The organism is Microbacterium sp. Y-01 (assembly GCF_003856715.1).
GTDB lineage: Bacteria > Actinomycetota > Actinomycetes > Actinomycetales > Microbacteriaceae > Microbacterium > Microbacterium algeriense.
Genome location: NZ_CP024170.1, coordinates 3,556,189 through 3,669,191, shown reverse-complemented (window position 1 = coordinate 3,669,191; position 113,003 = coordinate 3,556,189). Strand labels below are relative to the sequence as shown.

The 113,003-nt window shown below is 69.4% G+C and carries 107 protein-coding genes and 1 tRNA gene (2 of these 108 only partly in view); 72 read left to right on the top strand and 36 right to left on the bottom strand.

The annotated features are described in order from the left end of the window. The 13 genes from CSX12_RS17640 to rpsN form a co-directional block, all read left to right on the top strand. Positions 1-770, top strand: partial view of a carbohydrate ABC transporter permease gene (locus CSX12_RS17640; RefSeq protein ID WP_017203571.1) — the 3' portion only. The gene continues 109 nt to the left of window position 1, outside the view; only the last 770 of its 879 coding nucleotides appear in the window; the start codon falls outside the window, past its left edge; the stop codon is at positions 768-770. Between the two features lie 37 nt (positions 771-807). Then, positions 808-2,502 carry a glycoside hydrolase family 13 protein gene (locus CSX12_RS17635; RefSeq protein WP_124896657.1) on the top strand — a complete coding sequence of 565 codons (1,695 nt, stop codon included), beginning with the start codon at positions 808-810 and terminating at the stop codon, positions 2,500-2,502. A 32-nt stretch (positions 2,503-2,534) separates the two neighbouring features. Next, entirely contained in the window at positions 2,535-3,551 is a 1,017-nt protein-coding gene (locus CSX12_RS17630; RefSeq protein ID WP_017203569.1) for a zinc ABC transporter substrate-binding protein, read from the top strand. Next, positions 3,548-4,393 carry a metal ABC transporter ATP-binding protein gene (locus CSX12_RS17625; protein ID WP_017203568.1) on the top strand — a complete coding sequence of 282 codons (846 nt, stop codon included), beginning with the start codon at positions 3,548-3,550 and terminating at the stop codon, positions 4,391-4,393. The genes CSX12_RS17630 and CSX12_RS17625 overlap by 4 nt, the downstream gene beginning before the upstream one ends. Next, positions 4,390-5,265, top strand: a complete 876-nt coding sequence (locus CSX12_RS17620; RefSeq protein WP_206427108.1) for a metal ABC transporter permease — start codon at positions 4,390-4,392, stop codon at positions 5,263-5,265. Before CSX12_RS17625 ends, CSX12_RS17620 begins: the two co-directional genes overlap by 4 nt. Positions 5,266-5,422: 157 nt before the next feature. Beyond that, positions 5,423-5,839 (top strand): transcriptional repressor, encoded by a 417-nt coding sequence (locus tag CSX12_RS17615; RefSeq protein WP_017203566.1) that lies wholly within the window; start codon positions 5,423-5,425, stop codon positions 5,837-5,839. Continuing rightward, entirely contained in the window at positions 5,836-6,876 is a 1,041-nt protein-coding gene (locus CSX12_RS17610; RefSeq protein ID WP_124896656.1) for a permease, read from the top strand. The genes CSX12_RS17615 and CSX12_RS17610 overlap by 4 nt, the downstream gene beginning before the upstream one ends. Then, positions 6,869-7,702, top strand: a complete 834-nt coding sequence (locus CSX12_RS17605) for a TIGR03943 family protein (RefSeq protein WP_124896655.1) — start codon at positions 6,869-6,871, stop codon at positions 7,700-7,702. Before CSX12_RS17610 ends, CSX12_RS17605 begins: the two co-directional genes overlap by 8 nt. Then, entirely contained in the window at positions 7,692-9,476 is a 1,785-nt protein-coding gene (locus CSX12_RS17600; protein ID WP_241160506.1) for a hypothetical protein, read from the top strand. The genes CSX12_RS17605 and CSX12_RS17600 overlap by 11 nt, the downstream gene beginning before the upstream one ends. Position 9,477: 1 nt before the next feature. Continuing rightward, positions 9,478-10,203: a DNA-3-methyladenine glycosylase gene (locus CSX12_RS17595; RefSeq protein ID WP_124896654.1), complete on the top strand. Its 726-nt coding sequence runs from the start codon at positions 9,478-9,480 to the stop codon at positions 10,201-10,203. Positions 10,204-10,357: 154 nt separating this feature from the next. Then, entirely contained in the window at positions 10,358-10,594 is a 237-nt protein-coding gene (gene rpmB / locus CSX12_RS17590; RefSeq protein WP_017203559.1) for a 50S ribosomal protein L28, read from the top strand. Then, positions 10,594-10,764: a 50S ribosomal protein L33 gene (rpmG, locus tag CSX12_RS17585; protein WP_124896653.1), complete on the top strand. Its 171-nt coding sequence runs from the start codon at positions 10,594-10,596 to the stop codon at positions 10,762-10,764. The genes rpmB and rpmG overlap by 1 nt, the downstream gene beginning before the upstream one ends. Before the next feature lie 3 nt (positions 10,765-10,767). Next, complete coding sequence (gene rpsN, locus CSX12_RS17580) at positions 10,768-11,073, top strand: 30S ribosomal protein S14 (RefSeq protein ID WP_017203557.1); 306 nt, start codon at positions 10,768-10,770, stop codon at positions 11,071-11,073. Positions 11,074-11,268: 195 nt separating this feature from the next. On the opposite strand, the gene CSX12_RS17575 is transcribed toward rpsN, so the two are convergent. Continuing rightward, a complete protein-coding gene (locus tag CSX12_RS17575; RefSeq protein ID WP_124896652.1) occupies positions 11,269-12,102 on the bottom strand; it encodes an alpha/beta hydrolase in 834 nt (277 codons plus the stop codon). A 149-nt stretch (positions 12,103-12,251) separates the two neighbouring features. Here CSX12_RS17575 and CSX12_RS17570 point away from each other — a divergent pair, with 149 nt between their 5' ends. The 3 genes from CSX12_RS17570 (at position 12,252) to CSX12_RS17560 (ending at position 15,519) form a co-directional block, all read left to right on the top strand. Then, the gene (locus tag CSX12_RS17570) at positions 12,252-12,836 is read left to right on the top strand and encodes a TetR/AcrR family transcriptional regulator (protein WP_124896651.1); all 585 of its coding nucleotides are present in this window, start codon (positions 12,252-12,254) and stop codon (positions 12,834-12,836) included. Between the two features lie 307 nt (positions 12,837-13,143). Further along, positions 13,144-13,431 carry an HU family DNA-binding protein gene (locus CSX12_RS17565; RefSeq protein WP_017203554.1) on the top strand — a complete coding sequence of 96 codons (288 nt, stop codon included), beginning with the start codon at positions 13,144-13,146 and terminating at the stop codon, positions 13,429-13,431. Positions 13,432-13,515: 84 nt separating this feature from the next. Next, entirely contained in the window at positions 13,516-15,519 is a 2,004-nt protein-coding gene (locus CSX12_RS17560) for a cytochrome c oxidase assembly protein (RefSeq protein ID WP_124896650.1), read from the top strand. 18 nt (positions 15,520-15,537) lie between these two features. Here the strand turns inward: CSX12_RS17560 and CSX12_RS17555 are convergent, their stop codons facing one another. Then, complete coding sequence (locus CSX12_RS17555) at positions 15,538-16,608, bottom strand: hypothetical protein (protein ID WP_017203553.1); 1,071 nt, start codon at positions 16,606-16,608, stop codon at positions 15,538-15,540. 115 nt (positions 16,609-16,723) lie between these two features. Here CSX12_RS17555 and CSX12_RS17550 point away from each other — a divergent pair, with 115 nt between their 5' ends. Then, positions 16,724-18,127, top strand: a complete 1,404-nt coding sequence (locus CSX12_RS17550) for an AAA family ATPase (protein WP_017203552.1) — start codon at positions 16,724-16,726, stop codon at positions 18,125-18,127. Positions 18,128-18,162: 35 nt separating this feature from the next. Here the strand turns inward: CSX12_RS17550 and CSX12_RS17545 are convergent, their stop codons facing one another. Both CSX12_RS17545 and CSX12_RS17540 read right to left on the bottom strand, forming a co-directional pair. Beyond that, a complete protein-coding gene (locus CSX12_RS17545) occupies positions 18,163-18,810 on the bottom strand; it encodes a biliverdin-producing heme oxygenase (RefSeq protein ID WP_124896649.1) in 648 nt (215 codons plus the stop codon). A 77-nt stretch (positions 18,811-18,887) separates the two neighbouring features. Next, entirely contained in the window at positions 18,888-19,202 is a 315-nt protein-coding gene (locus CSX12_RS17540) for a DUF2470 domain-containing protein (RefSeq protein ID WP_124896648.1), read from the bottom strand. Positions 19,203-19,300: 98 nt separating this feature from the next. On the opposite strand from CSX12_RS17540, the gene CSX12_RS17535 reads away from it, so the two are divergent. The 3 genes from CSX12_RS17535 (at position 19,301) to CSX12_RS17525 (ending at position 22,276) form a co-directional block, all read left to right on the top strand. Then, on the top strand, positions 19,301-20,584 hold the full coding sequence (locus CSX12_RS17535; protein WP_017203549.1) for a serine hydrolase domain-containing protein: 1,284 nt from the start codon (positions 19,301-19,303) through the stop codon (positions 20,582-20,584). A gap of 27 nt (positions 20,585-20,611) precedes the next feature. Continuing rightward, a complete protein-coding gene (gene corA, locus CSX12_RS17530) occupies positions 20,612-21,628 on the top strand; it encodes a magnesium/cobalt transporter CorA (protein WP_017203548.1) in 1,017 nt (338 codons plus the stop codon). 75 nt (positions 21,629-21,703) lie between these two features. Next, on the top strand, positions 21,704-22,276 hold the full coding sequence (locus CSX12_RS17525) for an isochorismatase family protein (RefSeq protein ID WP_124896647.1): 573 nt from the start codon (positions 21,704-21,706) through the stop codon (positions 22,274-22,276). A 9-nt stretch (positions 22,277-22,285) separates the two neighbouring features. Here CSX12_RS17525 and CSX12_RS17520 read toward each other — a convergent pair whose 3' ends face one another. Both CSX12_RS17520 and CSX12_RS17515 read right to left on the bottom strand, forming a co-directional pair. Continuing rightward, positions 22,286-22,501, bottom strand: a complete 216-nt coding sequence (locus CSX12_RS17520) for a hypothetical protein (protein ID WP_017203546.1) — start codon at positions 22,499-22,501, stop codon at positions 22,286-22,288. Next, complete coding sequence (locus CSX12_RS17515; RefSeq protein WP_124896646.1) at positions 22,488-23,873, bottom strand: APC family permease; 1,386 nt, start codon at positions 23,871-23,873, stop codon at positions 22,488-22,490. The genes CSX12_RS17520 and CSX12_RS17515 overlap by 14 nt, the downstream gene beginning before the upstream one ends. Positions 23,874-24,105: 232 nt before the next feature. On the opposite strand from CSX12_RS17515, the gene CSX12_RS17510 reads away from it, so the two are divergent. From CSX12_RS17510 to CSX12_RS17490, 5 genes are all read left to right on the top strand, one after another. Next, entirely contained in the window at positions 24,106-24,756 is a 651-nt protein-coding gene (locus tag CSX12_RS17510) for an aquaporin (protein WP_017203544.1), read from the top strand. Positions 24,757-24,832: 76 nt separating this feature from the next. Then, positions 24,833-25,657, top strand: a complete 825-nt coding sequence (locus CSX12_RS17505) for a hypothetical protein (protein WP_241160505.1) — start codon at positions 24,833-24,835, stop codon at positions 25,655-25,657. A 9-nt stretch (positions 25,658-25,666) separates the two neighbouring features. Beyond that, positions 25,667-26,296 carry a DUF1684 domain-containing protein gene (locus CSX12_RS17500; protein ID WP_124896645.1) on the top strand — a complete coding sequence of 210 codons (630 nt, stop codon included), beginning with the start codon at positions 25,667-25,669 and terminating at the stop codon, positions 26,294-26,296. A 45-nt stretch (positions 26,297-26,341) separates the two neighbouring features. Next, positions 26,342-26,932: a dihydrofolate reductase family protein gene (locus CSX12_RS17495; protein ID WP_124896644.1), complete on the top strand. Its 591-nt coding sequence runs from the start codon at positions 26,342-26,344 to the stop codon at positions 26,930-26,932. Continuing rightward, positions 26,925-27,254, top strand: coding sequence for a hypothetical protein (locus CSX12_RS17490; protein ID WP_124896643.1), 330 nt, complete (start codon positions 26,925-26,927; stop codon positions 27,252-27,254). Before CSX12_RS17495 ends, CSX12_RS17490 begins: the two co-directional genes overlap by 8 nt. Before the next feature lie 5 nt (positions 27,255-27,259). On the opposite strand, the gene CSX12_RS17485 is transcribed toward CSX12_RS17490, so the two are convergent. Continuing rightward, a tRNA-Gly gene (locus CSX12_RS17485) sits at positions 27,260-27,333 on the bottom strand. 85 nt (positions 27,334-27,418) lie between these two features. Continuing rightward, on the bottom strand, positions 27,419-27,808 hold the full coding sequence (locus CSX12_RS17480; protein WP_124896642.1) for a helix-turn-helix domain-containing protein: 390 nt from the start codon (positions 27,806-27,808) through the stop codon (positions 27,419-27,421). Positions 27,809-27,894: 86 nt separating this feature from the next. Here CSX12_RS17480 and CSX12_RS17475 point away from each other — a divergent pair, with 86 nt between their 5' ends. From CSX12_RS17475 to CSX12_RS17465, 3 genes are read left to right on the top strand one after another with little or no spacing between them, the layout of a single operon-like run. Further along, positions 27,895-29,250 (top strand): MFS transporter, encoded by a 1,356-nt coding sequence (locus CSX12_RS17475; RefSeq protein WP_164479598.1) that lies wholly within the window; start codon positions 27,895-27,897, stop codon positions 29,248-29,250. A 26-nt stretch (positions 29,251-29,276) separates the two neighbouring features. Beyond that, a complete protein-coding gene (gene dcd, locus CSX12_RS17470) occupies positions 29,277-29,882 on the top strand; it encodes a dCTP deaminase (protein WP_017203537.1) in 606 nt (201 codons plus the stop codon). 1 nt (position 29,883) lies between these two features. Next, entirely contained in the window at positions 29,884-30,351 is a 468-nt protein-coding gene (locus CSX12_RS17465) for a hypothetical protein (RefSeq protein ID WP_124896640.1), read from the top strand. Here the strand turns inward: CSX12_RS17465 and CSX12_RS17460 are convergent. Beyond that, on the bottom strand, positions 30,335-31,267 hold the full coding sequence (locus tag CSX12_RS17460; RefSeq protein WP_124896639.1) for an alpha/beta hydrolase: 933 nt from the start codon (positions 31,265-31,267) through the stop codon (positions 30,335-30,337). The genes CSX12_RS17465 and CSX12_RS17460 overlap by 17 nt on opposite strands. A gap of 72 nt (positions 31,268-31,339) precedes the next feature. Here CSX12_RS17460 and CSX12_RS17455 point away from each other — a divergent pair, with 72 nt between their 5' ends. Then, positions 31,340-31,984: a TetR/AcrR family transcriptional regulator gene (locus tag CSX12_RS17455; RefSeq protein WP_124896638.1), complete on the top strand. Its 645-nt coding sequence runs from the start codon at positions 31,340-31,342 to the stop codon at positions 31,982-31,984. A gap of 57 nt (positions 31,985-32,041) precedes the next feature. Here CSX12_RS17455 and CSX12_RS17450 read toward each other — a convergent pair whose 3' ends face one another. Next, on the bottom strand, positions 32,042-32,701 hold the full coding sequence (locus CSX12_RS17450) for a hypothetical protein (protein ID WP_124896637.1): 660 nt from the start codon (positions 32,699-32,701) through the stop codon (positions 32,042-32,044). 103 nt (positions 32,702-32,804) lie between these two features. On the opposite strand from CSX12_RS17450, the gene CSX12_RS18770 reads away from it, so the two are divergent. Next, the gene (locus tag CSX12_RS18770; protein WP_225855702.1) at positions 32,805-33,395 is read left to right on the top strand and encodes a MarR family winged helix-turn-helix transcriptional regulator; all 591 of its coding nucleotides are present in this window, start codon (positions 32,805-32,807) and stop codon (positions 33,393-33,395) included. Between the two features lies 1 nt (position 33,396). On the opposite strand, the gene CSX12_RS17440 is transcribed toward CSX12_RS18770, so the two are convergent. The 5 genes from CSX12_RS17440 to CSX12_RS17420 form a co-directional block, all read right to left on the bottom strand. Continuing rightward, positions 33,397-34,314, bottom strand: coding sequence for a cation diffusion facilitator family transporter (locus CSX12_RS17440; RefSeq protein ID WP_124896636.1), 918 nt, complete (start codon positions 34,312-34,314; stop codon positions 33,397-33,399). A 289-nt stretch (positions 34,315-34,603) separates the two neighbouring features. Further along, complete coding sequence (locus CSX12_RS17435) at positions 34,604-36,010, bottom strand: MFS transporter (RefSeq protein ID WP_124896635.1); 1,407 nt, start codon at positions 36,008-36,010, stop codon at positions 34,604-34,606. A gap of 58 nt (positions 36,011-36,068) precedes the next feature. Beyond that, on the bottom strand, positions 36,069-36,578 hold the full coding sequence (locus CSX12_RS17430) for a DUF3253 domain-containing protein (protein WP_124896634.1): 510 nt from the start codon (positions 36,576-36,578) through the stop codon (positions 36,069-36,071). Positions 36,579-36,649: 71 nt separating this feature from the next. Continuing rightward, positions 36,650-37,825 (bottom strand): DUF1343 domain-containing protein, encoded by a 1,176-nt coding sequence (locus CSX12_RS17425; protein WP_124896633.1) that lies wholly within the window; start codon positions 37,823-37,825, stop codon positions 36,650-36,652. Between the two features lie 4 nt (positions 37,826-37,829). After that, positions 37,830-38,696, bottom strand: coding sequence for a MurR/RpiR family transcriptional regulator (locus CSX12_RS17420; RefSeq protein WP_124896632.1), 867 nt, complete (start codon positions 38,694-38,696; stop codon positions 37,830-37,832). Between the two features lie 238 nt (positions 38,697-38,934). On the opposite strand from CSX12_RS17420, the gene CSX12_RS17415 reads away from it, so the two are divergent. The 4 genes from CSX12_RS17415 (at position 38,935) to CSX12_RS17400 (ending at position 43,149) form a co-directional block, all read left to right on the top strand. Then, positions 38,935-40,218 carry an extracellular solute-binding protein gene (locus tag CSX12_RS17415; protein WP_124896631.1) on the top strand — a complete coding sequence of 428 codons (1,284 nt, stop codon included), beginning with the start codon at positions 38,935-38,937 and terminating at the stop codon, positions 40,216-40,218. 63 nt (positions 40,219-40,281) lie between these two features. Next, positions 40,282-41,238, top strand: a complete 957-nt coding sequence (locus tag CSX12_RS17410; protein WP_124896630.1) for a sugar ABC transporter permease — start codon at positions 40,282-40,284, stop codon at positions 41,236-41,238. Continuing rightward, complete coding sequence (locus CSX12_RS17405; protein WP_124896629.1) at positions 41,238-42,155, top strand: carbohydrate ABC transporter permease; 918 nt, start codon at positions 41,238-41,240, stop codon at positions 42,153-42,155. The genes CSX12_RS17410 and CSX12_RS17405 overlap by 1 nt, the downstream gene beginning before the upstream one ends. A gap of 16 nt (positions 42,156-42,171) precedes the next feature. After that, the gene (locus CSX12_RS17400; RefSeq protein ID WP_241160504.1) at positions 42,172-43,149 is read left to right on the top strand and encodes a beta-lactamase family protein; all 978 of its coding nucleotides are present in this window, start codon (positions 42,172-42,174) and stop codon (positions 43,147-43,149) included. Between the two features lie 20 nt (positions 43,150-43,169). Here the strand turns inward: CSX12_RS17400 and CSX12_RS17395 are convergent, their stop codons facing one another. Continuing rightward, complete coding sequence (locus tag CSX12_RS17395; RefSeq protein WP_017203522.1) at positions 43,170-44,066, bottom strand: Lrp/AsnC family transcriptional regulator; 897 nt, start codon at positions 44,064-44,066, stop codon at positions 43,170-43,172. A gap of 221 nt (positions 44,067-44,287) precedes the next feature. Between CSX12_RS17395 and CSX12_RS17390 the strand changes: the two genes are divergently transcribed. Genes CSX12_RS17390 through speB form a run of 4 tightly spaced genes read left to right on the top strand, consistent with a single transcriptional unit; the run spans position 44,288 to position 49,953 of the window. Next, positions 44,288-45,625 carry an MFS transporter gene (locus CSX12_RS17390; protein WP_026049892.1) on the top strand — a complete coding sequence of 446 codons (1,338 nt, stop codon included), beginning with the start codon at positions 44,288-44,290 and terminating at the stop codon, positions 45,623-45,625. A gap of 46 nt (positions 45,626-45,671) precedes the next feature. Further along, the gene (locus CSX12_RS17385) at positions 45,672-47,339 is read left to right on the top strand and encodes an amidohydrolase (RefSeq protein WP_124896627.1); all 1,668 of its coding nucleotides are present in this window, start codon (positions 45,672-45,674) and stop codon (positions 47,337-47,339) included. A 10-nt stretch (positions 47,340-47,349) separates the two neighbouring features. Next, complete coding sequence (locus CSX12_RS17380) at positions 47,350-48,975, top strand: thiamine pyrophosphate-dependent enzyme (protein WP_124896626.1); 1,626 nt, start codon at positions 47,350-47,352, stop codon at positions 48,973-48,975. 30 nt (positions 48,976-49,005) lie between these two features. Continuing rightward, positions 49,006-49,953, top strand: a complete 948-nt coding sequence (gene speB / locus CSX12_RS17375; RefSeq protein ID WP_124896625.1) for an agmatinase — start codon at positions 49,006-49,008, stop codon at positions 49,951-49,953. 9 nt (positions 49,954-49,962) lie between these two features. Here speB and CSX12_RS17370 read toward each other — a convergent pair whose 3' ends face one another. After that, a complete protein-coding gene (locus CSX12_RS17370; protein WP_124896624.1) occupies positions 49,963-50,835 on the bottom strand; it encodes an RIO1 family regulatory kinase/ATPase in 873 nt (290 codons plus the stop codon). 287 nt (positions 50,836-51,122) lie between these two features. On the opposite strand from CSX12_RS17370, the gene CSX12_RS17365 reads away from it, so the two are divergent. Further along, a complete protein-coding gene (locus CSX12_RS17365) occupies positions 51,123-52,322 on the top strand; it encodes an MFS transporter (protein WP_124896623.1) in 1,200 nt (399 codons plus the stop codon). 265 nt (positions 52,323-52,587) lie between these two features. Here CSX12_RS17365 and CSX12_RS17360 read toward each other — a convergent pair whose 3' ends face one another. Next, a complete protein-coding gene (locus tag CSX12_RS17360; RefSeq protein ID WP_124896622.1) occupies positions 52,588-53,505 on the bottom strand; it encodes an AraC family transcriptional regulator in 918 nt (305 codons plus the stop codon). Between the two features lie 93 nt (positions 53,506-53,598). On the opposite strand from CSX12_RS17360, the gene CSX12_RS17355 reads away from it, so the two are divergent. Next, the gene (locus CSX12_RS17355) at positions 53,599-54,060 is read left to right on the top strand and encodes a DUF3817 domain-containing protein (RefSeq protein ID WP_124896621.1); all 462 of its coding nucleotides are present in this window, start codon (positions 53,599-53,601) and stop codon (positions 54,058-54,060) included. 15 nt (positions 54,061-54,075) lie between these two features. Here the strand turns inward: CSX12_RS17355 and CSX12_RS17350 are convergent, their stop codons facing one another. Further along, positions 54,076-54,879 carry a MerR family transcriptional regulator gene (locus CSX12_RS17350; RefSeq protein WP_124896620.1) on the bottom strand — a complete coding sequence of 268 codons (804 nt, stop codon included), beginning with the start codon at positions 54,877-54,879 and terminating at the stop codon, positions 54,076-54,078. Positions 54,880-54,961: 82 nt separating this feature from the next. Here CSX12_RS17350 and CSX12_RS17345 point away from each other — a divergent pair, with 82 nt between their 5' ends. The 14 genes from CSX12_RS17345 (at position 54,962) to CSX12_RS17280 (ending at position 69,788) form a co-directional block, all read left to right on the top strand. After that, a complete protein-coding gene (locus CSX12_RS17345) occupies positions 54,962-55,708 on the top strand; it encodes a phosphotransferase (RefSeq protein WP_124896619.1) in 747 nt (248 codons plus the stop codon). A gap of 79 nt (positions 55,709-55,787) precedes the next feature. Further along, positions 55,788-57,245: an HNH endonuclease signature motif containing protein gene (locus CSX12_RS17340; RefSeq protein ID WP_124896618.1), complete on the top strand. Its 1,458-nt coding sequence runs from the start codon at positions 55,788-55,790 to the stop codon at positions 57,243-57,245. 157 nt (positions 57,246-57,402) lie between these two features. Then, a complete protein-coding gene (gene dnaK / locus CSX12_RS17335) occupies positions 57,403-59,268 on the top strand; it encodes a molecular chaperone DnaK (protein ID WP_124896617.1) in 1,866 nt (621 codons plus the stop codon). A gap of 2 nt (positions 59,269-59,270) precedes the next feature. Next, complete coding sequence (locus CSX12_RS17330; RefSeq protein WP_017203507.1) at positions 59,271-59,927, top strand: nucleotide exchange factor GrpE; 657 nt, start codon at positions 59,271-59,273, stop codon at positions 59,925-59,927. 7 nt (positions 59,928-59,934) lie between these two features. After that, on the top strand, positions 59,935-60,918 hold the full coding sequence (locus CSX12_RS17325; RefSeq protein WP_017203506.1) for a DnaJ C-terminal domain-containing protein: 984 nt from the start codon (positions 59,935-59,937) through the stop codon (positions 60,916-60,918). 43 nt (positions 60,919-60,961) lie between these two features. Further along, positions 60,962-61,375: a MerR family transcriptional regulator gene (locus tag CSX12_RS17320; RefSeq protein WP_017203505.1), complete on the top strand. Its 414-nt coding sequence runs from the start codon at positions 60,962-60,964 to the stop codon at positions 61,373-61,375. A 51-nt stretch (positions 61,376-61,426) separates the two neighbouring features. Then, positions 61,427-62,083 (top strand): GntR family transcriptional regulator, encoded by a 657-nt coding sequence (locus CSX12_RS17315; protein WP_124896616.1) that lies wholly within the window; start codon positions 61,427-61,429, stop codon positions 62,081-62,083. Between the two features lie 238 nt (positions 62,084-62,321). Beyond that, entirely contained in the window at positions 62,322-63,242 is a 921-nt protein-coding gene (locus tag CSX12_RS17310; RefSeq protein WP_124896615.1) for a sugar ABC transporter permease, read from the top strand. Beyond that, a complete protein-coding gene (locus tag CSX12_RS17305; protein ID WP_124896614.1) occupies positions 63,242-64,195 on the top strand; it encodes a carbohydrate ABC transporter permease in 954 nt (317 codons plus the stop codon). The genes CSX12_RS17310 and CSX12_RS17305 overlap by 1 nt, the downstream gene beginning before the upstream one ends. A 29-nt stretch (positions 64,196-64,224) precedes the next feature. Next, positions 64,225-65,589, top strand: a complete 1,365-nt coding sequence (locus tag CSX12_RS17300; protein WP_124896613.1) for an extracellular solute-binding protein — start codon at positions 64,225-64,227, stop codon at positions 65,587-65,589. 100 nt (positions 65,590-65,689) lie between these two features. Continuing rightward, positions 65,690-66,658, top strand: a complete 969-nt coding sequence (locus CSX12_RS17295; protein WP_124896612.1) for a tripartite tricarboxylate transporter substrate binding protein — start codon at positions 65,690-65,692, stop codon at positions 66,656-66,658. 57 nt (positions 66,659-66,715) lie between these two features. Then, positions 66,716-67,255, top strand: a complete 540-nt coding sequence (locus CSX12_RS17290) for a tripartite tricarboxylate transporter TctB family protein (RefSeq protein WP_124896611.1) — start codon at positions 66,716-66,718, stop codon at positions 67,253-67,255. Continuing rightward, the gene (locus CSX12_RS17285) at positions 67,252-68,922 is read left to right on the top strand and encodes a tripartite tricarboxylate transporter permease (protein ID WP_124896610.1); all 1,671 of its coding nucleotides are present in this window, start codon (positions 67,252-67,254) and stop codon (positions 68,920-68,922) included. Before CSX12_RS17290 ends, CSX12_RS17285 begins: the two co-directional genes overlap by 4 nt. Beyond that, positions 68,919-69,788, top strand: coding sequence for a dihydrodipicolinate synthase family protein (locus CSX12_RS17280; protein WP_124896609.1), 870 nt, complete (start codon positions 68,919-68,921; stop codon positions 69,786-69,788). Before CSX12_RS17285 ends, CSX12_RS17280 begins: the two co-directional genes overlap by 4 nt. A gap of 34 nt (positions 69,789-69,822) precedes the next feature. On the opposite strand, the gene CSX12_RS17275 is transcribed toward CSX12_RS17280, so the two are convergent. Beyond that, entirely contained in the window at positions 69,823-70,770 is a 948-nt protein-coding gene (locus CSX12_RS17275) for a hypothetical protein (protein WP_241160503.1), read from the bottom strand. A gap of 69 nt (positions 70,771-70,839) precedes the next feature. On the opposite strand from CSX12_RS17275, the gene CSX12_RS17270 reads away from it, so the two are divergent. The 6 genes from CSX12_RS17270 to CSX12_RS17245 all read left to right on the top strand — a co-directional run bounded on the left by CSX12_RS17270 (position 70,840) and on the right by CSX12_RS17245 (position 77,096). After that, positions 70,840-71,994, top strand: a complete 1,155-nt coding sequence (locus CSX12_RS17270; protein WP_124896608.1) for a DUF4185 domain-containing protein — start codon at positions 70,840-70,842, stop codon at positions 71,992-71,994. A 150-nt stretch (positions 71,995-72,144) separates the two neighbouring features. Then, positions 72,145-73,512 (top strand): extracellular solute-binding protein, encoded by a 1,368-nt coding sequence (locus CSX12_RS17265; protein WP_017203493.1) that lies wholly within the window; start codon positions 72,145-72,147, stop codon positions 73,510-73,512. A gap of 74 nt (positions 73,513-73,586) precedes the next feature. Further along, positions 73,587-74,513: a sugar ABC transporter permease gene (locus CSX12_RS17260; protein WP_017203492.1), complete on the top strand. Its 927-nt coding sequence runs from the start codon at positions 73,587-73,589 to the stop codon at positions 74,511-74,513. Position 74,514: 1 nt separating this feature from the next. Then, entirely contained in the window at positions 74,515-75,408 is an 894-nt protein-coding gene (locus tag CSX12_RS17255) for a carbohydrate ABC transporter permease (RefSeq protein ID WP_124896607.1), read from the top strand. Between the two features lie 31 nt (positions 75,409-75,439). Next, the gene (locus CSX12_RS17250) at positions 75,440-76,540 is read left to right on the top strand and encodes a DUF4185 domain-containing protein (protein WP_124896606.1); all 1,101 of its coding nucleotides are present in this window, start codon (positions 75,440-75,442) and stop codon (positions 76,538-76,540) included. Between the two features lie 115 nt (positions 76,541-76,655). Then, on the top strand, positions 76,656-77,096 hold the full coding sequence (locus tag CSX12_RS17245; RefSeq protein ID WP_017203489.1) for a DoxX family protein: 441 nt from the start codon (positions 76,656-76,658) through the stop codon (positions 77,094-77,096). Between the two features lie 33 nt (positions 77,097-77,129). Here CSX12_RS17245 and CSX12_RS17240 read toward each other — a convergent pair whose 3' ends face one another. After that, complete coding sequence (locus tag CSX12_RS17240) at positions 77,130-78,263, bottom strand: glycoside hydrolase family 172 protein (protein WP_124896605.1); 1,134 nt, start codon at positions 78,261-78,263, stop codon at positions 77,130-77,132. Between the two features lie 102 nt (positions 78,264-78,365). Between CSX12_RS17240 and CSX12_RS17235 the strand changes: the two genes are divergently transcribed. Further along, on the top strand, positions 78,366-79,349 hold the full coding sequence (locus tag CSX12_RS17235) for a LacI family DNA-binding transcriptional regulator (RefSeq protein ID WP_124896604.1): 984 nt from the start codon (positions 78,366-78,368) through the stop codon (positions 79,347-79,349). A 6-nt stretch (positions 79,350-79,355) separates the two neighbouring features. On the opposite strand, the gene CSX12_RS17230 is transcribed toward CSX12_RS17235, so the two are convergent. Then, positions 79,356-79,730 (bottom strand): hypothetical protein, encoded by a 375-nt coding sequence (locus CSX12_RS17230; protein ID WP_124896603.1) that lies wholly within the window; start codon positions 79,728-79,730, stop codon positions 79,356-79,358. A 195-nt stretch (positions 79,731-79,925) separates the two neighbouring features. Between CSX12_RS17230 and CSX12_RS17225 the strand changes: the two genes are divergently transcribed. The 3 genes from CSX12_RS17225 to CSX12_RS17215 are packed head-to-tail and all read left to right on the top strand — an operon-like array spanning position 79,926 to position 85,614. Beyond that, the gene (locus tag CSX12_RS17225; protein WP_124896602.1) at positions 79,926-81,419 is read left to right on the top strand and encodes an FGGY family carbohydrate kinase; all 1,494 of its coding nucleotides are present in this window, start codon (positions 79,926-79,928) and stop codon (positions 81,417-81,419) included. After that, positions 81,416-83,983, top strand: coding sequence for a GH116 family glycosyl-hydrolase (locus tag CSX12_RS17220; RefSeq protein ID WP_124896601.1), 2,568 nt, complete (start codon positions 81,416-81,418; stop codon positions 83,981-83,983). Before CSX12_RS17225 ends, CSX12_RS17220 begins: the two co-directional genes overlap by 4 nt. Next, positions 83,980-85,614, top strand: a complete 1,635-nt coding sequence (locus tag CSX12_RS17215) for a fucose isomerase (RefSeq protein WP_124896600.1) — start codon at positions 83,980-83,982, stop codon at positions 85,612-85,614. The genes CSX12_RS17220 and CSX12_RS17215 overlap by 4 nt, the downstream gene beginning before the upstream one ends. 14 nt (positions 85,615-85,628) lie before the next feature. Here CSX12_RS17215 and CSX12_RS17210 read toward each other — a convergent pair whose 3' ends face one another. After that, on the bottom strand, positions 85,629-85,973 hold the full coding sequence (locus tag CSX12_RS17210; protein ID WP_124896599.1) for a hypothetical protein: 345 nt from the start codon (positions 85,971-85,973) through the stop codon (positions 85,629-85,631). Positions 85,974-86,095: 122 nt separating this feature from the next. Beyond that, the gene (locus CSX12_RS17205; RefSeq protein WP_124896598.1) at positions 86,096-87,955 is read right to left on the bottom strand and encodes a heavy metal translocating P-type ATPase; all 1,860 of its coding nucleotides are present in this window, start codon (positions 87,953-87,955) and stop codon (positions 86,096-86,098) included. Positions 87,956-88,098: 143 nt separating this feature from the next. Between CSX12_RS17205 and CSX12_RS17200 the strand changes: the two genes are divergently transcribed. Continuing rightward, positions 88,099-89,034: an endo-beta-N-acetylglucosaminidase H gene (locus CSX12_RS17200; protein ID WP_164479597.1), complete on the top strand. Its 936-nt coding sequence runs from the start codon at positions 88,099-88,101 to the stop codon at positions 89,032-89,034. A 1-nt stretch (position 89,035) separates the two neighbouring features. Here the strand turns inward: CSX12_RS17200 and CSX12_RS17195 are convergent, their stop codons facing one another. The 4 genes from CSX12_RS17195 to CSX12_RS17180 are packed head-to-tail and all read right to left on the bottom strand — an operon-like array spanning position 89,036 to position 95,417. Continuing rightward, the gene (locus CSX12_RS17195) at positions 89,036-92,254 is read right to left on the bottom strand and encodes a GH92 family glycosyl hydrolase (RefSeq protein WP_124896597.1); all 3,219 of its coding nucleotides are present in this window, start codon (positions 92,252-92,254) and stop codon (positions 89,036-89,038) included. Further along, positions 92,251-93,189: a carbohydrate ABC transporter permease gene (locus CSX12_RS17190; protein ID WP_017203478.1), complete on the bottom strand. Its 939-nt coding sequence runs from the start codon at positions 93,187-93,189 to the stop codon at positions 92,251-92,253. The genes CSX12_RS17195 and CSX12_RS17190 overlap by 4 nt, the downstream gene beginning before the upstream one ends. Continuing rightward, entirely contained in the window at positions 93,186-94,112 is a 927-nt protein-coding gene (locus CSX12_RS17185) for a sugar ABC transporter permease (protein WP_017203477.1), read from the bottom strand. The genes CSX12_RS17190 and CSX12_RS17185 overlap by 4 nt, the downstream gene beginning before the upstream one ends. A gap of 3 nt (positions 94,113-94,115) precedes the next feature. Then, positions 94,116-95,417 carry an extracellular solute-binding protein gene (locus CSX12_RS17180; RefSeq protein WP_017203476.1) on the bottom strand — a complete coding sequence of 434 codons (1,302 nt, stop codon included), beginning with the start codon at positions 95,415-95,417 and terminating at the stop codon, positions 94,116-94,118. Between the two features lie 215 nt (positions 95,418-95,632). Between CSX12_RS17180 and CSX12_RS17175 the strand changes: the two genes are divergently transcribed. Then, entirely contained in the window at positions 95,633-96,943 is a 1,311-nt protein-coding gene (locus tag CSX12_RS17175) for a glycosyl hydrolase (RefSeq protein ID WP_124896596.1), read from the top strand. A gap of 93 nt (positions 96,944-97,036) precedes the next feature. Here CSX12_RS17175 and CSX12_RS17170 read toward each other — a convergent pair whose 3' ends face one another. Then, on the bottom strand, positions 97,037-98,062 hold the full coding sequence (locus tag CSX12_RS17170; protein WP_017203474.1) for a LacI family DNA-binding transcriptional regulator: 1,026 nt from the start codon (positions 98,060-98,062) through the stop codon (positions 97,037-97,039). A 131-nt stretch (positions 98,063-98,193) separates the two neighbouring features. Between CSX12_RS17170 and CSX12_RS17165 the strand changes: the two genes are divergently transcribed. Then, a complete protein-coding gene (locus tag CSX12_RS17165) occupies positions 98,194-101,187 on the top strand; it encodes a glycoside hydrolase family 38 C-terminal domain-containing protein (RefSeq protein ID WP_124896595.1) in 2,994 nt (997 codons plus the stop codon). A gap of 88 nt (positions 101,188-101,275) precedes the next feature. Here the strand turns inward: CSX12_RS17165 and CSX12_RS17160 are convergent, their stop codons facing one another. Further along, the gene (locus CSX12_RS17160) at positions 101,276-101,863 is read right to left on the bottom strand and encodes a hypothetical protein (RefSeq protein ID WP_017203472.1); all 588 of its coding nucleotides are present in this window, start codon (positions 101,861-101,863) and stop codon (positions 101,276-101,278) included. Between the two features lie 126 nt (positions 101,864-101,989). Here CSX12_RS17160 and CSX12_RS17155 point away from each other — a divergent pair, with 126 nt between their 5' ends. Beyond that, positions 101,990-103,222 carry a glycosyltransferase gene (locus tag CSX12_RS17155; RefSeq protein ID WP_124896594.1) on the top strand — a complete coding sequence of 411 codons (1,233 nt, stop codon included), beginning with the start codon at positions 101,990-101,992 and terminating at the stop codon, positions 103,220-103,222. 13 nt (positions 103,223-103,235) lie between these two features. Continuing rightward, positions 103,236-104,453 carry a glycosyltransferase gene (locus tag CSX12_RS17150; protein WP_124896593.1) on the top strand — a complete coding sequence of 406 codons (1,218 nt, stop codon included), beginning with the start codon at positions 103,236-103,238 and terminating at the stop codon, positions 104,451-104,453. A 14-nt stretch (positions 104,454-104,467) separates the two neighbouring features. Here the strand turns inward: CSX12_RS17150 and CSX12_RS17145 are convergent, their stop codons facing one another. Together CSX12_RS17145 and CSX12_RS18555 are read right to left on the bottom strand one after the other, a co-directional pair. Then, entirely contained in the window at positions 104,468-104,944 is a 477-nt protein-coding gene (locus CSX12_RS17145; RefSeq protein ID WP_124896592.1) for a hypothetical protein, read from the bottom strand. 19 nt (positions 104,945-104,963) lie between these two features. Beyond that, positions 104,964-105,125, bottom strand: coding sequence for a hypothetical protein (locus tag CSX12_RS18555; RefSeq protein WP_017203467.1), 162 nt, complete (start codon positions 105,123-105,125; stop codon positions 104,964-104,966). An 85-nt stretch (positions 105,126-105,210) separates the two neighbouring features. On the opposite strand from CSX12_RS18555, the gene CSX12_RS17140 reads away from it, so the two are divergent. Continuing rightward, positions 105,211-106,185: a helix-turn-helix domain-containing protein gene (locus CSX12_RS17140; RefSeq protein WP_017203466.1), complete on the top strand. Its 975-nt coding sequence runs from the start codon at positions 105,211-105,213 to the stop codon at positions 106,183-106,185. An 11-nt stretch (positions 106,186-106,196) separates the two neighbouring features. Here the strand turns inward: CSX12_RS17140 and CSX12_RS17135 are convergent, their stop codons facing one another. Further along, the gene (locus CSX12_RS17135) at positions 106,197-107,204 is read right to left on the bottom strand and encodes a LacI family DNA-binding transcriptional regulator (protein WP_124896591.1); all 1,008 of its coding nucleotides are present in this window, start codon (positions 107,202-107,204) and stop codon (positions 106,197-106,199) included. A 57-nt stretch (positions 107,205-107,261) separates the two neighbouring features. Then, a complete protein-coding gene (locus CSX12_RS17130) occupies positions 107,262-107,972 on the bottom strand; it encodes an NRDE family protein (RefSeq protein WP_124896590.1) in 711 nt (236 codons plus the stop codon). Positions 107,973-108,040: 68 nt separating this feature from the next. Here CSX12_RS17130 and coaBC point away from each other — a divergent pair, with 68 nt between their 5' ends. Continuing rightward, a complete protein-coding gene (coaBC, locus tag CSX12_RS17125; protein ID WP_124896589.1) occupies positions 108,041-109,240 on the top strand; it encodes a bifunctional phosphopantothenoylcysteine decarboxylase/phosphopantothenate--cysteine ligase CoaBC in 1,200 nt (399 codons plus the stop codon). 135 nt (positions 109,241-109,375) lie between these two features. Continuing rightward, a complete protein-coding gene (locus CSX12_RS17120; RefSeq protein ID WP_124896588.1) occupies positions 109,376-111,595 on the top strand; it encodes an AAA family ATPase in 2,220 nt (739 codons plus the stop codon). A 67-nt stretch (positions 111,596-111,662) separates the two neighbouring features. Here the strand turns inward: CSX12_RS17120 and CSX12_RS17115 are convergent, their stop codons facing one another. Next, the gene (locus CSX12_RS17115) at positions 111,663-112,250 is read right to left on the bottom strand and encodes a nitroreductase family protein (RefSeq protein WP_124896587.1); all 588 of its coding nucleotides are present in this window, start codon (positions 112,248-112,250) and stop codon (positions 111,663-111,665) included. A 119-nt stretch (positions 112,251-112,369) separates the two neighbouring features. Next, on the bottom strand, positions 112,370-113,003 hold the 3' portion of the coding sequence (locus CSX12_RS17110; RefSeq protein WP_017203461.1) for a LysR substrate-binding domain-containing protein. 275 nt of this gene lie beyond the right edge of the window; the window shows 634 of its 909 coding nt (coding positions 276-909); its start codon lies beyond the right edge, outside the window; it ends in the stop codon at positions 112,370-112,372.

Genomic DNA, 113,003 nt, shown 5'->3' with positions numbered 1-113,003 from the left:
CCGTCCTGCTCCCGCTGTACGTCACGATCTCGATGTCGCTCAAGACCACCGGCCAGGCGGTCGACGGCAACGCGTTCTCGCTGCCGGCTCCGTTCAGCTTCGACGGCTTCGTCCAGGCGTGGAACCTCACGAAGTTCCCTGTCGGGGCGGGCATCTCGCTGCTGGTCACCGCGGGCACCGTGGCGGCGACCATCATCCTCGCGGCGTTCGCCTCCTATGCGATCGTGCGCAACTGGGATCGCCGGCTCTTCCGCTACTCGTTCTTCTACCTGCTCGCGGCGATGTTCATCCCGTTCCCGGTCGTGGCCCTGCCGCAGATCCAGTTGACCGGACGCGTCGGACTGGACAACCCCTTCGGCGTCATCATCCTCGCCACCATGTTCCAGCTGAGCTTCAGCGTGCTGCTGTTCACCGCCTTCCTGCGCTCGATCCCGATCGAGCTGGAGGAGAGCGCCCGCATCGACGGCGCGACGACCTGGCAGACGTTCTGGCGGCTCATCTTCCCGCTGCTCGCCCCGATGAGCGCGACGGTCGGCATCTTCGCGTTCCTCTACGCCTGGAACGACTTCATGATGCCGTCGCTGATCATCTCGGATCCGGCGCTGCAGACCCTCCCGGTGCGGCAGAACCTGTTCCAGAACCAGTTCAGCAACAACTACAACGTCGCCTTCGCCTCGTACCTGATGGCGATGGCGCCCGCGATCGTGGCGTACCTCTTCACCCAGCGGTGGGTCATGGAGGGCGTCACGCAGGGTGCCGTCAAGGGCTGACCCACACCACCGCAACAACGAAGGAGCAACACCCCTCATGACCGATTCGCTTCTCACCGAGACCCGCGAAGACGACAAGACCGCCGCGTGGTGGCGTCAGGCCGCCGTGTACCAGATCTATCCCCGCAGCTTCGCGGACGCGAACGGCGACGGACTCGGCGACATCCCCGGGATCGTGTCCCGCGTCGACTACCTCGCGGAGCTGGGCATCGACGCGGTCTGGCTGAGCCCGTTCTACCCGTCCGAACTCGCCGACGGCGGCTACGACGTGGCCGACTACCGCGACGTCGACCCCCGGCTGGGCACGCTCGCCGACTTCGACGAGATGGTCGATGCCCTGCATGCCCGCGGCATCCGCGTCGTCGTGGACATCGTGCCGAACCACTCATCGGACCAGCACGTCTGGTTCCAGGAGGCGCTCGCCGCGGGTCGCGGATCGGCGGCGCGGGAACGCTACATCTTCCGTGAGGGCGCGGCGCCCGACGGCTCCGAGCCGCCGACGGACTGGGTCTCGGTGTTCGGCGGCAGCGCCTGGGAGCGCGTCGAGGACGGCCAGTGGTACCTGCACAACTTCGCGAAGGAGCAGCCGGACTTCAACTGGGACCACCCCGAGGTGCGCGCGGACTTCCTGCAGACCCTGCGCTTCTGGTCCGACCGCGGGGTCGACGGTTTCCGCATCGACGTCGCTCACATGCTGACCAAGGACCTGACGGAGCCGCTGCCGTCGCGCGCGGAGCTCGACGCCATGGACCGCACCTCCGGCGACCACCCGCTGATCGACCGGGACGACGTGCACGAGATCTACGCCGAATGGCGGCAGGTCTTCAACTCGTACGACCCCCCGCGCACCGCGGTCGCCGAGGCCTGGGTCGACACCCCGGAGCGTCGCGCCCGCTACGCCTCGGCAGAAGGACTCGGGCAGGCGTTCAACTTCGACCTGCTGGTCGCCGACTTCGACGCGGCGCAGTTCCACGAGATCATCGTCGACAACCTCGAGCAGGCGCAGCGCACCGGATCCTCCACCACCTGGGTGCTCTCGAACCACGACGTCACCCGCCACGCCACGCGCTACGGTCTCGCTCCCCTGCACGGTCGCGCGGTCAAGCAGGGCACCGAGTGGGTCGCCGCCGGCGGTCCGGACGAGATGCTCGACCGCGAGCGCGGGCTGCGTCGGGCGAAGGCCGCATCCCTGCTGCTGCTCGGGCTGCCCGGCAGCGCCTACCTGTATCAGGGCGAGGAGCTCGGCCTGCACGAGGTCGCCGAGATCCCCGCCGAGCAGCGCCAGGATCCCGCGTTCTTCCGCGGCGCCGAGTTCGACGGACTCGGCAGGGACGGATGCCGGGTGCCGCTGCCGTGGAGCGCCGAGGGCGTCTCGTTCGGCTTCGGGGACGCCGCGGCCCACCTGCCGCAGCCGACCTGGTTCGCCGAGTACGCCGTGGATGTCGAGGCGTCCGACCCCGCCTCGACCCTCTCGCTCTACCGGGAGGCGCTGCGCCTGCGGCATCCGCTGCAGAGCGACGAGACGCTCGAGTGGATCGAGACCGGGCGCGCAGATGTGCTGCGCTTCACGCGCCCGAACGGCTGGCAGATCGTCACGAACTTCGGTACCGACCCCTTCGACCTGGGGACGGACGCCGACGAGGTGGTCCTCGCCAGCACCCCGCTCGAAGGCTCGGCGCTGCCTGCGGAGGCCACGGCCTGGATCGCGCCGTCGGGAACGACTGCGATTTGATAATGGTTCTCATTAGCGTTTAGAGTGAACGCATGAAGAAGCCCGTCGTCGCCCTCGCCCTCGCATCCGTCGCAGCCCTCGCGCTCGCCGGATGCTCCACCTCCGCATCGGGAGAGGGCGACGACGGCACCATCACCGTCGTCGCGAGCACCAACGTCTACGGTGACATCGCGGCGCAGATCGGGGGCGACCGCGTCGAGGTCGAATCGATCATCACCTCCGCCTCGCAGGACCCGCACTCCTACGAGGCGAGCGCGCGCGACCGCCTGACGGTGCAGAAGGCCGACCTCGTGATCGAGAACGGCGGCGGCTACGACGCCTTCATCGACAGCCTGCTGCAGGACGCGAAGGACCCGCACACCGTCACGGCCGTCGAGTACTCGCACGACTTCCCCGGCAACGAGGGGCACGACGAGGCCGAGCACGATCACGCCGAGGACTCGGCGACCGACGCGCCAGCGGAGGACCACGACCACGACCACGCCGAGGGTGAGGACGGCCACGAGGGGCACAACCACATCGAGGGCTTCAACGAGCACGTGTGGTTCGATCCGCACACGATGATCCACGTCGTCGAGGCCATCGCGGATGAGCTGTCCGAGCTCGACCCCGACGGCGCGGAGGAGTTCGCGACCAACGCCGATGCGCTCGTGGCTGATCTCGAGGGCTTCGAGACCGACCTGGAGACGATCAAGGCCGACTCCGCAGGGACAAACGTGTTCATCACCGAACCGCTCCCCGGGTACCTCGCCGCGGCGGCTGGACTGACCGACGTGACGCCGGAGGGCTTCGCGGAGTCGGTCGAGGAGGGTGCCGATGTCGCACCCGCCGTGCTGCTCGAGTCCCTCAAGGTGATCGAGAGCGGTCAGGTCGCGGCGCTCCTCACGAACGCCCAGACGGGAGGAGCCGAGACGCAGCGCGTCGAGGCCGCCGCGAAGGATGCCGGCGTCCCGGTCGTGGCCTTCACGGAGCTGCTGGAAGACGGATCGTCGTACTCTGAGTGGATGAGTGACGCGATCCAGAGCCTCGCCGCCGCCGTCCAGCAGTGAGCGGCGCCCTCCGGCCGGCTCAAGGAGCCACGACGGGTACGGGTTCGGTCCTCGAGATCGCCGACGCCTCGCTCCATCGCGGAGACCGCGAGCTGTGGTCTGGCCTGGACCTGACGGTCGATCCCGGCGAGTTCATCGCCGTGCTGGGCCCGTCCGGTTCGGGCAAGACCACCCTGTTGCGCAGCATCCTCGGTCTGCAGCCGCTGTCGTCGGGGACGATCCGGGTGGCGGGCGAGCCCGTGCACCGCGGCAACTCCCGCATCGGATACATCCCGCAGCAGCGCTCACTCGCTCCCGACACGAGCATGCGGGCCCGCGACCTGGTCGCGCTCGGCGTGCAGGGCAGTCGCTTCGGCTTCCCCATCCCGCACCGCGGGGACCGGGCCAAGGTCGATGGTCTGCTCGAGGCGGTCGGCGCTTCGCACTTCGCCGATCGCCGCGTGGGACTGCTGTCGGGCGGCGAGCAGCAGCGGCTCCGCGTCGGTCAGGCTCTCGCCGACGAGCCCGCTCTGCTGCTGTGCGATGAGCCGCTGTCGAACCTCGACCTCGCCAACCAGCTCGCCGTGACCGACATCATCGACCGGCAGCGGCGGGAGCGCGACGCGGCGGTGCTGTTCGTCACGCACGACGTCAACCCGATCCTCGGCCGGGTCGATCGCATCCTCTACATCGCCGGCGGCCGGTTCCTGCTCGGCACCCCGGACGAGGTGCTGCAGACCCGCGTGCTGACCGATCTCTACGGCACTCCGGTGTTCGTGCTCCGCGCGGGCGACCGCCTCGTCGTCGTGGGCGTGCCCGACGCCGAACCCCACCACGATCACGACCACGGAGGTGCCGCATGAGCGCCCTCGCCGTGGTGCCGATGGTGGGCTGGGACGACGTGTTCTCGTTCCAGGACTACGGCGAACTCGTCGTGCTGCTGTCGAACTCAATCATCGCGGGTGCCGTCCTCGGCATCGTCGGCGGTCTGATCGGCGTCTTCGTGATGCAGCGCGACCTGGCCTTCGCGGTGCACGGGGTGAGCGAGCTGTCGTTCGCCGGCGCGGCGGCCGCCCTGCTCTTCGGCGGAAGCGTGGTGGCCGGCTCGCTCGGCGGCGCTCTCGTCGCCGCGATCCTCATCGGGGTGCTCGGCGCCAAGGCGCGCGATCGCAACTCCGTCGTCGGGGTGCTGATGCCGTTCGGCCTGGGTCTCGGCATCCTCTTCCTGTCGCTGTACGACGGCCGCAGCGCCAACCGGTTCAGCCTTCTGACGGGCCAGATCGTGTCGGTGTCGAGCCCGGACCTCGGCTGGCTCATCGGCATCAGCGTGGTCGTGCTGCTGGGACTGCTCGTGATGTGGAACCCGCTGCGCTTCGACTCGCTCGACCCCGAGTCGGCCGCCGCCCGGGGTGTGCCCACGCGTGCGGTGAGCCTGCTGTTCATGGTGCTGCTGGGCCTGATCGTCGCGGTGAGCGTGCACATCATCGGAGCGCTGCTGGTGATGGCGCTGCTCGTGACGCCCGCTGCGGCCGCGATGCGCGTGACAGCCGGTCCGATCGCCGTGCCGCTGCTGGCCGCGCTGTTCGGCTTCATCTCGGCCGTCGGGGGGATCCTGCTGGCCCTCGCCGGGACCCTGCCGGTCAGCCCATACATCACGACGCTCTCGTTCACGATCTACGTCGTGTGCTGGATCGTGCAGCGCGTGCGGGCGCGGGTGAAGCGGGTCGGCGCCTGATCGGCTCGTCCGGTCCGCAGACGATCTGCGGGCGGAAGGACGATCCACCGACGTTCTCGCGGCGGGGCGTCGGCCGTTCGTCCTCGCCTCCGCGAATCGTGCGGCCGCCCTTCCACGCTCCCAGCCCCCGCTGAGCCCTGCGGCCTAGACTCGTCGTATGGCTCAGCGGAACACCTGGCAGCGCGAACGCGTGCGCGAAGCACTCGCCGACGCGCGCGGATTCGTGAGCGCGCAGACGCTGCACGCCTCGCTGCGTGACGACAACACGGGCATCGGGCTCGCCACGGTCTACCGCGCCCTCGCCGGCCTCGCCGCCTCGGGTGACGCCGATTCGCTGCAGAGCCCCGAGGGCGAGGCGCTGTACCGCGCCTGCACCACCCAGGGGCACCACCACCACCTCATCTGCCGCAACTGCGGCCTCACGGTCGAGATCGAGGCCAAGGACGTCGAACAGTGGGCGCACCGCACCGCTGCTCTGCACGGTTTCACGGAGGCCGCCCACGTCGTCGACATCTTCGGACTGTGCACGCCCTGCACGAACAAGCGCGAGGCGGAGAGGGCCGCGGCCGCGTGAGTCCCTCGGCAGCAACGGCGACCCGTCACGGCCACACCCATCGCCCGACGCCCTCGCCCCGATCCGCGTGGGTCGGCGCCGGCCTCGGTGCCGCCATCATCGCCGCGCTGTTCCTGATCGACGTCTTCCTGCCCACCCTGTTCCCCGCCTCGCTGCCGACCCGTGCGCAGGACGGGCTCACCCTCGCGCTCAGTGTGCTCATCGAGGCCCTGCCGTTCGTGATCCTCGGCGTGCTGCTGTCGATCGTCGTGCAGGTGTGGCTCCCCGCCGACGTCATCCACCGCTGGCTGCCGAAGCGCGCGTGGGCCCGTCGTGCGGTGCTGTCCCTGCTGGGGATGCTGATCCCGGTGTGCGAGTGCGGCAACGTGCCCTTCGCGCGCGGACTCATGATGCGCGGCCTCGCCCCGGCCGAGGCCATGACGTTCCTCATCGCAGCTCCGATCGTGAACCCGATCGTGATCCTCACCACGCACGCCGCGTTCGGCTGGGACGGCGGCATCCTCGTCGCCCGCCTGGTCGGCGGCTACCTGATCGCGAACCTGATCGGCTGGATCTACAGCCGGCACCCCGACCCGGACGGCATGCTCACGCAGCGCTTCGTCGACACGTGCGAGCGCGTCACCCACGAGCCCGGCACCCCTGTACGCCGCAGCCTCACCCAGTTCCTCATCGAGCTGCGCGCCGTGATGCCGGCGCTCGTGATCGGCTCCGCGCTCGCCGGAGCCGTGCAGGTGCTGATCCCTCGCGACATGCTCCTGGCGATCGGGTCGAACCCGGTGCTGTCGATCGTCGCGATGATGGCCCTCGCCATGACCGTGGCCATCTGCTCGAACGTCGACGCCTTCTTCGCGCTGTCGTTCGCCTCGACGTTCTCCTCCGGCGCCATCGTCGCCTTCCTGCTGGTCGGTCCTCTCGTGGACATCAAGATGCTCGCCCTCATGCGCACGACCTTCACGGGCCGCACCCTCGCCGGGATCGTCGGGATCGTGGTCGCCGCCGCCTTCGCGATCGGGATCGGGGTGAACGTCTTTGCCTGAGCACTCCGTCTCCCGGGCGCGCGCCCTCGGCACCCGCTGGCTGGGTGTGGGGCTCGCCGCCGTGATCGCGGTCGTCACGCTCGGTCTCGGCGTCACCGGTCGCCTCACCCTCTACATCAGCCCGGAATCGGTGTGGTTCGCGTGTGCGGCCGCGGTCGTCACGATCGCGGGGGCGATCTGGTCGTGCACCCTGCCACTCGGCGCGGAGGGCGATCACGGACATGACCACGGCACCGCCGGCGATGTCCGCAGTGCTGCGTCCAGCGACCCCGGCGACCCCGCATCCGAGGGGGTCGACGCGCCGCCGCGGGCCGCACGTCCGTCTCTCGCGGGGGTGGGTGCCGTCGCCGGCGGAGTGATCGCCACGGGCGTCGTCGCCGCGGCACTGGTGCTCCCGCCCGCATCGCTCTCCGTCGAGCTCGCGATGTCGCGGGCCGGGGAGCAGACGGCGCTCTTCGCCGGATCCGACACGGTGGCGCTCGGCGTGGCCGACACCTCGACGTTCGGTGTCGGCGACTGGGCGAGCGTGTTCGCCGCCGCGACCAACACGGCCGCCTACGACGGTGCCACGGTGAAGCTCACCGGTTTCGTGACGCCCGATGCGGCGGACGACGACGGAGTGAACCTCACACGACTCGTCATCACCCACTGCGTGATCGACGCGCAGACGGCTGCCCTGCCGGTCTCAGTGGACCCGAGCGAGTACCCGACCGGGCAGTGGGTCGAGGTCACCGGGACGGTGCGCGCCGACACGGACGGCAAGCTCCGCATCGAACCGTCCGACGTCGTCGCGATCGAGGAGCCCGGGGACCCCTATGAGTACTGACGACGAGCGCCCCGAGGTGCCCGCCGTTCCTCGCACGCGCGCCGAGATGCGCGCGGCCAGGGAGGCGGCGGAGGCGGCGGAGGCGGAGCGCATCGACCGCGCCGTCACGACGCCCGACCCGGAGGCGCACCCCGCGGAGGAACCCGATCCGGCCGCGGTCGAAGCCGCGATCCGCGAGGCCGGCGATCGGGAGGTCGCCGAGCAGGAGGCAGCCGCCCGCAAGATGGCCGCCTTCGAGGCCGCTGCCCGCGATGACGTCGAGGCGACCGCGCTGCCGTCCGTTCCGCTGCCCACCGAGCCCGTGTCCGTCGGCGCCGCGCCCGTCGCCGGCGCGGTGACCTTCGAGCCGTACACGCCGCCGACGCGCGGCAACCCGGCGGAGGACGATCCGGAGCGCGAGCCTGCGCGGCCGCGCCGGTTCGGGCTCACGCTCGCCGCCGTGCTCGGCGTCCTGGTTCTCGTCGGAGCCGGACTGGGCATCGTCGGCCTCCTGCAGGGACCGCGGATCAGCGAGGTGCAGGTCGATGCCGCCCAGGCGATCGAGTCGTCCGGGAGCAGGGTGATCCTCACCGCGAACCAGTCCCTCGCCGAGATCGATCCGGCTCAGGTGTCCGTCGAGCCCGCGGTGCCGTTCACGGTCGATGCCTCCGGCCGCGGCGTCGGCGTCCGCTTCACGGTGCCGCTCGACGACTCCACGACCTACACGGTCACGGTGGCCGACGTCGTCGGAGCGGGCGGCGGCCCCGCCGCGACCCTGACGACCAGCTTCGAGACGCCGGCGTCGAGCATCTTCCTGCTCCGACGCGACGTCGACGGCAAGGACACGATCTTCCGCACCGACCTCAGCGGGGAGAAGGCGGTCGCCGTCTTCGAGCACGACAAGATCAATGACTTCCGAGCCACCTCGACGCACCTCGTGGTCGCCGTGGAGGAGGACGGGAGCTCGCGCCTGATCGTGATGGATCGCGACGGCGGAGACCAGCGCGACCTGAAGCTGCCCGGCGACGGCTCTGTGGGCGCGATCCAGGTCTCCGAGCGCGGCGGACTCGTCGGCTACAGCTACTCCGACCGCAAGCTCAGCGACACCGAGGGGCGCGCGAGCGTGCTCGTGACGCAGTCGCTGAACGGCGGAGACGAACCCCAGATCATCGAGGTCGGCGGACAGGAGGCGAGCGTCTTCGTCTGGCAGTTCGTGCCGGACAGCGCGGCCGTCCTGTTCATCGACTTCGACGGCGCGCTGTCGCTCGTGGACCGCTCCGCCGACACGGGCGTGCAGTCCCTCGGACTCGCGGCCACGATCCAGGGCATCTCCCGCGGCACGTACACCGCGATCGTGGAACGCCTCGACGGCGCGGTGGTCGAGCTGAACCTGGCCGACGGGACAGAGCAGCCGCTCGCGGCCTCCGATCCCGACTACGGCACGGCCACGTCGATCACCCCGTTCCCCGGCGGAACCCTCCGCCATGTGGTGGCGCGCGACGACGCCGGGCTCCCGGTCGGGCAGGCGGTCATCCGGGTGGACGACGATGGCACGGCGACACCGCTGGTCGAGGTCGCCTCCACCGACTCGATCCTGCAGGCGTGCGCCTCCCCGAGCGGACAGTATGCGGCGGTGGTGATCGCCCCCGACCTGGCTAACAACCCCTACGACGGGATGCTGCTGCCTCTTCCGGAGAACGTCGAGACGCACCTGATCGACATGGACTCCGGCGAGGAGATGGTCGCCCTCACCGGCTTCGACGCGTCGTGGTGCCAGACGGCGCCGCGGTTCTGAGATGACGGCGTCGGAACGGCTTCGTCGGGCGACCCGCGACGACGTGCTGCGTTCAGCCGTCGAGGTGGCTCCGACCCTTCTCGGCGGGGAGCTGCGCACGGTGGTGGTGGAGGACGGCGAACCCGTGGAGGTGCGGGTGCGCATCACCGAGGTCGAGGCGTATCACGGTCAGGGCACGGGCGAGCTCGCCGATCCCGGTTCGCACGCGCGGATGGGGCGCACGGCGCGCAACGCCACGATGTGGGGAGAGCCGGGGCACCTCTACGTCTACCTGAGCCACGGCATCCACTCCTGCATCAACGTGGCGTGCGGACCGGAGGGGCAGGGGGACGGGGTGCTGCTGCGCGCGGGAGAGATCGTGTCCGGCCTCGACGCGGCCGCCCGCCGGCGACGTGCCGCCCTGCCGCTGACCCGCACGGGGCGCCGAGACCTCGCTCGAGGGCCGGGGCGGCTCGGCCAGGCGGTCGGGCTCCGGCATCCGGTCCATGACGGCATCGACGCGATCACGTCCCTGGAGTGGCACGGCGCCACGGCGGAGCTCTGGCTGGGGACGCCGCGGTCGGATGTGATCAGCGGTCCGCGCGTCGGAGTGGCGGGTGTGGCCGGGACCGATGCGTTCCCCTGGCGCTTCTGGATCGACGGCGACCCCACGGTGTCGGCGTTCCGCTGGGGGAGGGGCGCTGCGGAGGCGGCTGCCCTGCGCGGTGGCGACTCCGTGCTAGACTGACTCTTCGTCTGCGCACGCTCCTGTGCGCAGTTCGCATGCTTCCCCTCCTGATCGGTCCCTGAGTTCGTCTTGCGGGCGGCGAGGTGGAGTCGCGTGCAGACAAGGGATCTTGGGTGAGGCCGTCCGGTCTCACGGTATAGAAGGAGTCAACATCATGGCAGCAGTGTGCCAGGTGACCGGAGCTGTTCCCGGCTTCGGTCACAACGTCTCGCACTCGCACCGCCGGACGAAGCGCCGCTTCGACCCGAACGTGCAGAAGAAGACCTATTTCGTCCCGTCGCTCGGTCGTAAGATCACGCTGAACGTGTCCGCCAAGGGCATCAAGGTGATCGACGTGCGCGGCATCGAGAACGTCGTCAAGGACCTCCAGGCGAAGGGTGTGAAGCTCTAATGGCCAAGAAGGCTCAGGACGTCCGTCCGATCATCAAGCTGCGTTCGACGGCAGGTACGGGTTACACGTACGTGACGAAGAAGAACCGCCGCAACACCCCCGACCGCCTCGTGCTCAAGAAGTACGACCCGATCATCCGTCAGCACGTCGAATTCCGAGAGGAGCGTTGATCCATGGCTAAGAAGAGCAAGATCGCGCGCAACGAGCAGCGCAAGGTCATCGTCGAGCGCTACGCCGAGCGTCGTGCCGAGCTGAAGAAGACCCTGATCGACCCGAACGCCACCGACGAGGCCCGCGAGGCCGCGCGCGTCGGCCTGCAGAAGCTGCCGCGCAACGCGTCGCCGGCTCGCGTGCGTTCGCGCGACGTCATCGACGGCCGCCCCCGCGGTGTCCTCACGAAGTTCGGCATCTCGCGTGTCCGCTTCCGTGACATGGCGCACCGTGGCGAGCTGCCCGGCGTGACCAAGTCGAGCTGGTAAGCACTCCCGCTCCCTGAGCTCGTCTCGGGAACGGACAAGGGGCGAGGATCTTCGGATCCTCGCCCCTTTCGCGTCTCCGGCCCGCTCCGCCCCTCGGCCGCTTCGCTGGGTTCAGGCGATCACGCCGGATCAGGCAGATGGGTGGCGAAAGCGCCTGTTCTCGCGTGATCGCCTGAGCCCGCGCGGCCCCGCAGGTCACGCAGCGGACGGGGTGGAGACGGTGTGCGCGACGGCCCAGGCGAGCGCATCGTCCGCAATCTCCTCCCAGCCGTCCTGGCTGACCAGGCGGTGGGTGCGCCCTGGGTACTCCTTGTAGTCGATGACAGCCGGGCTTCCCGTCGAGCGGTACTTGCGTACGATCGCGCGACCGATCGCCGGCGGCACGACGTGGTCGATCTCGCCGGTGATGACGTACAGAGGGGCTCGATCCGCGCGCGCGTAGTCGACGTGCGTGACGCCACCCTTCTCGTTGAACGCTGCAGCGACGCCCTCGAAGAACACCCGGTTGTACGAGTTGACGGCGTACTCCTCCCACAGGCGGTCGGACTCCGCGCGGGTCAGGTCGTTGCCGAACGTGAAGTGGAAGTGCCGCTTCGACAGCGGCTTGGCGCCGTTGCGGGCGAACGGGTTGGACAGGATCGGCGTCCCGGTCCACAGGGTCGAGAGGGGGAGGGTGGTGATGCCGGCGGTCTGGCCGGGGGCGACGCCCACGTAGGCCGCGCCGACGCCGCGATCGGCGAGCATCTGCGTGATGACGCCGCCGAAGGAGTGACCCATGATGATCGGCTTCACGGGCAGCGCGCGAATGATGCGCTCGTAGTGATCCACGATCTGCTTCAGCCCGATGCCCTTCAGGGCGGACGGATCGCGGCGGATGTCCTCGACCGAGCGATCGTCGATGCCGGGCCACCCGGGGACGATGACCTCGTGGCCCTGGGCGCGGAAGCGCTCGGCCCAGGTGTCCCAGCTGGCGGGCGTCATCCACAGGCCGTGGATCAGGAGGATGGGGGTCTTGTCGGCGGTGTTCATGATCTTCTTCTCTCTGGTTCGACTCCCGCTGATCGGAAGTGCGTTACGCTGATAGTAGACCGAACGTTCTATCTACCGCAAGGTATTCCCAAAACAAGGAATCATGCCCGGAAGCGGCGGGACCGATGACACGATGAGGGAGGACAATCATGAGCACCACGACGAAGCGCCCCAGCCCCGCCCGCGAACGGTTGATCGATACCGCCACCCGTCTCTTCTACGAGGAGGGCATCCACGCGGTCGGCGTCGATCGCGTGATCGCGGAGGCCGGTGTCACCCGCGCCACCCTGTACAAGCAGTTCGGCGGCAAGGAGAACCTCGTGCTCGCCTACCTCACGAACGAGGACGAGATGCTGCGGGCGATGTTCGCTGCGGCGGGTGAGGCGGCGGGCACGGGTCCCGACGATCTGCTGGGGGCGGTGGTGGACGGCATCGCCGCCGACATCCGCGACAGGCACACACGCGGGTGTCCGTTCATCAATGCGGCTGCCGAGTACCCGGACGCCTCAGGAGCGGTGCGGCAACTGATCGACGAACACCGGGAATGGTTCCGCGGTACTCTGCAGGCCGTCGCAGAGGGCGCCGGGCTGACGGACCCCGCCGACGTCGCAGCGTCCCTCGTGCTGCTCCGGGACGCCGCCCTCGTCGGCGGATACCTGGATGGAGATGACCGGGTGCGACCGGCTTTCGAGCGCACCGCGCGGTCCGTGATCGAGGCGCACCGCGCCCGCTGAACGCACGGGCTCAGGCGATCACGCCGGATCAGGCAGATGGGTGGCGAAAGCGCCTGTTCTCGCGTGATCGCCTGAATTCGCGAGGTCTGCGGGGACGCCACCCAGGTGCCTGAGACAGGCTTCGGGCAGGCGCGAATCTGTGACGGAAGTGACGAATGTGACGCGACACGCCCAGTAATTGCCCAAAACCCGCGAAATGACGCGGAAATGCGGGTGGTGGTTGGTACATTCGAGGCGGTCGACAGACCAGGAGCACCCGCTCCGATACCCACAACGATGCGACGGTCCTTCGTCGCTGGAGGATGACATGGCTGACAAGTCCATCACCAAGACCGAGCTCGTCGCGAGCATCGCTTCCGCCACCGGCCAGAGCCAGGCCACCGTCTCCGGTGTCCTCGACTCCCTGTTCGCCACGGTCTCCGACGCTGTTGCCAAGGGCAGCAAGGTCTCCATCCCGGGCTGGATCTCCTTCGAGCAGGTCGACACCGCTGCTCGCACGGGCCGCAACCCGCAGACCGGCGCCGAGATCAAGATCCCGGCCGGCAAGCGTGTCAAGGTGACCGCCGGTTCCAAGCTCAAGGCTGCCGTCAAGTAAGACCGCACGTCTTCGCAGGCCGCTCCCGCTCGTCGGGGGCGGCCTTCGTGCTTTCTCCCTGCCGGGCGCGCCTAGGCTGGAGGGGTGAGTTCCCGCAGCGAGTCGACGAGTCGCGTTTCGGCGTATCGCGTCGCCGGAGTCGTCCTCCTCCTCGCCGCGGCGCTCGTCGCCGTGATCCTGGCGCTCCTCGTCGGAGGCGGCGCCGAGCCACCGCTCCTGCAGGACCCGGGGCCCTTCGTGCTCTGGGGCACGCCGATCGCGAAGCTCGTGATGAACATCGCGGCGGCGGTGATGCTCGGCTCCCTCGTGCTGGCTCTGTTCGGCCTGCGTGCGGGCGAGCGGGCGTTCGATGCGGCACTCAACATCGCCTCGGTGGGCGCCGCCGTCTTCACGATCTCCGCGGGTCTGGCGGGGTTCCTGGCCTTCATGGCGGCCTTCAACCCCCAGCTCAGCATCGAACGGGAGTTCGGCACGCAGCTCGGCCGTTTCCTGCTGGAGCTGCCGCTGGGGCAGTCCTGGCTCATCACCACGATCTTCGGCGCTGTCATCACGGTGCTCGCGTTCGCCTGGCGGTCGTGGACCCCCACCCTGATCACGGCGCTGCTCGCCGCCGCGTCCTTCCTCCCGCTCGCGACGCAGGGGCATGCCGGCGACCTCGACGGCCACAACATGGCGGTCAACTCGATCCTGCTGCACACGGTCGGTGCGGCGGTGTGGCTCGGCGGTCTGCTGCTGCTCGTCCTGCTGCGCGGACGCCAGGACGTCGACACGGCGAGCCTCGTGCGCCGCTACTCCTCCCTGGCGATCGCCGCGTTCGCCGTGGTCGCCGTGTCAGGCGTCACCCGCTCGATCGTCGCGCTCGGCGGCTGGGATGCCCTGTGGGGGACGCCGTACGGCTGGATCGTGCTCGCGAAGGTGGCGCTGCTGGGCGGCATGGGGCTGCTCGGCGCGTGGTACCGCGCACGGCTGATCCCGCGGCTCGACGGTCCGCGCGCGGCCGGCTGGTTCTGGCTGCTGGTGCTGTGCGAGGTCGCCCTGATGGGGCTGGCGTCCGGTGCCGCAGCCGCCCTCGCGCGCACCCCTCCGCCCACCGGAGAGACCGCCGCGTTCGCGCAGACGCCCGCCCAGGTGCTCACCGGGTCGCCGCTGCCGCCTGAACTCACCCTCGAGCGCTGGTTCACGCAGTGGGACATCGACGTTCTCTGGCTCGTCGCCGCCGGCTTCGGGCTGTTCCTGTACCTCGCCGGAGTGTGGCGTCTGCACCGCCGCGGCGACCGCTGGCCGATCCACCGCACCGTGTTCTGGGTGCTGGGCATGCTGATGCTCGTGTGGGTGACCGGCGGGCCGATCAACGCGTACCAGGAGTACCTGTTCAGCATCCACATGCTCGGGCACATGATGCTGTCGATGGCCATCCCGCTGCTGCTCGTCTCCGGCGCGCCGATCACGCTCGCGCTGCGAGCCGTCCACAAGCGGGACGACGGGACCCGCGGCGGTCGTGAGTGGATCATGTGGGCCGTGCACTCGCCGTTCGCCCGCGTCGTCACGCACCCGTTCGTCGCCGCGGCGATCTTCATCCTGTCGCTGTGGGCCTTCTACTTCACCGATCTGGTGCGGTGGTCGATGTTCGAGCACCTCGGCCACGAGTGGATGGTCATCCACTTCCTCATCTCCGGCTACCTGTTCGTGATGAGCCTGATCGGCGCCGACCCCGTCCCGTACCGCCTGCCGTACCCGGGACGCCTGATCACGCTGATCGCGGTCATGGCCATGCACGCGTTCTTCGGCATCGCGATCATGATGCAGGAGGGGCTGATGGTCGCGGACTGGTTCGGCGCGATGGGACGCGACTGGGGTGCCGACCCGATGCAGGATCAGTACGTCGGCGGTGGCATCGCCTGGTCGATCGGCGAGATCCCCACGCTGATCCTCGCGATCACGGTCGCGATCCAGTGGAGCCGCAACGACACCAAGCTGCAGAAGCGCCGCGACCGGCACGCGGATCGCACGGGGGATGCCGAGCTCGAGGAGTACAACGCCAAGCTCGCGGCTCTCGCCGACCGCGATCGTCGCAGCGAGGGCCGCTGAGGCCGCACGCGGCTCCCGTCAGTCGATCGTCGGCTCGTCGGGCGACCCGACCCTGATCGACGCCGAGCCGTCGGGGAGGATCACGATCGTGCCGTTGAGGCGGAACGGCACGTCCTCGGACACGGGGTCGATCGAGCCGTCGAACAGCGACCGGATCTCGACGTCGACGTGCGCGACGGCATCCGTGGGCGGGATCTGCCACTGGGCGCCGTCCGGGACGACCGTCACCGTCGGCTGCTGGGCGATCGACCACTTCGGCGGAGAGGCGATGCGGTTCGTGACGCGCAGCCCGAACGGGCACGCGGTGGGCTGCAGCACCTCCTGCGTTGTGCACTGCGTGAGGAACTCCTCCACGCGCTGCTGCACGACCTCGACGAACTCGTCGGTCGGCGTGGTCTGCACGTCGAGCGGCGTCTCGGCGAGCGGGGTGTCGGCGAGCACGCCGTGGCCGGATGCCGTCGCGATCGGCGTCTCCACCGAAACGGAGTACAGGCCGGGGGTGAACACGAGCAGGGGCAGCGGGTCGAGCGGGGCCGCGTCGACCCCCGCCGCGGAGACCTGACGGCGGTCGACCTCGAAGCCGTTCACCGCGAACCGGTCGCTGCCGCGCACCGTGAGATCGACGACGGCCAGCGGGCTCGTGCGGAAACGCCAGTTCGGCGTGACGCCCGCCCATCCGTCCTGCTCGATGAGGAAGGTGCTGGTGCCCTCGTGTCCGCTCGCCCGGTAGCTGACCGTGACGGCCGTGCCGCCCTCGGCGGGCTTCTCCGATTCCACCTCGACGTCCGTCAGCGGGGCGAGCGCCGAGCGCCGGAGCATCGCCTCGGAGGCGGTGGGTGCGATTCCGGCCTCCTCGAGGGTCTCCCGGTCGATCGCGACGCCCGGAACGCGGAGGGCATCGGCGGCGCGCCCGGACGAGAGCAGGTCGAGATAGCGCACCACGAACGCGGACGGGCCGTAGAACTGCTGATAGAGCGTGGCACCGCCGGCTCCGAGAGCGGCGACGAGCATCAGGCCCACCACCGCGAGCAACGCGAGGTCAGCGCCCAGGCGCGCGCGCCGGGACGCGCTCCTCCGGGCCCGCTCCATGGCGTCAGTCTAGGAGGGCGGCCTGAGGGGACGCCGAGCGTCGGCGTCCCGGACGGGAGGCCGGGACGTAGCATGGTGGGGCGCCCCGTGTCCGCCCTCCGCCTCTGTGAGAACCGTGTCCCTTCCCGCCCTCTCCGAGGAGCAGCAAGAGCTGTTCCGGCTCATCGAGGACACCAGCGAGCACGTGTTCATCACCGGTCGCGCCGGCACCGGAAAGTCCACGCTCCTCCAGCACTTCGCGTGGAACACCGAGAAGCAGATCGCGATCTGCGCGCCGACCGGTGTCGCGGCGCTGAACGTGGAGGGGCAGACCATCCACTCTCTGTTCCGGCTGCCGATCGGCCTGATCGGGGACGCGGACATCGACCAGAACGACGCGACCCGGCGGATCCTCAACGCGATCGAGACCCTCGTGATCGACGAGATCTCGATGGTCAATGCAGACCTGATGGATGCCATCGACCGTTCGCTGCGGCAGGCCCGCGGGCGCAGAGGCGAGCCCTTCGGGGGCGTGCAGGTCGTCATGTTCGGCGACCCGTACCAGCTCGCTCCCGTGCCGCCGCGCGGCGACGAGGCCCGCTACGTGCAGGACCACTACCGCTCCTTCTGGTTCTTCGACGCGAAGGTCTGGGCCGGCCCCACAGGCTCGGGGAGCGATTCGGCAGGCTCGGCGAACGAGGGGCTCTTCGAGGTCGACACCCGCGCCGAGCTGCACGTGCGCGAACTGGTGCAGATCCACCGGCAGTCCGACGACGGGTTCAAGTCGATGCTGAACGCGGTGCGCTACGGCCGGGTGACCGCCGAGATCGCCGACGTCCTGAACACGCAGGGCGCGCGCACCCCGCCAGAGCCCGAGCCGGGCGAGGTGCCGATGATCACGCTCGCGACGCGCAACGACATCGTGAACGCCATCAACAGCCGGCACCTGGCCGCGCTGCCGGGCAAGGAGCAGACCGCGCGCGCCGAGATCAACGGCGACTTCGGACGCGGCGAGGCGGCCCTCCCCGCGGAATCGGAGCTCAAGCTCAAGGTCGGCGCGCAGGTGATGTTCCTCCGCAACGACACCGCCATGTCGGGGGAGCCCCCGCGGTGGGTGAACGGCACGATCGGCACCGTCACGCGCATCCTCGGGGGAGCGGTGCGCGTCGACATCGACGGCGAGGAGGTGGATGTGGAACCCGCCGTCTGGGAGCGGTTCCGGTACGCCTACGACCCGAACACCAAGAAGCTGTCGCGCGACGTCGTCGCCGAGTTCACGCAGTTCCCGCTGCGGCTGGCCTGGGCCGTCACGATCCACAAGTCGCAGGGCAAGACCTATGAACGCGCGATCATCGACCTCGGCTCCGGTGCCTTCGCCCCCGGTCAGACCTATGTCGCGCTGAGTCGGCTGACCTCGCTGGACGGCCTGTACCTGTCGCGGCCGCTGCGCCCCCGGGACATCCGGGTGGATGAGGATGTGCGTCGCTTCATGCGCGACGCGTGGATCGCGCGGTCGACCCCGGAGCTGCCGAAGACCTGAGCCGGACGCGCGGGCGAACCGGGGAGCGGCGGGGGTCAGGCGGCGACGCGGGCGCGGTCGAGGTCCTCGAACAGCTCGGTGTTGAAGCGGTAGGCGAGGAGGACCTCGTCGATAACGCGCTCGCGCTCGGCATCGTCCCACGGGGCGGCGTCGAGCTGCTCGCGGTACACGTCCTTGAACGCGGCGGGGTCGGCGATGTCGTCGAAGAGGTAGAACCCGATGCCGTTGGTCTCGAAGCCGAAGCGCCGCGCCATGACCCGACCGATGAAGATGCCGCCGGACAGGTCGCCGAGGTAGCGCGTGTAGTGGTGGGCGACGAATCCGCCGGCCCACGTCGCGCCCACCTGGTTGATCCGCTCGACGTAGCGCCGCGTGGTCGGCAGAGGGGTGATCTGTGCACGCCACTCCGCCCCGAGGAGGAACTCGAGGTCGGCCTCCAGCGCGGGCAGACGGGTCAGCTTGTCGCTGATGAACACGGCGGCGACGGGATCTTTGCGCATGCGCTCGCCCGCGCTCTCGAGGGCTTCGTAGATGAAGTAGTGCTGGGCGACCAGGGAGATGTAGTCCTCGCGGGAGCCTTCGCCCTTCAGGAGGTCGGACATGAATCCGGCGGTCTCGCTGCGGGAGTGCGATCCGGACGAACGCTCGCGCAGGGCGGCGGAGAAAGAGAGGATCTCGGACATGACCTCAGTGTAAGGGGAGCCTTACCTCATATGGAAGTCCGACGTCGCAGAGGTCCGCGACGGAGCCGCGGAGCCGGTCAGGCGTGCGGGCGGGGCTCGACCCCGAGGCGCGCGCAGGCGGCGTCGTAGAGGGCGACGATCTCGCGACGCACGGCGGGCCGGTCGTCGATGGCGCCTCCGGGCCAGGGGACGCGCAGCTCGGACACGGCATCCCCTCGCGTCACCTCCCAGACGCCGGCCTCTCCGTCGAAACCGGTCATGATAGACGCCGTGATGGCGGCATCGGACGGCTCGGCGAACGCGCGGGCGATGAGGAGGTTGTCGTCGGTGTGGTCGCCGTTCATGTGGCGGAGGACGGCGCTGGTCACGTCGGGATCGAAGGTGTGGGGCACGCCGACCACCTTACGCGCGAGGCCGAGGGAGGGCCGCGGGGCGGGCTTTCAGCATCGGCGCTCTAGAATCGGGAGACACGTCTTCGGGGGTTCTTCACATGCAGCTTCTCTCGTCGCGCCGGTGGCGCGCCGCAACAGCGACGGCGGCCGTGCTCGCTCTGGCCCTGACCGGATGCTCGTCCGAGGAATCGTTCTCGTACACGCCGCCCGCTCAGGTCGACGGAGCGCTGCCCGACGACACCGTCGCGGCGATGCAGGCTGCCGTCGACAACGCGATCGCCGCCTCCGGGGCTTCGGGTGCGATCGTGGGCGTCTGGGTCCCGTGGAGCGGCAGCTGGGTCTCCGCGACCGGCACCCAGAGTCGCGAGGGCGGAGGGGAGCTGTCGACCGACATGTCCTTCCGCATCGCCGATGTGACCCGTCTGATGACGTGCGACGTGCTCTACGCGCTCGCCGACGAGGGAACCGTCGAGCTCGACGCCCCCGTGCCCGAGTACGTTTCCGGCGTCGCGGACATGTCCGACATCACGCTCCTCGACCTCTGCAACGGCACGAGCGGCATCGGGTCCTCGGAGGAGACCGTGAAGGCGGCATGGGTCAACACGCCCGAGCGCGTGTGGGCTCCCCTCGAGCTCGCCGGCTACGGCCTGGCCCGTGAGCGCGTGGCCCCGCACACCACCTACCGCGATTCCGACGCCGGATACCTGATGCTCGGCCTCGCTCTCGAGCGCGCGACCGGGATGACGGCCTCCGAGCTGATCGCCGAGTACGTCACGGAGCCCCTCGGCCTCGCGGACACCTCGCTCCCCGGTCCGCGAGCCTCCGCGCCCGAGCCGTCTCCCGCCCTCAAGGGCCACTACATGTCGCCCGTCGAGGGCGGATACAACTGCGCCGCTCCGGTCGACACCACGAAGCTGTCCTCCACCTCCGGGTTCACCGACTCCGGCGCGGTCTCCACGATCACCGACCTCGGCCGCTACGCGCAGGCCGAGGCCACGCAGGCGCTGCGGACCAAGGATGAGCCGAACCGCTTCGGGTCGCCGCTTCCCGCGGACGACAAGGCGCCGTCCTGGTTCCAGGCGACCGGGGGAGGGTTCCTCGTCGGCTCGATGATCGGTCAGCACGGATGGACCCCCGGATACGCCACGGCGGCGTACTCCGACCCCGAGACCGGCTTCACCGTGGCGGTCGTGCTGAACGACTCGACGGGCGGCCCCGCCTTCGTCCAGCACCTCTCCTGGGAACTCGCGGCGATCGCCTCCAAGGCGCCGGCCGCGTCCGGGGAGACCGCTCCGGAGTTCGGCCTGCCCTTCACAGCCGAGCAGTACCACCAGGCGATCACCGACAGCGCGCTCCCGTGCGTCGCTCCCCCCGCGGGCTGATCGCCGCCTGACCGGGCGAGGGCCACCATGGCGATCATCGACAATGCGATCTACGTGGACGGTGTCCGCACCGAGAACCCGCAGAGCCTGAGCGAGACGTTCGAGCGGATGCGGGAACGCCGGGGCATGAGCTGGATCGGCCTCTACCGCCCGAGCGAGGAGGAGATCCGCGAGGTCGCCGACGAGTTCGGTCTCCATGCCCTCGTCGTCGAAGACGCCCTCTCCGGGCACCAGCGCTCGAAGCTGGAGCGCTACGGCGACGTGCTGTTCATGGTCCTGCGGCCCGCCCGGTACCTCGACGACAGCGAGGAGGTCGAGTTCGGCGAGGTGCACGTCCTGGTCGGCCCGGACTTCGTCGTCACGATCCGCCACGCGGAGTCCCCCGATCTCGGGCGGGTGCGGCGTCGGCTGGAGAGCGACCCCGCGCTGCTCTCCCACGGTCCCGAGGCCGTGCTGTACGCGATCCTGGACGAGGTCGTCGACGAGTACGCTCCCGTCCTCGCCGGTCTCGAGAACGACATCGACGAGATCGAGAGTCAGCTGTTCGAGGAGGACACCGACGCGACGCAGCGGATCTACGACCTGGGCAGGGAGGTCATCGACTTCCAGCGGGCGACGCAGCCGCTGTCGGGCATGCTCGAGGCGTTGCTTCGCGGTTCGGACAAGTACCGGGTGAGCGAGGAGCTGCAGCGGTACCTGCGCGATGTGCTGGACCACACCCTGCGCGTCAGTGACCGGGCGACGACCTTCCGCACCGTGCTCGACAACGCCCTCACGGTGGAGTCGACGATCGTCGCGCGGCGTCAGAACGAGGAGATGCGGCGGATGACAGAGCTCAGCATCCGTCAGAACGACGAGGTCAAGAAGATCTCGGGATGGGCGGCGATCCTGTTCGCGCCCACGCTGGTCGGCACGATCTACGGGATGAACTTCGACCACATGCCCGAACTGCACTGGCTGCTGGGCTATCCCATGGCGGTCGGCATGATGGTCGCGCTCGGCTTCGGCCTGTATGCCGCGTTCAAGCACAAAGGCTGGCTCTGAGGCCTGTCCGGATCCCTGCGATCTTCGACCGGGAACCGTCTTGTCGCCGGCGACGGCGCCGGGAAGGATGAGCGCATGACCACTTCCTCCACGGCCCTGCTCGTGATCGACGCGCAGGAGTCGTTCCGCAGGCGCGACGACTGGTCGACCACCGCGAATCCGGCCGTGCTCGACAACATCGCCCTTCTCGTCGATCACGCGCGCGCGTCCGGAGACGCGGTGGTGTGGATCACGCATGCCGACCCGGGCAGCGGAGGAGTGTTCGACCCGCAGAACGGCCAGGTGCGGGTGATGGCCGAGCTCGGCCAGGACGACGCGGAGACCGCGCTCACGAAGACGACCATCAACGCGTTCGCGTCGACGGACCTCCACGAGCGGCTGGAGAGCCAGGGCATCCGTCGGCTCGTCGTCTGCGGCATCCGCACCGAGCAGTGCTGCGAGACGACGACCCGCGCGGCGGCGGATCTGGGCTACGAGGTCGAGTTCGTCACGGATGCGACGACGACCTCGGACATCGCGGCTTCCGGCGCGCTCGCCGCCGTCTCGGGCGCGGACATCATGCGTCGCACCGAGAGCGTCCTCTCCGCACGCGGGTTCGCCACGATCACGACCACGCGCGAGCGGGTCGGCGCGGCGACCGCCGTCTGAGCGCTCGGCTCAGTCGGATTCCTCGTCGATCTCGACGCCGGGGCCGGGGCCGGGGCGCACGGGGGCATCGGGGGCGATGTCGATCCGGGTGTTCCCGTCGTGCTCGCTGACCTCGATGCGCGGGGCCGCGTCAGCCTCCGTGGCATCCGGCGCGGACGTCAGCTGGTCGTGACGCTTCTCCTCGCTGGTCATCTCGTCTGCGGCGTCGCGGTCAGGCGTGCTCATGGTTCTCCTCGGTGTCGGTGTCGGTGTCGGTGTGGGTCTCGGTCGTCTTCGCGGTGGCGCGCTTGCGGTTCCAGCGTGCCAGCACGTACAGGATGCCACCCACAGCCAGCAGGATGGCGCCGAAGAGCCAGACCACGGGCCGCTGCTGGGTGAGCAGCAGGATGCAGGATGCGACCCCGAGCACCGGCACGAAGGTCCAGACCCGGAAGTGGTCGTGCTCGACGTGGTCGCGCCGCAGCACGAGGACGGAGATGTTCACGCTCAGGAACACGACGAGCAGCAGCAGGACCACCGTCTCGGCGAGCGTGGCGAGGTCTCCGACGAGCGTGAGACCCATCGCGACGAGAGTGGTCGTGAGGATCGCGACCCACGGCGTCTTCCGCTTCGGCAGCACCCGGCCGAGGGTCGCGGGGAGCAGACCCTGCTCCGCCATCCCGTAGGTCAGGCGGCTGACCATGATCATGGTCAGCAGGGCGCCGTTGGCGACGGCGATCAGGGCGATCAGGCTGAACAGCCAGGAGGGGATGTCGACCCCGGTCGCCTCGACGACCGCGAGCAGCGGGCCGCTGGATTCCTGCAGCTCTTCCGAGGGGAGGGCGATGGAGCTGGCCAGACCGACCAGGACGTACACGGCACCCGCGGTGAAGAGCGCGCCGAACAGGGCGCGCGGATAGGTGCGCCGGGGGTCCTTCACCTCTTCGATCATGTTCGCGGAGGTCTCGAAACCGACGAACGAGTAGTAGGCGATGACCGCGCCGGAGAGGACCGCGATGGCGACGCTCGTCCCCTCGGGGGCTTCGGCGACGCGCGAGAGGTCGCCGCCTCCGCCGCCGACGAACACCGCCACGACGGCGACGACGATCACCAGGCCACTGAGCTCGATCGCGGTCATCACGAGGTTGGCGCCCATCGACTCGCGGATGCCGCGCGCGTTCAGCAGGCCGACGACGGCGAGGAAGACGATCGCGACGGGGATCGTCGGCAGATCGAAGAAGGTGCTCAGGTAGTCGCCGGAGAACGCGATCGCGAGGCCGGCGGCACTGGTCACACCGGCGGCGAGCATGCTGAACCCGACGAGGAACGACACGAGCGGGCTGTGGAAGGCGCGCTCGGCGAAGACGGCCGCACCTCCGGCGCGAGGGTACTTCGTGACGAGCTCGGCGTAGGAACCCGCGGTGAGCAGGGCGAGCAGCAGCGCCAGCAGCAGGGGCGCCCAGAGCATCCCGCCGACCTTCTCGGAGAGCACGCCCATCAGCGCGTAGATGCCGGCTCCCAGGACGTCGCCCAGGATGAAGGCGAACAGGAGCGGGCCGGTGATCGCGCGCCGCAGTCGCGTGGGAGTCTCGGCGCGGGGCGCAGTCTCGGTCGTCATCCTTGCACGGTAGGAGCAACCGCGGGAGGGCCGCCACGGGGTTGACAGCGCGGCGACGGATCCGCATCGGCCGGTCCGTGCTCAGCGGATTCACAGCTTCACCGCGCGGCATCCGGAGCCGCCGAGGTCGTCCCGCTACTGTCGGTGCCGCAAGACGGGTGCGTCGGCCCGGAGATCGCGGGTGGAACGGGCAGCGCTTCCTTTCTCGATTCCCACAGAAAAGGGCATTCTCATGACCGGAACGGTACGTACGGCGCTCGCAGAGGCGATCGCCACCTTCCTCTTCGTCCTCGCGATCATCGCGGCGGTGAACAGCGACAGCCCGCTGACGCCGCTCGCGATCGGCTTCACCCTGATGGTGCTCGTCTATTCGACGGGCCACATCTCGGGGGCCCACCTCAACCCGGCCGTCTCGGTCGGCGTGTTCCTGCGCGGCGGCCTGAGCGTCGTCGACTTCATCGCCTATGTGGTCGCCCAGTTCGTGGGTGGAGCGGTGGCGGCGCTCGTCTCGCTCTCGGTCTGGCCGGTGGGCGAGAAGGCCATGGTCATCGAGGTGGGACCGGCGTTCCTCGTCGAGGCGCTGTTCACGCTCATCCTCGTCTGGGTCGTGCTGAACACGGCCACGTCGAAGGACACCGCGGGCAACTCGTTCTACGGTCTCGCGATCGGTGCGACCGTGTTCGTCGGCGCGGCGACCGTCGGCTCGATCTCGGGCGGCGGCTTCAACCCGGCGGTGGCGCTGGGGCTGTCGGTCAGCGGTCACTTCGCCTGGAGCTCGCTGTGGCTCTACATCGTGGCCCCGGTCGTCGGCGCCGTGATCGCGGCGCTCCTGTTCCGTCTGCTCAACACGGACGACGCCAAGAAGATCGCCGCGGCGGAGTAACGCCCCTCGACCTGCGCGAGCGCCGCATCCTCTCGGAGGGTGCGGCGCTCTCATCGTCTGTGGGACATTGGGAGCGATGGATCACATGCCGGCGCCTCGTCGCACCCTTCTCGTCGGATTCGGCAAGCTCGGCGCGCGCCTCGCCCCGCGGCTCCTCGCTGCGGGCGGCGAGGTCTTCGCCCTGCGGCGCGGGGACGGCGCGCTGCCCGCCGGTATCACCGGGGTCCGCGGAGACCTGTCCGCCCCCCTGCCGTCGCCGCTGCCCGAGGTCGATGCCGTGCTCGTCACGCTGCCGCCGGGAGAGGGGCCGACCGCCTACCGCACAGCGTTGACGCATCTCGGGGACGCCCTGCCCCGCGTCCCTGCCCGGACGGTCTTCGTCTCGTCGACCGGGGTGTTCGAGGGGACGACCGCCGAGCGCCCGATCACCGAGCGGGACGAGCCCGTGGCGGCGAGCGGACGCTCTGCGGCGATCCGCGACGGCGAGCGGGCCGCGGCCGACCTGTTCGATGCGGTGGTCGTCCGCCCGGCCGGGATCTACGGTCCCGGTCGCGAGTTCCTGCTGCGGAGGGTGCGCGCCGGGGAGGGCGTCGATCACGCTCGACGCACGAACCGGATCCATGAGTCCGATCTGGTGCGCGCACTCGACCTGATGCTGCGGATGGACGACCCGCCCGCGCTCCTGCACGCCGTCGACCGGAAGCCCGCCCCGCTCGGGGACGTCGTGCGGTTCCTCGCCGCGCAGCTCGGCGTCGACGTGCCGCCGGACAGCGGATCGGGGGTGCCGAGTGGTCTGGTGCACGACGGCTCGCTGCTGCTCTCGCTCCTGGGAACGCTCGAGCATCCGACGTACGAGTCGGGATATGCGGACATGATCGCGTCCTCCCGGATCGCCCCGTAGCCTGGGGCGATGACGACCACTCCTGCACGCACGGCGCTCGAGGTCGTGGACTGGCGACGCCGCGTGTTCGCGCTCTACGACGCTGTCCGCCGTGCCGAGTCGCCGGAGGACGCGCATGAGCTCTGGCGGATCGAGCGCGACGACCTGATGCGTCGCCATCCGGCGACGCCGCTGCTGCCGGAGGACCGCGTGCTGTTCGAGGGGCTGCCCATCGCCTCGTACGATCCGCAGTGGCGCTTCGAGCTGCCCATCCTTCCGGCCGATCCCGGTGGCTTCGAGTTCCCGACCGGGACCGACGGCGTCGTGCCGTTCGAGCGCATCGGACGGGTGGAGGTCCCGGACGTCGGGTCGCTCGACGTCTGGCGACTGATGTCGTACGGCGGCGGCCTCTTCATCCTCGTGCGGGACGCGCTGGCCGGGCGCCCCGGCGGCACGTACGGCGGCGGCCGCTACCTGATCGACACGATCAAGGGTGCGGACCTCGGGTCCGATCCGGCTCGCGGGACGATCGTGCTCGACTTCAACTTCGCGTACAACCCCTCGTGCGCGTACGACCCGGCGTGGGCGTGTCCGCTCGCGCAGCCGGGCAACGTCCTCCCCGTGGCCGTTCCCGTGGGAGAGCTGTACGACGTATCCTGAGCCGAACCGAGGGAACCGCGCGGCGCATCGAAGGAGAGCGACGAGATGAGACCACTTCGCTACGCGATCAACGTCACCCTCGACGGCTGCTGTCACCACGAAGCCGGCCTCCCGCCGGATGAGGAATCGATGCGCTTCTGGACGGCCGAGATGGAGCGCTCCGATGCGCTCCTCTACGGTCGGGTGACCTACGAGATGATGGAGTCCGCGTGGCGCCGGCCCGCCTCGGGCGCCTGGCCGGACTGGATGGACGAGTGGGAGATCCCGTTCGCCGAGGCCATCGACCGGACCAGGAAGCATGTCGTGTCGAGCACGCTGGAGCGGGTCGATTGGAACGCTGAGCTGGTCGAGGGAGACCTGGCAGCGGCCGTCGAACGGCTGAAGCAGCAACCCGGCGAAGGACTCTCCGTCGGAGGCGTCCGACTCCCGCTGGCGCTCGCCGAGCGTGGGCTCATCGACGAGTACGTGTTCGTCGTGCACCCGGTCGTCGCGGGACACGGGCCGCGGCTGCTCGACGGACTGCCCGAGCGCCTGGAACTCGACCTCGTGGACCGCCATGATTTCCGCTCGGGAGTATCCGTGCAGCGCTACCGTCCGATCGGCGCAGACAACGAAGAAAGGCGTTCGCATGAGTGACCTCGTCGTCGAGATCCACGTTCCGCTGACTCCCGCCGAAGGGCTCGCCGAAGGGGACTACCCCTTCCCCTGGATCGAGACCATCGAGGAGGGCTTCCTCTTCCAGCTGGAGGAGGGCTCCGGGTCGGGGGAGGTGTTCGACGATGGGGAGGAACTCGGCGACGAGTATCTCTTCTTCGTCTGGAACGCCCCCGAGGACGCCCTCATCGAGCTGGCCCGCCAGGTGGCGAATCTGCCAGGGGTGCCGCACGGGGTCTACGCCGTCGTGACCAGCAGCGACGCGGGAGAGATGGGCACGGGGCGGCGCGTCGAACTCGGTTGACCTTGTGGAGGGGCTGACGGGAATCGAACCCGCGCTGTCTGCTTGGGAAGCAGAAGTTCTACCATTGAACTACAGCCCCGAACCCGCTCGAGAGCAGGTGAGGGAAAGCCTACCCGTCGCGGGGGCGATGGCCAAAGCGCATCGCCGGATGCGCCGGACGACCGTCAGGCGACGGCTTCGTTTTCGGCCGTCTTCGCGGCGGACGCCTCGCGCTGCGTCCCGGCGTAGAGCGTGCCCCAGGCCGTCAGCTCGGCGAGCAGGGGAGCGGCACTCGCGCCGAGGTCGCTGAGCCGGTACTCGACCTTGGGCGGAACCTGCCGGTACACGGTGCGGATGATGAGCCCGTCGTCTTCGAGCTCCCGCAGCTGGCGGGTGAGCACCCGGGCGGTGGGGTCCTTCAGGAGTCGTCCGAGCTCGCCGAAGCGCAGCACCCCGTGCTCGCCGAGCAGGGTCAGGATGCTGGGTTTCCAGGCGCCGCCGAGGACGGCGATCGACACCTCGGCGTCGCAGGAGTCGGTCCATTCGTGGATGATCCGCTCGGTCTTCTCGCGCATCGGAGCCTCCTCGGTATCCAAACGGTAAGTACGTGTCAGAAATGACCGTACTTGTCGCTCCTGCCTGTACTTTACAGAATGAGATCGTGACCTCGACCCCCTCTCTCCTCGGACAGCGCTCGACCCTTCGGCTGTGGCTCGCCATGGTCCCCCTTCTGCTCGGAATCCTCGTCGGGGCGCTCGCGATCAGCAGCGTCTCCACCGCCCTCCCGGCGATCCGCGCCGACCTGCACCTGAGCGACATCGAGGGGCTCTGGCTCGTGGACGTGTACGCGCTGTCGCTCGCCGCGACGCTGATCGTGGCGGCGCGGATCGGGGATGCGTTCGGCCGGAAGACGATCGTGCTGATCGGGCTGGCGGGGTTCGCGGTGCTCAACGTCGTGGGCGGTCTGGCCACGAGCGGTCTGCTGCTGATCGTGGTCCGTGCGCTGCTCGGCGTCGCGGAGGCGTTCGTGGTCGCGGGAGTCGTCGCCACCATCGGAGCGAAGTTCCACGCCAGGGAGCGCGTGCTCGCCTACGGGTTGTGGACGGCGACGTTCGGCACCGGAAGCGCGCTCGGACCCGTGCTCGGCGGCATCCTGGCGGAGGGCCCCGGCTGGCGCTGGCTGCTCCTGGGCAGCGTGCCGCTCGCGGTGCTGGCCGGAGCGCTCGCCGTCTGGCTCGTGCCGGATTCGCGCAGCTCGCAGCGGCCGTCCTGGGACGTGCTCAGCATCCTCTCCTCGATCGTGGCGCTCGGCGCCCTCGTCTTCGCGCTGCACGAGATCCTCGCAGCGCCCGCGTCCGCGGCGGTGGCGGCCGTCATCGCCGTGGTGAGCCTGGTGTTCTTCGTGCGCAGGCAACGTCGTCTCCGCGACCCGCTGATCGACATGAGCGTGTTCCGGGTGCCGGGCTTCAGCCCCGCCGTGATCCGGATCATCGTCGCCAGCGGTGCCTCAGCGGCCTCGGTCCTGCTGGTCAGTCTGCACCTGCAGGACACGCGGGGCCAGAGTGCTGCGGAGGCGGGCATCGCACTGCTGCCGCAGGCCGTCGCGATCGCGCTCGGCGGCGTCCTCGCACCCGTCGCGCTCCGGTGGCTCTCGGCGAACCGGCTCACCGTGCTGGTCCTGCTGCTGCAGGCCGCCGGACTCGGATGGCTCGCGCTCGATCCCGCTCTCGTCGCCCTTCCCCTGGTGCTGGTCGGGCTCGGCTTCGGCGTCGGCGGGACCCTCGCCGCGACCGCTCTGTTCGAGGTGACGACGGAGGACCACGCCGGGCAGGTCGGCGCGATCCAGGAGGTGAGCTTCGCGCTCGGCGGCGGACTCGGGATCGCGGTCTTCGGCACGATCGCCGCCGTCCTGGCGACGGGCGGGTTCGTGGCTGCCGTGCTCACCGCGGCCGCAGTGGTGACGGCGGCGGCACTGCTGCCCCTCCTCCGCGGCCGAGCGGTGCGCACCGAGATCTGAGGCACCGGGGTGACTAGGCTGGTGCCGTGCTTCTCAGCGACCGCGACATCAAGGCAGAACTCGCATCCGGACGCATCGGCCTGGAGCCGCACGAGCGGGAGATGGTCCAGCCGTCGAGCGTCGACGTGCGCCTGGACCGGTACTTCCGCCTGTTCGACAACCACAAGTACCCGTTCATCGACCCGTCGGTCGACCAGCCGGAGCTGACGCGTCTGATCGAGGTCGCTCCCGATGAGCCGTTCATCCTGCATCCGGGAGAGTTCGCCCTCGGGGCCACCTTCGAGCAGGTCACGCTCCCCGACGACATCGCCGCGCGTCTCGAGGGAAAGTCGTCGCTCGGCCGGCTCGGTCTCATCACGCATTCCACGGCCGGCTTCATCGACCCCGGGTTCACCGGTCACGTGACGCTGGAGCTCGCCAACGTCGCCACCCTGCCGATCAAGCTGTGGCCGGGGATGAAGATCGGGCAGCTGTGCTTCTTCCGCCTGACCTCGCCCGCCGAGAACCCGTACGGCTCCGGCCCCTACGGCAACCGGTACCAGGGGCAGCGCGGACCCACGGCCTCCCGGTCGTTCCAGAACTTCCATCGGACGGACGTCGGCGTCACCGACGTCGGAGCAGTCGGAGGCTGACATGAGCGACGACGACGGCAGGATCCCGGACGACGCCGCGGTGCCGGAGGAGCCGGTGATCCCGCCCGCCGACGTCGTCATCCCACCGCCCCCGCCCGAGATCCCGATCCCGGAGGGACTGCTCTCCGAACCTCCGGACGACGCCTCCGCGGACGACGCGCTGATCCCGCCGCCACCCGCAGAGCGGCGCCGTCGATCCGCCGACCGGTCTCGACCGACTCCGGCCATCCTCGACGGAGAGCCCCCTGCTGCCGCCGCCGACGACTGGTCGCAGCCGTCCGTCGCGCCGGAGGTGCCCACGTCGGGCGGCTATCGAGGGCTCACGGTGGCGATCTTCGCGTTCCTGCTCCTGCTCGCGGTCGCCGCGATCGGAGTCATCGTCTTCCTGCTGAACACCTCGGGGCTGCCGTTCCTCTCCAGCGCGGACGGCGCCGAGCAGTTCCGGCTCCTCCTCAGCCCGGCACTCTGACGCCGCGCGGCCGCGTCGCCGTCGAGGTCTCATCGCCCGCGGTCGTCCCGAGTCCGTCGACCGCGTCGAACCCGCCCGTCGCGAAAGCCACGACGGCGTCCAGCGTCGGATCGGCGGACAGGATCCGCGCATGGCCGAGCCCGTCGGTGCGCAGCAGGCGGGACCGCGCGCCCTGGGCCGCATGCAGGAGGAGCGAGCTGTCGTCGGGCATGCGCCGGTCGTCCCGGTCGTGCACCACGAGGAGCCGCGTTCCCTCGGGCAGCGGATGAGCCACGGCGTCGTACCGAGCCGAGACGGTCGTCTCGTCGAGATCGAGTCGACGACGGAAGCGCTCGGCGAGGCGCGCGGCGGTCCGATCGTCGAGGTCGAGGTCCCGCGCGAACTGCGCGAGGAAGGCGTCGGGACTCGCCGCCCCCGCGATCGTGACGACCGCGGGAGTCGGAACGCCGGCGCGAGCGATCGTCAACGCGGCCAGGGCGCCGAAGGAGTGCCCGAGGATCAGGTCGAACGGCCCGTGCGTCGCGTGCAGCTGCTCGGCGGCGTCGACCCAGTCGCGGATGTCGGTGCGCCGCCCGCGCGAGGATCCGTGCGCCGGCGCGTCGAACGACACCACGCGGAACCGCTCGGCGACGAGTTCGCGCACGAGCGGAGCGAAAGGCGATGTGCGTCCGCGCCACCCGTGCAGGAGCAGGGCTGTGCGCGGGCCGGCGCCCCAGACGTAGGTGGTGATCTCTGCACCGCGCACGCGCAGGCTGCCACGGCGGGCATCCGCGTGGGTGGGCGCATCCGCCGTTCGGACCGGCATCCGCGGAGAGGTGGTGAAGAAGAGGCGGTAGGCGAGGTCGCCGGCGAGCGTCGGCGAGACTCGGGCGATCGAGGGGATGCTGCGGGCCAGCAGCAGGGGAGCGGATGGCATGGGACTCCTTGGCCAGAACAATACGAACGATCATACGTATAGTAGGCGAACGATCGTTCGTATACTAGGGGCATGGCAAGCGGAACGGTTCTGGACGGGCGGAGGGCCCGGGGCGACGCCTCGCGTCGCATCGTGCTGCAGAGCGCGACGGATCTCGCCTCGGTGGAGGGACTCGACGGGCTGACGATCGGCCGTCTCGCCGACGCCTCGGGCTCCAGCAAGAGCAGCATCGCGACGCTGTTCCAGAGCAAGGAGGGGCTGCAGCTGGCCACGGTCGCCGCCGCGCGGGAGATCTTCGTGGCCCGGATCGTGGAGCCGGCGCGCGCGCAGCCCCGAGGGGCGCGACGAGTGGCCGCGCTGCTGCACAACGCCCTGAGCTACTCGAAGGATCGGGTCTTCACGGGTGGCTGCTTCTTCGCGGCGACGGCGGCGGACGTCGACTCCAAAGCGGGGCCGGTGCGCGACGCCGTGCGCGAGGCTCTGACCGACTGGTACGGCTACGTCGAGGCCCAGTTGCGGCATGCGGTGGCTGCGGGCGAGATCGATGCGGATGCCGAGGTCCTCGCGTTCGAGCTCATCGCCCTGAACGAGGAGGCCAACTCCCGGTCACTGCTGCTGGTGGACGAGCGTCCCTATGCCGTGGCTGCTGCTGCGATGCGGGAGCGTCTGCGCTCCGCCGGCGCATCCGAGGCGGCGCTCGCTCTCCTCGCGCTCTGACGTCGGTCGCGGCGCGAACGGAGCGAGCCGAAGCCCGTCCCGCTCGCTCCAGGGAGTTCAGGCGTCGCGACCGCGGCTGAAGCCGGCGTCGAAGCCACGCTCGAATGCGTGCTGGGCCAGCCGCTCGGCGCGGTGGTGCCCGCCGTGGGGCCCGTGTCCCCGGCCGTGCTCGCAGCCGTGCCCGTGCCCGCGTCCGTGACCGAAGTCGCGTCCGTGTCCGAAGCCGCGTCCGTGATCGAAGCCGCCCGGGAAGCCGTGGCCGTGCTCGTGTCCGCTTCCGTGTCCGCCGAAACGGTGTCCGCGTCCGCGGGGGAGCGGCGTCTCTTCGTCCCACCCGAAGGCGCGAGCGATCTTCTCGAGCGACGCGAGCGTGGTGGCCATGTCCTCGTCGGAGACGGCGTCGGACACCTTCGCGCGGATGTCGTCGACCAGGGCGCCGAGGCGCTCCTTGGCTGAGCGGCCTTCGTCGGTCAGGGTCCACCCCTCGGCGCCCGCGACGATCCAGCCGCGTTCGATCAGGCGATGCAGCTTGTGCTCGGGAAGGGGGCGGTCGGCGGCCGTCGTGCCGTCGACGATGTTGAGGATGCGCCAGTCGCGGCGGCTGAGGTGCTCGCCCTCGAACGCGGCGGCGAACTCGGCTGCCATGAGCCGATCCGCGGCCTTGAGCCAGTAGCCGAAGGGGCGGGAAGAAGTGTTCTGTGATTCAGAGGTGTCCATGGGAAGTCCTTTGTTGTCGATGTGCATGTGGATGTCACAGTGCATGTACATGTATGGTGACATGGAGTCGGAGTGCATGTCAAGTCGCATGTAAAATCAGGGCATGACCACCGAACCCGCAGACCCCGCCCAGCCGGATCCCGCCGAAGCCATCGCGCAGGCGCTGTCCCGCCTCCGTGGTCGTCGACCGGGCGACCGTGCTCCCGGACGACGGGGTCCGTCGGAGCGGGGGCATGGCCATGGGGGTCCGCACGGGTGGCACGGCGGCCCGCTCGGCGACGACGCCCACGATCACCTCGAGCATCATCACGGCCACCCCGGCATGCCGCCATGGATGGCCGACCCCTCCGGACGGCTCGGAGGCCCGGCACGCATGCGGATGCTGGAAGCGCTCGCCGCGGCATCCGCCCCTCTGAGCGTCAGCGACCTCGGCGTCGCCATCGGCGTGGACCAGCCGCGCGCCTCCCGCCTCGTGCAGCAGGGGGTGGACCGCGGCTACGTGCGGCGCGAGGCGGATCCCGACGACGCGCGACGCACGCGCATCGCCCTCACCGACGAGGGTCGTCGGCTCGCCCGGGGCGTGCGGGGGGAGCGGCGACAGCTGCTGACCAACGCCCTCTCCTCGTTCACCGACGCGGAGCGCACGGAACTCGCCCGCCTGCTGAACAAGCTCGCCGACAACTGGCAGCGCTGAATCAGGCGGGCGCGAACTCCAGCGACGGCTCGTCGTCCACCGACAGCGACAGCACGACCGTCTCGACGGCCTCGTGCGCCTCGATCCGCTGCTCGACGTCGCGCAGCCGCCGCGCGACGTCGTGCTCCCTGGCGTCCCCGGCCAGGTCGACCTCCGCGACGATGAACAGCCGGTTCGGTCCGACGTACTCGATGTGCAGGTAGGTGACCCGTTCGATCTGGTCCAGCCCGAGCAGGGCCCTGCCCACCCGCGCCCGCAGCTTCGGCGCCGCCGTCGCTCCGACGAGGAAGGCGATGTTGCGGCCGATGAGGATCACGGCGACGACGCCGAGCAGGATGCCGACGAGGATCGAGCCGATCGCATCCCAGGCTGCGACGCCGGTCAGCTGGTGCAGGAGGATGGACCCGCCCGCGAGCGCGAGGCCGATGAGGGCCGCCGAGTCCTCGAAGAAGACGGCCCGCAGCGTGGTGTCGCTCGTGTCGAGCACGAAGTCCCACGTCGAGGTGCCGCCCTGCCGCGCCAGCCGTCGCGACTTCACCATCGCCTGCGTGAAGGACGCTCCCTCCAGCACGAACGCGATGCCGAGAACCACGTACGCCACGACGGGGCTCTCCACGGGCCCCGTGTCCGACAGCTCCTGGATGCCGTGCATGATCGACACGATCGAGCCGGCGGTGAAGATGCCGAACGCCGCGATGAGCGACCACACGAACGCATTGCGTCCGTAGCCGAGCGGATGCCGGGCATCCTTGGTCTTCGCCCCGCGGCGGTCGGCGATCAGCAGGAACACCTCGTTGCCGGCATCCGCCCATGAATGCGCCGCCTCGGCGACCATCGATGCGGATGAGGTGATCACGGCCGCGACCGTCTTCGCGATCGCGACGAGGATGTTGGCCAGGAAGGCGAGCAGCACGGTCACCGGGTCAGGCTACTCCCACCCCCCCGCCGTCCCCGCCCCGTCTCCGGCCCCGCCTCGTCCGCCCGCACAACTTCGGAGACTCGCCCCGTCCATCCGCACAACTTCGGAGATTCGCCGCGACACGCCGCGGATTCGGCCGCCGCGTCGGCGTGTCGCCTTAGATCTCCGAAGTTGTGCAGCAGGAGCGGCGGGGGCAGGAGCGGCGGCGGGGCAGGCGCCGGCGGGGCAGGAGCGGCGGCGGGGCAGGCGCGAGCGCGGCGGCAGAGCAGGAGCAGCGGCGGGGAGGGGGTCAGCGGGGGGACTTGACGGGGAGGAGCAGCAGGAATCCGAGGATCAGGACCAGGACGATGCCGAGGATGCCGAAGGCGGTCTGCGCGGTCAGCACGATCAGCACCGTCCACGCGCCGGAGGCCATCCAGCTCGCGGCGCGACCGGTCGTGGCGTAGAGGCCGAAGATCTCGCCCTCGCGCCCGGCGGGAGTGACCCGCGCCAGGAACGACCGCGCCGCTGCCTGAGCCGGGCCGACGAAGGCGCACAGGATGAGACCGCCGATCCAGAACACCAGCGAGCCGCCATCCCGGAGGAAGAACACGGCGAGGCCGGCGACGATCATCGAGCCGATCGACACGAGGATGATCCGCTTCGGGCCGAGGTAGTCGTCGAGGCGGCCGGCCGCGATCGTCGAGACGCCGGCGATGAGGTTCGCGGCGATCCCGAAGATGATGATGTCCTGCGTGCCGAAGTGGAACACCGCGGTGCCGATGATCGCTCCGAACGCGAACACGCCCCCCAGTCCGTCGCGGAAGACGGCGCTGGCCAGCAGGTACCAGAAGGTGGGACGGGTCTCGGTGTCGCGGTAGAGGCCGATGACGTCCTTCACCAGCAGCGGGTACGACGCGAAGAAGCCCACCTTGCGCTCGGGGCGGCCGAGGGACGGCTCCGGCACGTTGAGGAAGATCGGGATGCTGAAGACGATGGCCCACACCGCGCAGCCGACCGCGATGAGACGGTAGGCGAGCCCGCCGTCGGTGGGCATGCCGAACCAGTCGAACGTGTCGAGCACGACCACGATCACCAGGGCGATGATGCCGCCGAGGTAGCCGAATCCCCAGCCGAGGCCCGAGATCCGGCCGACGTTCTTGGGGGTGGCGATGCCGATCAGCATGGCGTTCGAGTTCACGGCCGCGATCTCCTGGAACACCGTGGCGGCGGAGATCAGAGCGACGCCCAACCAGAACAGGCTCGGAGCGGGTTCCACGAACCAGAGGCCGAGCATGCAGAGGATCAGGGCGCCGGTGCCGATCCCGAGCCACAGCTTCTGTCGTCCGGCCGCATCCGCCCGCTGGCCCAGCACGGGAGCGAGCAGCAGGATGCCGAAGGCCGCGATCGTCGACCCCAGCCCCAGGCCGGAGGCGAGATCGGCCTCCGCGGCGAGCCGCACGGGGTCGCTCTCTGCGAGGGCGGCGACATCGGCGGGGAGGAAGGATTCGCTCACGAGGTAGAGCGCCGTGAACACGAACGTCAGGATGACGGTGTTGAACGGCTGTGTCGCCCAGTCCCACAGGGCCCACGAGTAGACCTGCTTCTTCGGTGCCGGGGTCTCGCCGCGCAGGTCGAGGCCGACGACGGCCACAGCCCCGCTGTTCGCGGTGGCCACGGGCTCGGGCACGGCGCCGTGCCCCTCGGTTTCGCTCATGCTCGAAGTCTGGCGGCGTCGGGTGAACGGCCGGTGACGGCGCGCCGTGCCGTGCGGGTCAGAGCGCGGGGCCCCGGCGGATGCGCACCGGGCCCTTGGCGTCGTCGATCCGGACGGTCTCGCCCTTCTGCGTGACGACGACCTCGCCGCTGTCGGCCAGGCTCGCGGCGACCCGTCGCACGTCGGGCATCCGGGCGCGCCAGGACTCGCCGCCGACGGCGCGGGCGACGTCGCTCGGACAGATCGACGACTCCGACCGCTTGCGGGTGAGCGCGCGGATGGTCGCGGCGATGCGCTCGTCCGCCTCGTCGGCCGAAGACTCCTCCCACCACGGCGCTCCGCGTTCCCCGAGCGCGGTCTTGGCGTCGTGCACCCGTCGCCGGGCGTCGGACTCCGCGCTCTTCACCGCACGGCGCGCCGACATGAGCTCGTCGACCAGCTCCTGGCGCAGGGTCTCCGGGATGGAGGGATCCGTCGCTCGCCACCGCCGTCCGTCGACGATGATGTGCCGCCCGTCGGGGGTGCGCGGCGGTCCGTCCGCGGTCGCGCGGGATTCCGGGCTGCTCATGCGGGCGAGTCTGCCCGCCGCGGTCGCGGGCCTCGACCCCCTTGACGCGGTCGCGGGGCCTCCGTAGAGGCTCAGGCGTAGAGCAGGTCCGCCTCGACGGCTGCCGCCCACCGCGGCACCGCGAGAGAGGCGGGATCGTTCCACTGCCCGGCTACGATCTGCGCGAACGCGCCGTGCACGCCGAAGAGCTTCTCGAGAGGCGACCAGTCTGACTCCCCGGGCATCGGCACGAGCGAGCGCTCGACGAGCGAATCCGGGTACAGCTCCGCGAGCAGCGAGAGAAGGCGGACGCCGGTGTGCACGGGACGCAAGGCCTCGGCGTCGGTCACATGAAGGATCACGCCCTCGCAGGCCTGACCGGCGTGGTCGCGCACGAGCGGCGTGAACCCGTACGGCGAGGCGGCGAGGCCGGGCAGCTCCAGCGCGTTCACCGCCTGGGCGTAGTCCTCGGCGTCGATGAACGGCGCCCCGATCACGCGGAACGGCACGGCGGTGCTGCGCCCCTCCGACACGTTCACGCCCTCCGCGAGGCAGGTGCCGGGGTAGAGGAGCGTGGTCGCCGCGCTCGGCAGGTTCAGCGACGGCGGCATCCAGGTCAGCTCCTGGCGGCCGATCGCCGTCTGCGTGCGCTCCCAGCCGTCGACGGCGACCACGTCGAGCTCGACGTCGATGCCGCGCGTGCGCACCCAGTGCCTGGCGAGCTCCCCGATGGTGAGACCGTGGCGGATGGGCATGCTCCAGCGCCCGACGAGCGACTGCGCCGCCTCGTCGAGCATCGGACCCTCGGCATGGTCGAGCCGTCCGCCCAGCGGGTTGGGGCGGTCGAGCACGACGACGGACACCCCCGCATCCGCGCAGGCCTCGAGCATGTGGCTCATCGTCCAGATGTACGTGTAGAAGCGGGCGCCGACGTCGGGAAGGTCGACGAGCACGACATCCAGTCCGGACAGGTCCTCGGGAGCGGGGCGCACGTCGGCGCCGTACAGGCTGCGCACGGGGATGCCGGTGACACGGTCGACGCCGCCGCTGACGAGCTCACCCTCCCGCGCGCGTCCGTCCAGTCCGTGCTCCGGGCCGAAGAGGAGGTCGAGCGACCAGCCGGCGTCGGCCAGCGAGGCGCGTCCGCGTGTGAGCTGCGAGGTGAGCGCCAGGTCGTTCGTGAGCATCCCGATCCGGCTGCGCCGGAGCTTCGCGGCGAGCGGTTCCGGGAGGTCATGCTGGAGGAGTCGGTCGATTCCGAGTTTCATGGGTTCAGTCGATTCTGTGTGTGGTGACGGCGTCGAGCGTGCGCTGCAGATTGTCGGAGATGGTGGCGTAGTCGGCCTGCGCGATGCGCGTGTAGAGGAAGTCGAGGAGCGCGAGCTGGGCGATCCGGCTGGCCATGGCGCCGGATCGGAACGTCGACTCCGACACGGCCGTCACGAGCACGAGCTCGCACGCGCGCGCGAGCGGCGATCGCGGGTTGTTGGTGATCGCGATCGTCGTCGCCCCGGCGCTCGCCGCGACCTGCGCGGCCTGCACGATCTCGAGCGTGCGACCGGAGTGAGAGATGGCGATCGCGACGTCCCGGGCGTCCAGCAGCGCCGCCCCGGTGAGGGCGAGGTGATGGTCGGTGCGCGCCTGGGCGACGAGGCCGGCGCGGTGCAGCTTCTGCTCGAGGTCCTGCGCGGCGAGGCCGCTGGAGGCGGCGCCGTAGATGTCGATGCGGCGGGCGCCCCGGAGCTCGTCGACGCAGCGTTCGAGTTCGTCGATGTCGAGCTGTCGGGCGGTGCGCTCGATGGCGGCGGCCTCGGCGAACGCGATCTTGCGGACGGTCGTGGCGGCGTCGTCGTAACGGCTCACATCCCCGGCCGACACCTGGAAACGTTCGCGATCGGAGGCGGTCCGCGTCAGCTCGGTCGCGAGGGCGAGGCGGATGTCGGGGAATCCGGCGAACCCGACGCTGCGGGTGAAGCGCGCGACGCTCGCCACCGACACGGAGCAGTCGTCGGCCAGTCGGGTGATGGAGCCCTCCACCACGGCCTGCGGGTCGGCGAGGACGTGCTCGGCGATGCGGCGCTCCGTCGGGGTCAACTCCGAGATGCGCTGGTGGATGGCTGTCACGACACTGTTCGGCACGAGGCCATGATGGCAGGCTTCGGTCACACTTCGGAAGGAATTTTCAGATTTGCTTGCATTTCTGTAAGAGATTGCCCAAAGTGGGCTTGTCGGCATCTCCCCGGACCGTGGCGGTGCTGCACGACACCGACGTCGCCCGACGCGTCTTCAGCACAGAGGCCGCACCGAACGACGACTCTTCCCGCAATCTCGGCAGCCACGACGTGCCCGGTGGCTGTCACCGTCCGAGAGGAACACCATGCGAAACCGCCCCGTCCGCCTCGCGTCCACCGCAGGCCTTCTCGTCGCAGGGCTCGCCGTCGCGGGCTGCGCACCGGCCGCGTCCAGCGGTGATGGCACCGAAGACGTCACCCTCACCGTCTGGTCCTGGCAGGCATCGTCCTCTCCGAAGTGGGAGGCCGTCTTCGACAAGTACGAGGAGTCCCACCCCGGGGTGACCGTCGAGTTCGAGGGCTTCCAGCCCACCGAGTACAACCAGATCCTCGCGACGGGCCTCGAGGGCAGCGACGGACCGGACATCGCGATGCTGCGCGCCTACGGCGGCATCCAGTCCGCGATCCAGTCCGAGCAGATCGTCCCGATCGACGACCTCGTCGACGGCCTCGACCAGTTCGACCCGACGGTGCTGCGCGCGGCCCAGGGCAAGGACGACGGCAAGACCTACGGCGTCCCCTTCGCCTACCAGACCATGCAGATGTTCTACAACAAGACCATGTTCGACGAGATGGGCCTCGAGGAGCCCACGGACTGGGACGAGTTCATCGAGCTGCAGGAGACCCTGCTCGGCGAGGGCGTCACCCCGATGGCACTCGGCGCCCGCGAGGACTGGGTCCTGCCGATGTTCCACGACATCGTGGGATCGGCGAACTACGGCGGATCCGAGTTCGAGGAGAAGGTGCTCGCCGGCGACGTCGACTTCACCGACCCCGCCTACGTCTCCTCGCTGCAGATCGTCAAGGACATGCAGAAGTACCTCGACAAGAACGTGAACGCGATCGCCGTCGCCGACGCCGTGCTGCAGTTCACCTCGGGGCAGGCCGCGCAGTGGCCCGGCGGATCCTTCGACCTGCCGACGTTCCAGAACTCCGCCCCGGACACCGAGTGGGGCGTGTACGAGGTGCCGCCGGCTCCCGGCAGCGCGCTCGACCACGCGGTGACCCCCGGCTACGCCGACGGCAGCTTCGGCATCAACGCCGCGAGCGAGAAACAGGAGGCCGCGACCGAGCTGCTCAACTGGATGACCACGAAGGAGTTCGGCCAGCTCGTCGCCGACGAGGTCGACCAGTTCTCGGCCCTGCCCGGCGTGGAGTACTCCGACCCGCTGATGCAGGAGATGAACGAGCAGTACACCGCCAACCCGGCACCGTACCTGCTGCTCGTCGACTTCCGCTACGGAGACCCGACCGGCACGGCCGTCCTCGGCCCGGACATCCAGGCGATGTTCCTCGGCGACAAGACCCCCGAGCAGCTCGGCGCCGACCTGCAGTCCGGGATCTCCACCTGGTTCACCCCCGCATCCTGATCCGACCGCGGTGGTGAGCGCCCGACCCGGCGCTCACCACCGCGGAGCGAAGGACTCACACCCATGGCTCTGACCCTCCCCGTCCGGCGGCCGAAGGCCCGCCGCACCCGCACCGGCATCGCGCTCTCCACCCCGACCGCCGCACTCTTCGTCCTGCCGGCGGCGGTGCTCTTCGCCGTCCTGATCCTGTACCCCATGCTCGCCGCGCTCAGCTACTCGTTCTTCGACTGGCAGGGCACGAAGCAGGGCGGCTTCGCCGGCGTCGCGAACTACATCACGCTCCTCACCAAGGAGCCGTACGCCTCCGAGCTGTGGAACGCCTTCGGCCACAACCTGCTGCTGTTCGCCGGCGCCCTGGTGTTCCAGAACTCCCTGGGTCTGGGCATCGCCACGCTGCTGCACCGGCGCAAGCGCGCGAAGCGCTTCTTCCAGACGGTCTTCGCGCTGCCCTACCTCGTGAGCCCGATGGTGATCGGCTACCTCTGGTCGCTCATGCTGTCGCCGCTGTTCGGACCCGTGAACGCGATCCTCCGCGGGGTCGGCCTGGAGAGCCTGGCCCTTCCCTGGCTCGGCGACCCGCAGCTCGCGATCTGGGTGATCGTGCTGGTCAGCGCCTGGCAGTGGATCGGCTTCCCCATCCTGCTCTACGGTGCGGCCCTCGGCGGCATCCCCGAGGAGATCGAGGAGGCCGCCTCGCTCGACGGCGCGACCGCCGCCAAGCGCTTCCGCTACATCACGCTGCCCATGCTCACCCCGACGATCGGCATCATCACGGTGCTCACCTTCATCGGCAGCATGGAGGCGATGGCGATCCCGTTCGCGCTCGCCGGCTCGAACGGCGCACCCGCCGGTTCCACCGACGTGATGATGCTCCTCTTCTACCGCACCGCCTTCGAGTCCGGGAACCCGAACTCGATCGGCGTCTCCTCCGCGCTCGCGACGGTCCTGTTCCTCTTCATCATGGTGATCTCGGTCGTGATCACCTCCACGATGCGTCGCGCCGAACGAAAGCTGTTCTGATGAGCACCGCCATCGACACCCGTCAGGAGCCCACCACCGAGGCGATCGTCTCCCGGCGGCCGACCGCCCCGCGTCGCCGATCGCGCCGCACATCCGACACGCCCTTCATCGGGCGCCTGCTCGCGAACGTGTTCCTCTGGGGATACGCGCTCATCGCGATCGGTCCGCTGCTGCTCATGGTCAACAACTCGCTGCGCACCCAGCAGCAGATCGCGACGGAGCCGCTCGGTCTCCCCGTGCCGCCGACGTTCACGAGCTTCCAGAACGCCTGGATCACCGCGTCCTTCGACACGTACTTCATCAACTCGATCACGGTCACGGTCGGGTCGGTCATCGTCACGACAGTCGTCTCCGTGCTCGCGGCCTATGCCTTCGCCCGGGCCAGGGCGAAGTTCTTCCGCGGGATCGAGGCCGTCTTCCTCTCGGGCCTCATGCTGCCGGTGCACCTCGCGATCCTGCCGCTGTTCTACCTGCTCGATTCCCTCAAGATGACGAGCAACGTGTTCAGTCTGATCCTCGTGTACGGTGCCCTCGGCATCCCGTTCACGACGTTCGTGCTCACGGTGTTCTTCCGGGCGCTGCCGATCGAGCTCGAGGAGGCGGCGCGCATCGACGGCGCCGGTCCGCTGCGCACGTTCCTGCAGATCCTGCTGCCGCTGGTGCGACCGGCGCTCGCGACCGTGATCGTGTTCCGGTTCGTGCCGGTGTGGAACGACTTCTTCTACCCGCTGATCCTGCTCCGCGACCGCGACTCCTACACGCTGCCCGTCGGTCTGACGCGCTTCTTCGGCGAGTACTCGACCGACTGGCCGCAGCTGTTCGCCGGGCTCACGATCGCGACGATCCCGCTGGTGGTGCTGTTCCTGCTCGCGACCAAGCAGATCATCAACGGGCTGACCTCCGGCATGAGCAAGTGACGGGACCGTCGCGGTGGTGAACGGGGCGCCCGGTTCGGCCTGGGCCTCGCTGCGGGTCGTGCCCGGAGGGGAGGAGGAGCTGCAGCTGCTCGGAACCCCGGCGCACGACGACCCGTCGCCGCTGACCGCGCGACACCTGTTCGACCTCGCCTCCCTCACCAAGGTCTTCACGGCCGTGGCGGCCCTCCGGCTCGTCGACGACGGGCGCATCGACCTCGACGAACCCGTCGAGGCGGTCCTGCCGGTCGGCACGGGGGACGCCGCGCACCGCATCACCCTGCGGCACCTCCTCACCCACAGTTCGGGGCTCCCTGCGGAGGGGCGCGAGTGGCGGGAGGGGCTGCGCGGTGCGGAGCTGCGCAGACGGGTTCTGCAGCGTCCGCTCGGATTCGAGCCGGGTGGCGGACACCTCTATTCCGACGTGGGATACATCGCCGCGGGGGAGTACCTGGAGCGCGTCTCGGGTCGACCGCTCGCCGAACTGTGGGCGGAGGTGTCGGGCGCGATCGGCGCGGACTCCCTCACCGCGGTACCGGAGCCGTCCCTCGCGGTGGCGACCGAGACGCAGCCGCACCGTGGTCCCGTGCGCGGTGCGGTGCACGACGAGCTGGCGCACGCGCTGGACCGTCCCGCCGGGCACGCGGGTCTGTTCGGCTCGGTGCGCGACGTGGCCGCCCTCGCGCGGATGGTCCGTGACGGGGGAGACGGCCCGCACGGCCGGGTGCTCTCGGTCGCGTCCGTGCGGGACCTGACGACGGCGGCCGTGCGTGCGGACGACGGATACGGTCAGGCGATCGGGCTGCGGGTGCGTGACGAGTCCTGGATGGGGGACATCGACGCCGTGGGGCACACCGGGTTCACCGGGACCTGCTTCGCCGTGCATCCCGGCTCCGGCGCGTTCGGCGTCCTCCTCCTCAACCGCGTGCATCCCACCCGCGAGCACGCCGACGTCGCCGCCGTCCGCCGCGCCTTCCTCTCTCCCCTCGCCCCCTGATCGCCTGACTGCGCGGCGGGTCAGTCCGTGCGGAGGGGGCGGAGGGTGCGGGCGTAGTCCTCCTTGAGGACCGCGAGGTGCAGCCAGGCCTCGATGCGGGTCACGCCCGGGAGCGCCCGCAGCCGCTCGAGGCTCGCGTACAGCGCACCGGCGGAGGGCTCCACCAGCGTCGCGACCGCGTCGAACCGGCCCAGGGTCCGCGCGGCGAAGTCCACGCCCCGGCCGCGGCGCAGCTCCTCGATCACGGCTTCGTCGTCGTCGCCGAGGGTCATCCCCACGCCCATGGACAGCTGCCGGTGCGCGAGACCGCGGGCCTCGACCGCGCTGATCTTGATGACGCCGGCGTCGATGAGCCGCTGCACCCTGGTCGCGACGGCGGATGGGGAGAGCCGGACCTCCTCGCCGAGCGCGCGGAAGCTCTTGCGGCCGTCGGCCTGCAACTGCTCGATCAGGGCCTCGTCGATCGCGTCCAGGGTCACGCCGCCGTGGTACTCGGAGACGAAGAAGCCCTTGACGACGGTCGAGTAGATGATCGTGCTGATGTCGAGCACTCCGGCGCTTCCGCGGATCCGGGCGAGCAGCTCGTGCAGCTCCGACATCGAGCCGACACGCACCTCCGTGACGATGTCGTGCGCGCCGCCGACCGCCGACACGAGCACGGTCTCGCTCATGTCGCGAAGGTGCTCGGCCACGAGCTCGACGGCCCCGTCGGTGCGGATGGAGACGTGGGCGAGCACGTGCTGACCGAGGAACACCGGATCGACCGCGGCCACCACGCGCACCGTGCGGTCGGCGAGCATGCTTCGCAGGCGGGCGGCGACCGCGGCGCGGGACTGCCCGAGGCGCTGGGAGAGGGAGAGGATGCTGGCGCGCCCGTCCTCCTGCAGCGCTCGGATGAGTTCGGCGTCGAAGTCCATGGTCCCGGCTGCTTTCGTCAGATTCCCGCGTTCGCACGGTCGGCCGTGCATAGCAACAGTGTAAGAGCGTCTGCGACCGCGAGGAAGGCCCGGAATGAGTGATGAGTGCGACAGAAAACCAGTGAATGACCCTTCTCGCTGGAGTTCTGCGCTTGCCCCGTCTGTCGACTGTCCGTAGCATCCTTCGCTATCCGACATCTTCCGCAAAGGAGCGGGCTCCCATGACCTCTACCCCCACCAGTGCCGTGCACAGCCGCGCACGCCGCGCCGGCTTCGCCGCCTTCGTCGGCACCACCATCGAGTGGTACGACTTCTACGTCTACGCCACCGCTGCCGCCCTCGTCTTCGGTCCGCTGTTCTTCCCGAGCGGCGACCGTCTGGCCGAGACCGCCGCGGCCTTCGCGACGTTCGCCGTCGCCTTCCTCGTCCGTCCACTCGGCGGCATCGTGTTCGGCCACATCGGCGACAAGCTCGGCCGTCGCGTCTCTCTCGTCATCACGCTGCTGCTGATGGGCGCGGCGACCGTCCTCGTCGGCTGCCTCCCCACGTACGAGAACATCGGCATCTTCGCGCCGATCCTCCTCATCCTGCTCCGTGCCATCCAGGGGCTCGCGGTCGGCGGCGAATGGGGCGGCGCGGTGCTCATGAGCGTCGAGCACGCTCCCGAGAAGTCGAAGACGTTCTACGGCGGCTTCACCCAGCTCGGCAACCCGGCCGGTGCCCTGCTCGCCTCCGGCATCTTCGCGATCATGTCCCGCGGGGGCGAGAACTTCATCATGGACGGCGGATGGCGCATCCCGTTCCTGCTGTCGATCGTGCTGATCGGCGTGGGCCTGTGGGTGCGGTTCCGCGTGGAGGAGTCGCCGGTCTTCGAGGAGAAGATCGAGGGGCGCAAGCAGTCCATGCCGCTGGCCTTCGCCCTCCGCGTCAACTGGAAGCCGATCCTCCTCGGCATTGGCATCCTGCCCATCTCGACCGGCGGCTACTACCTGGCCACCACCTTCGCCACCGCCTATGCGACGGGCGAGCCCATCGCGATCAGCGAGCAGGTCATCCTCGACGCGATGACCCTGGCCTCGTTCGTGGAGTTCGTCGTGACCCTGCCGGTCGCGTGGCTCGGTGACAAGTGGGGCCGGAAGAACGTGATGTACATCGGCCTGATCACCTCGGTGCTGACCTTCGCCCCGTTCCTGCTGCTGATGCCGGGCCGCGTCGAGCCGCTGATCTTCCTGTTCGCCTCGCTGGTGCGCATCGCGATGAGCGCGACCTATGCTCCGATCGCCGCGATCCTCGCGCAGATGTTCCGCCCGCAGGCCCGCTACACGTCGATCGCCCTGTCGTACGGCGTCGGCGCCGCGATCTGGGCCGGGTTCTCGCCCTGGTTCGCGACCCAGCTCATCGCCTGGACCGGCAGCGTCTGGTCGGTCATCGCGATGTTCGTCGGCATGGCCGTCATCGCCGGGATCTGCACGCGTCTCGCGCCGCAGCACTCCGACGAGGCCCCGGTCACCGCGTCGTTCACCGCCAGGACCGACACCACGGCGAACCGTCTCCCCTGACCGGTTCCGCCACCACCCGCACGACCCCGATCGCGAACAGGCTCCCATGAGAAAGCTCACCCCCTTCGACCGCTCGGCCCAGGCCGTCCCCGCGCTGATCACCGCTCGGGCGATCCACACGGCCGACGCCTCCGACACGACCGTCACCGCGATGCTGACCGACCGGGGGCGCATCGTCGCCCTCGGCACGGCGGCGGAGTGCGAGGACGTGGCGGCGCGAGCCGGAGTCACCCCGGAGCGCGTCGATCTGGGCGAGGCGGTCATCGTCCCGGGCTTCGTGGACGCGCACGCGCATCCGCTGATGTTCGGGCAGATGATGACCTGGGTGGACTGCGGCCCCGAGAAGGCGGGGAGCATCCCGGAGATCGTGGCCCTGCTGAAGGCCGCGGCCGCCGACCTCCCCGCCGGACGCCCGGTGCGCGGCTACGGCTACGAGCAGCGGAACCTCGCCGAGAAGCGGCACCCCACGCGGTTCGAGCTCGACGAGGTCGCCGCCGACCGCGAGGTGTACCTCATGAACGCCTCCGGCCACGGCGGGGTGGTGAACTCGTACACGCTCGAGCTCAACGGCGTGGACCGGGACACCCCGAACCCGGACGGCGGCGAGTTCTTCCGCGACGCAGACGGTGACCTCACCGGCGAGCTGTCCGACGCGGCGTGCAACATCCTCACCGGCGTGCACGGGGTGAAGATCGGCCACCACGGTCCGAACTTCCACCTCGCGGACGAGCCGGAGGAGCACCTGCGGCAGCTCGACGCGGCGACGCAGCGGTTCCTCGCGGGCGGGGTCACCTCGATCGGCGACTGTCAGGTCACGCGGCGCGAGTTCGACATGTACCTGCGGCTGGCGGAGGCGGGACGGCTGGAACTGCGCGTGTCGATGTACCTGCTGTCGCACCTGCTCGACGAGGCGCTGGAGATCGGCCTGGTCGGCCAGTTCGGCAACGCGCACCTGAGCTTCGCCGGCATCAAGTTCTACGCCGATGGCACCCTCGGCGGCTGGACGGCGTACTTCCCGGACGGCTACGTCGGCGACCCCTGTCGCACCGGCCAGCTCTACCACGAGCCCGCCGACTACGCCGAGCTCATCCGCAAGGCGCATGCGGCCGGACTGCAGACCGCGACCCACGCCCAGTCGCCCACCGCGATCGAGATGGTCGTGTCGGCGATCGAGGCCGCCCTGGCGGAGCGTCCGGATGCGGACGCCCGGCACCGCATCGAGCACTGCGGCCTGCCGACCCCCGCGCAGATCGAGCGGATGGCGGCCGCCGGCATCCGTCCCGTGAACCAGACGCAGCACTACTTCAACTGGGGCGAGGGCGTGGAGGAGGCCATCGGCACGCCCGGTGAGCGCTTCAACCCGCTCGGGGAGTTCGAGCGCGCCGGGGTACCGATGACGATCTCCTCGGACGCCCCGGTCGCCGAGCCCATCCCGCTGGAGGCGATCCAGACCGCGGTCACCCGGGTCACCCGGCGCGGGCACAAGCTCGGGCCGGACGATCTGCGCATCTCCGCGACCGCGGCGCTCCGGGCGCACACGATCGAGGGAGCCGTGTCGATCGGCCGCGAGGACGACCTCGGCTCCCTGGAGCCGGGCAAGTACGCCGACTTCGCGGTGCTCTCGGACGACCCGCTCGCGGTGCCGGCCGAGGAGATCGCGGCGATCGAGGTCCGTGAGACCTGGGTCGACGGCGTCCGTCGCCACGCGATGTGAGGATGACACGATGAGCACCGAGAGCACCGACACGACCGGGGACGACCGGTACGCCGACACCGCGGGCCGTGCGGTCCTGGAGACCATCCGCGGCTACGGCGTCACCGCGATCTTCGGCATCCCCGGCACGCACAACCTGGAGTTCTACCGGCCCCTCGCCGACCTCGGCATCCGCGCCGTGACGAACCGGCACGAGCAGGGCTCCGGGTATGGCGCCGACGGCTGGTCCCAGCAGACCGGCCTTCCCGGTGTGGTGATAACCACCTCCGGTCCCGGTCTGCAGAACGCGATGAGCGCAATCGGCACCGCGTTCTGCGAGTCGCGACCGCTCATCGTCCTGTCCCCGGGGGTGCCGCTCGGAGCGGAGTTCGCCGACGTCGGCACGTTGCACGAGACCAAGGACGCCACGGCCATGGTCGGTGCGATCGCGGAGTGGTCGCGACGGGTGTCGACCGCGGCGGAGGCCGTGCAGGCCGTGCACGACGCGTTCCATCTGTTCCGCACCGGCCGTCCTCGGCCCGTGCACATAGAGATCCCGCTCGACGTGCTGGAGGCGCCCGCCGCCGTGCCCGCCGAGGACCGGAGGCCGTGGCCGATGCCCGACCGTGTCTCCGGGGATCCGATTGCGCTCGCCGAGGCCGCCCGGCTGCTGTCCGCCGCCCGCCGCCCGGTGATCGTGGCCGGTGGGGGTGCGGTGGACGCCGCGCACCAGGTCGCCGCGGTGGCCGAACGGCTCGGAGCTCCCGTGCTCACGACCCTGAACGGCAAGGCCGTGCTCGACGAGCACCACCCGCTGGCGCTCGGCTCGAACCTGCGTCTCGCCGCCGCCCGCGCCGTGGCCGAAGACGCGGATGTGCTCCTCGTCGTGGGCTCGAAGCTGGGCGAGGCGGAGCTCTGGGCGCCGTGGCTCGAGGCGCGCGGTGCCGTGATCCGCATCGACATCTCCCCGAAGCAGCGCGACAAGAACCTCGCGGCGACCGTCGGCCTCACCGGAGACGCGGCCGCGGTGACCGACGCCCTTCTCGCGCTGCTGCCCGACGCCGCCCACCCCGCCCGTGACTTCACGGCCGAGCGGGCCGCGATCGAGGCCGAGTCCCGAGAGACGGCGCCGGACACCGTCGCGCTCGCCGAGGTCATCGCCGCCGCCCTTCCGGCCGAGGCGATCGTCGCGGGCGACTCCTCTCAGATCGTGTACATGGCGCTCGGCAGCGTGCTGCGGCAGGAGCATCCGCACTCCCTTCTCTACACGCCGACCTACGCCACGCTCGGCTACGGCCTCCCCGCCGCGATCGGTGCGGCGGTCGCGCAGACGGAACGCCCGGTCGTCACCGTGATCGGCGACGGCGCCCTGATGTTCTGCGTGAACGAGCTCGTCACCGCCGTCGAGCAGCGCCTCGACGTCACCGTGGTGTGCGTGGACAACGGCGGGTACGCGGAGATCCGGCAGAACGAGCTCGACCGCGGCATGGCGCCCGTCGGCGTCGACCTCGTGCAGCCCGACTGGGCCGCCCTGGCCACGGCCTTCGGGGCGACCGGGCGACGGGTGGCATCGCGCGCCGACATCGCTCCGAGCATCCGCGCGGCCATCGCCGACGGCGGGGTGCAGCTCGTGCACATCCCGCAGCACGCCCTCTGAGACCCACCTCCCGACGAACAGGAACGAGAAATGACCGACAACATCGGCCCCGTCGACGCCTCCGTGAACCCGCGGTACTCCGGCATCGCCACCTTCGCCCGCCTGCCCCGCATCGAGGACGTGCCGCGCGCCGACATCGCCGTGGTCGGCATCCCGTTCGACTCCGGGGTGAGCTACCGCCCCGGCACCCGCTTCGGCCCGTCCCACGTGCGGGAGTCGTCCCGGCTGCTGCGCCCCTACAACCCCGCGCAGGACGTGTCGCCGTTCCAGCTCGCCCAGGTGGTGGATGCGGGGGACATCCCCGTGAACCCCTTCGACCTCACCGAGGCCGTGACCGAGGTCGAGCGCGCGGCGCTGGCGCTCGGCGAGCAGGTGCAGCGCCTCGTCGCGATCGGCGGCGACCACACCGTGGCCCTTCCCCTGCTGCGTGCGGTGGCCGCGAAGCACGGTCCCGTCGCGGTCCTCCACTTCGACGCGCACCTGGACACGTGGGACACCTACTTCGGGGCCCCCATCACGCACGGCACCCCCTTCCGTCGCGCGAGCGAGGAGGGGCTGATCGACCTCACCGCGAGCTGCCACGTCGGAACCCGCGGGCCCCTGTACTCCAAGCAGGATCTCGAGGACGACGAGCGCCTCGGCTTCTCCATCGTGTCCAGCGAGTACATCGAGGAGCACGGGGTGGAGGCGGCGATCGACCGCATCCTCACCCGCATCGGTGACAAGCCGCTGTACGTCTCGATCGACATCGACGTGCTCGATCCCGCGCACGCGCCCGGCACGGGGACCCCCGAGGCCGGTGGGCTCACGAGCCGCGAGCTGCTGCGCATCCTCCGTGCCCTGCGCGAGCGGGACATCGTCGGCGCGGACGTCGTGGAGGTGTCGCCGGCGTACGATCACGCCCAGATGACCGGGATCGCCGCGAGCCATGTCGTCTACGAGCTGGTGACCCTTCTCGCCGCCCGACTCGCCTCCTGACCCCGGGAGTCAGAACAGGGTCCCGAGGAGGTCGGCGAACAGGGCCTCGGGGTCGCAGTCGACCCGGCGGCGGGTGAACCAGTCGCAGATGTTGACGCAGTCCCGATGCAGGAGGTCGAGGCCCTGGGGGTTGGCGATCACATCCACGATCTGCGGGAGGTCGATCACCCGCACCCGCCCTTCGTGCACGAGCAGGTTGTATGCGGACAGGTCGCCGTGGGCGAATCCGGCGGCGGCGAAGATTCGCATCAGGTCGACCACCTGCGCGTAGTACTCCTGCAGCTCGGCGCGGTCGCCCCGCACCTGCGCGAGTCGTGGCGCGGCGATGCCGTCCGCATCGCCGAGGAACTCCATCAGCACCTCGGTCCCGTTCACCTGCACGGGGTAGGGGACGGGGGCGCCGAGCTCCCACATCCGGCACAGCGCCTCGAACTCGGCGAACGACCACTGCGCCGCGGCGACCTCGCGGCCGTGCTCCGACTTCCTGGCGAGCGCCCTGGTGTCACGGGTGTTCCGGGTGCCGCGTCCTTTCGTGTACATCGACGACCGGTGGAAGCTGCGGTGCTCGGCGCTGCGGTAGCGCTTGGCGGCGAGGAGGGTCCGCTGTGCGGGGTCGCCGGGCACGGCCCGTTCGAGCAGGAACACGTCCGCTTCCTTGCCGGTCTTGAGGATGCCGCGCTCCGTGTCGAGCGCGCCGGCCGAGGTCACGACCCACGCCGGCCAGGGCTCCGGCCCGCGTTCGGATGGGGTGATCGCGGGCCAGGTCGACCAGCGCTGGTCTTCGCCGGGTTCGACGTCGGCGAAGGAGAGTTCGGTTTCGAGGGATTCGAAGGGAGAGGCGTCGAAGGACGCGGCTTCCGAGGAAGCGAAGAGATCAGACACGATGTGGCTCCGGGAGGGGAGGCCACGGCGATCAGGAGCGGGTGGCCTCGAAGGGGAAGTGGTCGGCGGAGAGCGCGACGAAGACGGTGATCATGTCGTGGGCTCCTTCCGCTCGGGCTTCCCGGGCGATTCCCGGTGCGTCGTCGAGCCTAGGGGTGCGCGGCAGGGTTGTCCAGAGTTCCTCGCAGCGCCGCTGCTGACGAAGGCGCGCGCGTCGTCGGACGATCGGTCGGGTGCGGCGGACGACCGGTCGGGCGTGGGGTCCGCCGTGGTGGGAGCGTGGAACCATGACGACGACCGCCCCTGTCCCGACGACATCGACCTCCCGCGCCGCGCGCATCCGCTACGGCGGGCTCATCGCCCTGATGATGATGGGCTTCCTGCTGGTCACAGCGGAGTTCCTGCCCAACGGCGTGCTCACCGAGATGGCCGATGGGCTCGGGGTCACCCCGGGGCAGGCGGGTCAGACGGTCACGGTGACCGCGCTGGTCGGTCTCGTCGTCGCCCCCACGGTGGGCCTGATCTTCCCGCGCCTCGACCGCCGGTCGCTGCTGATCTGGATGGCGCTCGCCGCCGCGGTGTCGAACCTGATCGTCGCGATCTCACCGAACCTCATCATCGTCCTGCTGGCGCGGTTCCTGCTGGGGGCGGCGATCAGCGCGTTCTGGGCGATGTCGATCACGGTCGCCGCTCGGCTCGCCGGGCCGGAGCATCTCGGCCGCGGAGTGATGTTCACCTCGGCCGGCGTCTCCGTCGCCACCGTCGCCGGGGTCCCCCTCGGCGTCATGCTCAGCGAGCTGGTCGACTGGCGCATGGTGTTCGCGATCGCGGGCGTGCTCATGGTGGTGCTGGCCGCGGTGCTGCGTGTAGCGCTCCCCTCGGTCCCGGCGGAGCGGGCGTCGAGCCTGCGTCTCCTGGTCGACACCCTCCGCCGTCCCGGTATCGGGCTCGGCATGGTCGGGCATGTGCTCGTGGTGCTCGGGCACTTCCTCGCCTACACCTACGTCCGTCTCGCGCTGGAGCGGATCCCGGATGTCGACGCGTCGACCATCGTCGTGCTGCTGGCGCTGTTCGGGGTCGGCGGCCTGCTCGGCAACATCTCGATCGGGCTGGTGATCGACCGGACGTTCGCGTTCTTCGCCGTGTTCGCTCCCCTGGTGATCGCGGTGTCGGTCCTGTCGATGATCCTGTTCTCGGGGTCGATCATCGGGGTGGGCGTCGTCGTGCTGGTGTGGGGCTTCTTCTTCTCGTCCTGGCTGATCGTCGTGAACACGTGGGTCGGGCACCGGATGCCGGATCGGCTGGAGGCCGGTGGCAGCCTGGTCGTGGTCGGCTTCCAGGGCGCGATCACGCTCGCGGCCGGCGTCGGCGGCCTCCTGGTCGACACCCTGAGCGTCGAGCTCGTGTACCTGGTCGGCGCGATCGCCCTCCTCGCCGGAGCCCTGCTCTTCGGAGCCTCGAACCGGGTCAGCACCCGGGCCGCCTGACCCGGCCCCGCTCCGCGCGCGCACAACTTCGGAGATCCCAGGCGACACGCCGTCGATCCGGCTGCACTCACGGCGTGTCGCGCCTAAGTCTCCGAAGTTGTGCAGGTCTCCGAAGTTGTGCAGGTCTCCGAAGTTGTGCAGGTCTCCGAAGTTGTGCAGGTCTCCGAAGTTGTGCAGGTGTCCGAAGTTGTGCAGGTGTCCGAAGTTGTGCAGGTCTCCGAAGTTGTGCAGGCGGAGGGGCGTGCAGGCGGAGGGGCGGGCGGGGTCAGGCGGGGACGGGGATCCGGTGGGCGAGGCGCCAGGAGGACGGGGTCACGCCGGTGCGGCGGCGGAACGCCCGGCTGAAGCCCTCGTCGGAGGCGTAGCCCAGCTCGCGCGAGATGTCGGACACGGATCGTCCGGCGTCCAGCATCCGCTTGGCCGCGTCGATGCGCACCTCGGTGACGTAGTCCGCGGGGGAGCGGCCGACAGCGGTACGGAAGCGCTCCGCGAAGGTCGACCGTGACATGGCGCTGATCCCGGCGAGGCGTTCGACCGTCCAGTCCCGTCCGGGCTCCTCACGGATGGCGTCCAGCACACGATCGAGGAACGGATCGTTCGATAGCGACGGCCAGCCAGCGGGGGCGCAGCCGTTCGCAGCCCAGGCGCGGATGACCGACAGCAGCACGGTCTGCGCCATCATGCGGCAGATGATGGGATCGCCCTGCCGCACGGGGCACGACGCCGGATCGACCAGCCCCATGTTCTCGGCGAGCGCGGCCGCGGCCGGTTCGAGTGCGTCGAACCCGGTCACGGTGAGGAACGGCGGGAGCAGGGCGCGCAGCGGCGATGTCGCGTCCGCGAGTTCGAGGTCGACCATCATCAGGCTCGTGTCGCCCTCCGTCTCGAGGGCGAACGGGGACCCGCCGAGAGACAGGAAGGCGTCTCCGGCGACGAGACGGTCGCGGCGGATCTCCGAGTCGACCGTGATGCGCTGCGATTCCGGCTCGATGTCGAGTCGGCACCCGTCGCCGAGAGGTGGGTGCCCGTGCACGCCTCCCGACGCCACATAGACGAGCGTGATGGCGTCGGACGGGATCGGCAGCAGCGATCTGGCGTCCAGGGACACGCGCCGGGCGATGCCGATGCGCAGGTCGACGGCGCCGAGCACCTGCGAGAGCGCGTCCGCATCCACTGTCACCATGCCTTCGGCAACGTCGTCCTCCGTCGTGGTATTCCGCGAGGTCGTCCATAGGGTCGCCGGATACGGTGGAGACACCCCCACCCGAGGAGTTCTGTGTTCCGCTCGCCCGACCGTCTGTTCCGAGTCCTCGCCATCGCGGAGGCGATCACCTGGACGATCCTCATCGCCGCGATGATCGCGCGCGCGGTCGGTGCGCCCGGCGTGGTGGTGACGGTCGGCGGTGGCATCCACGGTTTCGTCTTCCTCGCCTATGCCGCCACGGCGATCCTGGTGGCGCTGAACCAGCGCTGGCACATCGGGGTCGGGGCGCTCGCGGTGGTCAGCGCGGTGATCCCGTACGCCACCATCCCGACGGAGATCTGGCTGCACCGCACGGGACGGCTCGCCGGCGCCTGGCGGCTCGACGCGACCGAAGACCCGCGGGACCGCCGCTGGTACGACCGACTGATGCGATGGTTCCTGCGGCGGCCCTGGGTGCTCGCTCTGCTCCTCGCGGTCGGGATCGTCGCCCTCTACGTCATCCTGCTTCTGATCGGACCTCCCGGCGGGAAGTGACCCCGGTCCCGGCGCTCAGCGACGCCTGACCGGCTGCTGCAGCTCGGTGACCCATTCCGACTGGTCGTCACCGAGGGCACGGACGTAGAGTTCGCGGCAGGGTCCGGCGTGGACCAGTCCGCGGGCGATGATCTCCGCGTGGATCGCCTGCCAGCTGTCGGCGATGCGGTCCATGGAGCCGAGGTGGATCCCGCAGACCGCGTCCGCCTCAGCGGGAAGCTCGGCGACCTCGAACCCTTCCCTCGCTGGGCCGGAGTAGGCGTAACCGGCGGTCACCTGCAGTCCGTCTTCGAGGGTCTCGTACTGCGCGATCGGCGTCGTCAGCGAACCGCACTCCTCGCCGATGACGTCGGCCACGGCGTCGAACGCCGGACCCACCACCCCCGCGACGGCGGGCTGATCCGGGACGATCGTGCGAACGGCGGCGAGGCGCACCGTTGGCAGCGGCTTCTGGATGATCTCGATGGGCGACATGTGCTTCTCCTTCTCGATGAGGTGGAGGCGCCTCTCCACGTCGACGAGTCTTCCGGCCGCGATCCGGTGCTCCTGCTCGACCTCCGCGCGGCGGATGCGCAGCAGGGCGCCGATGCGCTCCGCGTCCACCCCCTGTTCGAGGATCGCGGAGATGGCATCGAGGCCGAAGCCGAGCTGCCGCAGGGCGACGATCCGGTGCAGACGCTCGAGCTGCGCGGGGTCGTAGGAGCGGTAGCCGCTGAACTCGTCCACGTGGGCGGGCACGAGCAGCCCGGCCGTGTCCCAATGCCGGAGCATCCGGTGGGTCACCTGGCCGATCTGCGCGAACGCTCCGATGGACAACATGTCTCTGTTCTCCCGTCTGCCACAGTGTCAGGGTCAAGTATCGCTTCAAGATGACCTCTCATCGGGGCGGTAGCGTCGAGGCGTGGACGAAGAGGAGCTGGCGGGCGGGAACGCGAGCGGGACGGTGGTGCGGGTCGGCGACTCCGTGCGGAAGCCCTGGTCGGCGTCCACTCCCAGCGTCCAGCACTTCCTGCGCGCACTCCGATCGGCCGGTGTCGACGTGCCCGAGCCGCGCGGACGGGACGAGCAGGGTCGCCAGGTCGTCGAGTTCGTGCCAGGCACCCTGGCGATCGGGGCGGATCCGCTGACTCCAGCCGAACTGGGACGCGTCGGGTCGATGATCCGTGAGATCCACGATGTGAGCGCTCGCTACGTCCCCCCGATCGATGCCGTGTGGGAGACGGCGATACCCGCCCCGACCGGCGATATCGTCTGTCACAACGATCTCGCGCCCTGGAACCTCATCATCGGCGACCGCTGGGCGTTCATCGACTGGGATGCCGCGGCTCCGAGCACGCGCCTCTGGGACCTCGCCTATGCGGCGCAGGCCTTCGCCCTGTCCGACGATGCCCGGTCTCCGGAGGCTGCGGGGCGGGATCTCGCTGCGCTCGTCGACGGATACGGGGCGGATCGCGCGCTGCGTCGGGCTCTGCCCCGCGCGATGGAGGAGCGGACGGCCGCGATGCTGGCTCTTCTGGAGGACGCTCGGTCGGCGGGGGAGGAGCCGTGGGCATCGATGCACGCGAACGGCCACGGCGAGCACTGGTCGAGGGCGCTGCGCTACGTGCACGACAACCGCGCCGTGTGGTCGCGCCTGCTCGTCGGCTGATCCTGCGCCATTCCGATATACCGTTTTCCGTGCCTGATCAGGGGATCTCAATGTCGGTGGCCCCTGGTTCACTGAAGGTATGACGGCATTGGCAGACGCGACTCTCGAGCAGGTGGATGCGCTCGCGGCGCTCACCGAGACGCTCGTCGAGGTCGAGCGCACGATCAGCCGTCTGCAGGCTGCTCGCGACGGCATCCTGGCGGTGGGGTCCCGCCTGGCGCTTCAGGTCGCCGAGCAGGCGGAGCATCCCGATCATGGAGAGATGTCCGCGCGCACCGTGGCTGCGGAGTTCGCCGCGGCGCTGCGGATCAGCGACAGGACGGTGCAGAGGCGGATGGCGGACGCGACGTGGCTCGTGGAGCGATTCCCGCTCGTGTGGGAGGCGCAGGGAGAAGGCCGCATCAGCGCCGCCCACGCCCGGGTCGTCTGCGAGGCCGGCGAACATCTCGACGACGCGGCGAGCCGCGCGGCCTACTCCGCGCAGATGATCGCGTTCGCCGAGACCGAGGCGCCGTCCGGGGTGGCGAGGATGGCCAGGCGGGTGGCGGAGCGCTTCCAGCCGCGGTCGATCGACGAGCGGCACCGCGACGCTCGCAAGAAGCGATCGCTCTGGGTGAAAGACGTCGGAGACGGGATGTCGCAGCTCGGCATGCTCGGCCCTTCGGCGCTCGTCCACGGAGCCTTCGACCGGTTGACGCAGATGGCCAGGAGCATGCAGCAGCACGAGCCGGAGCAGCAGCCTCAGCAGGAGCAGGAGCAGGAGCAGGGGCAGGAGCAGGAGCAGGAGCAGGAGCAGGAGCAGGAAGCCCGGGAGCGCGTGCAAAAACAGGAGCAGCGGCCCGGACAGGAGCGGGAGCAGCAGCCCGGGAGGGGGCAAGCGCACGCCGACCCGCGGACGCTGGCCCAGCTTCGCGCCGACCTCGCGTTCGATCTGCTCCTCACCGGTGCGCCACTCGGGCACGATCGTCCCGGCGGGTCCTTGGCGGCGATTCGCGGATCGGTGTCCATCACGGTTCCCGTCACCACGCTGATGGGAGTCGACACGACTCCCGCCGAGCTGAACGGCCGTGTCCCGATCGATCCAGTCACCGCGCGCCGTCTCGCCGGTGCCGCCTCCGGGTGGGACCGGGTCCTCACCCATCCCGTCACGGGCGCGCTCCTCGCCGTCGATCGCTACCGACCGGGACCCGATCTGCGGCGACATCTGCGAGCGCGGGATCAACGCTGCCGATTCCCGACCTGCGGGTACCCGCCCGCGGACTGTGACATCGACCACCATCACGACGCCGCGCTCGGCGGGGTGACCGCCGAGTCGAACCTCGGTCACCTCTGCCGCCGTCATCACATGCTCAAGCACCACTCGCCGTGGACCGTCGAGCCCATGGGCGACGGGGTCTACGCGTGGACCAGTCCGAGCGGGACGACGTACATCGACCGGGCGCCGCGCCAGAACACCGTCACTTTCGCCGAAGAGGACGAAGGCCGCGAAGGCCGCGAAGGGGTCGGGGCAGGGGTGATCACCGCGCCGCCCTTCTGAAGCCTCGCGCGGTTCCCGGCAAAGTTGAGTCAGTTCATATCAAGTTCATTTGACAGGGTGGCGGGCCCGGCGTACACTTGAGCCATCGCGACTCAGGTTTCCCTGATCGCCGCAGATTTCCAGACCACAACAGACTTCCCAACAAAGGAGAGAACACATGGCACGTGCTGTCGGTATCGACCTCGGAACCACCAACTCCGTCGTCAGCGTCCTCGAGGGTGGCGAGCCCAAGGTCATCGCCAACGCCGAGGGCTTCCGCACGACCCCTTCGGTCGTGGCCTTCACCAAGGACGGGGAGGTGCTCGTCGGTGAGACCGCGAAGCGCCAGGCCGTCACCAACGTCGACCGGACGATCGCTTCCGTCAAGCGCCACATGGGCACCGACTGGACCTTCGACGTCGACGGCAAGAAGTGGACGCCGCAGGAGATCTCCGCGCGCATCCTCATGAAGCTCAAGCGCGACGCCGAGGCGTACCTGGGCGACACGGTGACCGACGCGGTCATCACCGTCCCCGCGTACTTCAACGACGCCGAGCGTCAGGCCACCAAGGAGGCCGGTGAGATCGCAGGCCTGAACGTCCTGCGCATCATCAACGAGCCGACCGCCGCCGCTCTGGCGTACGGCCTCGACAAGGGTAAGGAAGACGAGCTCATCCTGGTCTTCGACCTGGGTGGTGGAACGTTCGACGTCTCGCTGCTCGAGGTGGGCAAGGACGACGACTTCTCCACGATCCAGGTGCGCGCCACCGCCGGTGACAACCGTCTCGGTGGAGACGACTGGGACCAGCGCCTGGTCGACTACCTGATCAAGCAGTTCAAGGAGACCACGGGCGTCGACGTCTCGGGTGACAAGATCGCCCTGCAGCGCCTCAAGGAAGCTGCGGAGCAGGCGAAGAAGGAGCTCTCCTCCTCGACCTCGACCAGCATCAACCTGCCGTACCTGTCGCTGACCGACTCCGGCCCCGTGTCGCTGTCCGAGACCATCACCCGCGCGAAGTTCGAGGACCTCACGAAGGATCTGCTCGACCGCACCAAGAAGCCGTTCGAGGACGTCATCCGCGAAGCCGGCATCAAGGTGTCCGAGATCGACCACATCGTGCTCGTCGGTGGATCGACGCGTATGCCCGCGGTCGCCGAGCTCGTCAAGCGCGAGACCGGCAAGGACGCGAACAAGGGCGTCAACCCGGACGAGGTCGTTGCCGTCGGCGCCGCCCTGCAGGCCGGTGTCCTGAAGGGTGAGCGTAAGGACGTCCTCCTCATCGACGTCACCCCGCTCAGCCTCGGCATCGAGACCAAGGGCGGCATGATGACCAAGCTCATCGAGCGCAACACGGCCATCCCGACCAAGCGCAGCGAGACCTTCACCACGGCAGACGACAACCAGCCGTCCGTCGCGATCCAGGTCTTCCAGGGTGAGCGCGAGTTCACCCGCGACAACAAGCCGCTCGGCACGTTCGAGCTGACGGGTATCGCTCCGGCTCCCCGTGGCATCCCGCAGATCGAGGTCACCTTCGACATCGACGCCAACGGCATCGTGCACGTGTCCGCCAAGGACAAGGGCACCGGCACCGAGAAGTCGATCGTCATCTCCGGCGGCTCCTCGCTGTCGAAGGAGGACATCGAGCGCATGGTGCGCGAGGCCGAGGAGCACGCGGCCGAGGACAAGGCGCGTCGCGAGGCCGCCGAGGTCCGCAACCAGGCCGAGACGCTCGCGTACTCGATCGACAAGCTCATCACCGAGAACGACGACAAGCTGCCCGAAGACGTGAAGACCGAGGTCAAGGCCGACGTCGACGCGCTCAAGACGGCGCTGGCGGGCGAAGACGACGAGGCCGTGAAGACCGCGTTCGACAAGCTCAACCAGTCGCAGTCCAAGCTCGGCGAGGCGATCTACGCCTCCTCGCAGGCGGATGCCGCTGCCGGCGCTTCGACTGACGGCGAGGCCCCGACCGGTGACGCCCCCTCCTCCGAGGAGGACGTCATCGACGCCGAGGTCGTCGACGACGAGGACGAGAAGAAGTAACCATGACCGACAAGAACTTCGACGAGAACCAGTTTCCTGAGTCCGCCGAAGGTCGCAGCGAGGGGTCGGATGCTCAGGCATCCGGCCCCGCGCCGCAGAACCCGGACTCCACCGAGGCGAAGGCTGCCGAGGGGGCGGACGAGACTCCTGTCGACGGCGCCCCGGATGACCTGACGGTCGACGACATCCTCGGTGCGACGCAGACCGGCGAGGCCGCGGCGGAGGACGCCGTGCTCGCCGACCTCGAGTCCACTCTGCTGAACGACCTCAAGCGTCTGCAGGCCGAGTACGCCAACTACCGTCGCCGCACCGAAGAGCAGCGGCAGGTCGAGATCGAGCGGGCGAAGGGCGAGGCCGCCAAGGGCCTGGTCCCCGTGCTCGACGACCTCGATCGCGCGGCCCAGCACGGTGATCTGGTGGAAGGTACGCCCTTCGCCGTTATCGCCGAGAAGGTGCGCGCGGTCGTCGAGCGCCTCGGAGTGGTCGCATACGGCGAGAAGGGCGAGGAGTTCGACCCCCAGCGCCATGAGGCCATCTTCCAGCAGCCGACCCCCGGCGCCGAGAAGACCACGATCCTCGAGGTCGTCGAGGTGGGCTACCGCCTCGGTGACGTCGAGCTGCGCCCTGCGAAGGTCGTCGTCGCCGTTCCTGCGGAGTAGGTGATCGATGGCCAGCCAGGATTGGTTCGACAAGGACTTCTACAAGACCCTCGGGGTCTCCAAGGACGTCAGCGATGCGGATCTGAAGAAGACGTATCGCAAGCTCGCGCGGAAGTACCACCCGGACTCCAATCAGGGTGATGCCAAGGCGGAGGCGAAGTTCAAGGAGATCAGCGAGGCCTACTCGGTTCTCTCCGACGCCGAACAGCGCAAGGAGTACGACGAGATCCGCGCGATGGGCTCGGGCGCCCGCTTCACGGCGAGCGGCCAGGGCGCAGGCGGCTTCGAAGACGTCTTCAGCCGTTTCGGTCAGCAGGGCCGAGGGCAGACCGCGGACTTCGAGGACATCTTCGCGATGTTCAATCAGGGGCAGGGTGCCAGCTTCGGCGGCGGTCGCTTCGGACAGCCGAGCGGCGGTTATCGCGGCTTCGGCGGTCCGCAGCGCGGCGCCGACGTGACCGCCCGCACCACGCTGGACTTCGCGACCGCCGTGCAGGGGGAGACGATCTCGCTGCAGGGCGAGGACGGCAAGCCATTCAAGGTGAAGATCCCTGCGGGTGTGGCGGACGGGCAGAAGATCCGTCTGCGCGGCCGCGGTCGTCCCTCGCCGGACGGCGGCGAGAGCGGTGACATCGTGGTGCAGATCACGGTCCGTCCGCACCCCGTCTTCACGCGCGACGGCCTCAACCTGCGCGTCGTCGTCCCGGTGACGTTCACCGAGGCGACCCTCGGTGCGACGATCGAGGTCCCGACGCTCAGCGGCGACGTGGTCAAGCTCCGTGTCGCCCCTGGCACCCCCTCCGGGCGGGTGCTGCGCGTCAAGGGCCGCGGAGTCAAGACCTCGAAGGGGACCGGAGACCTCCTCGCCGAGCTCCAGGTCGCGGTGCCGACGCACCTCGACGACGCCGCTCGTGCCGCACTGGAGAAGTTCCAGGAACTCGAGCCCAAGGAGAACCCGCGGGCCGAGCTGATGGCGAAGGCGCGCCGATGACGCGCCTCCGCCGGCGTCGAGAGGAAGGAGAGAGGAGCACGTGATGAACGCCGACACTCCGGTGTTCGCGATCGCCGCCGCTGCCGAGCTCTCCGGTCTGCACCCTCAGACCCTCCGGCAGTACGACCGCATCGGTCTGGTCGTGCCCGGCCGGACGCCCGGCGGATCGCGGCGCTACTCCACGCGCAACATCGAACAGCTGCGCGAGGTCGCCCAGCTCTCCTCGGAGGGGATGAGCCTCCCCGCGATCGCCCGCCTGCTCGACCTCGAAGACGAGAACAGGGCACTGCGCGACCGCATCGCGGTGCTCGAGAGCGCTCTGCGCGCCGAGCGGGAGAACCGCCCGGGTGTGCGCGTCTTCGCCGCGGGCTCGGCCGGCGTGGTGCCCATGCCGACCGGGCGGCGTCTGCGCCGCTCGACTGACGTCGTGCTCTGGGACCCGCGAGGGAGCGCCTAGCGGCCGAACCGCGTCCGGTGTGTATCCTGTCAACTGTTAACAGGAGGTTGCATGACGCAGACCGTGAAGCGCGAATCACTGGGCGAACAGGTCGCGCGGGTTCTGCGGCAACGCATCGTGCGGGGCGAGCTCGCCCCCGGTGCCCGCATCACCGAAGAAGCCCTCGCCGAAGAGTTCTCCGTCAGCCGCGGACCCGTCCGCGACGCTCTCACCCAGCTCAGCTTCGAGAAGCTCGTCGAAGTGCAGCGTCCGCGCGGCGTCTACATCGTCGGGCTCACCCAGGACGACGTCGACCAGCTGTACAGCCTCCGCGGCGCCCTCGAGCAGCTCGCCCTGTCCCGCGCCATGCGGGTCGACGAGGAGGCGCGCTGGTCGGCGATCACGGCCTCGGTCGAGCGGATGGCAGAGGCCGCTGACGCCGGCGACCACGCCGCCTTCGTCACGGCCGACCTCGAGTTCCACTCGCAGATCTACGCCCTCGCCGACCATCCGCGGCTGGAAGGCGCGTGGAATCAGTACCTCCCCACCTTCACGGCGCTCCTCGAGGTCACGATCAATCACGACGAGGACCTGCACGAATCGTCCGCCGACCACGTCAAGCTGCTCCAGGTGATGCGCACCGGAACGGCGTCCGAGGCGGCAGCAGTCCTGTCCGCGCACCTCGACGGCGCCAGGGAGCGGATGCTGAACGAGGTCGGCGCGCGCTGACCCCGCGGCACCCCGAAACGCGTTCAGGCGAAACACAGGAAACGGTTCTGCGCAAGCCCTGTGCCGAAACGGTTCGCCGGATCTAGCATCCCTCTCAAGGACCGGACCGGCTTCTGAGCCTCCCCCATTCGCGCAGCAGGGCGTCCGGGACCGACACTCCGCGTGTCCGCCGACGGCGGTCACCACGGTCTCTTCGGCGTGCCCCGGCGCGCCCGGATTCAGCAGGAAGGAGGCGGGGATGCCTCTCCGATCACGCACGAGGGACCGCTACAACCGCCGCGAGGCCATCGCGGGCTACCTCTTCATCTCGCCCTGGATCATCGGGTTCCTCGTCTTCACCGCCGGCGCCATGGTCTACAGCCTGTACATCTCGTTCAGCAGCTACAACCTGGCAACCAACAGTGCGCGTCCGGTCGGCATCGACAACTACGCGAACCTCTTCGAGGACCCCCGTGTCGGCGTCTCCCTCGCCAACACCCTGTTCTTCGTGGTCATGGCCGTGCCGTTGGAGATCGTCTTCGCGCTGGTGCTCGCTCTCCTGCTGAACAGGGTCGGCCGCGGAGCCGGATTCTTCCGCGTGCTCTACTACCTGCCGAAGATGACGCCGGCCGTCGCCACGGCCGCGGTCTTCTTCCTCCTGCTCAACGGCAACTCCGGCGCGGTGAACCAGTTCCTGCGCCTGTTCGGCATCGAGGGTCCGCAGTGGCTGGTGGACCCGGCATGGGTCAAGCCGAGCATCGTCCTGATGACGCTGTGGACAGTGGCCGGCACCATGGTGATCTTCCTCGCCGCGCTCAAGAACGTCCCTGTCGAGCTCTACGAGGTCGCGTCGCTCGACGGGGCGGGGCCGATCCGGAAGTTCTTCTCGATCACCCTGCCGATGATCTCCGGGGCGATGTTCTTCAACGTGATCGTCCTGTCGATCGCGGCGTTCCAGATCTTCGACCAGGCGTATCTGCTGTTCTGGCGAGATCAGAGCAACTCCTCGCCGGAGGCGTCGCTCTTCTACGCGATCTACCTGTTCCAGCAGGCATTCCGGCAGTTCAACTTCGGGTTCGCGGCCGCGATGGCCTGGCTGCTGTTCGTGATCATCATGCTCATCACCCTGATCCAGGTGAAAGTCGGCAACCGCTTCGTCTACTACGAGGGAGACCGCTGATGTCCCAGACGCTGCGTCAGGTCCCGATCGACGCCGAGCCGGAGGGCACCCCGGGAACTTTCACGACCACGGTCCCGCAGCGCGCACGGTGGCGCCGTCGCCTCGGACAGCCGACCTCGCTGGCCGGCCGCATCGTGCTGAACGTGATCCTCGTGCTGTTCGCGCTGCTCTTCCTGTATCCGTTCGTCTGGCTGATCGCGGCGAGCCTGAAACCCCGCGGCGAGGTCTTCGACAACGCCCTCATCCCGAAGACCCTCGTGCCGGAGAACTATGTCGAGGTGTGGAATCAGCTGCCGTTGCTGAGCTGGATGGGCAACAGCATCGCGATCGCGCTGCTCGCGGCGGGAGCCGTGGCGATCTCGAGCTCGATCGTCGCGTTCGGCTTCGCGTACTTCCGCTTCCCCGGGCGGGGTCTGCTGTTCGGGCTCGTGCTCGCGACCATGATGCTGCCGGGCGCCGTCACGATGATCCCGATCTACCTGATCTGGAAGGAGACCGGTCTGCTGGGCACGTGGGTGCCGCTGTGGGGGATGAACCTCTTCGGCTCGGCGTTCTACATCTTCCTGCAGCGCCAGTTCTTCCTCGGCCTGCCGCGCGAGCTCTTCGAAGCAGCCCGGCTCGACGGCGCCAGCTCCTGGGGGCTGTTCTGGCGCATCGCGATGCCGCTGTCGATCCCCTCGTTCGTGATCGTGTTCCTGTTCGAGTTCCAGGCCAGCTGGAACAACCTGCAGGCGGCGCTGATCTACCTGAACGCGGGGTCGGTCGATGAATTCACCGCACCGCTGGGCATCGCCTACGCCATGACGAAGTACAGCCCCACGGCCGGTGGGCACGGCGACTACCAGTACGTCATGGTCGCATCGCTGATCGTGACCCTGCCGATGCTGATCCTCTTCGCCTTCGGGCAGCGCTCCTTCATCGAGGGCGTCGCGACGCAGGGGCGCAAGGGATGACACCGAACCACCCATCGAAAGGAGCAGACATGCGCACTCGCATTCTGGGAATCACGGCGGTCGCCGCGGCGACGGTCCTCGTCCTGGCCGGCTGCGGCGGCGGAGGGGGCGGCGACGAGGCCGCCGATGCGGACTTCGCGTCGGAGCCGAGCGGCACGCTCAAGGCGTGGGGATTCGAGAACGCCGACGACGTCGGAACCTCGCGCATGGACTATGCCGCCGCGCAGCTGAAGGACGTCGAGGTCGACCTCGACGCGACCGCCTTCGACGCGCAGAAGTTCACCACGCGCATCGCCAGCGGCGACGTGCCCGATGTCGTGCAGATGGATCGCCGCTACGTGACCACCTACGCGGCGCAGGACCTGATCATGCCGCTCGACGAGTGCTTCGCCGCGCAGGACGTGTCGCCACGCGATCACTGGTATCCGTTCGTGGTCGACGACGTCGCCTACGAGGACGCGACGTGGGCGGTGCCGCAGTTCTACCAGCCGCCGGCGATCCTGCTGAACAAGGCCGTGCTGGATGAGGCGGGCGTGACGGCGGAGGAGATCGACACCTCGAAGCCCGATGTGCTGCTCGGCGCCGTGGAGAAGATGTACCAGGAGTCCGGCGGGGTGCCGTCGCGGCTGGGCTTCGACCCCGTCGCGACGGGCCAGGCGGGGCTGTGGATCCTCGGCATGGGCGGGCAGCTCAACGACGACAAGGGTGCGCCGACTCTGGATGACCCGAGCAACGTGGCCGGCATCGAGATGCTCAAGCAGATCACGGATGCGCAGGGCGGATTCGCGGCCGTGAAGAGCTTCACCGACTCGTTCGACTCCTTCGGAGACCAGAACCAGTTCGTGGCGGAGCAGGTCGGAGCACAGGTGAACGCGCAGTGGTATCCGAACGTGCTGGGTCCGTACGCCGACCAGATCCAGCTCGAAGCGGTGCCGTTCCGCAATGCCGACGGAGAGCCGTTCTCCGTGGCCTCCGGCACGGCGTTCGTGATCCCGGTCGGGGCGAAGAACCCGGCCGCGGCGTGCGCCTGGATGGTGGAGCTCACCTCCGACGACGCCTGGATGGCTGCGGGAGAGGCGCGGGCGAAGACGCTGGAGACCGATGGCGGTATCAACACCGGCCTGTTCACGGGCTCTCCTGCGTCGGATCAGGCGATCCGCGAGAAGTTCGTCACGGACAGCGGCAACGCCGGGTTCGACCAGGTCATCTCCACGTACTACGACGTGGTCGACTACGGGCAGTCGTTCGGATCCTCTCCTGCCGGCCAGGAGATCCAGAACGAGCTCAACAACGCGGTCACAGCCGCGCTCCTCGGCGACAAGTCGCCGGAGGAGGCGCTGGCCGATGCACAGGATGCGGCGATGCGGGCGTTCGAGAACGCCACGGCCGGCTAGACCCCGGAGGGGCAGAGTGCTACCAGTGTTGACTGTTAACAGTCAACACTGGTAGCCTCGGTGAGTCGACAACAAGGTCGACCCACGTAGAGGAGCAAAGATGCCCCGCAAGCGCATCACCAGGGCGGCCGCCGCGATCGCCGCCCTCGCCGCCACCGCTCTCATCGTCTCGGCCTGCACCAAGGTCGAAGAGGGCGAAGACGCCGCGTCGGCCTTTCCCGAGAAGGACATCCGGCTGATCATCCAGGCCAACCCCGGCGGAGGATCCGACCTCTCGTCGCGCGCGCTCGCCACGGAGCTGGAGAAGATCCTCGGTGTCAGCGTGATCCCGGAGAACATGCCCGGCGCGGCAGGAGCGCTCGCGATGGAGTACGTCGGCTCGCAGGACCCGGACGGCTACGTCATCGGATTCGCGCCGGTCGAGATCGCGATGCTGAACACCACGCAGAGCGCGGACGTGCTGCCGGAGGACTACGATCTGCTCGGCCAGATCATGCTCGCACCCGGTGTCATCACGGTCGGCGCGAACAGCGGCATCGAGACCCTCGACGACCTCGTGACCCAGGCCAAGGCCGGCGCCGCCACGGTCGCCAACTCCGGCGCCGGCTCCATCTGGGAGGCAGCGACGCTGGGCCTCGGGGAGGCGACCGACGCCGAATTCACCCCGGTGCCCTACGACGGCGGCGCCACGGCGGTCGCCGCGGCAGCCTCCGGTGAGACCGTCGCGGCCGTCTCCGGACTCGGCGAGGCGCTCGCGCAGGGCGACGCCGTCCGCATCCTCGCGGTCATGAACGACGAGCGTCATCCCGACGCGGAAGACGTCGAGACCGTCGAGGAGGCGATCGGCGAGGAGGTCGTGTTCGGCGGCTGGGGTGGTATCTACGCACCCGCCGGTCTGCCCGACGACGTGAAGTCCACGCTGGAGGACGCGGTCAAGGAGGCCGTCGAGTCCGACAGCTACCAGAAGTTCCAGGCGGATGCCGGGAACCTGGTCGTCTACCGCGACTCCGCCGAATGGACCGGCTACGTCGAGGACCAGTTCGCGCTGTTCCAGGACCTCCTGGGCTGAGAACTCCGGTGGGGCCGGCCACCCGGCCCCACCGCGCACCTCTGACGAAGGAGCACCATGACCACTCCCGACACCGCCGGCGAGTCGGCTGCCCAGGCCGAGTACCAGGGCGCACCCGCCTCCCGGCCCCTCGAGATCGCGTTCGCCGTCGTGGCCCTCGCGTTCACCGCGGGCTATCTCTTCCTCGCCACGCAGATCCCGCTGCGCCGCGAAGCTGCCCCCGGCCAGATCGACGCCCGCTTCTGGCCGCTCGTGATCGGCGTGTCCGGCGTCGTGGTCGCGATCGCGCTGCTCGCCGTGGCGATCACGCGTCCCGCGCCCACCCGTGAGGACCTCGAGCGCATCCAGCCCGGTGGCGTCCTCCGCGTGATCGCGACACTCGCGATCGCCAGCGCGTTCATCGCCCTCTGGTCGCTCGGCTCGGTCATCCTGTTCGGCTACCGGATCGAGGTCTTCCCGGTCGCCTGCGCCCTGCTCATGGCAGCGCTCATGCTCCTCTACGGCCACCGCCGCTGGCTCAGCCTCGTCATCTACTCCGTCTCCGTCACGGCGTTCGTCTACGTCGTGTTCGGCATGCTCCTGAGGATCCCCCTGTGAACGCGCTCCTGGAGGGGCTGAACTCGCTCCTCGACATCTCGATCCTGCTGTACATGCTCGTGGGTCTCGTGCTCGGCTTCATGGTCGGCGCCTTCCCCGGCATCACGGCGACCATGGCCGTCGCGCTCGCCGCCGGCTTCACCATGACCCTCGAGCCCGTGCAGGGCCTCGCCGTGCTGCTGACGATCTATGTCGCGGCGAACTTCGGGGACCGGGTGCCGTCCATCCTGATCAACACCCCGGGAACGCCGGCATCCATCGCCACCACGCTGGACGGCTACCCGATGGCCAAGCAGGGCAGAGCGGGCCTCGCGCTCACGATCTCCGCGATCGTGTCGGCGGTCGGAATCCTCGCCTCGCTCGTGCTGTTCTCGGTCGCCGCCGTGCCGATCGCCAGCTTCGCCCGCGACTACTTCAAGTCTCCCGAGCTGTTCGCCCTCGTCGTCTTCGGCATCGCGATCATGATCGGCATCTCGTCCAAGTCGATGCTCAAGGGCATCCTCGCCGGCCTCTTCGGGCTGATGCTCGGCAGCGTCGGAACCTACGCGGCCACCGCCGACCAGCGCTTCACGTTCGGCGTGCTGGAACTCGTCGAGGGCGTGAACTTCATCGCCGTGATCATCGGCCTTTTCGGCATCGCCGAGCTGTTCGACCAGCTGCTCACGCACCGGAAATCGCACGTCCGGCCGATCTCGAGCCTCGGCCGGTGGTGGCCGAACCGCGCGGAGCTGAAGCAGAGCGGGCGCGCGACCGCGGTCGGCGGTGCTGTCGGACTCGGCGTCGGGCTCATCCCCGCAGCCGGTGGTGACATCGCCGGGCTCATCGGCTGGGAGCGGGCGCGCAAAGCCTCCAAGCACCCCGAGATGTTCGGCAAGGGCTCGATCGAGGGCGTCGCCGCCAGTGACACCGCCTCCAGCGCCACGCTCGGTGGCTCGCTCACCACGACGATGGCACTCGGCATCCCCGGCGACTCCGTCATGGCGGTCATGATCGGGTCGATGATCATCTGGGGCATCACGCCCGGTCCGACACTCTTCACCAACCGTCCCGACCTCGTCGTCTCGATCGTCGGCATCATGCTCGTCGCGACGATCCTGTCGCTCGCGCTGAGCCTGGTGCGCATGAAGGGCATGGTGAAGCTGCTCGACGTGCCGCAGCCGTACCTGTGGAGCGGCATCCTGATCTTCTGCATCATCGGCACGTATGCCACGTCCAACAGTCTCTCCACCGTGGTGACGATGCTCGTCTTCGGCGTCATCGGCGTGCTGCTCAAGCGCATGCAGGTTCCGGCCGGTCCCGTGGTGCTCGGTCTGCTGCTCGGGCCGCTCGCCGAGGAGAACCTCGCCCGCACGCTGGCGATCCTCCCGACGCGCCCCTTCTTCGAGGTCGTCAGCCCGATCGCGCTCGTGCTGCTCGCGCTGGCCGTGCTCTCGATCGTGATGCCGGCGATCCGCGCCGCCCGCAAGCCCCGCGGGGAGCGCGCGTCGCTGGAGGACTCGATCCTCCACACCGACAGCATCGTGCAGATCGAGAAGGCGCACGACGAGCTCGCGGCGCAGCCCGATCTGCTCACCTCCACCGTGCGGAACGTCGACGCTCCCACGCGCCGTGAGGCCAAGACCCGCAAGAACCGCACGAGCACGACCTCCGAGGAGACCGAGAAGTGACCCGCTACGACATCCTGACCGCCGTTCCCACCGCGTTCCATCGCGACGGAACCCTCGACCTCGAGGGATCGCGTGCGATCTTCCGGTTCGTGGCCGACTCGGGCAACGAGGGTGCCTTCATCCTCGGCACCACCGGCGAGTTCCCCGCCGTGGACGCCGCGGAATTCGAGGCGCTCGTGCAGGCTGCCCTCGCCGAGCTCGATGACCGGATGCGGGTCATCGTGCACGTGGGCCGTCCGAGCACCTACGAGGCCGTGCGGCTGACACGTGTCGCGCGTGCTCTCGGCGCGACCGAGTTCGCCGCCCTCACCCCGTACTACCTGCCGGCGACGGACGACGAGATCTTCGCGTACTACCGAGCGGTGTCCGAGGCCGTGGAGGATGGCCGCCTCTACGTGTACATCTATCCCGCCCGCAGCGGCAACAGCGTCACGCCCGAGCTGCTGGTGCGTCTGGCCGCGCTGCCGAACGTCGTCGGCGCGAAGATCAGCGAACTCTCCCTGGACGACATCGCCGCGTACCGCGCCGCGGTGCCGGAGGACTTCGACCTCTACACCGGCGCCGACCGCGACCTCATCGCCGCCGTCGGCGTGGGTGCGCAGGGCGTCGTCTCCGGGGTGTCGTCCGTCACTCCCAAGCCGTTCCGTGCCCTCGCTGACGCCGGGCGCTCCGGCGATGCCGCCGCCATCAGCGCCGCCCAGGCAGCCGTCGACGACGTGGTCGCCCTCATCGGAGGGGATATGGCCCGCATGAAGGAGGCCTACCGCGTGCTCGACGTGGTCGACACGCACTGCCGGATGGCCATCGCCGAACCGAGCGACGCAGAGCGGGCGGCTGTCGCGCAGGTGGTGACCGCGCACCGCTGACCGCCGTCGCGGGGGTGTTCGAATCCTCACGGCTTCAAGAGTCTTCGGTCTCGAGCGGCTCGACGGAGAACCGGTACGCGGCTCCATCGCGGAACGGCTCGATGATCTCGAAGTTCTCGTACGCGGGCCCGCCGGGGATCGGAGAGGCGCTCGCCCAGTACGCCCAGCGAGCGTTGACCGCGGCCTCGAGTGCGGGGTGCGGGTCATCGACGCGCCAGGTCTGCGAGGCGCGAAGCCCGAGAAAGCGCCAGTGATCCGCGGTGTCGGCGGAGTAGTCGGCCGACCAGGGGTCGTCTTCGTCCCCGGTCGCGCTCACGACCACCGCTGAGCCGTCGCGAGCGAGCTCGGCCAGGGGGAAGCGTCCGTGCGCGGTGAATGCAGTACCGGAGAAGTCGGGCCAGAGCTCCCGGGGCATCACGGTGCGGTCGGCGAGATGCAGCCGACGCAGCCGAGCCCAGTTGCCCATGGTCGCCGTGAGGATCAGGTTCGACAACGCCACGGAACGCGCATTCGCGAAGCCGGCAACCTCCACCTCATGGGGTCGGTCGGCGAAGAAGCGCACTCGGACGCGGACATCGGCGCCATTGTCGAAGCGTTCGACACCGATCCATACGGTGAGGGTCTCCACGCCTCCCGCCGTCTCGATCACACCCCGAGCCACCGTCGATGACGACGCATCTTCCGCAGCCTCGACGTCGTCGGACGACCAGAGCCGCTTGCCCTGCGCACCGGGATCGAGGGTGCTCTGCTCCATCTCCGAGTATCCGCGCTCGTCGACGCCCTGAGGGATCGGTTCGACGGCGATGAAGTTCACCAGCCGCTCGCGGTGATGCTCGAGATAGGGGGTGAAGACGCGAAGAAGTCCGCGGGGTCCGGGAATCGGTGGGATGCCGATCTGCATCCCGGCGTGATGGCCCCAGCGAGGTTCGGAGGCCGGGTCGGTGGACGGCCTGAGCCACCGAACGGCGGAGGAGTGGGACATGACGAGAACCCTAGTGTCTTGAAATCGATTTCGCTAGATTCGGTTCACCAGCGTCGATCGAGGAGGATCATGCCCCGTGTCAGCACCCCATTCCGCCGCACCGCAGTCGCGGTATCCGTCGTCCTGGCTCTCGGTCTCGCCGGGTGCGCCGCCGGGGCGGACGGCGTGAGCGTCGACGCGGACCAGGACAAGCCCTTCGTCCTCGACGGGGTGAGCGACCTCACCGAGATAGCCCAATTGACCGGGCCCGGGGCCATGAACGACACCTCAGCGGTCTCGGTCGCCGGCACGGACCTCGGCTCGATGACCAATGTCGGCGACCGGACGTTCTTCTTCTTCGGCGACACCTTCGGTGAGCGCGACCCCGAATCGATCGGGGGTCAGGGCGGGTTCTGGCGATCGAACGTCGCGGCCTGGACGACCGACGACGACCCTTCGGACGGCATCGGGTTCGAAGGGTGGGTGGCAGACGACATCGGCCTCGCTGCCGCGCTCATCGAAGGAGATCATGATGCGAACGGGGCGGGCGGCGAGGTGACGAAGATCCCCACCTACGGTTTCGCGATCGGCGGGACGATCTACGTCGCGTACATGTCCGTGCGGTTCTGGGGCGAGCCTGGTGCCTGGGACGCGAACCGCGCGGCGCTCATCGTCTCGCGGGATGACGGGCGCACGTGGGACCCGGTCGCCGGCGTCGAGTGGCCGGGGGACTCGAACTTCGTGCAGTTCGCGACGGCACGGGTGACCGAGGGCGGCAAGGACTGGATCTACTTCTGGTCCATCCCCTCGGGGCGTTTCGGCGGCGTTCAGCTGATGCGGGTCCCGGCCACCGAGAAGGCGGTGGAGGACCAGGCGGCGTACTCCTACTTCACGGGAGTCGATGGCGAAGAGCCCGAGTGGAGCAGCGACCTGGCGGACGCGGAGACGATCCTGGACGGGACGATCGGCGAACTCTCGGTGATGTGGTCGACGTATCTCGACCGGTGGATCATGACGTACTCCGATGCGGGGAACGCCTACATCCGTGAGGGCGTCACGCCGTGGGGGCCGTGGGGAGACCCCATCGAGTTGGTGTCGGGGGCCGAGTACCCCGGGCTGTACTCGCCCTACCTGAACCCGCGCTACGTCGATGAGGACGGGAGGCGGATCTACTTCACCCTGTCGCTGTGGGGTCCGTACAACGTGTTCTGGTTCTCCGCCGAGTTGGAGCGCACCGGCGGATGAGCGCCGATCCGATCCCTTGCGCATGAAATCGATTTCGCCTACTCTGGCTCCACCCGGTCACTGAGGATCCATGGGTGCGGCCGGTGTCCGTCGGCGGCAGCCGAACACACAGCAGCGACTCGATGAAGAGTCCGTTCCTGAGGAGGAACCATGAGAATCACCCCACGTACGCGCAGGGCCACGCTCGCCGCTCTCGGCGCGCTCACGGTCGGTGCCATGCTCGCCGCCTGCGGCTCCGGCACGCCGGGCGAATCGGCGGACGGCGGCGGCGGAGAGGATGGCGTCACGACCGTCCAGTTCTGGCATCGCAGCTTCACGCCGGTCGAGAACGAGTGGTACGCCGACATCGTGAAGAAGTTCAACGCGTCGCAGGACGAGATCAAAGTCGTCGACACCGAGGTTCCCGCCGATGCCTGGGACCAGAAGATGAAGGCCGCGCAGGCCGCAGGCAAGGCGCCTGACCTCTACACGAGTTCCGCGAACCTCTACGATCTCGTGAACGCCGGGCAGGTGCACGAGCTCGACTCGATCGTCCCGAAGGAAGCTCTCGACGAGATCCTCGACACAGCCACCTCCATTTCGGCGATCGACGGCACCTATTACGCCTATCCGCTGCTTCTCGAGCCGCAGACCGTGTTGTTCTGGAACACCGACATGCTCGATGCGGCGGGCGTCGACTCCTCGGCCGCACCCGAGACCTGGGACGACCTCCTCGCCGCCTGCGCGAAGATCCAGCCCACCCTCGCCGACGGCCAGTACTGCATCTCCCCGGCGCAGGATGCCGTGACGATGGCCTGGTCGACGGTCGGACAGCAGTACAACTTCGCGGGTCACCTCGCGCTCACCGACGACTGGACGGCCCCCGATATCGACAACGACGGCTATCGGGACCTCATGGCGCAGTACAAGGAGCTGTGGGACAAGGGCTACATGCCCAAGCAGCCGCTCTCCGCATATGTCGGGGGCGAGGACTTCGGCCAGCAGAAGGTCGCCTTCAAGGTGTCCGGCTCGTGGATGATGTCCGAGATCGGCTCCGACTACGCCGACCTGCTCGCCAAGACCGGCGTGGGCGCCTTCCCGAGCTCGTCCGACGCCGACGGCCGCACCGCCACGACGATGGGCAACTTCACGTGGGTCGTCGACGCGAAGAGCAAGGCTCCGGAGGCCGCAGGCAAGTTCCTGTCCTGGGCGATCGCGGGTGACCCCGAGAATCTCGTGCCCTTCTTCGTCGACACGCAGTTCACCAAGGTCCCCGTGCGCCAGGCGGTGCAGGATGCGGTCGCGGAGAGCGAGGAGGCGGCGAACGCGCCGTGGTCGAGCATCATCGTCGACGACATCGCTCCGGACGCCATCCCCGGATCCACCTACCCGTGGGACGTCAACCTCGCCGTCGGCACCGCGATGGAGTCGGTGATGAAGGGATCGGCATCCGCGGATGACGCGATCAAGACCGCGAGCGCTGCGATCCAGACGGTGATCGAGCGCGATGGTCTGCCGGAGAAGGCGCCGAAGAACTGACACCGCTCGCTGTCCGGGGGCCGGCGCTCCCGGTCCCCGGACGGCTACGCATCCGACATCACGACGAGGTGGATATGGCCACTCAGGCTGTTCAAGAACGCCGAGCGATCCGGCAGAGGAAGAACCGCTACCGCTATCGGGACAACAAGACCGCGTACTGGTTCCTGCTGCCGTTGGTGGTACTGCTGGGGATCTTCGTGATCTGGCCCGCGATCTACGCCGGATTCCTCTCGTTCCAGGATTGGAGCTTCTACAAGGATCCGGAGTTCGTCGGGCTGCGCAACTACCAGAGCGTCCTCAAGGACCCGCTCTTCCTCGCCACGATCGGTCGCGGCTTCCTGTTCGTGCTGATGACCGTCCCAGTGATGCTGGTCCTGGCGTTCCTGTTCGGCAGCCTCGTCGTGAGCGTGTCGCGCCGGGCCGCGAGCTTCCTCAAGGTCAGCATCTACGTGCCGACCATCATCTCCGCCGTGATCGCGTCGATCATCTTCGTGCTGATCTACAACTACTCGGGCGGCCTCCTGAACGCCTTCCTCGGTGTGTTCGGGATCGATCCGATCGCCTGGATCGGCGACCCGAAATGGGCCCTCCTGGCCATCGCGGTCCCCGCCATCTGGCTCGGCATGGGCCTGACCTCCCTGATCATGGTCGCAGCCATGGTCGACATCCCGGCGGAGTACTACGAGGCTGCGGCGATGGAGGGTGCCAACTGGTGGCAGAAGACCGCCTACATCACCATCCCCCAGATGAAGAACGTGGTGCTCTACCTGCTCATCACCGGCTTCGTCGCAGCGATCCAGCAATTCGAGCTGCCCCTGGTGATGACTCAGGGCGGGCCGCTCGATTCGACCACCCTGCCGAACCTCTTCATCTTCAACCACTTCCGCAACGACGTGAACGTCGGATACTCGATCGCTGCGGCCCTGCTGCTGTTCGTGGTGCTGGGAACGATCTCCGCGCTCGTGTTCAAGTTCGTCAACTCCGAGAGGCTGGTGGACTGACATGGCCGTCATGCAGGAGACCACACGCATCGTCCTCGCCGGCAAGGAGCCGCGCTCGACGCGGCGCCCGCGCAGCACCGGCGGATGGCTCGTCGTCGTCGGAAAGGTGATTCTGAGCGCGGTGTTCATCATCGCCTCGCTCTTCCCCCTGGCCTGGATGGTGATCGCCGGCTTCAAGTCGAAGACCGAGGTCGTCGAGACGCCGTTCCAGTTCTTCCCCGAGGTGTGGCTCTGGCAGAACTACGCGCAGATCCTCGCCGATCCCACGTTCCTTCAGACCCTGGTGTGGACGTTCTTCGGCGCCGTGCTGTTCACCGTCGGAAGCCTCGCGGTGAACTCCCTCGCCGCCTACGCCTTCGCGAGACTAGACTTCCGCTTCAAGGGGACGATCTGGGCCATCGTGATCACCACGATGTTCATCCCGGGCATGACGATCCTGCTCACCAGCTTCATCGTCGTCACTCGGCTGTCGATGCTCGACACTCTGGCGGTGCTCGTCATCCCGGGGCTCGCGAGCGCGGCCATGGTGTTCTTCATCCGCCAGTTCTACCTCAACATCCCGAAGAGCCTCGAAGAGGCGGCGATGCTCGACGGCTGTGGGCGGTGGGGCATCTTCGTGCGCATCTTCCTGCCGCTGTCCAAACCGCCGTTCGTCGTGATGGGGATCACCGCGTTCCTCGCGTACTGGAATTCGTACGTGTGGCCGATCCTGACGATCACATCGCCGGAGCGGTTCGTGCTGCAGCAGTACCTGGCCACCTTCCGCTCCGAGCGCAGCACCGAGCTGGGGCTGCTGATGGCCGGATCCGTGCTCGCCGCGGCGCCGGTGATCATCCTGTTCCTCATCTTCCAGCGTCAGATCATCGGGAACATCAAAATGGCAGGTCTCAAGTAGCACCACCGAGCGTTATCGAGAGGAGGGGTCGATGGAGACCCAGAACACGCAGGGACCACGGGTCAGCCGCCGAGGCGTGCTGCAGGGCGCGGTGGCGGTGGGAGCGGCGTTCTTCGCCTCGACCGTGATGCCCAGTCCTGCCGCCGCGGCGGGGCTGACCGTCTCGCGGATCAAGGTGCTCGCCGGCACACAGAGCCCGGTGCAGTACGGCATCGGGGCGACCGACCTCGGCATCCCTGTGCGGACGCCCGACGGTCGGATGCTCTTCATGTTCGGCGATACCTGGGCCGACGGCGTCGGCGGCACGAATTGGCGCTCACCCGTCGCCCTGTACTCCTCGACGACGAATCTCGCCGCCGGCGTCACGTTCAACGGGTGCGCGGGAGCGGGTGGGAACACGCAGGGCACCGCCCCGCAGCTCTGGTACTACCCGCACGACGCCTACTTCACGACGGTCATCCCCTCGGACGTGATCACGATCGGCACGCGGATGTACCTGCACGCCATCGTGAACGGACCGCAGTTCGGCGCCGTGCGCTGGACCGAGCTGTGGAAGTCCGACGACAACGGTGCGACCTGGCAGCACACCGGGCTGCAGTTCCCCGCCGATATGGCCGGCGGGAAGTTCCAGTGCATCACCTGGGGTGAGGGCAACGACGGCTACGTCTACATCTACGGGACAGGCTTCCAGCGCGACAAGGGCATCGTGCTCTACCGGGTGCCGTCGAACAACATGACGACCCTCTCGGCGTATCAGCCGTGGGGTTTCGCGAACGGATCGTGGGGCTGGGGCAAACCTGTGACCGAGGTGCTCTCCGGGCAGTTCGGCGAGATGTGCTTGCGCCCGCTCGGCGGCAGGTGGATCCTCACCTGGTTCAACTCGGGGGCGTATCGGATCGACGCCATGGTCCTGAACACTCCGACCGACAACCTGTACACCGCCACGAAGACAACGCTGCTGCACGGCACCGAGTGGAACACGGAGGACGCTTCGCACGTCGCGCAGCTCTACGGCGGCTACATCATCCCCGGGTCCACCCTGTCGGACCTGCATCTCAGCGTGAGCCAGTGGAACACGGGGAACAATAGCGTCTACCACTCGGAGCAGTTCCGGGTGCAGGGGCTGGTCTGACTCCCGGATCAGCGCATCCAGGAGATGGAAAGCAACCCTTCTTAGCGTGATCTCAGGGAACGACCCTGGTCCGCGCCGAGCGCGCGGGTGTCCTGCCACGAAGGAAGAACTCCTCATGACGAACACCAAAGCCTCCTCTCCCGCCGCTTCGCTGGGACTCCTCGTCCTGCGCGTCGTCATCGGCGCCATCTTCGCCGCACACGGTGCGCAGAAGATCTTCGAGTTCACGATCCCCGGAACCATCGGCAGTTTCGCCGGCATGGGAGTGCCGTTCGCGGAGATCGCGGCTCCCGTGGTCGCCTTCCTCGAACTCGTCGGCGGAATCCTGCTGATCCTCGGCTTCCTCACGCGCCCCGTCGGCATCCTGCTCGCAATCGACATGGCGGTCGCGCTTCTCCTGGTGCATCTGCCGGCCGGGCTGTGGGTGAGCGAGGGCGGTTACGAGTTCGTCGCAGTGCTCGGCGTCTCGGCGCTCGCACTCGCACTCACCGGCGCGGGTCGCTTCTCGATCGACGGCGCGCTGCTGCGCGGGCGAGCGCCCGCATGGATCGCCTGATCCGCAGCGCGACGGCCCGTCGATCTCGGGATCTCAGCCCTGCGGCTCCCGCGGGGGTGTCGCCCCGATGTCGGGAACCGGAGCTGCTCCTAGGTGCACCTCCAGGTCGTCAGCCGTCGGCGTCTTCGGACGCCGCGCGGTCGGCCGGTCGAGGTAGAACAGTGCGGTGGAGGCGATGTCATCGCGGAGCGGAAGGTAACGCCAGCCACTGCGCCAGCCGAGCGCTTGGATGTCGACCCTCGGGATGCCGGTCGCGAAGTGGATCGGGTCGAGGAGATGCCACCGGTACATTCCGAACCGCTGCTGCGAGACGTAGAGTCCGTCGGGTCTGATCACCTGCGGCATCCCGAGATAGGGCGTCGAGAACTGGGTGTACCCCTGACCGGGGATGTCGAAGTTCCAGGCGCCGCCGAAGTAGTCCTCCGTGCCGGTGCCGCAGATCGTCGGGTAGTCGGTGTCGTCGTCGAGATAGAACTTGATCTCGCCCTCGCCCCACCAGCCGTTGGAGTTCACGCCCCAGGCGATGTAGGTGCCGACGTACTGCCCCTGCCCTTCGATGCCCTCCAGGATCACGTGCGGGGTGAGCTCTTCGAGCGGGTTCGACCGCCGCCACTGCGCGTGGAAGTAGGCATCGTTCGAGTGGTCGCCACCGATCTCGTAGGTGATCTGGTAGTACACGCGCACGTCGACGGTCGAGGTGTTCTCGAGGGTCAGACGCGCACCGTCGCGGAACGGCATCGGCCAGTAGGAGTTGAACCCGCCGTGCGGATTGGCGGCGATCGTCTGCGAGTTCACCTGAGCGAACACGCCCCACCCGTTGCAGAAGAAGTCGCCGTACGGCACCTCTACGGCGGGTTCGTCCGACCCGTCCCAGTAGGCGCGCAGCAGGAGAGTGCGCCAGTTGTCGGTGTGCGTCGTGATCCAGATGTGCGTGATCTTGGCGGCGCCCGCGATGTTCGCGAGTTCGAGGGTTTCCCCGGCCTTCACATCGACGCTGGGAGAGATCTTCCAGCCGGGGCCGAGGTCACGAGCGTTCGCGGCGCCCGTTCCCTCGGTCGCCCGGCCGCCGCCCCCAGCGGAACCGTCGAAGTTCTCCGGTGAGATGGATCGGGTCTGGACCGGTCGCAGCGCCGCGAGGGATGCCAGATCAGAGGGTGCAGAAGTCATGGGCGCCAATGTAATCGATTTCAGAACGGAACACCAGAGAACCGATTCCTGCGCGATACTGTTGCTTCACGTCCGGCTCGGCTGGACAGGCAGTGAGGGTGCATGGCAACGATCTACGACGTCGCGGAGCTCGCGGGCGTCTCTCCCGCTACGGTATCGCGCGTGTTCAACGGCACGAGTGTGTCCGAGGAGAAGGTCGCCGCCGTGCGTGAAGCCGCAGCGAAGCTGAACTTCACGCCCAATCGGACCGCTCGAACCCTGCGCCGCCAGAGCTCCGAGGTCATCGCCCTCGTCATCCCGGACATCGAGAATCCGTACTTCACCGAAATGGCCCGCGGCGTCGAGGACGTCGCCTCCGAAGCCGGCTACTCGGTGGTGCTCTGCAATTCTGACGCGCAGCTCGAGAAGGAGGCGACGTATCTCCGCATAGCGATAGCCGAGCACATGTCCGGCATCATCATCGCGACCGCAGACGAGCAGTCCAACCTCGACGGCATCCTCGCTACCGGGCGACCTGTCGTGGCCGTCGATCGCAGCACCACGTACGACATCGACGGCGTCGTGATGGCCAATCGGGCGGCCGGCACGTCGGCGACGCGGGATCTGATCGAGGCGGGCTACCGACGCATCGCCTACATCGGAGGTCCGGAGCACATCGACACCGCGGCAGAGCGTGCCGCCGGCTGGCGTGCAGCGCTGGCATCCGCGTACCCCGACCTCGATCTCGACGAACTGGCGCGTTTCGCCACCTTCCGCGTGGACGGAGGCCGCGCCGCCATGGAAGATCTCCTCGCCCTCCCCGACCCGCCGGATGCGGTGGTCGCGGGCAACAACCTCATCGGTGTGGGCGCCATCCAGGTGCTGACCGAGCACGGACTCACCCCTCCCGAGGTCGGTGTCGCCGTCATCGGTTCGCTGCCGTTCACCACTCTGTCGCCGAGTGCCGTCACTGTGGTCCGTCTGCCCGCGCGCCACATGGGCGTGACGGCGGCGCGGATGCTGCTCGAGCGCATCAAGGGCGATCGCCAGCCTGCACGCACCGTTGTGCTCCGCAACGAGGTGCAACCCGCGACTCCGCGAAGCTGAGCGACCTCAGCGAGATCCCCAGAAGCGCGTCGCCAGATTGGCGACCTCCTTGTCGAGGTCTTCGAGGCGGCGATCGATCGTGCCGAGTCGCGCGTCGAGTTTCGCGTCCATGCCCGCCATCTTCGCGTCCATCGCGTCGAACTTCGCCTCGAACTTCGCGTCCATGCTCTCGAACCGCGCGTCCATGCTCTCGAACTTCGCGTCCATGCTCTCGAACTTCGCCTCGAACTTCTCGTCCAGACCCTCGAACCGTGCGGACAGTTCGCCACGGAGAGAGGTGATCATTCGGTCGTTCTGACGGATGAGCAACGTGAGCGAACCCAGCATGAAGGCGGTGAAGACACCGATCAGCGTCCAGATCTGCGGTTCATTCATCTGCATGACTCCATCCTGCGAGCGAAAGCCCAGATTGTCACGGTATTCCGGTCCCTGAGCGGTGGGGTCCCGCGAGCGGTGGAGACCGAGTATCGGGGGCGAAATGTGGAGGAAGGGTCGGCCTGCTTGCGACGTGAAATCGATTTCGCGTACAGTGGCCACAGGTTTCAGATTCTGTGCTCGGGTTTCAAGGAGGACTCCATGCGCTGCACCCTCGGGGTCGACGTCGGCACATCCAGCACCAAGGGTGTGCTGGTGACGGCCGACGGCACCATCATCGCCACGGCGACCCGAGCGCACGAGGTCAGTCGCCCGCGCACGGGATGGGTGGAGATGGACGGCGACCTGTGGTGGGACGAGTTCGTGGCCATCGCGGCCGAACTGCTCCACGCCGTACCGGAGGCCGAGGTCGCGGGCGTCGGCGTCAGCGGCATGGGGCCGTGCATCCTCCTCGCCGACGAGGAGGATCGACCGGTGCGCCCGGCCATCCTCTACGGCGTCGATACCCGTTCGACCGCGCAGATCGATCGCCTGACAGCTGAGCTCGGCGCCGACGAGATCACTCGTATCGGCGGCTCGGCCCTCACCTCGCAGGCCGGCGGGCCCAAGATCGTCTGGATCGCCGACGAAGAGCCCGACGTGTCGGCGCGAGCGTTGCGGCTGTTCATGCCGGCTTCCTGGCTCACCAGGAAGCTCACCGGCGCCTACGTCCTCGATCACCAGTCCGCGAGCCAGGTCTCTCCGCTCTACGACATCGAGGGCGGGGTCTGGCACGATCCGTGGTGGCAGCGATATGCGGGCGGCATCGAGCAGCCCCGGTTGCAGTGGGCGGGAGAGGTCGCGGGCGAGGTCACCGCAGCGGCGGCATCGGCCACCGGCATCCCCGTGGGGACGCCCGTCATCACCGGAACGATCGACGCCTGGACCGAGGCAGTGAGTGTCGGGGCCCACGAGATCGGCGATCTGATGCTCATGTACGGGACGACGATGTTCCTCGTCGCGACCGGCGAGACCACGCTGCGGACCCCCTCGATGTGGACCACTGCCGGGGCCTTCGAGGGAACCCGCAACCTCGCCGGCGGGCTTTCGACCTCCGGAGCGCTGACCGGGTGGCTTCGGGGCCTGAGCGGGGCCGATTATCCCGCCTTGCTCGCCGAGGCGGAGGATTCGGGGCCCGGCGCGCGAGGCCTCTTGATGCTCCCGTACCTCGCCGGGGAGCGCACGCCGATCCAGGACCCCGATGCTCGAGGGGTGATCGCGGGTCTCACGCTCCAGCACAACCGCGGCGACCTCTACCGAGCGGCCCTCGAAGCGACGGCCCTGGGAGTGCGGCACAACGTCGACACCATGCGGGCGGCGGGTGCCGACATCCGTCGGATCGTCGCGGTCGGCGGAGGTACACAGGGACAGCTGTGGTTGCAGATCGTCTCCGATGCGACCGGTCTGGTGCAGGAGGTGCCCGAGACGACGATCGGTGCGAGCTACGGCGCGGCCTTCCTCGCAGCGACCGCGACCGCCGCCCCCGATTCGGTGCCGAGCATCACCGACTGGAATCCGATCGCGCACACGATCCGTCCGGACGAGACGCTGGGCCCTCTCTACGACACCCTCTTCGACCGCTATGTCCGCCTGTACGAGGCATCGAAAGAGGTCGTGCACGAACTGGCCGCTGCGCAGCGCGGGGGCTCCGCGTGACCCCCCGTCGGCGAGCGCCTGGCATCCCGCACACCTCCCAGGCCACAGCGTTCCCCTTGGGTGGCATCGGCACCGGCAACGTGTCGATCGGCGCTCGAGGCGAACTGCGCGACTGGGAGTTCGAGAACCTGCCGGACAAGGGGCGTCGCAACCCGCACTCGTTCTTCGCAATCCATGCCGCGCCCGAAGGAGGCACCGCGGTCACGCGGGTGCTCGAGGCGCGGCTCACCGGTCGACACGATGCCGACGCCGGCTACGCGTTCGACCAGCTCGCCGGGCTCCCGCGCCTCGACGCCGCGTCACTGCACGGAGAGTACCCCGTCGTCGACGTCGACTTCACGGACCGGGTCCTTCCCGTGGAGGTGTCGCTGCACGCCTTCACGCCGCTGGTACCGCTCGATGCCGACGCCTCAGGCATCCCGGCCGCCGTGCTGCGCTACCGCGTGACCAATCCCGCCTCAGCACCCGTGAGGGTGACGATCGTCGGCAGCGTTTCGCACACCGCGGGCCGGGGGACGCCGGGGCCGGACGCCCCGTGGGGGATGCGCGCGACGCAGACCGTGCGCTGGCGCGACGACGGCGACGTGCGCGGACTCGATTTCGGCATCGATCTGCCCGAGGGTGATCCCGGCTACGGCACACTCAGTCTCACCACGACGGATGCCGAGACCACGGCCAAGCCGCAGTGGGTCACCAGCTACTGGCCCGACGGTGCGCGGCTGTTCTGGAATGACCTCACCGACGATGGACTCCTGTCGGCCGAGGAGCGCCTCACGCTCGAGGACCGCCCGCGCGGGCTGTTCGCGGAACTCGACGCCGATCCGGAAGCAGCACCTCTCAGCGAGGACGAGATGCTCGCCAAGCTGCCGCGATTGCGCACCGGCTCACTCGGCATCGTGCACGCGCTCGCCCCGGGGGAGAGCCGCGATTTCGAGTTCGTGCTGTCCTGGAGCTTCCCCAACCGGCGACGCGGTTGGGCAGGGCACATCGTCCTTGCGGACCCGCACATCGACGAGACCGTGCAGAACCACTACGCGACCCTCTGGGCGGACGCATGGGCCGCGGGCCGCCATCTCCATGCCAATCTCCCGCAGCTCGAAGAGGCGACCGAAGCCTTCGTCGAGGCGCTGTACGGCAGCAGCCTCGATCCTGTGCTGACCGATGCCATCGGAGCCAACATCGCCGCTGCGCGTTCCACCACCGGTTTCGTCCTGGCCTCCCCGCGGTCCGAACTCGGCCGAGGACCGGTGTTCGCCGCCTGGGAGGGGTCCTTCGATCACGCCGGCTCCTGCGAGGGAACCTGCACCCACGTGTGGTCATACGCGCAGACACTCGCCTGGCTGTTCCCCTCACTCGAACGCAGCGCCCGCCGGGTGGAGTATCTGCTCGAGACCGACGAGACGGGGGTGCAGAAGTTCCGCGGCAATCGGGTCTTCGGCGGACCCTCCTGGTTCATGGGGCCCGCTGTCGACGGACAGCTCGGCACACTGCTGCGCCTGCACAGGGAGTGGCGCTTCAGCGGAGACGACGCTTTCCTGCGTGAGCTGTGGCCGGCCGCGTCCCGCACGCTGGACTACGCGATCCGCGAGTGGGATCGCGACGGCGACGGGCTGTTGGACGGCGAGATGCACAACACCTACGACATCGAGTTCCACGGCTCGGAACCGCTTGCCAACGGGGTCTACCTCGCGGCGCTGCGGGCAGGGGCGCGGATGGCTGTGCACCTGGGCGAGCACGAGCGCGGCGAGGCGTGGTCCGAGAGAGCCGATCACGTGGCCGCGGCGATGGATGAGACGCTGTGGAACGGGGAGTACTACCGGCAGGTGATCGACGACCCGGACGCGCATCGATACCAGTACGGCGACGGTGTGCTGTCCGACCAGCTGCTCGGACAGTTCCACGCGTTCGTGAACGGGCTCGGACACATCCTCCCCGCCGATCGCGTCGACTCCGCGCTCGCCGCGATCGTGGCGCACAACCACCGAGACGATCTGTCCGACCACGAGAGCACGCAGCGGGTCTACGCGCTGAACGACGAGGGCGGACTGCTGCTCGCCTCGTGGCCGCGCGGCGGGCGGCCGGCCATCCCGTTCGTGTACTCGGATGAGGTGTGGACCGGCGTCGAGCATCAGGTCGCCGCGTCGCTTCTGTTCGCCGGGCGCGTCAATGACGCCCTTCGCGTCGAGCGCTCGCTGCGCCGCCGTTACGACGGAACCCACCGCAGCCCGTGGAACGAGATCGAGTGCGGCAACCACTACGCGCGGTCGCTGGCCTCCTGGGCGCTGCTGCTCGGCGCCGGCGGCGTGCAGTGGGATGCGCCGAGCGGAGTGCTGTCCTTCGCGCCGGCGACCGATGGTCCCTTCCGCAGCCTGTTCACCACCGGCACGGGGTGGGGGCGCGTGGAGATCGACGAGCGCACCCTGACCATCCACCTCGACGGTGGCGCACTCGACCTCGTCGAACTGCACCTGCGCGGCGAGACCGTCGGCCGCGACATCCGACTCCGAGCGGGCGAGTCACACCGCTCCCCACTCACTTCGACCCCAACCCCGGAGGCACCATGAACACCTACACCCTGCCGACCCCGGCATCCCGCCCCACCGCCGCGCCGAAGACGGCGTATCTGATCACGTCCGGCGACCTGCGCGAGTCGGCGAACGTGGCGGGGTGGCCGACCCAGGTCGAGCTGGAGACCGGCGTCAGCGGAGTGCTGAACGCCCTCGGCTGGGAGGTCATCCGTCCCTTCGGCGTCGACCCCGAGACCGGGCACGGCTTCATCTCGAGCCAGCGCATGGGCCTCGAGGTCTTCCGGAACATCCCGGTCGATGCGCCGCTGGTGGTCGCCATCGCGAACTGGCAGTACTCGCACCACGTGCTCGCGGGCCTGCGCACGCACGAGGGTCCGATCCTCACGGTCGCGAACTTCGCGGGCGACTGGCCGGGACTCGTGGGCCTGCTCGGCCTCAACGCCGGTCTGACGAAGATGGACAAGCCGTATGCGACGATCTGGTCGGTCGACTTCACCGACGACTGGTTCCGCGACGGCATCCGCGAGTGGACCGAGACCGGCTCCATCACCCACGACGCCTCGCATGTGCGTCCGCTCCCCGCGCTGCCGGACAGCCCGGAGAAGCAGCTCGGGGAGGCGCTCGCCGCGGAGCTGAAGTCGGAGAAGGCCATCATCGGCGTCTTCGACGAAGGCTGCATGGGGATGTACAACGCCATCTTCGACGACGAGCTCCTGAACGAGACCGGCATCTACAAGGAGCGCCTGTCGCAGTCGGCCCTCTACGCCGAGATGCTGAACGTGACCGAGGAGGAGGCCGACGCCGCATACGACTGGCTCGTCGAGCGGGGGATGACGTTCCAGTACGGGGAGGACGCGGCGACGGAGCTCACCCGCGAGCAGGTGCAGTGGCAGCTGAAGATGTACATCGCCGCGCTCCGCATCGCCGACGACTTCGGCCTCGACGCGGTCGGCATCCAGTACCAGCAGGGTCTGAAGGACCTGGTGCCCGCGTCGGACCTGGCCGAGGGCATCCTCAACTCCACCGAGCGCCCGCCCGTCACCTCGCGCGACGGCTCCCGCGTGCTGCACGAGGGGCGGGCCTTCCCGCACTTCAACGAGGCCGACGAGGGCGTCGCGGTGGACGCGCTGGTCACCGACCGGGTGTGGCGTGCGATGGGCCTCGTGCCCGACAACACACTGCACGACGTGCGCTGGGGTGAGGACCACGACGGGCAGTTCGTCTGGGTGTACGAGATCTCCGGCTCGGTGCCGGCCTCGCACCTCGGCGGCTGGCAGAACGCGGAGGGCTGGCGGCAGGGTCATGTGTTCTTCCCCGCGGGCGGCGCCACGATCAACGGTGTGTCCAAGCCCGGAGAGGTCGTGCTCTCGCGCGTGTTCATCGCCGAGGGCGTCCTGCAGGCCGATATCTTCCGGGCGTCGGTGGTGGAGCTGCCCGCGGAGGAGACGCAGCGCCGCAAGGATGCCACGAACCCGGAATGGCCGATCGCGCACGTGGTGCTGCACGGCATCTCTCGCGATCAGTTCATGGCGCGGCACAAGGCGAACCACGCGCAGCTCGTCTACGCGCCCGACGCCGAGACCGCGGACAAGGCCCTGATCGCGAAGGCCGCGATGTTCGACGGCATGGGGATCAAGGTCAACCTCGTGGGCGACGTCGCGGTCTGATCGGTCGCAGAACGTTACTGCGAGCGCCAGAACCGTGTCGCGAGGTTGGTGAGCTCCTTGTCGAGGTCTTCGACCTTCGCTTCGATCCTTCCGAGACGCGCATCCACGCCGTCGATGCGGGCGGAGAGGGTGCCGTCGAGACCATCCATCCGCGCGGACAGGCTGCCGTCGATGCGGTCCATCCGCGCGGACAGGGTGCCGTCGATGCGGTCCATGCGCGCCGACAGGGTGCCGTCGATGCGGTCGACCTCGGTGCGGATGATGCGGCTGAGCTGTGTGGTCATCAAGGTCATGCCGCCGAGCATCACGGCGGCGAACACTCCGATCAGCGTCCATACCTGTGGGTCGTTCAAGCGCATGCCTCCAGTGTGAGTCCGGAAGCCAAGGTTGTCACGGTATTCCGGTGCTGGAGCGGGGTCGAGTCAGTGGCTGTGCACAGCACATCAAAGCTGCAATTTGTGCAGAGACGGTGCGGAATCGGTCAGGTGGGGCGGAGGCCGCTGGGCGGACCGCTGAGTGCGCGGAGGGCGTAGAGGATCGTCGCGAGGTCCACGAGCTCCTGCACCAGCGCACCCACGACAGCGGGGATGACACCGGTCATGGCGACGACCATGAGCCCGACGCTCAGCCCGATGCCGATCCAGATCGCGGCGAGCGCCACCCGCCGCGTGTGCCGTCCGATCGAGACGGCATCGACGACCTTGGCGAGCGAGTCGACGAGGATCACCACATCGGCGGCGTCGCCCGCCGCCGTCGCGCCCTTCGCGCCCATGGCGATGCCGATGTCGGCCGCAGCCAGGACCGGAGCGTCGTTCACACCGTCGCCCACCATCAGCACCGGCCGCGGCTCCAATTCGGAGGCGAGTCGCACCTTCTCGGGTGGGAGGAGTTCGGCGTGCACCTCGTCGATGCCGAGGTGGTGGCCGACGGATTCCGCCGTCGACTGCACGTCGCCGGTGAGCATGACGATGCGGTCGACCTCGTGCAGGCGCAGCCAGGAGACCACGGCGGCCGCCTCCGGACGGGCGGCGTCGGCGAGCACGAGGACGCCGGCGAAGCGTCCATCCACCGCCACATAGGCGGCCGCCTCGCCGACGCCGAGCTCGGCGCGCACGGTGTCGGGCGCGAGGGAGGCGACGTACGCCGGCTTGCCCACCACGACCGAGCGCCCTCCGATCGTCGCTGCCACGCCGTTCGTCGCGGTCTCGCTCGCCTCCTCCGCCGCATGGAGCACGAGTCCTCGCGCCTCGGCGGCACGGCGGATGCCGTCGGCCAGGACGTGGGAGGAGTACTGCTCCGCCGATGCGGACAGCTGCAGGATCTCGTCCGCATCGAACCCGGCCGTCGGGCGGACGTCCACGAGCTCCGGACGCCCCTGCGTGAGGGTCCCCGTCTTGTCGAAGGCGGCGGATCGCACGCGTGCGATCTGCTCGATCACGGCACCGCTCTTCATGATGACGCCGGACTTCGCGGCACGGGAGAGTCCGCCGAGGAAGGCCACGGGGGCGGCGATCAGCAGCGGGCAGGGCGTCGCGAGCACCAGCACCTCGGCGAAGCGGGTCGCGTCGCCGGAGATCGCCCACGCGGTGCCGGCGAGCACGAGGGAGACGGCGGTGAACGGGATGGCGAACCGGTCGGCGAGCCGGACGATCGGCGCGTGCGAGGACTCGGCGGAGTGGACGAGCGCGACGATCTGCTGATACTGACTGTCGGCACCCGTCCGCAGCGCCCTGATGCGGATGGCGCGGCTGCCGTTGATCGCGCCCGACAGCACCTCGCCGCCGGCCTCGCGCGTGACCGGCATGCTCTCGCCCGTCAGCGAGGACTCGTCGAACGTCCCGCTCTCGGTCAGGAGGATCCCGTCCACGGGGACGATCTCCGACGGACGGACCAGCAGCACGTCTCCCACGGCCACGTCATCCACCGGGGCGTCGTGCGCCTCGTCCGAATCCACCGCCTCGGGCTGCGTCAGGACGTGGGCGATGCGGGGCGAGCGGTCGAGCAGCGCGGAGAGATCGCGCTTCGCCCTGCGGCCGGCGAAGTCCTCCAGCGCCTCCCCGCCCGACAGCATGAGCACGATGATCAGCGCGGCGATGTACTCCCCGACCGCGAGCGTCGCGACCATCGCCACCACGGCGAGGATGTCGAGGCCGACGTGCCCGCGCAGCACGTCCCGCACCATGCCGATCAGCGTCCAGACGACGACGCCGGCGACGTAGACGGTGGCGATCCACCGGCCGAGGACCTCCTGGTCGGCCGCGTGCAGGGCGCCCACCGCCACGAAGACGATGACCGTGAGCGTGATCACGGGATACCGCCAGAGGAGTCGGAATGCGCGCATGCGTCCAGCATCGCCGGAATGCGCCGTGTGCGCCAGGTGCGCTCCTCCCTCTCTTCCGACCGCTTCACTTAAGCGATATAGTCGCCGCAGGTCACGCCGCCGTGGCCTGTTCTGGACACCGACGCCGAAGGAGACGATCTGTCATGACTCAGCCGAACACCGGGATCCACCGCCTGCGCCGAGCTGCCGCCGCCGCAGCCGCGCTGACGCTCGCGGCGGCTGGCGCCCTCACGGGGACCGCTGCCGCCAGTGCCCAGACGGAGGAGGGGGAGCCGAAGCTGGCCGTCTACGTCGAGGTCAACTCGAACGATTTAGCGAACGTTGCGGATTACACGCTCGCGGAGTCCGGCCGGCCCGCCGTCGACCTGGCGATGATCTTCGCCGCCAACATCAACTACGACGGACAGAAGGCGTACCTGTACTTCAATGAGCGCGTGACGCAGACGCTGCAGGACGCGGAGAACCAGATCCGCCCGGTCCAGGCCGGCGGCACCAAGGTCCTGCTGTCCGTGCTCGGCAACCATCAGGGCGCGGGGTTCGCGAACTTTACGTCCTTCGCTCAAGCGGATGCCTTCGCTGCCCAGCTCGCCGACGCGGTGACGACCTACGGTCTGGACGGCATCGACTTCGACGACGAGTGGACGGACTACGGCGCGAACGGCACGCCGCAGCCCAACTCCGAGTCCTTCGGATGGCTCGTCACCGCCCTGCGTGATCGCCTCGGCCCGGACAAGATCATCAGCCTGTACGCGATCGGTCCGTCCTACACCACGACCGACTTCAGCCGGTTCGACGTCGCGAGCGCGATCGACTACGCCTGGAACCCCTACTATCCGACCTACGATGCGCCCACCGTGCCCGGCCTCGACGACCGTGCGCGCCTCGGCGCAGCGGCGATCGACCTCGCCAACACGAGCGCCTCGACCGCGGCCGACTTCGCCCGGCGCACCGTGGCCGACGGCTACGGCGTCTACGTCGCGTACAACCTCACCGCGACCGACCAGTCCGCGTACCTCTCCGGCATCACCCAGGCGCTGAAGGGCGAGGCGACGCAGTACCGGGCGGCTCCGACGAACTGAGTCAGCCCAGGTCGAAGAGCTCCACCTGACGGAGCGTGACCTCGGTCGCCGCCCGCACGCGGACGGCCGAGGTCACGACCCGCGAGTGCAGCGCGAACGGTGTCGTGCGATCGGGCGGCAGCTCCTCCGTGTGCGTCGTCGGAACGGGCAGCCACCGTCCGTCGGCGCCTTCGATCTCCCAGCGCAGAGCGCTCGAGCCGACCGAGCGCACCGCCGTGACCGCGAGGTCGGTGAGTCCGCGGGGCTCCGCAAACCGCCAGCCCACCCACTCGCCTCGTGACACGCGGACCCCGTCGTCCCCGTCCGGGTCGCCGTCGTCGACCAGCCGACCGACGTGGCGCACGGCGGGAGAGGCGATGACGTGGCCGTCTCCGCGTGTGAGGTCGGAGTGCCAGGGCTCCACCGTCCCGGTCGCGCCCCCGGTCTTCAATGCCAGGGCCGGATCCGTCCCGAAGACGAGCTCCAGCACCGCGTGCTTCTTCAGCGCATCGATCGGAAGGTCGGCGGTGGGCAGCGGTGCGTCGTTCAGTCGCGCCTCCTGCAGGATGTGCGCGTGCGGGGTGCTGCGCCGCGAACGGATCCGCAGCGACGAGCCGTCCCCGCGGTCCACGCAGACGTCGTCGAACAGCGGCGACCCGATCCGCAGCCTCCCCGAGGCCAGTTCCAGAGGATAGAGCCCGAGCGCGGCCCACAGCCACCACGCGCTCATCTCGCCGTTGTCCTCGTCTCCGGGGAACCCCTGGCCGATGTGCGCCCCGGCGAACAGGCGCCCGGCGAGCTCGTGCACGATGCCCGCCGCGCGCCACGGACGATCGCTGAACGCATACATGAACGGGATGTGATGCGCCGGCTGGTTCGAGATCGCGCACATCCCGGAGCGCAGGGCGCGCGCCTCACGCTGCTCGTGGATGACGGTGCCGTACGCGCCGCCGAATCGCTCGTCGGCCGTCTCCGGCTCGGCGAACAGGGCGTCCAGGTGGCGGCCGAGACCCTCGGGGCCACCGTGGAGATCGGCGAGCCCGACGCCGTCGTGCACCGGGCTGACCGACATCCCCCAGGCGTTGGTCTCCACGTTGTCGCCGCCCCACACCCGCGGATCGAAGTCCGCGTCCCTGCCGCCTGTCGCATCACGGCCGCGGAAGAACCCGGAGGCGGGGTCGTACAGCTGGCGATACGAGCGGGACCGGTTCGCGAAGTAGCGGGCGAAGGCCCGGTAGCGGGCGGTGGCGGATCCGGAGGCGGGGGCGTCGGCGAGCAGGCGGGCGAAGCGGGCGAGAGCGGCATCGCTCACCGCGTTCTCGAGACTCCAGCTCATGCCCTCCGGCACCTCCGAGGAGATGTATCCCGTGAAGCGCCCGCGGGCGATGCCCTTGCGGCCTCTCCGGGCGTCCGGTCCCGGCTCGCAGGCGTTGCGCCAGCCGCTCTCGAAGGCGGCCACCCGGTCGAAGGCGACCCCCCACCGGGCAGCGTCGGCGAAGATCTGGTCGCTCGACGTGCCGACCATGCTGTCGACGTACCCCGGAGCGCTCCACCGGGCCATCCATCCGCCCCGGCAGGACTGTGCGAGCTGCCCGTCGAGCAGCCGCCCCGCGAGGACGGGATCGAGCAGGGCGAGGGCCGGCCACTCCGTGCGGTAGGTGTCCCAGTAGCCGTTGTTCACCACCAGGTCGCCCTCGGCGACGGGCGCGCTCGTGGCCTGTTCGCCGAAGGGTTCCCGTGGGGCGAAGACGTCGGCGAACCGCCGCATCGGCGCCTCTGCGGTCCCGGCGTTCTCGGCGGCGGTGTTCGGATACAGATGCATGCGATGCAGCGCGGCAGCGATCCGGGAACGGCTCTCCTGGTCGGCGAGCGCTCGGAAGGGGGCGGCTGCGGCCGGGAGCGGAGGGATCGTGATGCGACCGAGCAGACGGTCCCACGCCGCTGCGGCCTCGTCGCGCAGCTGCTCGTACGACATCGAGACGGGCACCTCGAGGTCGAGGCTCCGCCGCGCCTGCTCGACCGACAAGAACGACACGGCGATGCGCACCTCGAGCGCACCGCGCCCGGACACGAACCCGGCGACACGGCCCCGACCGTCGTCGTCGAGCATGGCCTGCGCCCGGCGATCGCCGGACACGGACGGCGTCACCCTCCCCGCGAAGTAGCACCGGGGCGCGTTGCCCCACTCCTCCTGCCCCTCCGGGATCCAGCCCTCGACCTCGCCGGTTCCGCTGAGGATGAGGCGCCCCTCATCCGTGAGCTGGTCGATCACGAAGCCGACCACCGCCTCCGGGTCGTCGGCGCGCACGCGGAAGGCCGCGGCATGCGAGGTCGCGGTCAGCTCGGCGTGCAGACCCCCGTCGAGCTCGACCGCGTACTCGTGCGGTCGAGCACGCTCCGACCCCGCGCGGATCCAGCGTCGTCGCGCGGTGCGGTTCGACGTCGCTGCCCCGCGGAAGGGCATGAGCTGAAGGACGGAACGGTCTCCGATCCAGGGGCTCGGCTGATGCGAGAACTGCAGCGCCTCCAGACGGCGTCCCTGCGGATCGTCGTGCACGAAGGGGCGGTACGGCCAGCGCGCGTCCGCGGCATCCGTGGCCGGGGTGAGGAACGTGAAACCGTGCGGCACCGCCACCGCCGGGATCGTGTTGCCGCGTGAGAAACGGGGTCCGGAGTGGCTGCCGCGTCGGGTGTCCACCCGCTCGACGGGCGGGATGGCCGCGGGCGCGGGGCACTCCTCGACGAGGACCTGCACGTACCCGGTCGCACGGGCGGGGACTCCGGATGCTGCGGCGAGGGATGCGGTGCCGAGCACGAGCTCGACGGCTCCGCGACGGTCGGGGCCCAGCGGTGCGAGCGACACGGTGTCCGCGTTCCACTGCTCGGGGAACGACCACCGGGCGGCGAACTGCGCTTCGGCGTCGATCGGGAAGTCGTAGCGGTCGCGGACGGCGGCGTGATCGCTCAGTCGCGTGCCGTCGGAGAGCCGCACGTCGACCGCCACGGCGAGTGCGGCATGTGGGGCGCGCGTCGCCGCTGGTCCGTCGGCGTAGAAGGCCCAGTGCACCACTGTCTCGCTCGTGACGACGATGTCCGCCAACTCCGGGACGACCACCCGCTGCTCGCCGAGGCCGGGGTCGAACGCGAAGGCGAAGACGGGTCCGGCGAGCACGCCGGCGCGCGGACGGGACGACGGGGGATCCGCTGGTCCGTCCGCCGGGGCGAGGTGCGCGGCGGTCACCCCTTGATCGCCCCCTCCTGCACGCCCTTGAAGAAGAAGCGCTGCGTGAAGGAGAACATGATCACGATCGGCACGAGGGCGATCATCGTGCCGGCGGCGATGAGTCGCGGATCGACGGAAAAGCTGCTGTTGAGGTACGCCATGCCCACGGTCAGCGTATACTTCGCGGGGTCGGAGAGCACGATCAGCGGCCACAGGTAGTCGTCCCACGCGCCGATGAAGGCGAAGATCGCGACCACCGACACCATGCCTCGGATGTTCGGCCACACGATGTGCCGGATGCGCTGCCACGTCGTCGCGCCGTCCACGGTGGCGGCATCCAGCACGTCCTTGGGGATCATCCGGCACGCCGTCGCGATCAGCAGCACGTTCATCGCGCTGATGGCGCCGGGGAGGAACACGCCCCACAGGGTGTCGGCCAGTCCGAGCGACCGGATCGTGAGGAAGTTGCTCGTGACCGTGACCTCGCCGGGGAACAGCAGGGTCGACAGCAGGATCCCCATCACGATCCACTTGCCGCGGAAGCGCATGCACCCGAGCGCGTAACCGGCGAACGTGGCCAGGACCACGTTGCTGATCACGGTGCCGACCGAGACGAGCAGCGAGTGCCACGCGTAGAGGTACACGGGGACGATGTCGGCGACGCGAGCGTAGTTCTGCAGGGTCGGCTCACGGGGGATGAGCTCGGGCGGGAAGGAGTAGATGTTCTCCTGGGGGCCCTTGAACGACGTCGACAGCTGCCAGATGAACGGGCCGATCACGAGGAACAGGACGAGGACCAGGAGGGCGTAGCGGCCGATCAGTCCGCCGAGGGTCGGCTTGCTGAAATCGCCGGACCCGCGGCGGCGGAAGATCCGTTCGCGCGCGGGCGACGCGGGCCGCTCCTCGGCGGGGCGGGCGTCGTCGTCGGTTCGAGGCGGGGTGATGGTGCTCATGCGGGAGCCTTCGCCTTCTTCTCGCGATTCATGAAGGCGATCGCGGCGAGCGGGATGAGGGTGAGGAGGAACAGCGCCACGCTGATCGCGGACGCGTATCCGATGTTGCCGTTCAGGCCGGAGCCGACCTGGCGGATCAGCATCACGAGCGACATGTCGTAGCCGCCCGGGCCTCCCGTGCTCTTGGACAGCACGTCGAGCTCGGCGAACACGCGCATGGCGGACACGGCGATGAGCACGGAGATGAGGAGCATCGCCCCGCGGACCGAGGGGATCGTGACGGACAGGAAGCGGCGGAAGGAGCCGGCGCCGTCGAGCATGGCCGCCTCGTGCAGCTCCTTGCCCACGTTCCCGAGCGCCGCCAGGTACACGACCATGTAGTACCCGAGACCCTTCCACACGGTGAGCAGGATCGCGCAGCCCAGCAGCAGCCAGCGGTCGACGAGGAACGCCATCGGCTGGTCGATCAGTCCCAGGAACTCGAGCGTCTGGTTGATGATGCCGCGGCTGTCGAACAGCCAGGTCCAGATGAGGGCGACCACGACGACCGAGGCGATCACGGGGAAGTAGAACGTCGTGCGGAAGAACGAGATGCCCGGCAGCTTCTTCTGCACCAGGAGGGCCAGCAGCAGCGGCAGGATCGTCAGCAGCGGGACGCACACGACGACGTAGATGAGGCAGGTCGTGAGCGCGTTCCAGAACATCTCATCGCCGAACATGCGCTCGTAGTTGGCGCCGCCGACGAATCCGGGCGTGCGCAGCGGACGAGCGTCGGTGAAGCTCAGGAAGACCGTGTTGAGGAACGGCCAGAGCGCGAACACCAGCACCCAGACGACGGCGGGGGCGATGAGCACCCACGGGGTGAACCACTTGTGCGATCTCATGGTGGTCCGTCTGCTCCGGATGCCGGTGTTCGCGCTCATGGCTTACTGGTCCACGCGGTTGGCGTTGGCGTACTCGACGATCTTGTCGAGCTGGGTCTTCGCGTCCGCCTCGCCGTTGATGGCGAGCGCGATCTGCTGCGTCATGTAGGTGGCCATGTCGGAGGTCCACTGGAACGGCAGCGCCTTGGCGTCCTTCATCGCGCCGAACACGGTGTCGATCGCGGCCAGCTGCTTCTCGTCGGTGACGGAGGAGGCGATGCTGTCGACGACCTCGTCGCCGCCGGCGGCGGTGCCGGGAGCGGTGCCGACGGCCAGCGAGGAGAACGCGACCTGGTTCTCCTCGTTCGTGACGAACTCGGCGAAGGCCAGCGCAGCTTCCTTGTTGTCCGAATCGGCCGACACGTTCAGGCCCTGCACGTACAGCGGCGCGATGCCGAGACGCGGGGTGGCCACGGTGTTCTCCAACAGGGCGGGCGCGTCCTTCTGGAGGTCGGTCGTGAAGCCGGTGCCGCCGGTCGTGAAGGCGACCTTCTCCTGGATGTATGCCTCGGCGTTCCCGCCGTAGTCGCCGGTGAGGGCTTCCGCCGGCATCGCCCCGGCCGCGTACGCGTCGGCGTACGCCTGGATGATCTCGGCGGCCTCGTCGGTGTTGAAGTCGAACTCGCCCTCGTCGTCGATGACCTCCATGCCGGCGGCCGTGAACGTGTCGAGGGCGGGGATCGAGGAGAGCAGCTGCACCTTGCCGCCCGATTCGGTGGCGACCCTCTTCGCGAGGTCGAGGAGCTCGTCGACGGTCGTGGGGAGGGTGTCCTCGGTGACGCCGTAGGGGGCGAGCTGGGCCAGGTTCCACCACGAGGCGTCGCTGGAGAGGTACCAGGGGAGGCCGTACGTGCCCTCCACGCCGGGGTACTGGCTGTACGAGTCCCAGGCTCCGGCGTTGTAGACAGACTTCAGGTCGGGGTCGGCGGTCTCGATGTCGACCAGCTTGCCCGCGGCGACCAGGGGATAGGCGATGTCCGGCGGGAGGTTCAGCACGTCGGGAAGGGTGTCGGCGTTCGCCTGGCTCAGGATCTTGTCCTGGTAGCCGTCGCCCGGCTGGTCGAGCCACTCGACCGTGACGTCGGGGTGCTCCTTCTCGAACGCGTCGATGAGGTCTTCGAAGTAGGGGGTGAACTTCTCGTTCTTGAGGGACCAGGTCTGGAACTGGATCGATCCGCTCAGCTCGCCGGAGGTGTCGATGGGCCCGGACTCGGCGGTGGATCCGCCGCCCCCTGTGCAACTCGTCAGCGCCAGAACGCCGATGCTGAATGCTGCCAGGGCGACAATGCGTGTGCGAACTTTCATCGTGCTTCTTCCTCGAGGCGGGCGAATCCGCGTGCCGTCCACACCAGGGGACTACAACGCTTTAGCAGATGAAACCATCCGATCCTCTCCCTGTCAAGGTGCGCTCGACGGTATGGACGCCTCGGCGAGGCAGGGCGGTGTGCGGTTCGTTGCTCAAGCGTTATAGTGGTGCGACATGTCCTCGCCGGAGGCCACCGTCCGAAAGGTCAGAACACATGACGCAGCGCGGCGCTCTCGATGCTCCCCTGAGATTCGGGGCGAACTACACGCCGTCGAAGGACTGGATGCACTCCTGGCTCGACCTCGATCTCGACGACGTGCGCCGCGACTTCGCCGCCCTCGCCGAGCTCGGACTCGACCACGTGCGCGTGTTCCCGCTGTGGACGGTCCTGCAGCCGAACCGCACCCTGATCCGCGCCAAGGCCGTCGACGACGTGCGCGCCGTGGTCGACATCGCGAGAGAGTTCGGGCTGGACGCGAGCATCGACGTGATCCAGGGGCACCTCTCCAGCTTCGACTTCGTGCCGTCGTGGCTGTACACGTGGCACGACAAGAACATGTTCACCGACGACAAGGCACTGCAGGGGCAGGTCGCGCTCGTCGAAGGGCTCGGAAAGGCGCTGCGCGACGCGCCGAACTTCCTGGGCCTGACGCTCGGCAACGAGACGAACCAGTTCTCCGCGCACACCCACCCCTCGCCCTGGCCGGTCACGCAGGACGAGGCCGGAGCGTGGATCTCGACGCTGCTCTCGGCGGCGGAATCCTCGGCTCCGGGACTGCCTCACGTGCATAGCGAATACGACGCCGTCTGGTACATGGACGGGCACGGCTTCACGCCGGCGCATGCGTCACGGCTCGGCGCGATGACCACGATCCACTCCTGGATCTTCAACGGCACGGCCCAGCGCTACGGCGGTCGCTCCGTGGCGTCCGACCGGCATGCCGAGTACCTGATCGAGCTGTCCCGCGCCTTCGCGACCGACCCGGCCCGTGCGGTCTGGCTGCAGGAGGTGGGCGCGCCGTCGAACTGCCTCGATGAGGACGAGATGCCCGGCTTCCTGGAGGCGACGGTGCGCTCGGCCGCGCGCACCGAGAACCTGTGGGGCATCACCTGGTGGTGCTCGCACGACGTGAGCCGCGACCTGGCGGACTTCCCCGAGCTGGAGTACTCCCTCGGACTGATCGGGCAGGACGGTGCGGCCAAGCCCATCGGCCGCCGTCTCGCCGAGCTGATCCCTGAGCTGCGCCACCGCGTCGCGCCGCCCGTGCGCGACACGGCGATCGTGGTGGACGTCGACGAGCGCGAGGTGCCGCTGAGCCGCGCCGCCCTGAGCCCCGGTGGCGCCGTCTTCCAGGCCTGGGTGGACGCGTGTGCAGCGGGCGACGATCCCGCCCTGGTGACCTCCCGCGACGCGGGGGATCCCGCCGCGCTCGAGGCGCGCGGCATCCGCCGTCTCATCCGTCCCGATCTGTCGGCGAGCACGGTCGACCCCTACGGCTCCGTCAACACGGTCGTCACTCCCTGACTCGGCTTTCTCCTCCGCCGAGACCCCGGGGTCGCGTCCACGCCCCGGGGTGTCTGCGCTTCTAGCCCGGGGTGTCGGCGGGATGCCGGGGGCTCAGCGGGTGGGGGGCGCGGTGCTCTCGCGCGCCGTGAGCACGGGGGTCGGACCCTCGACGCTGGGCAGTGTCGTCCCCGCCTCGATCTGGCGCAGCAGGAGCGTGGCCGCCGTCTCGCCCAGTTCGAACGTGTCGCGGGTCATGGCCGTGATCGACGGGTTGATCAGACCGGCGATCACGGAGTCGTCGAACGATGCGAGCGAGACGTCGCGGGGCACGTGCCGGCCCATCTCCTGCGCGACGCGGAGACCGGCGACCGCCATCACGTCGTTGTCGTAGACGATCGCGGTCGGACGCTGTCGCCCCGACAGCAGAGTGCGGGTCACCGCCGATGCGCGTCCGGGCGAGAAGTCGGTCGTGATGATCTCCCCGTGGATGCCGTCGGCGGCCATGCGCTCCAGCACCTCGGCGCGGAGGCGGGTGTGCTCGAGCTCGGCGGGGCCGGCGACGTAGGCGATGCGGGTGTGGCCGAGGGCGGCGAGGTAAGAGAACAGGGTCTCGGCCACCGCGTCGTCGCCGATCCACACGCTCGGCACGGCGCCGTCCGGGGAGGGCTTCGAGCCGATCATCACGGCGCGTGCGTCCAGGGCGGTGATGCGGTCGCCGCGGGGGTCGTCGTCGCGCGGGTCGATCAGGATGATGCCGTCGACCTGGTTGGAGGAGCGCCACTGGCGGTGCACCTCCATCTCCTCGGCGATGTCGCTCACCAGGCGCAGCTGCAGGCTGACCTTGCTCTCCGACAGCCGCGACTCGATGCCGGCGATCAGATCGGTGAAGAACGCCTCGGATCCGAGGGATCGCGCGGGGCGGGCGAGCGCGAAGCCGACCGTGTTGGCGCGGGCGCCGACCAGGGCGCGCGCGGCGGAGCTCGGCTGCCAGCCGTTCTCCTCGACGATCGAGAGGATGCGCTGCCTGGTCTCCTCGCTGACCCCGGGGCGGCCGTTCAGGGCGAAGGAGACGGCGCCGGGGGAGACCCCGGCCATGCGCGCGATATCGGCGATCGTGACGCGCTTCGCCGGACTCATAGTCCCTCACCCTACTTGATCGGTTTAGACTTCGACTAGATCGCTTTAGTAAATCCGATAGCATCGACCGACGCCCCGCACGTCGCGGCGCCGCGAACCAGCACTCATCGCCGAGCCCGGAGAACCAGCCCATGCATGACGACACCTCGCTCACCGTCGGCCGCGTCAAGCGGGTCCTCGAAGAGCGCGTCCGCCCCGCGATCCACTCGGCGTCCGTGCCGCTGGATGTCGCCGCCCACCAGCTCCCCGGCGAGCCGATCGCGCCCGCGGACGGACGAGGATTCGACTTCCAGCCCGCCGCCGTCGGCGAGCTGTGGGGCCCGGCCTGGGGCACCACGTGGTTCAAGCTCACCGGTCGGGTGCCCGCGGACTGGGCCGGCCGCCGCGTCGAGGCGCTCATCGACCTCGGCTTCGACGTGAACATGACGGGCTTCCAGTGCGAGGCCCTCGCCTACCGTCCGGACGGCACGCCGATCAAGAGCATCAACCCCCGCAACCAGTGGGTGCCGATCGCCGAGGCCGCCGCGGGTGACGAGCACGTCGAGCTCTACCTGGAGGGCGCATCCAACCCCGTCCTCCTCGACTACCACCCCTTCCTGCCGACGCAGGAGGGCGACATCCTCACCTCCTCGAAGGAGCCGCTGTACCGGCTGCGGCGGCTCGACCTCGCGGTGTTCGAGCCGGAGGTGTTCGACCTGTCCCTCGACCTCGAGGTGCTGTTCGAGCTGCAGGCCGAGCTCCCCGCGACGTCGCCGCGCCGCATGCGCATCCTGCAGGCGATGGACGACGCGCTCGACGTGCTCGACCTGCAGCACATCGTGGAGACCGCCGGCGACGCGCGGGCCCGGCTCGCGGACGTGCTCGCCGCTCCGGCCGAAGCGAGTGCGCACCGGATCTCGGCCGTCGGCCACGCGCACATCGACTCCGCCTGGCTGTGGCCGGTGCGCGAGACGATCCGCAAGGTCGCACGCACGACCTCGTCCATGACCACGCTCATCGAGGAGCAGCCCGACTTCCAGTACGGCATGTCCAGCGCGCAGCAGTACGCCTGGATCAAGGAGCACCGCCCCGAGGTGTGGGAGCGGGTCAAGGCCGCAGTCGCCGCGGGGCGCTTCCTGCCCCTGGGCGGCATGTGGGTGGAGTCCGACACCGTGATGCCGACGGGCGAGTCGCTCGTGCGGCAGTTCTCGCACGGGCAGCGGTTCTTCGAGCGCGAGTTCGGCATCCGCTCGAAGGGCGTGTGGCTGCCGGACAGCTTCGGCTACTCGCCGGCCCTTCCTCAGCTGATGCGCCGCGCCGGATTCGAGTGGTTCTTCACGCAGAAGATCTCGTGGAACCAGCAGAACGTCTTCCCGCACCACTCCTTCCTCTGGGAGGGCATCGACGGTTCGCAGGTGTTCACGCACTTCCCGTCGATGGACACCTACAACTCGCAGCTGAGTGGCATGGAGGTGGCGAAGGCCTCTCGACAGTTCAAGGAGAACCGCCTCAGCTCGCGGTCGATCGCTCCGGTCGGCTGGGGCGACGGCGGCGGCGGCACGACGCGGGAGATGACGGGCAAGGCCGAGCGGCTGCGTGACCTCGAGGGCAGCGCGCAGGTGGTGTGGGAGCACCCCGACGTGTTCTTCGACGCGGCCAAGGCCGAGCTGCCGAACCCGGCCGTGTGGGTCGGCGAGCTCTACCTCGAGCTGCACCGCGGCACGCTCACCAGCCAGCACGCCACCAAGGCCCTCCACCGCTGGGCCGAGCACGCGCTGGTGGAGGCGGAGCTGTGGGCCGCGACCGACGCCGTGCGCACCGGCGCCGCGTACCCGCAGGCCGAGCTCGACCGGCTGTGGCAGGCCGTGCTGCTGCACGAGTTCCACGACATCCTGCCCGGCACCTCGATCGCATGGGTGCACCGCGAGGCCGTCGCCGTGCTGTCCGACGTGCTGTCGGATGCGCGAGACATCGCCGACGCCGCGCGCCGGTCGCTCGCCGGTGAGGGCGACCGCGAGCTGCTGTTCGAGCCGACCTCGGTCGGTCGGGCGCGCGCGCTCGGCGCCTCGTGGGTCCCTGAGTCCCGTGCGACCTCGGTGTCGCTGCAAGAAGAAGACGGCGGATGGCGCCTGGAGAACGAGCTCGTGTCGGTGCTCGTCTCGGGCGAGGGTCTGATCGTCTCCGCCGTCGACAAGGCCACAGGGCGGGAGACGGTCGCGCCCGGCAAGGCCGCGAACCTGTTCCAGCTGCACCAGGACTTCCCGAACATGTGGGACGCGTGGGACATCGACCGGTACTACCGCAACAGCGTCGATGACCTCACCGCGGTCTCATCGATCGAGGCGTCGCTCGTGAACGGCGTCGCGCAGATCGTGGTCGTCCGTCCGTTCTCGGAGTCGACGATCTCGCAGACGATCCTTCTCGCGCCCGACTCGCGCACCGTGCTGCTGCGCAACGAGGTCGACTGGCACGAGACCGAGAAGCTGCTCAAGCTCGCGTTCCCGCTCGACATCCAGGCGTCGCACACCGAGGCCGAGACGCAGTTCGGCTACCAGGCGCGCGTCACCCACACCAACACCAGCTGGGAGGCGGCGAAGTTCGAGACCTCGATGCACCGCTTCGTGCTGGTGCGCGAGCAGGACTTCGGTGCGGCCCTCGTGAACGACTCGATTTACGGGTACGACACGACGCGCGAGGTCGGCGAGGACGGGGTCACCACGACCGTGCGGCTCTCGCTGCTGCGGGCGCCGCGCTTCCCCGACCCGGACACGGATCACGGGCCCCACGAGATCGAGGTCGGCTTCGTCATCGGCGCCGACGCCGCGATCGCCACGGCTGAGGGCATCCGCATCAACAGCCTGCCCACGGTGATCCGCGGGGCGCGCGAGGTCGAGCCGCTCGTGGAGGTGTCGGGCGAGGGGATCGTCGTCTCCGCCGTGAAGCTCGCCGACGACGGCTCGGGCGACGTGATCGTGCGCGTGTACGAGGCGCTCGGGCGTCGTGCGGTCGGCGAGGTGTCAGTCGGCTTCGACCACCGCGAGGTGCGCGAGGTGAGCCTGATCGAGGACGACATCGACGACGCGCGCACCGGCGGCGAGCTGCGACTGCGTCCGTTCGAGGTGCGCACCCTCCGCATCGCACGCTGAGGCCCCGCGTGGGATCAGGCGGACACGCAGGATCAGGCGGAATGCCCGCGAAAGTGCCTGATCCCGCGTGTGTGCCTGATCTCGCGTGTCAGGCGGGCGGCAGGCGCAGCACGTCGGGGGACTCTCCGCCGGTCAGGTCGTCGGCGATGCGGATGCTGCGCGCGAGGTCGTCGAGCGCGCCGATGAGGGTGCCGAACCGCTCCTTGTCGCTGCACACGGCCGTCAGCGTGATCAGGTGCGTGCCGGTGTCCCAGGTGTAGGTCGCGAAGGGCGGGGACGCGGGGGACGGCGGCATCGGCACGAGCAGCTTCTCGCCCACCCCGAGCCGGGTCGGGAACGACTCGGTGTCGTCGTAGTCCATCGGCATCGAGGCGCGCGCGATGCGCACATCCGGCGTCAGCACCTGAGCGGTCGCCATCGCCACGACGAGCTCGGGCTCGGCCTTCCACGTCCACACCAGCACCCGGCCGTCTGCCCGCTTCATCAGCATCGGCGCCGCCTGGCTCATCGCCCACGCTCCGAACTTCGAGCCGGGGCGCTCCGTCGCGCCCACGGCCGCATTGACCTGCCCCAGCAGCATCCGGATCGCGGCCTTGCGGTGCCGGCGGCCCTTCCACCCGAGCGAGTCCGTCACGGGAATCCACAGCTGGGGATCGGCGTCGGCAGTCAGTCGCATGGCTCAACGGTAACGGCTGCTGCTGAGCGATACCCCGGTATGCCTCAGCCGGGCGAGCGGGCCCCTCGGGTAGAGTTGCGTGGGCCCGACCAGGGCTTCTCCTTGGCCGCCACATCGTAAGGCAGCATGTCTGTGACCTCCTCCGACGATCCGATCGATCCGTCGAGCGGCCCCGCCGCCGAATCCGCGCACCGCCCGCTCACGATCCTGATCGGCTGCGACACGTTCGCTCCCGACATCAACGGCGCCGCGCGGTTCGCCGAGCGTCTCGCCGCCGGCCTCGTCCAGCGAGGGCACGACGTGCACGTCGTCGCCCCGAACCAGGCCTACCGTCGCACGACCCCGCGCACCGAGGTGATCGAGGGAGAGCCGATGACGCTGCATCGCCTGCCCTCCGTCCGCTGGCCCCCACACGACTGGCTGCGTTTCGTGTGGCCGTGGCGCTCCAAGCACTACGCCCGCAAGGTCCTCGACCAGGTGCAGCCCGACATCGTGCACATCCAGTCGCACATCGTGATCGGCCGCGGTCTCTCGCGCATCGCGCGCGAACGAGGCATCCCGGTGATCGCCACGAATCACGTCATGGCCGAGAACATCCTCGATCACACCACCATGCCGAAGTTCATCGACGACCTCGTGCTGAAGTTCGCCTGGGCGGACGCGAAGCGCACCTTCGATCTCACGCGCGCCATCACCACCCCCACGCGTCGTGCCGCCGACTTCCTCGAGAACACGGTCGAGGTGAAGGGGGTCATCCCGGTCAGCTGCGGTATCGACCGCACGCAGTACACCCCCGTCATGGGGCCGCGCGAGAAGAACCGCATCGTCTTCGTCGGACGCCTGACCGCCGAGAAGCAGGTCGAGGTCATCCTCAAGGCCATGACGAAGCTCGACCCGGCGCTGGAGACGACTTTCGACATCGTCGGCGGCGGCGATCAGCGCAAGCAGCTGGAGCACCTCGCCGAGCAGCTGGGCCTCGGCGATCGCGTCACGTTCCACGGGCGCATCCCCGACGAGGAGCTGCGGGCGCTGCTGTCCCGCGCGAGCCTGTTCGTGATCGCGTCGATCGCGGAACTGCAGTCGATCGCGACCATGGAGGCCATGGCCTCGGCCCTCCCGGTCGTCGCGGCCGACGCCGTCGCCCTTCCGCACCTCGTGCACGACGGCGAGAACGGCTACCTGTTCGAGCCGGGGAACGTCGACGAGCTCGCGGCCCGCCTGACCGACGTGCTCACCGCCGAGCCCGCCGAGTACGAGCGGATGCAGCAGGCGTCGCTCGACGGCGTCGTGATCCACGACATCAACCGCACCCTCGACACCTTCGAGGCGCTGTACCGCGACGAGCCGCTGCCCGAGTAGCGAGCGGCCCGACATGCACATCGTCTTCTTCGGCGATCAGCACCTCGACTCCCTCGGGGGCGCGCAGGTGTCGATGCGGCTGCAGCGCGCATTCCTCGAACGCGCGGGGCACACCGTCACGGTCGTCGCGCCGCGGATGCACGTCCGGCGCACCTCCAGCGGGTCATCCGTGGATCTGCCGTCCCTGCCGATCACGGTGGACCGCGAGTACTCGATGAGCTGGCCGGGACGAGCGACGGACCGATTCCTCGATCGCGCGATGACGCGACGCCCGCCGGTCGACCTCGTGCACGTGCAGGCCGACTTCTGGGGCGCGTTCATCGGCCACAGGTATGCCGCACGCCACGGCATCCCCGTCGTGCACACGATGCACAACCGCGTCGACGTCGGCCTCGCCGCCGTCACCCCGCTGCACCGCCCGGCCCTTGCCGTGCTCAACGTCTGGCGCCGTGCCGCGATGGGCGGCACCGGCGACCCGGTGCGGGGGACGGACGGCTGGGCCTTCCTCCGGGGAATCGCCGCGGGGGCGGCCGCCGTGACCGCGCCCTCGACCCATTTCGCGCGCCGTCTCGAGGAGCATGACGTGTTCCCTCGCGTCGACGTGATCTGGAACGGCATCGACGACGACCTGCGCGATGAGATCCTCGCCGCTGCGCCGACCGTACGGGCGCCGGGACGGCCCCGGTTCGTGTGGCTCGGGCGGATGAGTCCCGAGAAGCGCCTGCTGCCGTTCCTGGAGGCGTTCCTCGCGTCCGGGATCGATGCGGAGCTGGAGATCATCGGCGGCGGCGCCCAGCGTGCCGCGGCCGAGCGGATCGTCCGCGGGCGGGACGGCATCCGCTTCGCCGGTCGTCTGACCTACCCGCAGACCCTGGCCCGCATCGCCGCCGCCGACGCCCTCGTGCAGACCTCGATCGGCTTCGAGACGCAGGGCATGACCCCGTTCGAGGCGGCGACCCTCGGCACGCCCTCGGTGATCTGCGACCCCGATATCGCCGCGGAGCTCGGCGGCGGGCTCTGGGCCGTCCCCGAGGCGGACCCCTCCGCTGCGCCCCGGGAGCGGGAGGAGCAGCGGGCCCGCGCCCTCGCCGAGACCCTCCGACGCGCGGCAGCCGACATCGTCGACGGATCGGCGCCGACGCCTCTGCCGGCGGTCGCGCAGGCGTTCCGTCAGTCGTCGCGCACCGCCGCGATGATCGCGGTGTACGAACGGGTGCTCACCGGGCGCTGAGTGGCTTCACCGGCTCAGAGGAAGCGGTAGAGCGTGACGGTGATCCACGTGAAGGCGAGTCCGATCATCCCGGCTCCGGCGACGCCGATCGCGATGCCGGCGAGCAGGTGCGCGGTCGCTCGCCGCACGGCGATGAAACCGAGCACCAGCGCCAGGCCGTACACGAAGAACGAGGCGACGCCGATGAGGTTGTCGAGCACGATGACGGCGTCGTAGCCGACGCTCGCCGTGTAGAAGTACGGCCGGGCGAGCGACGAGAAGAGGTTGATCGCGAGCGTGACGATCGCGATGATGAATGCCGCTCGTCCCAGGGGGTTGCCGGTGCCCGCCGCTGGGGTGGTGGGGTACGCCTGCTGCGGGTGGCCGGGACCGGGATACGGCGGCGCCGCGGGATGTGCCTGCGGGTGGCCGGGGCCGGGATACGGCGGGGCCGCGGGATACTGCGGTGCTGCGGGGAGATGCGCGGCGGGGGGCTGCACGGGCTCGCTCATGAGGATGAGCGTAGCCGTGTCAGCGGTAGATGTGGCCGGACTCGGCGTGTTGGCCGATGTCGCGGCCGGCGACGCGGCTCCAGTCGGTCGGCGTCCGGCGGTAGCCGTCGCGACGCAGTTCCACGATGCTGGCGATGACACCCCAGGCGGCGAGGGCGATGAGGAGGATGATGAGTATCATGGCAGAAACGCTACGTTCGATGCTGAACCGCCACGAGTGGCAGATCAGACCGCGAGCGTAGGAAATCTGCCATTCGGGAGTGTGCATGAAGACGGTCGCCTGCGTCATCCAGGACGGGTTCGCCCCCTTCGAATTCGGGGTCGCCTGCGAGGCCTTCGGGTTGGATCGCGCCGACGACGGCGTCCCGAACTTCGACTTCCGCATCGTGGCGCCGCGGGCGGGCGTGGTGACGTCGAAGATCGGTTTCTCGATCAACGTGGAGCACGACCTCTCCTACGCCTACGAGGCCGACCTCGTCGTGTTCTGCCCTGTTCCGCGTGAGCGGTGGGCCGACATCGACCCGCTGCTGCTGGACGTCGCCCGGCACGCCGTCGCGCGCGGAGCCTGGGTCATGAGCGTGTGCAGCGGATCGTTCATCCTCGCCGCGGCCGGAGTCCTCGACGGGCGGCGGGCGACCACCCACTGGATGTACGCGCACGTCATGGCCGACATGTACCCCCAGATCGACATCGACCCCGACGTGCTGTTCGTGCAGGACGGCAAGATCATCACGAGTGCCGGCACGGCCGCCGGGATCGACGCCTGCCTGCACCTGCTGCGCCAGGAGGTGGGGGCCGAGCTCACCAATCGGATCGCGCGCCGCATGGTCGTCCCTCCGCAGCGTGACGGGGGGCAGGCGCAGTTCATCGATCGCCCGATCCCGGTCGTGCCCACCGACTCCCTCGCCGCCGTCGCCGACTGGGCGGTCGAGCACCTCCGCGAAGATCTCGGCGTCGATCAGCTGGCCGCGCGGGCGTTGATGTCGCCGCGGACCTTCGCGCGCCGCTTCAAAGCGGAGTACGGGGCAACCCCGGCTGCCTGGCTCGCACGACAGCGCATCATCCACGCACAGCGCCTGCTGGAGCGCACCGATCTCTCCCTCGAGCAGATCGCCGACGAGTGCGGCTTCGGATCGGCAGCCGTGCTGCGGCAGAACTTCGCGAGAGTGCTCGGCCTCACGCCCACGGCCTACCGTGCCCGGTTCTCCTGCGCCGAGGAGCCCGCGGTTCCTGCGGCCTGAGCCGCGGTCGCTCAGATCGCGCGGGTGGTGGAGCGTTCGACGAGCGAGCAGGGGAGGAGCACGTGCGCGGCGTCCTGCTCCGGAGCGGCGAGGCGGGCCAGGAGCAGCTCGACAGCGCCGTGCGCCATGTCGAGGATGGGCTGGCGAACGGTCGTGAGGTCGAAAGCCTGCCACGACGACATGGCCACATCGTCGAAGCCGAGCACGGAGACCTGCTCGGGGACGCCGGTTCCGAGCGCCCGCGCGGCGTTCAGCGCGCCGAATGCCACGAGGTCGTTGTGGCAGAACAGGGCCGTGGGCGGTTCCGGCAGTTGGAGCAGACGCGTCGCGGCGTCGAACGCGCGCGCGTAGTCGAGATCGGCGACGTCGAGGAGGCTGGGATCGAACGAGACGCCGGCGGCCTCGAGCTCGGCGAGGAAGCCCTCATGGCGATCGCGCACCGACGTCGTCCGGAGAGGTCCGGCGATCACTCCGATGCGCCGATGACCGAGGGAGGTCAGATGGCGCCCCGCGATCCGTCCGCCGTCGACGTTGTCGGGCGAGATCGAATCGTTCGCGGTCACGGCGCCGGGGCCCATGGTGACCGCGGGAACACCGAGGGACACGATGCGTCCCTCGTCATCGGGCGAGAGCAGCGTCGTGGTCAGGATCACGCCGTCCACGTTGGTCTCCCGCAGTGTCCTGGCGAGGTCCTCCGTGGTGTCGGCGCGCCCGCTGAGGATGAGCGCGCGGTACCCGGCGCGGTTGAGGTCGTCGCTGATCGTGTGCAGCAGCTCGGCGTAGTAGCTGTTGCGCGGATCGCCGAGCACGACGCCGATCGTCTGGGTGCGGCTGGTCACGAGGCTGCGGGCGCTGAGGTTGGGGCGGTAGTCGAGCTGCTGGATGGCCGCTTCGACCTTGGCTCTGACGTGCTCCGAGACGCCCTGGCGACCGTTGACGATGCGCGACACCGTCGTCTGGGAGACACCGGCCGCACGCGCGACGTCGACGCTGGTCGCACCGCGGGACTTCGACGGCATGGGCCCTCCTCTTCCGTGCCGGGCTTCCCATGCTAGACCGCGAGCTCCCGGTGATGACTACGCAGTCGTCCCGTCGTCCCAGTGGGCGGGGGAGGGGAGGGCGTGGTCGCGCACCTCGAGGGCGTCCGGGGTGATGGCCGCCGTCGCGTACAGCAGCGACTGCGTGGGATAGCCGTGCGGACGGTTGTCGCGGATGATCGCCCGGTCGTCCTCCGGCGGGAGCTCCGCGGACGCGGCCAGCAGCGCGGTCCACGCGGCGGTCCAGTCGGGGCTGTCTGCGGTCGGACCGAGCGCCCGGAACTCGGGGAGCCAGGCGGCGATGCGCGGCGTGGTGTCGTCGTCGAGGTCGTCGTGGGCGATCATGTGCGTGCCGGGAGCGATCGCCGTCTCTCGCAGGTCGATGCCGTCCCACGACAGCACGCGCGCGCCGTCCGGCCCGACCTCCAGCAGATTGAAGCCGTGCATCGGCAGCGGTGCCACGGGGGAGCGGCCCACCACCGAGTCGAGGGCGAGCGACCCCCGCGACACGGCGCGCGCGTCGGGGAGGTCGCTCACATCCGCGCGATTCAGGAGCACGGCGAGGCGGCGCTCGGCGGGATTCGCGGCGAGCCACGCCCCTCCGGCACGGCGGTCGCGGATCCCGATCACGCCGGGACGGTCGGGCCACCAGGCGCCCAGGGCGTCCCACTCGCGCAGCGGATCCTCATCGCGGACCGCGAGAAGTCGTGCGGAACCGGCACCTTCGACATCGATCACGACCGTGCACACGGGGGCAAGTCTAGGTCGCGGTCACCGACGTCGGCCCGCAGCGGCGCATGCTGGGGCAGAATCGAGACGTGAACATCGTCGTCGGAGTCACAGGCGGCATCGCCGCGTACAAGACGGTGCACCTCGTGCGCCTGCTCACGAAGGGCGGGCACGACGTGACCGTGGTGCCCACCGAGGATGCGCTGCGGTTCGTCGGGACGCCCACCTGGGAGGCCATCAGCCGCCACCCCGTGACCACGAGCGTGCACGAGGACGTGGCGAAGGTGCGGCACGTCGCTCTCGGTCAGGCGGCGGAGCTGGTGATCGTGGCGCCGGCCACCGCGAACTCGATCGCGAAGATCACCGCCGGCCTCGCCGACGACCTCCTCGGCACGACGCTGCTCGCCACCGAGGCGCCGGTGCTGATCGCTCCGGCCATGCACGCCGAGATGTGGCGGAACGCGGCGACGCAGGCGAACATCGCCACGCTGCGGGAGCGGGGAGTGCACGTCGTGGGTCCGGCCGATGGAGAGCTCGCCGGCGGCGACAGCGGCCCCGGCCGGATGTCCGAACCGGAGGAGATCCTCGCTGCGGCCCAGGCCCTGCTGGCTCCCGGTGACCTGGCCGGCGTGCGGGTCGTGGTCTCGGCCGGCGGCACACGCGAGCCGATCGACCCGGTGCGCTTCCTCGGCAACCGCTCCAGCGGTCGCCAGGGGGTGGCGCTCGCGGCGGAGGCTGCCGCCCGCGGGGCCGAGGTGACGGTGGTGGCCGCGAACGTCTCGGCGGATGTGCTCGCCGACGTGCGTCATCCTGCGATCCGCGTGGTGGCGGTGGGCGCGGCGGCCGAACTCGCCGAGGTGATGAAGCGCGAGGCCCTCGAGGCCGATGTGGTGGTCATGGCGGCTGCGGTCGCCGACTACCGACCCCTGCAGGTGTCCGACCGCAAGCTCACCAAGGAGGCGGGCGGGGTGCCGACGATCGAGCTCGTCGAGAACGAGGACATCGTCGCCGCGCTCGCCGCGGCGCGACGCTCCGGGCAGCTGGTCGTCGCCTTCGCGGCGGAGACGCCGGAGGATGAGGCGGAGCTTCTCGCCCGGGCGCGGGGGAAGCAGCAGCGCAAGGGGGTCGACCTGCTCGTCGTGAACGAGGTGGGCTGGGAGCGCGGTTTCGAGCGGGCCGAGAACGCGGTGCGCATCCTCGGTCCCGGCGGTGTCGACGCGGGCGTCGCGTCCGGCTCGAAGCGGGCGGTCGCTTCCGCGATCTGGGACGCGATCGTGCGGGAGCGCTGACCCCGGGCCGGGGAAGGGGGCTGGAGGAGAATCCGGGCGAGTGCTAAACTTGAGTCAATACCACTCAACTTTGATCCCGTCTTCCACTTCGGCTGACGGGAGACGACCAGAAGGAGCATCTCCAAGGAGGAGCGCATGACCACCCCGCAGACCGGCAACCAGAACCAAGAGCAGCAGTCCGCCCTCGAGCAGTTCGGCATCAACCTCACCGACCGCGCCCGGGAGGGCAAGCTCGACCCCGTGATCGGACGCGACAGCGAGATCCGACGCGTGAGCCAGGTGCTCACCCGTCGCACGAAGAACAACCCGGTGCTGATCGGCGAGCCCGGCGTCGGCAAGACCGCCGTCGTCGAGGGTCTCGCTCAGCGGATCGTCGCGGGCGACGTCGCCGAGTCCCTCAAGGACAAGGAGCTCGTCACGCTCGACATCTCGGCCCTCGTGGCCGGCGCGATGTACCGCGGACAGTTCGAGGAGCGGCTGAAGCAGGTCCTCAAGGAGATCACCGAGTCCGACGGTCAGGTCATCACGTTCATCGACGAGCTCCATGTGCTCATGGGCGCCGGCGGCGGCGAAGGGTCCGTCGCGGCCTCCAACATGCTGAAGCCGATGCTGGCCCGCGGCGAGCTGCGGCTGATCGGGGCGACCACTCTCAACGAGTACCGCGAGTTCATCGAGAAGGACGCCGCCCTCGAGCGCCGCTTCCAGCAGGTCTACGTGGGTGAGCCGACCGTCGAGGACACGATCGCGATCCTCCGCGGCCTCAAGGGGCGGTACGAGGCGCACCACGGAGTCACGATCTCCGACAGCGCGCTGGTCGCGGCCGCCGCGCTGTCCAACCGCTACCTGCCCGCGCGTCAGCTCCCCGACAAGGCGATCGACCTGATCGACGAGTCGATGTCGCGGCTCAAGATGGAGATCGACTCCTCGCCCGTCGAGATCGACCAGCTCAAGCGCCAGGTCGACCGGATGAAGCTCGAGGAGCTCGCTCTCAAGCGCGAGAAGGATGCGGCCTCGAAGGAGCGCCTGGGCACCCTCCGCGAACACCTCGTCGAGATGGAGCGGGAGCTGGCAGAGCTCGAAGCCCGCTGGGCGCGTGAGCGTCAGGGCCTCAACCGGGTCGGCGAGCTGAAGAAGCAGCTCGACGACGCGATCACCCAGCGCGACCTCGCCATGCGCAACGCCGACTACACCAAGGCGTCCAAGCTCGAGTACGAGACCATCAAACGTCTGGAGCGCGACATCGCGGAGGCGGAGCAGGCCGAGGCCACCGCCTCGAGCGAGCCGCGCATGGTGAATGAGCAGGTCACCGAGGAGGACATCGCGGCCGTGATCGCCGCGTGGACGGGCATCCCCGTCGGGCGGCTGCTGCAGGGCGAGAGCGAGAAGCTGCTGCACCTGGAGAACGAGCTCGGCAAGCGCCTGATCGGGCAGAAGGACGCGGTGAAGGCCGTGTCCGACGCCGTCCGCCGTTCGCGCGCGGGGATCAGCGACCCGGGTCGTCCGACCGGCTCGTTCCTCTTCCTCGGTCCGACCGGCGTCGGCAAGACCGAGCTGGCCAAGGCGCTGGCGGAGTTCCTCTTCGACGATGAGCACGCCATGGTGCGCATCGACATGTCGGAGTACGGCGAGAAGCACTCCGTGTCGCGACTCGTCGGCGCCCCTCCCGGATACATCGGCTACGAGCAGGGCGGTCAGCTGACCGAGGCCGTGCGGCGTCGTCCGTACAGCGTGGTCCTGCTCGACGAGGTCGAGAAGGCGCACCCCGAGGTGTTCGACGTGCTGCTGCAGGTGCTCGACGACGGGCGCCTGACGGACGGCCAGGGGCGCACGGTCGACTTCTCGAACGTGATCCTCATCCTCACGTCGAACCTGGGCTCGCCGATCCTCATCGACCCTGTCCTCTCGCCCGAGCAGAAGCGCGAGCAGGTGATGGCGTTGGTGCGGCAGGCGTTCCGTCCGGAGTTCCTGAACCGTCTCGACGACATCGTGATGTTCTCGGCTCTGAGCGAAGACGACCTGGCGCAGATCGTGGAGCTCTCCGTCGACCAGCTGCACGACAGGCTGCGTGATCGTCGCCTGACGCTCGCGGTCACCCCCGACGCGCGGGCCTGGCTCGCCGAACGGGGTTACGACCCCCTGTTCGGTGCCCGACCGCTGCGCCGCCTCATCCAGAGCGAGGTGCAGAACAAGCTCGCCACCGCCCTGCTGTCGGGCAACGTGAAGGACGGCGACACGGTTCGTGTGGACGTGGCCGCCGACGGATCGGGCCTCGTGCTCACCGCGACGACCCCCGACCCCGAGCCATCGTCCGCCGACGAGGACGACGTGATCGAGGCCGAGCTCCTCGACGACTGATCAGCATCGGCGCACAGCGAAAAGGCCCGGTATGCGTGACGCATACCGGGCCTTTCGTGTGTCGGGGTCAGGCGCTGAGGATGACCGTCTCCGCGATCGGGCGGCGCACGCGCGGGGCGACCTCGCGCTGCTGCAGGACCTCGGGCAGGGCCTCGATGTCGCCGAACTCGCCGACGGCGAAGACCGTGACGGGGACGAAGCGCGGTTCGAGGTCGGCGAACTCGCGGACGACCTCCGGGTCGAAGCCGCTCATCTGGTGCACGAGCAGCCCGTCGTGGTGGGCCTGAACGGAGAAGTGCGCGACCGCCTGGCCGAGGTCGTAGAGGGCGTGGGTGAGCGGGGTGCCGTCGGCCGTCTCGGTCTCGGCGATCGCGACGACGAGGACGGCGGCGTTTCCGGCCCAGGCCTGGTTGAAGCCCATCAGCGCGTCGACGACCTGCGCGTGCAGCGCGGTGCCGCGACGGGCGACGATGAAGCGCCAGGGCTGGGTGTTGTTGGCGGACGGGCTCCAGCGGGCGGCCTCGAGCGCGGTGGCGAGCTTGGCCTCGTCGATCGTGTTCTGCGCGTCGAAGGCGCGGGGGCTCCAGCGGCCGGCGAGGACGTCGAGGACGGGGTGCTCGGTCGGTGCGGTGCGGTCGATGACGGGAGTGCTCACGGAAGTGCCTTTCAGACGGGATGGATCGGACTCCGTCGTCCGGGTACATCCCGAGGAAACAGATGCATGTGCATGCATATTCCCGATGTTCCTGCTGGATGCCGGCGTTCCGCCTCGGCTCAGACCGGCAGGTTCCGGGTGGCGGCGTCCGCGAGGGCACTGCGCACCGCGCGGATCGACGGCGCCGCGGCCGACACCCGTCGCGCGGACGAGAAGATCTCGCGCCGAGGCTCGTGCGGGAGGGGCGACAGGTCCACGGTCGGGGTGTCGCCGGCCCACACGAGCTCGGGCAGCAGGCCAACGGCCAGTCCCGCGTGGATCAGTCGCACGTGCGCCGTGAGGTCCGCGATCTCGAACCGCACATCGGGCTCGAACCCCGCGGTGCGGCACAGCTGCTCGGCCCACGCGCGGGAGGCCGTGCCCGCCGGTTCGAGGACCCAGGGCTCCCCGCGGGTGGACCACAGCGCGGCGACGGCGTCGACGTGCGACGCGGATCCCGGGTGTCGGGCGAGGGCGATCGCGTCGTGGGCGAGCACGACCCGGTCGAGATCCGCGTGGATGGGGCGCGTGTGTCCGGGGTACTGCTCCGCGAGGATGAGGTCGAAGTCGCGACTGGACACCCCGACCAGCCCCGACTCGGGGTCGCGCTCGGTGACCTCGACGCGCAGGGCGGGGTGCCGCTCGCCCAGGGCGGCGAGCGCTCGGGGGAGCAGTGAGTGCGCCGTCGACTGGAACACCGCGACGCGTACGGTT

Coding starts and splice junctions, on each gene's coding strand:
- CSX12_RS17635 (WP_124896657.1), top strand. CDS start 808: ATGACCGATTCGCTTCTCACCGAGACCCGCGAAGACGACAAGACCGCC.
- CSX12_RS17630 (WP_017203569.1), top strand. CDS start 2,535: ATGAAGAAGCCCGTCGTCGCCCTCGCCCTCGCATCCGTCGCAGCCCTC.
- CSX12_RS17620 (WP_206427108.1), top strand. CDS start 4,390: ATGAGCGCCCTCGCCGTGGTGCCGATGGTGGGCTGGGACGACGTGTTC.
- CSX12_RS17615 (WP_017203566.1), top strand. CDS start 5,423: ATGGCTCAGCGGAACACCTGGCAGCGCGAACGCGTGCGCGAAGCACTC.
- CSX12_RS17600 (WP_241160506.1), top strand. CDS start 7,692: ATGAGTACTGACGACGAGCGCCCCGAGGTGCCCGCCGTTCCTCGCACG.
- CSX12_RS17595 (WP_124896654.1), top strand. CDS start 9,478: ATGACGGCGTCGGAACGGCTTCGTCGGGCGACCCGCGACGACGTGCTG.
- rpmB (WP_017203559.1), top strand. CDS start 10,358: ATGGCAGCAGTGTGCCAGGTGACCGGAGCTGTTCCCGGCTTCGGTCAC.
- rpmG (WP_124896653.1), top strand. CDS start 10,594: ATGGCCAAGAAGGCTCAGGACGTCCGTCCGATCATCAAGCTGCGTTCG.
- rpsN (WP_017203557.1), top strand. CDS start 10,768: ATGGCTAAGAAGAGCAAGATCGCGCGCAACGAGCAGCGCAAGGTCATC.
- CSX12_RS17575 (WP_124896652.1), bottom strand. CDS start 12,102: ATGAACACCGCCGACAAGACCCCCATCCTCCTGATCCACGGCCTGTGG.
- CSX12_RS17570 (WP_124896651.1), top strand. CDS start 12,252: ATGAGCACCACGACGAAGCGCCCCAGCCCCGCCCGCGAACGGTTGATC.
- CSX12_RS17565 (WP_017203554.1), top strand. CDS start 13,144: ATGGCTGACAAGTCCATCACCAAGACCGAGCTCGTCGCGAGCATCGCT.
- CSX12_RS17555 (WP_017203553.1), bottom strand. CDS start 16,608: ATGGAGCGGGCCCGGAGGAGCGCGTCCCGGCGCGCGCGCCTGGGCGCT.
- CSX12_RS17545 (WP_124896649.1), bottom strand. CDS start 18,810: ATGTCCGAGATCCTCTCTTTCTCCGCCGCCCTGCGCGAGCGTTCGTCC.
- CSX12_RS17535 (WP_017203549.1), top strand. CDS start 19,301: ATGCAGCTTCTCTCGTCGCGCCGGTGGCGCGCCGCAACAGCGACGGCG.
- corA (WP_017203548.1), top strand. CDS start 20,612: ATGGCGATCATCGACAATGCGATCTACGTGGACGGTGTCCGCACCGAG.
- CSX12_RS17525 (WP_124896647.1), top strand. CDS start 21,704: ATGACCACTTCCTCCACGGCCCTGCTCGTGATCGACGCGCAGGAGTCG.
- CSX12_RS17520 (WP_017203546.1), bottom strand. CDS start 22,501: ATGAGCACGCCTGACCGCGACGCCGCAGACGAGATGACCAGCGAGGAG.
- CSX12_RS17515 (WP_124896646.1), bottom strand. CDS start 23,873: ATGACGACCGAGACTGCGCCCCGCGCCGAGACTCCCACGCGACTGCGG.
- CSX12_RS17510 (WP_017203544.1), top strand. CDS start 24,106: ATGACCGGAACGGTACGTACGGCGCTCGCAGAGGCGATCGCCACCTTC.
- CSX12_RS17505 (WP_241160505.1), top strand. CDS start 24,833: ATGGATCACATGCCGGCGCCTCGTCGCACCCTTCTCGTCGGATTCGGC.
- CSX12_RS17500 (WP_124896645.1), top strand. CDS start 25,667: ATGACGACCACTCCTGCACGCACGGCGCTCGAGGTCGTGGACTGGCGA.
- CSX12_RS17495 (WP_124896644.1), top strand. CDS start 26,342: ATGAGACCACTTCGCTACGCGATCAACGTCACCCTCGACGGCTGCTGT.
- CSX12_RS17490 (WP_124896643.1), top strand. CDS start 26,925: ATGAGTGACCTCGTCGTCGAGATCCACGTTCCGCTGACTCCCGCCGAA.
- CSX12_RS17480 (WP_124896642.1), bottom strand. CDS start 27,808: ATGCGCGAGAAGACCGAGCGGATCATCCACGAATGGACCGACTCCTGC.
- CSX12_RS17465 (WP_124896640.1), top strand. CDS start 29,884: ATGAGCGACGACGACGGCAGGATCCCGGACGACGCCGCGGTGCCGGAG.
- CSX12_RS17460 (WP_124896639.1), bottom strand. CDS start 31,267: ATGCCATCCGCTCCCCTGCTGCTGGCCCGCAGCATCCCCTCGATCGCC.
- CSX12_RS17455 (WP_124896638.1), top strand. CDS start 31,340: ATGGCAAGCGGAACGGTTCTGGACGGGCGGAGGGCCCGGGGCGACGCC.
- CSX12_RS17450 (WP_124896637.1), bottom strand. CDS start 32,701: ATGGACACCTCTGAATCACAGAACACTTCTTCCCGCCCCTTCGGCTAC.
- CSX12_RS18770 (WP_225855702.1), top strand. CDS start 32,805: ATGACCACCGAACCCGCAGACCCCGCCCAGCCGGATCCCGCCGAAGCC.
- CSX12_RS17435 (WP_124896635.1), bottom strand. CDS start 36,010: ATGAGCGAAACCGAGGGGCACGGCGCCGTGCCCGAGCCCGTGGCCACC.
- CSX12_RS17430 (WP_124896634.1), bottom strand. CDS start 36,578: ATGAGCAGCCCGGAATCCCGCGCGACCGCGGACGGACCGCCGCGCACC.
- CSX12_RS17425 (WP_124896633.1), bottom strand. CDS start 37,825: ATGAAACTCGGAATCGACCGACTCCTCCAGCATGACCTCCCGGAACCG.
- CSX12_RS17415 (WP_124896631.1), top strand. CDS start 38,935: ATGCGAAACCGCCCCGTCCGCCTCGCGTCCACCGCAGGCCTTCTCGTC.
- CSX12_RS17410 (WP_124896630.1), top strand. CDS start 40,282: ATGGCTCTGACCCTCCCCGTCCGGCGGCCGAAGGCCCGCCGCACCCGC.
- CSX12_RS17405 (WP_124896629.1), top strand. CDS start 41,238: ATGAGCACCGCCATCGACACCCGTCAGGAGCCCACCACCGAGGCGATC.
- CSX12_RS17395 (WP_017203522.1), bottom strand. CDS start 44,066: ATGGACTTCGACGCCGAACTCATCCGAGCGCTGCAGGAGGACGGGCGC.
- CSX12_RS17390 (WP_026049892.1), top strand. CDS start 44,288: ATGACCTCTACCCCCACCAGTGCCGTGCACAGCCGCGCACGCCGCGCC.
- CSX12_RS17385 (WP_124896627.1), top strand. CDS start 45,672: ATGAGAAAGCTCACCCCCTTCGACCGCTCGGCCCAGGCCGTCCCCGCG.
- CSX12_RS17380 (WP_124896626.1), top strand. CDS start 47,350: ATGAGCACCGAGAGCACCGACACGACCGGGGACGACCGGTACGCCGAC.
- speB (WP_124896625.1), top strand. CDS start 49,006: ATGACCGACAACATCGGCCCCGTCGACGCCTCCGTGAACCCGCGGTAC.
- CSX12_RS17365 (WP_124896623.1), top strand. CDS start 51,123: ATGACGACGACCGCCCCTGTCCCGACGACATCGACCTCCCGCGCCGCG.
- CSX12_RS17360 (WP_124896622.1), bottom strand. CDS start 53,505: ATGGTGACAGTGGATGCGGACGCGCTCTCGCAGGTGCTCGGCGCCGTC.
- CSX12_RS17350 (WP_124896620.1), bottom strand. CDS start 54,879: ATGTTGTCCATCGGAGCGTTCGCGCAGATCGGCCAGGTGACCCACCGG.
- CSX12_RS17340 (WP_124896618.1), top strand. CDS start 55,788: ATGACGGCATTGGCAGACGCGACTCTCGAGCAGGTGGATGCGCTCGCG.
- dnaK (WP_124896617.1), top strand. CDS start 57,403: ATGGCACGTGCTGTCGGTATCGACCTCGGAACCACCAACTCCGTCGTC.
- CSX12_RS17330 (WP_017203507.1), top strand. CDS start 59,271: ATGACCGACAAGAACTTCGACGAGAACCAGTTTCCTGAGTCCGCCGAA.
- CSX12_RS17325 (WP_017203506.1), top strand. CDS start 59,935: ATGGCCAGCCAGGATTGGTTCGACAAGGACTTCTACAAGACCCTCGGG.
- CSX12_RS17320 (WP_017203505.1), top strand. CDS start 60,962: ATGAACGCCGACACTCCGGTGTTCGCGATCGCCGCCGCTGCCGAGCTC.
- CSX12_RS17315 (WP_124896616.1), top strand. CDS start 61,427: ATGACGCAGACCGTGAAGCGCGAATCACTGGGCGAACAGGTCGCGCGG.
- CSX12_RS17310 (WP_124896615.1), top strand. CDS start 62,322: ATGCCTCTCCGATCACGCACGAGGGACCGCTACAACCGCCGCGAGGCC.
- CSX12_RS17305 (WP_124896614.1), top strand. CDS start 63,242: ATGTCCCAGACGCTGCGTCAGGTCCCGATCGACGCCGAGCCGGAGGGC.
- CSX12_RS17300 (WP_124896613.1), top strand. CDS start 64,225: ATGCGCACTCGCATTCTGGGAATCACGGCGGTCGCCGCGGCGACGGTC.
- CSX12_RS17295 (WP_124896612.1), top strand. CDS start 65,690: ATGCCCCGCAAGCGCATCACCAGGGCGGCCGCCGCGATCGCCGCCCTC.
- CSX12_RS17290 (WP_124896611.1), top strand. CDS start 66,716: ATGACCACTCCCGACACCGCCGGCGAGTCGGCTGCCCAGGCCGAGTAC.
- CSX12_RS17275 (WP_241160503.1), bottom strand. CDS start 70,770: ATGTCCCACTCCTCCGCCGTTCGGTGGCTCAGGCCGTCCACCGACCCG.
- CSX12_RS17270 (WP_124896608.1), top strand. CDS start 70,840: ATGCCCCGTGTCAGCACCCCATTCCGCCGCACCGCAGTCGCGGTATCC.
- CSX12_RS17265 (WP_017203493.1), top strand. CDS start 72,145: ATGAGAATCACCCCACGTACGCGCAGGGCCACGCTCGCCGCTCTCGGC.
- CSX12_RS17260 (WP_017203492.1), top strand. CDS start 73,587: ATGGCCACTCAGGCTGTTCAAGAACGCCGAGCGATCCGGCAGAGGAAG.
- CSX12_RS17255 (WP_124896607.1), top strand. CDS start 74,515: ATGGCCGTCATGCAGGAGACCACACGCATCGTCCTCGCCGGCAAGGAG.
- CSX12_RS17250 (WP_124896606.1), top strand. CDS start 75,440: ATGGAGACCCAGAACACGCAGGGACCACGGGTCAGCCGCCGAGGCGTG.
- CSX12_RS17245 (WP_017203489.1), top strand. CDS start 76,656: ATGACGAACACCAAAGCCTCCTCTCCCGCCGCTTCGCTGGGACTCCTC.
- CSX12_RS17240 (WP_124896605.1), bottom strand. CDS start 78,263: ATGACTTCTGCACCCTCTGATCTGGCATCCCTCGCGGCGCTGCGACCG.
- CSX12_RS17235 (WP_124896604.1), top strand. CDS start 78,366: ATGGCAACGATCTACGACGTCGCGGAGCTCGCGGGCGTCTCTCCCGCT.
- CSX12_RS17230 (WP_124896603.1), bottom strand. CDS start 79,730: ATGCAGATGAATGAACCGCAGATCTGGACGCTGATCGGTGTCTTCACC.
- CSX12_RS17225 (WP_124896602.1), top strand. CDS start 79,926: ATGCGCTGCACCCTCGGGGTCGACGTCGGCACATCCAGCACCAAGGGT.
- CSX12_RS17215 (WP_124896600.1), top strand. CDS start 83,980: ATGAACACCTACACCCTGCCGACCCCGGCATCCCGCCCCACCGCCGCG.
- CSX12_RS17210 (WP_124896599.1), bottom strand. CDS start 85,973: ATGCGCTTGAACGACCCACAGGTATGGACGCTGATCGGAGTGTTCGCC.
- CSX12_RS17205 (WP_124896598.1), bottom strand. CDS start 87,955: ATGCGCGCATTCCGACTCCTCTGGCGGTATCCCGTGATCACGCTCACG.
- CSX12_RS17200 (WP_164479597.1), top strand. CDS start 88,099: ATGACTCAGCCGAACACCGGGATCCACCGCCTGCGCCGAGCTGCCGCC.
- CSX12_RS17190 (WP_017203478.1), bottom strand. CDS start 93,189: ATGAGCACCATCACCCCGCCTCGAACCGACGACGACGCCCGCCCCGCC.
- CSX12_RS17185 (WP_017203477.1), bottom strand. CDS start 94,112: ATGAGCGCGAACACCGGCATCCGGAGCAGACGGACCACCATGAGATCG.
- CSX12_RS17180 (WP_017203476.1), bottom strand. CDS start 95,417: ATGAAAGTTCGCACACGCATTGTCGCCCTGGCAGCATTCAGCATCGGC.
- CSX12_RS17175 (WP_124896596.1), top strand. CDS start 95,633: ATGACGCAGCGCGGCGCTCTCGATGCTCCCCTGAGATTCGGGGCGAAC.
- CSX12_RS17170 (WP_017203474.1), bottom strand. CDS start 98,062: ATGAGTCCGGCGAAGCGCGTCACGATCGCCGATATCGCGCGCATGGCC.
- CSX12_RS17165 (WP_124896595.1), top strand. CDS start 98,194: ATGCATGACGACACCTCGCTCACCGTCGGCCGCGTCAAGCGGGTCCTC.
- CSX12_RS17160 (WP_017203472.1), bottom strand. CDS start 101,863: ATGCGACTGACTGCCGACGCCGATCCCCAGCTGTGGATTCCCGTGACG.
- CSX12_RS17155 (WP_124896594.1), top strand. CDS start 101,990: ATGTCTGTGACCTCCTCCGACGATCCGATCGATCCGTCGAGCGGCCCC.
- CSX12_RS17150 (WP_124896593.1), top strand. CDS start 103,236: ATGCACATCGTCTTCTTCGGCGATCAGCACCTCGACTCCCTCGGGGGC.
- CSX12_RS17145 (WP_124896592.1), bottom strand. CDS start 104,944: ATGAGCGAGCCCGTGCAGCCCCCCGCCGCGCATCTCCCCGCAGCACCG.
- CSX12_RS18555 (WP_017203467.1), bottom strand. CDS start 105,125: ATGATACTCATCATCCTCCTCATCGCCCTCGCCGCCTGGGGTGTCATC.
- CSX12_RS17140 (WP_017203466.1), top strand. CDS start 105,211: ATGAAGACGGTCGCCTGCGTCATCCAGGACGGGTTCGCCCCCTTCGAA.
- CSX12_RS17135 (WP_124896591.1), bottom strand. CDS start 107,204: ATGCCGTCGAAGTCCCGCGGTGCGACCAGCGTCGACGTCGCGCGTGCG.
- CSX12_RS17120 (WP_124896588.1), top strand. CDS start 109,376: ATGACCACCCCGCAGACCGGCAACCAGAACCAAGAGCAGCAGTCCGCC.